Source organism: Desertibaculum subflavum (assembly GCA_003576705.1).
Taxonomy (GTDB): Bacteria; Pseudomonadota; Alphaproteobacteria; order Ferrovibrionales; family Ferrovibrionaceae; genus Desertibaculum; species Desertibaculum subflavum.
Map to the genome: position 1 here is coordinate 1 of QOZS01000008.1, position 111489 is coordinate 111489.

Sequence of the window (111489 nt, forward strand, 5' to 3'; positions counted from 1 at the left end):
CATTGGATAGAGGTCGCGCCATCGATGCTGGCCTCCAGCTCCAGCCAGCATCTTGAATCACAAATCGACCAAAACCGGAATCCCCGCCGATTCAACAAAGCCGTGAACCGCTCTAGCGGGCTCAAGCTCGCGAAATTTCCTCATGATACCATAATATTGCTTATAGTACAAATATATAATCTATTGGGCGCTCGTGTCTAATTAAGAGGACGCATGACCCGGAGCGCAGCATGCGCCTGGCCCAGTAACCATATTGGACGCTGGCAGAACCTCGATCCCGGCCTATGCTTCGCAGTCCGATCAACGCGTTGCCTCTTAGGGGGATTGGTAATGCGTACCGCTTCAGTCGCAGCCATTGGCATGATGGCAGCCGCCTTGCTCGCTATGCCGGCGCAGGCGCAGAACAAGGCCGAGCCCATCGACTGCGCGGAATCGCTCCTTTACTTCACCGACGCCTACAAATGCTTCGCGACCCCATCCAGCGGCTCCGGTGGCGCGAGCGTTCGCATGTTCGTCATCAGCGGTACGCAGGGAAGCAGTTTCCGCTTTCTAGCCCGGCTCCAGGTGGCCGAAGGCGGCGCCATCTATCAGAACTACAGCACTGCCCAGTCGGCGGAGATCATCCGCTCGCTGGCCGGTGCGGTGCTGAAGTCGGCTACCGATGGATGGAGTGCGTACCAGGGTTTCGGCAGCACGGGTTATATGACGTTCAGATGGAACGGCCTTCAGTGCGTCGGCTTCGACCATGGCACCGGGGGCAACAAGCCGGATGGTTGGGGCATGTCGAGCGGGTGGCGGATGCTGCTACAAGGCCATTTCTGCGACGGCCAGGCGATAGCGAAGCCGGATGAGCGGCTCCGCGAGTTCCTCTCCGCCATCCGCATCGGCCCGGCCAAGGACGGGCAGAGCGCAATGGGCGGCAGCATCGTCGCCTTCAAGTCGAGCGGCGGCGCGACCACTGCTGCCTCGCCGAAGCCGCAAGCACCGACCACCGCGTCGCCATCAGCACCTGCCGCGCCCGTCAGCCCTGCGGCGACAACTCAGCCCCCGGCGCCAGCGCCAGATCGCGGTCCGGCCGCCATCGAAAGCGACCTGAGCGTGCTGAAGACGCTTCACGACAAGGGCCTAATCACCAAGGAGGAGTACGATCAGAAGCGGCGCGAGATTCTTGGCCGCATTTAGTCACTCCTATGCGGCGAGCAAATAACTGTGCGGGGCAATGTCGCGTCCACGAGGTCCCAGAAGCCGACTATCAAAGCCTACCGCTACAGACCTCGGAGGATTTCAGCACGCTTCGTTTGGTACTCGGACTCTGTCACAAGCCCATCGGACCGGAGTTTCTCAAGTAGACGCAGTCTTGCCTCAGCATCTCCACGCGTCGACTGTTGGCTCGCGGGCGCAGCCCCCTGAGGCCAATCTGAGTTCGCAGCAATGAAACGAAACGCCTGTGCTGCGGCGGCCTCGTTCCTCGGATCCCAAATGGCGACGTTTCCGACTGAGCATCCGCCGCTCATGCTACGCGCAGCATAAAAGCTCATGACCTTTCCGGCATATGGGAGCTCGCCCTCGAACTCATACCGAGCACCAGCATCCGTCTTGAAGTAGGTATCCCGCTTGATCTTCATTTCCCCTGCCGTGTACTCGCGCATTTGGGAAAGCGCATGCATGCGGTGCGTTCCGTGCGTGAAAGTCTCAGGCTTCTCAGAAGAGTAGCAGTAGCATTGGAGCGCTTCCCCATACTCGGCACGACCATCGAAAGAGGATTGGAAGGCCTGGGTGACACCATCCGGCTTCGGCACGGCGGCGTACTTTCCTTTGCCTGTGTGATATCGCACGAACTGGCACCCTGGAGCATCCTTCGCAAAGCTCACGGGCTCCATTCCCCTCGTGTCTGGACGGGTGGGATACAGCGGTACAGAAAACGTTTGGATTGCGCCGGACTTGGTTGCGCATCCTGCTAGCCCGATCAGTGAAACGAGTGTCCATCGCCAAAAATGGCGCCGCACTTCAGTGCGCTTGGTTCTCATGATCCCCCCAACCGGCCTAGCACGCCTAATTCAGTAAGCATCCAGGGTTCGCGAAAATCAACGTGCGGCAGAAATGGCCCGAACGTAGGGCGTCACGATCCCGTCCACGGATTAAGGATCTTCTTCACCGCGGATTTGAAATCGGCCGCGTTGCGGGTGACGAGCTTCAGCTGATGGACGTTAGCGGTGGCGGCGATGAACGCGTCCATGATGGCGATCGGCCGGCCCGCCGCCTCGCGGTGCGCCACCACCTCGCCCCAGCGATTGGCGACGGCCGGGTCCACCGGCAGCACGCGGCCCTCGAAGCGGAGCGGCACCTCGTCGCGCAGCCAGGCATCGAGCCGGCGGCGCCGCTGGCCGTCGGCCGGCCGCTTGATGCCGAGTAGGAACTCGGCGAGCCAGGCGATGACGCCCAGGCCGGGTCTCGGCTTCGCCCACTCGGAGACGACACTGGTGTCGAGCAGGAAGCTCACAAGCTCGCCTTGCGCGGGCGATCTTTCCGGCGCTTGACCTCGATGCCCGCATCGCGGAGCGGCGAGCCGGCGAAGAACTCCGCCAGGTTGCCGGTCCGCTTCGACTTCCGCTCCCATTCCTCGGCCGACACGACGACGGCCGCCGTTCGACCGTGCTTGGTGATGGTCTGCGGTCCTTTCGAGCGTGCCCGATCGAGCAGTTCGCTGAAACCGCGCCTTGGCGTCCGCGACGGTCCAGCGTGAAGCGTTGGGCGCTCCCGAAGTTGACTTATCGCGTCGACTCAAAATCGGATCGGGTCGCACGGTCCACCTGCGGCCTGAGGATAATAAAGCCTCGATCGCTCATCAGCGTTCGAAACTCCTTCTTGACCAGCTTGTGCGACGTTCCGCGCGGTATGCGCTCGTCACCCCGATATGTCCACAGTTCAGAGTGCGCGTAGTTCTCTTCCTCGGGAACATGATGAGGCCGGAAGGACTGCAGTTTGAAATCGGGTTGCGTTCCTTCCTTAGGAAGCTCCGAGGGGAGCTGGGTGACCAGGAACTGAACTATCCCACACTCGGGATTGTCGAAAATGACATCCCAAGGCGGCCCGAACTTTGACCAGTTTACGGAGGTGTTTTGATATCTGATCGAGTCTGGAAAGAGCCGATTCGCGTGCGTGTCGATCTCATCAGCCGTGCACCTAAGATATAGTCGGTGCCACAATCGGAAGCGCTGATCCTCCGGCCGCCCCCGTCTTTGCATTCGTCTGGGTCGAGAATGCGTTGACGAATTCGCGAATCCGAGCAGTTGCCCGCGCAATGCCGCCCGAGCTCTGTTCCACTTCCCACACAGTCGGGCGATCGCGTCTGTTTGTCGTGACGCCCAGCATCGTGCCATCATTAAGGCATTCGAGATCGCTGTACCGATCACCATCGACGAAGCAGATTGCTATTCCGCCTTCGGCCGACGCCGCCACGCGACTCGGCACGAATCCATCCCGCTCTAGTTGTTGAAGTATGGCGCGGCCCCATGTCAACGCTGAATCGGAAGGGCGCTCAAAGTCTTTGTCCCAAGTCTCAACGTTGCCAAAGCTATCCAACTTCTCAAAGAAGCCGATGAAAGCTGGGTCGCGGTCGGCATCTGAATAAGGAAGGGTCGAGTCCTCCACTATTGCCGTGAACTCCAGAATGGCTTTCGGGCGGAGCGTCTCGCGCAGCATCCCTGGATCGAACAATGACACATAGGACACATCGTCCTTGCTCAGCGACTCGACAATCGCCGGAGGAAAGTACGAAAGCGTGGCGATGTTCGTGTCCATTAGCGCGTGCGTCCCCAATGCTGATGAGCCGTCGTTGAAGTGAGATCTGCGAAACCTCGTACGATCCATTCGCGACCCAGGTCGAGAAACTGCATCATGCCGTCGTCATCGTTAGTTTGAGGTTTACCGCGGGCAACCAGTTGTAGCTGAACGATTTCCTGCTGGTCCGAACCACGGCGTACATGCCGAGCCGTAAATCGAAGTCGTCCGCGTTGTTCTGGGATCTCGAACCATCCATTGAGCGAAAGCGAACCCGGCAACGGAAGGAAGTTATCTGTGCCGCTGCCCCACCAGGGGCTGAACAAACTGAGTGATTCGGCGAACGTGTTCCAACCATCGCCCCGAAGGATGTCGTTCACGTAGGTCACTTCGCATTGTTGCAAGTCGAGCGCTCCAAGCCCCTGCTCAGCAACAAAACCCTTGAACCGACCCCATTCCCGCAAAAAACGCGGTCGCATCTCCGCTGTGTAGCGGGGATAGACGTTCTGTGGATTCCGCTTTCGCCAGTTGACCACAAAGCGATCGCTCTGCACCTGTATGAGATAGTTGTCGGGACGGGCGAGAAACCACGCGCGGCTTTCGTCCGAGTCGGTCGGTTCGCTCCGGGGGCCTGCTTCCCTGAACCACATGTCGTCGCCGAATCTCTCCATGATGTTTTCGATCGGCGGCTTGGTCTCTGTATCTGGATATTCGTCGGCGACCCGACTCCAGAAAAGCCCAGCATGCGGGTTGCGCCACCTCGGGAGTCTTGCGAAGGCTACAGAGATAGCCACCTCGGTGACCGGCGGCCGATCGAATTGGGGTAGCGGTCGTGGGAGCTCAGGCATGTGGGAGCGTCAATTGCTTCGGGCTCACCCTAGACTCGCTGCAGCAACATTTTTTTGACGCGGAGTGGGGTAACAGCTTTGCTGATTCGCCGCAAGCTGCGGCGTCCCACTCCACAGCAGGAGAAGGGTTATTGCTCAATTCAACCCCTTCAACGCCGCGATCACCGCCTCCGGCTTCTCGTAGTTCACCATGTGCCCCGCGCCCTTGATCGTCTCGAGCCGCGCGCCGGCGATCTTCGCCTGGAAGGCCGGGCCGTAGACCGGCGGGATCAGCTTGTCGTGCTCGCCCCAGATCAGCAGCGTGCGCGCCTTGATGCGGTGGATGCGGTCCGACAGGCCGCGATCGGGGATCGGGAACAGGAGCTTGCCGGCCATGCCGAAGCGCTTGGCGTTCATCACCAGGAACTGCACCAGGAAATCCAGGTTGTTCATGTCCTGGCCGGCGGTCATCAGTTGCACGCCGAACGCGGTGTCGTAGAACAGGTAGCCGGGGAATTCCGACGGCACCATGGCGAAGATGTCGGGGATCGGCGCGGCATCGAGCCAGAGCCCGGCCGGGCAGATCAGCGCCATGCGCTCGATCTCGTTCGGCGCCACCGCCGCCATCTCGGCCGCGATCATGCCGCCCATGGAATGGCCCATGACCAGCGGCTTCGATAGCTTCAGCGCGTCCATCACGTCGTAGCAGTGCAAGGTGACGTCGAGCATGTCGCGCAGGCGCTCGGCGCCTTCGCTGTCGCCGTAGCCCGGCAGGAGGGGCGCGTAGACGCGGTAGTGCTTCGCCAGCGCGGCGACGAAGGGGTCGTCGGGGAACAGGCCGCCGGCGCCGTGCAGGTAGAGGAGGGGCGTGCCTTCGCCGCCTTCGTAGACGCGCACTTGCGCGCGGCCCTGGGCGACATCGATCATGCGCGAGGTGATCATTCCGCCGCCTCCGCGCGCGCCGGCGCCGGCCGGAGCCAGAAGCGCTGGTCGTCCTTGTATTCGGGCCAGAGCTGGTTCAGCCGCGGCATCACCTTCTCGGCGAACAGCTTGCTGGAATGCCGCACCTTGTCGTCCGGCATGTCGCCGACCTGGAACAGGCAGAACACGTTGCCGACCCGGAGCGAGGTGATCAGGTCCACCATGCGGTCGTGCACCGTGTCGGGCGAGCCGGCGATGACATAGCCCTGGTCGACCAGGTCCTTCCAGGTGAGGGTCGGGTAGTTGCGCAGGTTGGCCTGGGTCAGCTGCGACACCGCGTTGGCCTGCAGGGTCTTGATGGTGCGGTAGCCCGGCGCGTCGGCGAAGCCCGGATAGACGTGCAGGCAGCGGTTATAGAAATAGTGCACGTGGCTCTTGTAGAGCTGCTCGGCCTCCGCGTCGGTATCGGCGACGCAGATCACCTGGGCGAAGCCGCCGCGATAGGGGCTGGCGTCCTTGCCCGACTTGGCGACGCGGTCCCAATAGCCCTTCATCAGCTGCTCGGCGCGCTTGTAGCCGGAATAGCTGAGGTAGCAGTAGACGTAGTCGTTCTCGAGGCAGAAATCGTAGGTCTCGAGCGAACCGCCGCCGGGGATGAAGATCGGCGGCGGGTTCTGGATCGGCCGCGGCCAGCAATTGACGTAGCGGATCTTGGTGTAGCGGCCGTTGAACGGGAACGGCTCGCGCGCCGCCCAGGCGCGGCGGATCAGCTCATGCGCCTCGGCATATTTCTCGCGGGTCAGCGCGGGGATGGTGCCGTAGGCGTAGTTGGTGTCCATCGAGGTGCCGACCGGGAAGCCGGCGACCAGCCGCCCGCCGGACAGCACGTCCAGCATGGCGAATTCCTCGGCCACGCGGATCGGCGGGTTGTAGAGGGCGATGGAATCGCCGAGCACCACCAGCGCCGCCTTCGAGGTGGTGCGGGCGAGCGAGGCGGCCATGATGTTGGGGGAGGGCATCAGGCCATAGGCATTGGCGTGGTGCTCGTTGACGCCGAGGCCGTCGAAGCCGAGCTCCTCGGCATATTCGAGCTGCTCGAGATAGGTGCGGTAGACCTCGGTGCCCTTGACCGGGTCATAGATCCGGTTCGGCAGGTCGACCCAGACCGAGCGGTGCTGTTCCCTGAAATCGTCCGGCAGATACGGCCAGGGCATCAGGTTGAACCAGGTGAACTTCATCGGTTTCCTCCCGCGCGCCCATTGGCGTGGCGCGTCTCGTTGGTATCATCGCATCTTCGTCATGCCCGGGCTTGTCCCGGGCATCCACGGCTCTCCACCGCGCTGCCCTAAGGCGTGGATGGCCGGGACAAGCCCGGCCATGACGTTGAGGGGATTGATCTGCGGCCCTTACTTCGCCATCCCCACCTTCTTGTTCACGAACTGCGTGGTGAAGGCGCTCTTCCAGTCGAAGCCGGCGGGGTAGATGCCGACCGAGACGGCGAAATCGGCGAAGCGCTGCCAGCGCGCCTCGTTCATGGCGCCGATGCCGTTCTGCTTCGACTCGCCGGAATCGACCAGGCCCATTTCCTTCATGGTCTTCAGCGAGAAGGCGATCAGCTCGTCGGTCATCTCCGGGTTGTCTTTTTTGATCAGCGCGTTCGCGGGGCCCGGATCGCCGTTGATATAGCTGTGCCAGCCGAGGATCGAGGCATCGACGAAACGTTGCACCACATCCGGACGCTCCTTGATCGTCTTGGCCTGGGTCTCGATCAGCGTCGAGTAGGTCTCGAAGCCATTGTCGGCGAGCAGGTGCACGACCGGCTTGACGCCGGCCTTCATGATGCTGAACGGCTCGCTCGTCGCGTAGCCCTGCTGCGTCGCGTTTTTGTCGGCGAGGAAGGGCGCGGGATTGAAGGTGTAGGGGCGCAGCTGGTCGTCGCTGTAGCCGTATTTCTGCTTCAGCCAGAGCCAGAACGAGGCGCGGCCGTCATTGGCGATCATGATCGGCTTGCCCTTGAGGGCCGCGAGGCTGTCGTTGCCGACGCCCGGGTGCGAGATCAGCACCTGCGGGTCCTTCTGGAACATTGCCGCCACGGTGACGACCGGGATCTTCGCCGTGACGTAGTTGTAGGAGTTGAACAGGTTGCCGCCCATGTTGAAGTCGATGCGGCCGGCGGCGAGCAGCTGGGAGTGGTTCACCTGCGGCCCGCCGGGGCGGAGCGTCACCTCCAGGCCGTGTCTGGCATAGATGCCGGTGGCGATCGCCTGGTAGAAGCCGCCATGCTCGGCCTGCGCCTTCCAGTTGGTGCCGAAGGTGACCTTGTCGGCGGCGAGAGTTGGGCCGGCGGCGCCGATCAGCAACGCGGCGGCGAGGCAGAAGCGCAACATGAGCGTAATCCCCCGGGTCTGAAATCCCTTGGGGCGGAGCGTGTCACGCGGTTGCCGTTAGCGTCAAGCAAGGCTAGAAGCCACGCATGTCCTCGCCCCAGCGCAAGCTCACCACCATCCTCTCGGCCGATGTCGAGGGCTATTCGCGCCTGATGGAGCTGGACGAGGAGGGCACGCTCACCGCGCTCAAACAGGCGCGCGCCGCCATGGCGCGGCTGATCGAGGCGCATGCGGGGCGGGTGATCAACACCTGGGGCGACGCGCTGATCGCCGAATTCGCCAGCGTGGTCGAGGCGGTGCGCGCCGCCATCGACATCCAGACCGAGCTGGCGCAGCACAATGCCGGCCGCGGCACCGATCGGCGCATGCTGTTCCGCATCGGCATCAATCTCGGCGACGTCATCGTCGACGGCAGCGACATCCTGGGCGACGGCGTCAACATCGCCGCCCGGCTGCAGGCCGAGGCGCCGGCCGGCGGCATCGTGATCTCCAGCACGGTGCACGACCAGGTGCGGGGCAAGATGACCGTCGGCTTCGACTTCCTCGGCAATCTCGCGGTGAAGAACATCTCCGAAGGTGTGCCGAGCTATGCCGTGCGCATCGGGGATGCCGAGCCGAGCCCGGCGCGGGCGCCCCTGCCGGACCGGCCGATGCCGGACCGGTCGATGCCGCTCTGGCTGGCGCGGCGCGAGCGCAGCCTCTACGCCGTGCTCCTGCCGCTCGGCTTCGCCGCGGTGATTGTGGTCGTCGTCAATGTCTTCACCTGGAGCGGCACCTTCTGGGCCAAGTGGCCCTTGCTCGGCATCGGCACCGCGGCGGCGCTCGCCTGGACCAAGCACCGCCTGTTCGGCGCGCGACGACGCTCGTGACCGCCCGGGCTCACCGCCATTGCGGCGTGCCGGGCTGGTGCACCCGGATGCGGTAGAGCGAGGTGGAGGCGGTGATGTAGAGGCTCCTGAGGTCGTCGTCGCCGAAGCAGAAATTCGCCGTGTATTCCGGCACCTGGATCACGCCGAGGCAGGTGGCGTCGGGCGCGAAGACGTGGATGCCGCCCGGGCCGCAGCAATAGATGTTGCCGCCGCTGTCGATCTTCATGCCGTCCGGCGCGCCGGCGCCTGCGCCTTTCGTCTCCGCCCAGACCTGGCCGCCCTTCAGCTTGCCGTCGGCCGTGACGTCGAAGACGCGGATGTGCTGGCGGTCGGTGTCGTTCACGTAGAGCCGCTTCTCGTCGAGTGAGAAGCAGAGCCCGTTCGGCTGGCCGAAATCGTCGGCGAGGAGCGTGAGTTTGCCGCCCGCCGGCTCGATCCGGTAGACGCCCTGGAAACTCAGCTCCTGCTCGCGCGGCACGCCGAAATGCGGCTTGCGGCCATAGGTCGGGTCGGTGAAGTAGATGCCGGCATCGTCGTGCTTGACCACGATGTCGTTCGGGCTGTTCAGTTCCTTGCCGTCGTGGTGGCTGGCGATGACGGTGATGGCGCCGTCCGGCTCGGTGCGGGTCACCCGGCTCGACGCATGTTCGCAGGTCAGAAGCCGGTCGCGGGTGTCCCAGGTGAGGCCGTTCGACTTGTTGCAGGGCTGGCGGAACGTGCTGACGCCGCCCTCAGCGCTCCATTGCCGGAGATGGTCGCCCGGCATGTCGCTGAACAGCAGGTAGTGGTCGCGCCCGTGCCAGAGCGGCCCTTCGGTGAAGATGAAGCCGGTGGCGAGCTTCTCGAAGCCGACCGACGGCCCGACCACCTCGGTGAAGCGGCGGTCGCGGATCTCGACGCCGGTCATGATCCTTGCGCCTTCTTGCGCGCGGCGACGGTGGTGCCGCCGACATACCAGTCCTCGGCCTCGACATCCTCGAACACGACCCAGACGGCGTCGCGCGGCAGCTCCGCCACTTCCGAGATCGCGTCGGTCACGCGCTTGGAGATCGCATCCTTCCGCGCTTGCGAGTGGCCTTTCAGGATACGGATGTTGACGAACGGCATGCTTGCCTCCCTTACAGTGCGAGCAGCTGATGGCGGAGCGCGGCATCGTCGCGCAGCGACGCGGCGCTGCCGGAATAGCGCACCTCGCCCTTTTCCAGAACATAGACCCGGTCGGCCACGGCGAGCGAGAACTCGACGCCCTGCTCGGCGAGCAGGATGGTGAGGCCCTTCTGCTTCAGCTCCAGCACGCGTTCCAGGAGCTGTTCGACGACCAGCGGCGCGAGGCCTTCGGACGGCTCGTCCAGGAGGAGAAGCTCGGGATTGCCGAGCAAGGTGCGCGCGATGGTCAGCATCTGCTGCTCGCCGCCGGACAGGAACCCGCCGGGCCGGTCGCGCAGCTCCTCCAGCTTCGGAAACAGCCGGTAGACCGCCGGGATGTCCCATCCGCCGGGCCGGCCGGCGACCTGGCGGGCGACGTCGAGATTCTCCCAGGTGGTCAGCTCGGCGAAGATGCGCCGGTCCTCCGGCACGAAGCCGATACCGGCCCGCGCCACCCGGTGCGGCGCCCAGCCGGTGATCTCCTTGCCTTTCCAGGTGACGCGCCCGCTGCTCGGCGGCGTGAGCCCCATGATGGAACGCATCGTCGTGGTCTTGCCGACGCCGTTGCGGCCGAGCAGGCAGACGCATTCCTGCGGCGCCACTTCGAGGGAGATGCCGAACAGCACGCGCGACTGGCCATAGGCCGTGTGGATGTCGCGGACTTCGAGCAGCGCGCTCATTTGCGCTCTCCGAGATAGATGCGGCGCACCTCGGCATTGCGCTGCACCTCGTCGGGCGTGCCTTCGGCGATCACCCGGCCCTGGTGCAGGACCATGATCTTCTCGGCGATGGAGAACACCACCTCCATGTCGTGCTCGGTGAACAGAAGCGTCAGGCCGAACTTCTCGGCGAGATGCTGCAGCAGCTTGATGCTGTCCCGCGTCTCGGCGGCCGACATGCCGGCGGTCGGCTCGTCGAGCAGCAGGATCTCGGGATCGCAGGCCAGCGCGATGCCGAGCTCGACCTGCTTCTGGTTGCCGTGGCTCAGCGCGCTGGCCGCCTCGTTGGCCTTGTCGGCGAGGCCGACCTGCTGCAGCAGCGCCGTCGTCTCGTCGCGGTACAGCGCGGCCGAGCTGGCCCAGAAATTCGTGCCGCGGCCGCGATGGGCGATATAGGCCGCCTGCACGTTCTCGAACACGGTCAGCTGCGGGAAAATGTTGGTGCGCTGGAACGACCGGCCCATGCCCATGCGGCAGATCCGGTGCGGCGGCGCTGCCGTGATGTCGCGCCCTTCCAGAACCACGCGGCCGGCATCGGGCCGCAGATGACCGGTGATCAGGTTGAAGAAAGTCGACTTGCCGGCGCCGTTCGGGCCGATGACCGCGGCGATCTGCTTCTTCGCGACGGTGAGCGACACTGCGTCGACGGCGACGAAGCCGCCGAACCGCTTGCTGACGCCCTCGACCTCAAGCATCGCGACCCCCGATGCGGCGGCCCAGCTTCGTCAGCGTGCCGACGATGCCGCCGGGAAAGACGAAGAGCAGCACGATCAGCACGCCACCCAGCACGAAGGGCCAGTATTCGGTATAGGAGGTGATCTGTTGGTTCAGGAGGATCAGCGCCGCGGCGCCGACCGCCGGGCCCCAGAAATGCGCCATTCCGCCGAGGATGGTCATGATCAGCGGCTCGGCCGACTTGGTCCAGAAGGCGAAGTCGGGAAAGACGCCGCGGTTGAAGATGCCGAACAGGGCGCCGGAGAGCCCGGCGAAGGCGCCGGACACCATGAAGGCGGCGAGCTCGTAGAGACGCACGTTGACGCCGATGAACTGGGCCCGCTCCGGATTGTCGCGGATCACCGTCAGCACGCGGCCGAAGGGCGAGAGGGTGATCCGTCGCAGCGCCGCGTAGCAGAGCGCCACCAGCGCCAGGGCCACGTAGTAGAACTTGTCGCTGACCCTGAGGTCGCCGATCAGCGGCAGCACCTCCATCCAGTCGAGGCCGGGATAAGGGACATTGGGCAGGCCCTGCTCGCCACCGGTGACGTCGTTCCACTTGAAGCAGATCGCCCAGACGATCTGCGCGAAGGCCAAGGTCAGCATGGCGAAGTAGATCTTGGTCAGCCGCACGCAGAAGAAGCCGAAGACCAGCGCGAAACCGGCCGCCATCAGCCCGCCGGCAATCCAGCTCGGCAGGAAGGGGAACCCAAGATTCTTCATCAGCAGTGCCGTCGTATAGGCGCCGATGCTGAAATAGGCGGCGTGGCCGAAGGTGACGAGGCCGGTGGTGCCGAGCAGCAGGTTCAGCGAGGTCGCGAACAGCGACAGGATGACGATATCGGTGGCGACGAAGGTGTAGAAGCGCGAGCCGAGGAACGGCACCGGCAACAGCACCAGGAAGACGATCAGGGTCCAGGGGATGCGGTTGATGAGCGGGCGAGTCATCGGAGCGGCCGCCCGAGCAGGCCCCAGGGCCGCACGATCAGGATCACCGCCATCAGGGCGGAAACGGCGAAGATCGAGAAGCGCGGGAAGATCAGGATGCCGAAGGACAGCACCTGGCCGAAGATCAGCGCGCCGAGGAAGGTGCCCCAGAACGAGCCGAGCCCGCCGATCACCACGACGATGAAGGCCTCGACGATGATGGCCACGTCCATGCCGGGCACGATGCTCTGCGTTGGCGTCACCAGCGCGCCGCCGAGGCCGGCCAGGAACGAGCCGACCATGAACATGCCGGTGTAGACCATCCCGACATTAGCGCCGAGGGAGCTGAGCATCTCGCGGTCCTGCGCCGCGGCGCGGACGATGCGCCCGACCGAGGTGCGCTGCAGCACGAACCAGAAGATCAGGGCGATGGTCGGGCCGAGCAGGATGATGAAGAGATTGTAGTGCGGCACGATGACGCCGAGCAGGTTGAGGCTGCCCTCCAGGCTCGGCGGCCGCGACACCGAGAGCTGTCCGGTGCCCCAGGTGATCTTGGCGACGTCGCCGAGGATCAGCACCAGCGCATAGGTGAAGAGCAGCTGGTAGAGCTCCTCCCGGCCATAGAGGTGGCGCAGCAGCAGGCGCTCCACCAGGCCGCCCAGGACGGCGATGCCGCAGGCCGCCCCGAGCGCGGCAAGCCAGAAGCCTTCAGTGCGCGGCCCGACCCACTGCACGAACTGGAACGCGAGATAGGCGCCCAGCATGTAGAACGAGCCATGCGCGAAATTGAGCACGCGCAGCACGCCGAAGATGAGCGAGAGGCCGGAGGCGATGAGGAACAGGAACATCGCCGCGGTGAGCCCGCCGAGGAACTGTCCGAACAGAAACGACGGTTCCAAGGCTGATCAGCCTGAAACCCTGCCGGCGGGGATGCCGGCAGGGCTCGCGAGGTAGCGCAACATGTGATGGATACCCGGTGCCGCGATCGGGCTCAGTCCATGAACGGCGCGGGGTCGATGTAGAGCACTTCCTGCATGGTGGCGTGGCCGAGCTTGGGGTCGTTCACCGTCTTGCCCCAGAACTGGCCGCGATTGGCCTGGTGGTCCTTCTCGCGCAGGGTCTGCTTGCCGATCGGCGTGTCGATGCTGAGCCCGGTCAGCGCCTTGGCCACCTTGTCGCTGTCGGTGCTGCCAGCCTTCTTGATGGCTTCCGCCAGGAACTGCATGGCGACGTAGCCGGTGACCGGCCAGGAGGAGGGGTTCTCCTGCTTGGTGTAGGTCCGGAGCTTGTCGATATATGTCTTGTGCGCCGGCGGGCCGCCCGGCCAGTTGTTGACGTCGTAACTGTTGCCCCAGATGCCGACGGGATAGTCGGCGCCCATGGTGCGCGCGCTCTCGATCGAGGCCGCCTCACCGGCGCCGATGAAGTTGTACTTCACCGCGTCGAAGTAGCCGAGCGGCTTGGCCTGCTTGGCGAAGGTGAGGAAGTGGCCGCCCCAGAGCGAGGAGAACACCGCATCCGGCTTCTTCGCCATCTGCGCGTTGATGAACGGCGTGTAGTCGGCCTCGCCCAGCTTCGGCCATTGCTGGTCGACGATCTCGGTATCCGGCTTGATCTTCTTCAGGTGCTCGACGAAGGCCTTGGTCACGTCCTGCCCATAGGCATAGTCGGGGCTGATGGTGGCGATCTTCTTCAGGCCCCATTTGGCGACGATCTCGGCCGCGGTGCGGCCTTCGATCGTGGTGTTGGAAGCGGAGCGGAACACATAGGGATGCAGGTTCGCCTTGGCGGTCAGCTGATCGGTCTTCGGGATCGGCGCGATGAAGACGATCTTGTTCTCTTTCGCGATGGTCGAGACCGCCGGGCCTTCGGCCGAGGTCAGCGTGCCGACCAGGAAATCGACATTGTCCTTCAGGATCAGCTCGCGCGAGACGCGCACCGCCTCGTCGGCATTGCCCTTGGTATCGCGCGGGATCAGCTCGAACTTGCGGCCGAGCACGCCGCCGGCGGCGTTGATCTCATCGACATACATCTGCGCGCCCTTCAGCGCCGGTTCGCCGAACAAGGCGCCCGGGCCGGAGAGGATCATCGGATAGCCGACCTTGATGGTCTTCTGCGCCGCGGCCTCCCACGGCGCGATCAGCGCCGCGATACCCGCGACGGCAAGCAGCATTCGGCGATGTAGCATGGTCAACCTCCCCTTGGTTTCCTTTATTGCAAATAGGAAACACCGGGGACGCGGCAGAAGTCAACTGGCTGCCCGAATGGGCGGCATGTTGCTTGGTCCGCAGGCAGGCCTCAGCTCGGCGGAAATTCCACCATCGCCTCGCCGCGCGCGATCTGCTGGCCCTGCTGATTGCGGATCTCGACATCGATCAGCAGCCAGCGGCTCTTCTCCGTCTTCCGCTTGGCGGTGACGTGGCCCTTCGCCGTGATGGTGTCGCCGGGGCGCACGGGGGCCAGCCAGCGCGTTTCGAGCCGCCGCTGCACGGCGCCCCGCGGATAGGCCCAGTCGGTCAGCATCCGGGTCAACAGGCCGAAATTGGTCATGCCGTGCATGATCACGCCGCCGAACTGGGTCTTGCCGAAGCTGCCCTTCATGTAGTCGTCGTCGAGATGCAGCGGGTTGTAGTCGAGCGAGCCGTCGCAGAAATCGCGAATGGTCTGCCGCGTCACCGCGAATGGGGCGCCGCCGACGGTCGCGCCGATCTCGATATTCTCGAAGGTATCGGTCATGGCGCGCCTCACACCGGTCGGATGGTCTGGCCGCGACCTGCGCAGATCACTTGGCCATGCTGGTTGAAGAAGACGTTGTCGTGCACCGCAAACAGACGATCCTTCTTGATGAACTTGTCGAGCGCACGCGCCTGCAGTGTGATCGTGTCGCCGGGGCGGGCGGGGATGTTGTAGCTCCAGGACTGGCCCGCGTTGATGGTACCGGGACTGCGCATCCAGTCGTCGGCCGGCGTGCAGGCGAACATCAGCAGGATATGGATCGCCGGCGGCGCGATCAGGCCTTTGTACGGCGACGCCTTGGCATAGGCCTCGTCGAAATAGAGCGGGTGCAGGTCGCCGACGGAGCGGCAGTAGGCGTGGATCGCTTCGAGCGTCAACAGATACGGGATCGTTTTGCGCGGCTCGCCCGGCACGATCTCGTCCCAGACCTTGCGGCTCTTTGCGTCCTTCCAGAAATCGGTCTCGAACTCGGCCGACATTCCGCTTCCTCCCGCGCGCGATTCTTCGATCGCGAGATTAGCGCAGAAGAAAGCGCGGGCGACCTGTTCGGACGCCCGCGCCTTCGATATCAGTCGGCTGTTGGAATCAGGCGGCTGCTTGGATCAGGCCGCCATGATGGCGCCGCGCGCGCCGGGCACGCGCAGCACGGCGGCCTTCAGCTTCTCCAGCGCCTTGGCCTCGATCTGGCGCACGCGCTCCTTGGTGATGCCGAGCTTGCCGCCGAGCTCTTCGAGCGTGGCACGGTCGTCCTCGCGCAGACGGCGTGCCGTGATGATCTGCCGCTCGCGCTGGGTCAAGCTGGCGAGACCCTGGGCGACCCAGTTCGACGCCGCCTTGCGCTCGCGGCTGGCGACCACCGTCTCCTCCGGGTTCGGGCCAGGATCGGGCAGCAGGGTCTCGAGCGTCTCGTCGCCGTCCTCGCCGATCGGCCCGGCCAGCGACTGGTCGCGGCTTGACAGGCGCTGATGCATGGCCTGCACCTCGGTGAGGGAGATGCCGAGATCCCCCGAAATCTTCTCCAGCGCCTCGGGCGTCACATCCTGACCCGCCGCGGCGAGCCGGGCGCGGAGCCAGCGCAGGTTGAAAAAGAGCGTCTTCTGGTTGGCCGAGGTGCCGCTCCGGACGATCGACCAGTTGCGCAGGACGAATTCCTGCATCGCCGCCTTGATCCACCACGATGCGTAGGTCGCGAAGCGCACCTGGCGGTCCGGGTCGAAGCGGCTGGCCGCCTGCATCAGGCCGACGGTGCCCTCCTGGACGAGGTCGGCCATCGACAGACCATAGTTGCGAAACTTACGCGCGATGGAGACCGCAAGGCGGACATGCGCGTTGATCAGCTCGTGCAGGGCCCGGTCGTCGCCGGCCTCGCGCCAGCGCCGCACCAGCTCCTGTTCGCGCTCGACGGTGAGAATTGGCGCCGCCATAGTGGACGCCACGTAACGCCGCGCTAGATCAGACCCGTGCAAGGACTCACTACGTGCCATGACTCGCCCTCCTGAGCTGCCCCGCCATCGGCCGGTATGCGCCGGTGGGGGTGTGGGACAGCTCGTTTGATAGCGAGTCGATACTAACTCGAATGGCAGGGGCAGGCAACTATTAATTTCGACTCGCTACGATCACGTCATGGAGACTAATCCTCACGCCTTCGGGCGCCGGATCGGCGAGTTGCTTGACCGCATCGCCCGGGTCGCTCGCGAGGCACAGTTCTCCGACGGGTTAAACCCGGCGCAATGGGAAGCGTTGCGTTACCTCGCGCGCGCGAACCGATATTCGCGTTCGCCGGGCTCGCTCGCCGAGTATCTCGGCTGCACGAAAGGCACGGTTTCCCAGACACTTATCGCCTTGGAGCAAAAGGGCTACGTGATCCGCGAGCGCGACCCGGTCGACCGCCGGGGCATGCGGCTCGAACTCAGCGAGGCCGGCCGCGCGGCGGTGGAGCGCGACCCGATCCTGGCCCTGGAGCGGGCCGCCGAAGGCCTGGACGACGACGTCCGCGGGCCGCTGGTCAAAGGGCTGAGCCGGCTGCTCTACGACCTGCAGACCGAACGCGGCATCCGCCGCTTCGGCGTCTGCCACGATTGCGCCCTGCATTGCTGCGATGGCCACGAGGCGCATCCGGCCGGCGCCAACCATTGCGGCGCCACCGGCGAGGAAATCCAGTCGGGCGAAGAGCAGCGCATCTGCGCCAACTTCGCCACCGCGGCGGAGTAGCGACCGCTCCGGCGCTATCTCGACTTCTTCTCCAAGCCTTCCCGCGCCAGCGCAACCGCTTCGCGCAGTGTCTCGTCGTCGCCGATGTGGTTGGCGAGGAGGAGGATGAGGCGGGCTTTCAGCTGGTCGGCGGCGGCGGCCGGCAGCCCCTCCTGTGCCGTGATCAGCGCTTCGTAGAAGCCGTCCGGGTCGGTCAGGTTCGGATCGGTGCGGAGCTTGGCCATGGGTCTCAGTATCCGAGGGCGCGATCGCGCGCCGATTTCACCGCATCCGCGTCGAACCGGCGCCAGCGTGCGGCAACGTGCTGATCGGGCCGCAGCAGATAGCAGGTGCCCGGCTGCGCGGCGAAGGCATCGTGCAGGCGCCCGTCCGGGTCGGCGAGGCTCTGCGGCGCACCCTGGCTTCGCGCCGCGCCGCGCGTCACCAGGATCGGCTCGATGTCATCGTCGAGTTCGACGAGAGCAGCCGGGGCCGGCGCGCCGTCGGCGAAGCATAGAAGCTGGAACCGGCGGCCCAGGCTGTCGAGCAGGTGCGATCCCGTTGCCGCGGGCGCCGGCAGGTTGGGGCAGGGGCCGCCCACCGCCACGCCCCCGGCGAAGCCGCCATCGCCGCCGTTCAGCGGCGAGCGGCGGTGGATCGTCGCCGTCGACAGCCGGCCGCTGTTCACCAGCGCCCGTGCGAAAGGATGCTCGCCGGCGAGATCCAGCACCGCGTCACGGAACACGCGCTCGGCCGCCGTCTTCGGCGTCAGGAATCGCGTCGAGCGGCTGGTCAGCAGAATGTTCTCGTCGGCCGCCTCGCCGCGCTCCGCATCGTAGCTGTCGAGCAGCCGGTCCGGCGCCTTGCCCCGGATCACATAGGCGAGCTTCCAGGCCAGGTTCTCGGCGTCCTGGATGCCGGAATTGCCGCCGCGTGCGCCGAACGGGGAGACCTGATGCGCCGCGTCGCCGGCGAACAGCACGCGGCCATGGCGCAGACGCTCCAGCCGCCGCCCCTGGAAGGTGTAGATGCTGACCCATTCGACCGTCATTGGATGCGGGCCCAGCATCTTCTGCGCCCGCGCGATCACCCGCGCCGGGTCCTTCTCCGCCTCGCGGTCGATATCGGCCCCGAGCTGGAAATCGACCCGCCACATGTCGTCGCCCTGCTTGTGGCAGAGCGCGGTGTCGCCGGGATGGAAGCTCGGGTGGAACCAGAAGCGTCGGTCGGCATTCGGCAGCGCCGCATGCACCTTGAGGTCGGCGATCAGGAAGCAATCCTCGAAGGTGCTGCCGTCGAACTTCAGGCCGAGCGCGCGGCGGGCCGCGCTGCGCGTGCCGTCGGCGGCGACCAGCCAGTCCGCCTCGGCGCGGTAACGCCCCGCCGGCGTCTCCACCTCGACGGCGACGCAATCGTTGCCAGGCGCCACATCGACGACCTTGCTCTGCCAGCGATGGTCGATCAGCGGCTGACGCGCCACCGCATCGACCAGGAACTCCTCGGTGTAGTACTGCTGCAGATTGACGAAGGCGGGGAACTTCTCGCCCGCCACGGCCTGCAGGTCGAAGTGATAGATCTCGCGGTCGCCGTGGAACAGGCGGCCGGTATGCCAGGTGTAGCCCCTGGCGCGGACCTGCTCGGCGACGCCGTGGCGGTCCAGGATCTCGAGCGTGCGCTTCGACCAGCAGAGGCCGCGGCTGCCTTCGGAGACCGTGTCGCCGTCCTCCAGCACGACCGACGGCACGCCATAGGCGGCGAGCTCGAGCGCGGTGGTCAGGCCGACAGGCCCGCCGCCGACGATGATCGCCTTGTGCCGAACCGTCTCGTCCCGTGCCTCCGGGCACGGCTGCCAGCCGTGGTGCTTGTATTGGTAGCTCATCCCACCCCTCGCCATCCTCCCCCGGGGCAGGGACAGGCTAGCCCGCCGCGGCGGGCTCGGGAACCACCGTGCCCTGCAGGCGATACGAATTGCCGCGGAACAAGGCGATGGTCTTGCCGGCGGGGTCGGTCACCCGGACGTCGTAGACGCCGGTCCGGCCAGCCTGATGGCGCTCCTCCGCGACGGCGACCAGCCGATCGCCCTTGCGGCCCGGCGCGCAGAAGGTGATCTGCGCCGTCTGCGCCACCGCGACCTGGTTGTAGGAATTGCAGGCATAGGCCAGCGCCGTATCGGCCAGGGTGAAGATCATGCCGCCGTGGCACATGTCGTGGCCGTTGACCATGTCGGGCCGGACCGTCATGGCGAGGCGCGAGGTGCCCGGCCCGACGGTCTCGATGACGATGCCGAGCGCCTGCGCGGCGAAGTCGCGCGCGTACATCGCCTCGGCGACCGCTTCGGCCAGCTTCTGTGCCGCCGCCATGGCTCAGCGGCCCTGGAAGCGGGCGGGGCGCTTCTGCAAGAAGGCGGCGACGCCTTCGGCGAAGTCCTGGGTGCGGCCGGCGATGCGCTGGGCGTCGCGCTCGACATCGAGCTGGGTCGCGAGATCGTTCGACCATGACTGGTCGAGCGCCCGGCGGATCAGCGCGAGGCCCTTGGTCGGCCCGTTCGCCAGTTTCTTCGCGACGGCGCCGGCCTCGGCCATCAGCGCGGCGTCGTCCACCACCTTCCAGATCAGGCCCCAGTCGAGCGCCGTCTCGGCCGAGATCTTCTCGCCGAGAAGCGCGAGGCCGGCGGCGCGGGCGCGGCCGGCGAGGCGCGGCAGGAAGTAGGTCGAGCCCGCATCGGGCACCAGGCCGATATTGCAGAAGGCCTGCAGGAAGCTCGCCGATTTCGCGGCGATCACGATGTCGCAGGCGAGCGCGAGCGACATACCGGCGCCGGCGCAGGGCCCGTTGACCGCCGCGACCAGCGGCATCTCCAGCCCGCGCAGCGACAGGATCAGGGGGTTGTAGTTCTGCTCCAGCGACAGGCCGAGATCCGGCGCGCCGCCATCGTTCGACGGCTGGCGGTCGCTCAGGTCGGCGCCGGCGCAGAAGCCGCGGCCGGCGCCGGTGATGACGAGGCAGCGTGCCGTGCCCGGCGCGCGGATCTGCTCCAGCGCCGCGCGCAGCTCCTCGTGCATCTTGCTGGTGAAGGCGTTGAGCCGGTCCGGCCTGTTCAACGTCAGGGTCGCCACCTGGTCGGCGATGGCGAGGGTGATGGTCTCGAAGCTCATTGGCCTGCGCTTCCTCTCCCGAACTTCCTTGGCGAAGTCTCTACGCGCCCGCGCCCTCGTCCAGCGCGGCCTGCGACACGACGCGATTGCGGCCCTGGCGCTTGGCGAGATAGAGGGCCTCGTCGGCGCGGGCGATCAGGTCGGTGATCGCCTCGCCGGTCTCGAAGCGCGCGGCGCCGACCGAGATGGTGACGGCGCCGACCTCCTCGCCGGTCGAGCGGCGGATCAGGCGGCGGGTGGCGATGGTCTGGCGCAGCCGCTCGGCCACCTGCACCGCATTGCCGAGGCCGCAGGCCGGCAGCAATACGGCGAATTCCTCGCCGCCATAGCGGGCGACGACATCGCCTTCCTTGGTGCCGTCGCGCAGGCAGCGGGCGACCAGCTTCAGCACCTGGTCGCCGAACTGGTGGCCGTAGCTGTCGTTGAACTGCTTGAAGTTGTCGATATCGGCGATCAGCAGGCAGAGCGCGGCGTCGGTCTCCATTGCCTCCGCGGTGGCGCGCAGCAGGCCTTCGTCGAACGCCTTGCGGTTGGCGAGGCCGGTCAGCGGATCGGTATTCGCCTCCTTGCGCACGTCGTCGAGACTGCGCTTCAACCGGTCGACCTGTTCGGCCGAGCTCTTGAGATTCTTCTCCAAGACGGCATTCCGCTCGATCGCCGTCTGGGTCTCGATCAGCAGGCGGCGGACCACCCCCTGCAGCCGCTCCGGGCTGGCGGCATCGCGCGTCACCTCGCCGGTGATGTTGACCAGGGCGCGGCCATAGGTCTTGGCCTCGGCGCCGGCATCGCCGACCAGGGTCTGCACTTCCCGCACCGTCTCGCCGAGGCCCTCGCTGACCTGGCGCAGCGCGCTGTCCTGCGCCGTGTTGCCGAAGAATCGCTCGTGCAACTCCTCGTTCAGGACGGAGGTGAATTCCCGCTGCTTGGCCAGCAGCAAGTCGATCGCCTTGTTCAGCTCGGCTTTGCTGCCGACGAAATATTCGTACCAGACAGCGAAGTTCTCGGGCGTCGAGGGGATCTTCAGCTCCGCCATGCGCATCAGGGCCGAACGCGTGAATGTCTCGGCTTGTTCGACCCCGTGTTGACGCGTCACCGGCAACCTCTTGCACTCGCTTGCGGCCGGACACTAGGCCGGCAGGGCGGCGCCCTGCAAGGGTCAGACCCCAAGATAGCGCTGCTGCAGGGCCGGATCGGCGGCCAGCGCCGCCGGCTGGCCGGACCAGACGATGCGACCCTTCTCCACGATATAATGCCGGTCGGCGATGCGGTTGAGGGCGGCCAGGTTCTTGTCGATCACCAGGATCGACTGGCCGGCCTGTTTCAGGCTCTCCAGGCAGCGCCAGATCTCGCGCCGGATCAGCGGCGCGAGGCCTTCCGTCGCCTCGTCGAGGATCAGCAGCATCGGGTTGGTCAGCAGGGCGCGGGCAATGGCCAGCATCTGCTGCTCGCCGCCGGAAAGCTGGCTGCCCATCTGATGGGCACGTTCGGCGAGACGCGGGAAAAGCTGTTCGACCCGGTCCTGCGACCACCGGGAATGCCCGGCGCCGCGCTCGACCGCCGTTGCCACCAGGTTCTCGCGCACCGTGAGGTTGGGGAAGATCTGCCGGCCCTCCGGCACCAGGCCGATGCCGGCCTGCGCCACGCGATAGGCCGGCAGGCCGCGGATCTCCTGTCCGCGCAGACGGATCGAGCCGGCGGCAGGCGGCGTGAGGCCCATGATCGAGCGCACGGTGGTGGTCTTGCCCATGCCGTTCCGGCCCATCAGCGTGACCACCTCGCCCTCGCCGATCGCGAGCGAGATGCCGTGCAGCACCTTGCTCTGGCCGTAGGCGGTCTCGATGCCTCCCACGGTGAGCAGCGGGCTGGCCATCAATGCGCCCCGTCGTCGTGGCCGAGATAGGCCTCGCGCACATCCGGATGGCGGCGGATCTCGTCTGCCGTGCCGCTGGCGATGGCCCGGCCATAGACCAGCACGGTGATGCGGTCGGCGAGGGCGAAGACGGCATCCATGTCGTGCTCCACCAGCAGCATGCCGACCTGGCCCTTCAGGCCACGCAGGATCTCGACCATGCGCGCCGATTCCTCGGGCCCCATGCCGGCCATCGGCTCGTCCCGCAGCAGGAGGCGCGGGCGCGTCGCCAGCGCCATGGCGATTTCGAGCTGGCGGTGCTCGCCATGGCTGAGCGCGCCGGCCGGCATACCGGCGCGCTCCGCGAGGCCGATCTGCGCCAGGATGTCGCCCGCCGGCCCGGTGAGCGCGGGATCGCGCCGCGCATTGCGCCAGAACCGGAAGGAATGGCCGAGCCGCGCCTGCACCGCCAGTGCGACGTTCTCGAGCACCGTGAAATCGCGCAGCACGGAGGTGATCTGGAACGAGCGTGCGAGGCCGAGCGCGCAGCGCCGGTGCACCGGCTCGGCGGTGATGTCGCGGCCGGTGAGGTGGATGCTGCCGGCGTCCGGGCGCAGCTCGCCGGCGACCTGGCCGATCAGAGTCGTCTTGCCGGCGCCGTTCGGGCCGATCAGCGCATGCACCTCCGCAGCGCCGACTTCGAGATCCAACTGGTCGGTCGCGACCAGGCCGCCGAAGCGCTTGATCAGGCCGTTGACCGCAAGGAGAGGGGCCTCAGCCACGGCCGCCTCCCGGGATCAGCCCGTCGATGCCGCGCCGGGCGAACAGCACGAGCAGCAGCAGCATCGGCCCGAACACGATCTGCCAGTACTCGGTATAGCTCGACAACACCTCTTCCAGCAGCAGGAACGCCACCATGCCCAGGACCGGCCCGAACAGACTGCCGAGGCCGCCCAGCACGACCGCGATGATCAGGTCGCCCGAGCGCGTCCAGTGCATCACGGCGGGGCTGATGAAATCGGCGCTGGTGGCGAGCAGCGCGCCGGCGAGGCCGCAGATCAGCGCGGAGATGACGAAGGCGGCGAGCCGGTAGCGGAAGGTCGGCAGGCCGATCGCGTTGGCGCGGCGGTCGTTCGACTTCGAGGCGCGGATCACCATACCGAAGCGCGAATTGGCGATCCGCCACACCGCGAACAGGGCGAGGCAGAGCAGAGCGAGAGCGAGATAATAGAAGCTGGGCTTGTGGCTCATGTTGATCAGGCCGGCGAAATCGCTCCGCGTGTAGATGGTGAGCCCGTCATCGCCGCCATATTCATAGAGTCCGACGCCGACATAATAGACCAGCTGAGCGAAGGCCAAGGTGATCATGATGAAGTAGACGCCGCGGGTGCGCAGGCAGATGGCGCCGACAAACAGCGCATAGAGGCCGGCGAACAGCATGGCGAGCGGCCATTGTACGAAACCGTTGGTGATGCCGTGATGCGCCAGGATGCCGACGGTATAGCCGCCGATGCCGACATAGACGGCGTGGCCGAAGCTGACCATGCCGCCGAAGCCCAGGATCAGGTTCAGCCCGACCGCGGCGAGGCTCAGGATCACGATACGGGTGAACAGGGTGATCAGGAACGGATAGGCGAAGACCTGCGCGAGCGTCGGCACCAGGGCAAGCCCGATCAGCAGCGCGCCGTAAACCACCGCCCGCGGGGTAAGGCGCATCTCACCCCCGCCGCGCGGGGAACAGGCCTTCCGGCCTGAGGAACAGGACGAGCGCCATCAGGAGATAGATCAGCATCGAGGCGAGGGCGGGGGCCAGCGTGTTGGCGGCCGGCGCCGACATGATGGCGCGTAGCAGCTCCGGCAGGAAGGCGCGGCCCATGGTGTCGATCATGCCGACCAGCAGCGCCGCCACGAAAGCGCCGCGGATCGATCCGATGCCGCCGATCACGATGACGACGAAGGCGACGATCAGGATGCTCTCGCCCATGCCGATCTGCGCCGTGGTGATCGGCGCCGCCATGATGCCGGCGAGCGCCGCGAAGGCGGCGCCGATCCCGAACACCAGGGTGTAGAGCAGGCGGATATCGACGCCGAGCGCCCCGATCATCTCGCGGTTGGAGGCGCCGGCGCGGATGCGCATGCCGAGCCGCGTCTTCGCCACCAGCCAATAGAGGAGGAAGGCGACCGCGCCGCCGACCAGAATCACGATCAGCCGGTAGATCGGGTAGTCGAGACCCGGCAGCAGCGGCACGGTACCGTTGAGCGCCGCCGGCAGCGGGATGGTGCGCCCGCCCGGGCCCCATACCAGGCGCACCAGCTCGTTGAAGAACAGGATCAGGCCGAAGGTCGCCAGCACCTGGTCGAGATGATCGCGGGAATAGAGGGTCGAAAGCGCCACGCGCTCCAGCACGATGCCGACCAGGAAGGCGGCCGGCAGTGCCAGCAGGGCGCCCAGCACGAAGCTGCCGGTCCAGTCGACGAAGGTCGCGGCGAAATAGGCGCCGATCATGTAGAGCGAACCATGCGCCAGGTTCACCAGATCCATGATCCCAAACACCAGCGTCAGCCCGGCCGCCAGCAGGAACAGCAGAAGGCCAAGCTGCACGCCGTTCAGGATCTGCTCGATCAGAAGGAGCATGCGTCAGCGCTATCGGGAGTCACAAAAACGGCGCGCAGGAGGGCTCCTGCGCGCCGGATATCCAGCAGGGCGATCACTTCATCGAGCACTTGGCGGCATAGCTGTCCTGGTGGTCGGTCAGGATCGGCGCCACCGTCTTCAGGGTGAGCATGCCCTGGGCATCCTTCACCACGGTCTGCTGGTAGAAGTTCTGGATCGGGAAGTGGTTGTTGCCGAACTTGAAGGCGCCGCGCACCGACTTGAAATCGGCCTTCTTGAGCGCCGCCCGCACCGCGTCCTTGTTCTTCAGATTGCCGCCGGTGGCGCGCACGGCGCTGTCGATCAGCATGATCGCGTCATAGCTCTGCGCGCCGTAGAACGAGGGATAGGTGCCGTGCTTCTTCTTGAAATCGGCGACGTATTTCTTGTTCGCCTCGTTCGGCAGGTCGTTGACCCAGCTTTGCGTGCCCGGCACGTCGAGCGCCAGGTCCTTCTGCAATGGCAGGGACAGGGCGTCGATAGTGTAGGTGGTGTAGAGCGGGATCTGGCCCTTCAAGCCGGCCTGTGCGTATTGCGTCAGGAACTGGACGCCGTGCGCGCCGGGAAAGAAAGTGAAGATGGCATCGGCGCCCGATGCCTTGGCCTTGGAGAGCTCGGCGGCGAAGTCGAGTTGGCCGGGCCACTTGGTCATATCCTCGCCGACCACCAGGCCCTTGAAGGTGCGCTTGACCCCGGCGACCATGTCGCGGCCGGCGGGATAGTTCGGCGCCACCACGTAGAGCTTCTTGATGCCGTCCTTGTTCAGCACCTCGCCCATCGCCATCGGCGTCTGGTCGTTCTGCCAGGAGGTGGAGAAGAACCAGGGTGAGCACAGCTCGCCGGCGATCTGCGAGGGGCCGGCATTGGCGCTGATCAGGAAGGTCTGGCTGTCGACGATCGGCTTGTAGGAGGCGAGCAGCACATTCGACCAGATGAAGCCGGCGATGAAATCGACCTTGTCGGCCTCGATCAGCTTTTCGGATTTCTGCTTGCCGACCTCGGGCTTGAAGCCGTCATCCTCGTAGATCATCTCGATGGCGAGATTGCCCATCTTGCCGCCGAGATGCTGGACCGCAAGCTCGACCGAATTCTTCATGTCGGCGCCGATCGCGGCCTGCGGGCCGGTATAAGTGCTGACGAAGCCGATCTTCACCTTGCCGGGCGCGCTGCCGCCCTGGGCCGCGGCCTCGGCCGCAAGCATGGCGAGCGCGGCCGTAAGGCCGATCATGGCTGCCTTCATTTTCGCCTCCCCTGAACCTGGCTTCGGCGATCGCCGGAGCGCTCCCTGCGTACCGGGCGGCAAGATAATGCATGTTGGGTATCCCAGCAAAGCCAAAGCTCGGCATAATGCAGCAGATTGAGCGGCCACGGCACGCGGCCGGACGGGAGAACTCGATGCGTATCGCCGTCGTCGGTGGCGGTCCGGGAGGCCTGTACTTCGCCTATCTCTGGAAGCGCCGGCATCCCAGCGACCATGTCGAACTGTTCGAGCTCGGTCCGGCCGACGCGACCTGGGGCTTCGGCGTCGTGTTCTCCGACGAAGCGCTCGAGTTCCTGCGCGCCGACGATGCGGAGACGGTGGACGCCATTGCGCCCCGCATGGAGCGGTGGAGCGGCATCACCCTCAATCTGAGCGGCGAGAGCGTGCTGATCGATGGGATCGGCTTCTCGGCGATCGGGCGCCTCGACCTGCTGCGCCTGCTACAGGAACGCGCCCGGTTGGTCGGCGCCAACTGCCGCTTCGAGACGCAAGTGCAGTCGGTCGACCAGCTTGCCGGCTACGACCTGATCGTGGCCGCCGATGGGCTGAATTCGCTGGTGCGGCGCAGCTTCGAGGGCGATTTCGGCACCTCGCTCTCCTACCTGAGCAACAAGTTCGCGTGGTACGGGACGACGAAGCGCTTCGACACGCTGAGCCAGAGCTTTGTCGCGACCGGGCTCGGCAGCTTCAACGCGCATCATTATCGCTATGCGCCGGACATGAGCACCTTCCTGGTCGAATGCGACGTTGCGACCTGGAACCGCTATGGCTTCGGCGAGAAGTCGGTCGAGGAATCCAAGGCGATCTGCGAGCGCGTGTTCGCCGCGGCGCTGGACGGCCATCCGCTGATCTCCAACCGCTCGGTCTGGCGCAACTTCCCCTGGATCTGGAACGAGCGCTGGTCGTTCCGCAACATGGTGCTGATCGGCGACGCCCTGCACACCGCTCACTACTCCATCGGCTCGGGCACGCGGCTCGCGATCGAGGACGCCATCGCGCTCGCCCGGGCGCTCGAGGCACGGCCCGGCGATCTGCCCGCGGCGCTGCAGGCCTATGAGGCGGCCCGCAAGCCGGTCGTGCAGAAGCTCGTCGCCGCCTCGCGCCGCAGCGCCGAATGGTACGAGCGCTTCCCGGAGCACATGACGCTCGACCCGCTCGATTTCGCCCTCGGCTACATCACCCGTTCCGGCCGCATGGACCTGGCGAGGCTGGCGGCGATGTCGCCCGGATTCATTGCCCGCTATGCGAGCGTCAAGGGAACGAAGCCGGATCCAACGCAGGGAGCCTCACGATGACCATCGTCGATCCGGTTCCGCCCGATAGTCCCGGCACGCGCGAGATCAGTTTCTCCGTTCCCGAGCGCTACAATGCGAGCCGGATATTGTTCGACAATCTCGCGGCCGGCCGGGGCGGCAGGCGGGCGTTGATCGGGCCCGGCGGCACGCTGAGCTATGCCGAGCTCTGCGCCGAGGCGTGTCGCTGGGGAAACGGGTTTCGCGCGCTCGGCCTTGCGCGCGGCGACCGCATCCTGCTGTTCCTCGACGACACCCCGGCCTATCCGGCCGCGTTTTTCGGCGCCGTGCGTGCCGGCTTCGTGCCGCTGCTGATCAACACGCTGACGCCGCCGGATCTGCTGCAATTCTACCTCGCGGATTCCGGGGCAGCGGTCGCGGTGGCCGATGCGGAATTCACCGGAAGGTTTGATGCGACTGCCTGTGCCGGAACCGCGCTGCGGACTTTGATCGCCATCAACGGCCCGCCGGAGGCCAGCGCCGCGCCGTTGGTCATAACGGCAGAAGACTGGCTGCGCGGCTTGCCCGACGCGCTCGAGGAGGCCGACACACACCGCAACGACATGGCGTTCTGGATGTACTCGTCCGGCTCGACCGGCCGGCCGAAGGGCATCGTGCATCTGCAGCACGACATGGCCTATACCGAGGCCGCCTATGCGCGCCCCGTGCTGCAGCTGACCGGGAAGGACATCTGCTTCTCCGTGCCGAAGATGTTCTTCGCCTACGGTTTCGGCAATTCGGTCACCTTCCCGTTCGCGGTCGGCGCCACGGTCCTGCTGCTCGGCGGCCAGCCGCGGCCGGAGACGATCTTCCGGGCGATCGCCGACTACAGGCCGACCGTCTTCTTCGGGCTGCCGACGCTCTACACCGCGCTGACCAAGGCTGAGGACGCGGCGGCCTGCGATTTCGCCTCGCTCCGCCTCTGCATCTCGGCCGCCGAGACGCTGTCGGCCGAGGTGTTCAACGGGTGGAGGGAGTTGACCGGCCTGGAGATCGTCGAAGGCCTGGGTTCCACCGAGGTGCTGCACATTTACCTGTCGAACCGCCCTGACCGGAAGAAGCCGGGCGCCGCCGGCTTGCGGGTGCCGGGCTACGAGATCGCGCTGAAGGACAAGGACGGCCGCGCGGTCGCGCCCGGCGAGGATGGCATCCTCTGGGTGCGCGGCGATTCCAACACGCCGCTGTACTGGAACCGGTCCGACAAGACGGCGGAGACGATCCGCGACGGCGGGTGGATCTATACCGGCGACCGCTTCTCGCGCGACGCCGACGGCTTCTATTTCTTCCGCGGCCGCGCCGACGACCTGGTGAAGATCTCGGGCCAGTGGGTCTATCCGCTGGAGGTCGAGCTCTGCCTTGCCGATCATCCCGACGTGCTCGAATGCGCGGTGTTCGCGATGGAACTGCCGGACCGGCGCATGACCCTGAAGGCCGTGGCGGTGATGAAACGGGCGGATTTCGATCCTGACGCCACGACGAAGGCCTTGCAGGATTACGTCAAAGGCAGGCTGCTGCCCTACAAGTATCCGCGCGAGATCGAGTTCCGGCGGGAGCTGCCGAAGACCGGCACCGGCAAGATCGATCGCCAGGCATTGCTCAAGTCCGCCCAGGCGAAGCACGCGAGCTAGGGCCGTCCACGCGTGGCGGGGCCGGGGGCTGTGAAGTCGATCATCGCTGCCGGCGCCTCCCTTCCATAATGTCGGCCGGGTCTGCGGTCGGGCCAGAGCGGCACCGCTGCGGTATGGTGGTCGCGAGGCGTTGGGGGCATCGGAAGTGGTCAGGTGGTTGGCATTGGCATTTCTGCTGTGGGCGGGCGCGGCCGCCGCGGCAGAGCGGATCGGGCGGGTCGAGCATGTGGAGGTCTGGGCCACCGGCACGCCGGAGGGCGGCACGAGCCGGCCCAAGCATATCGGCAACGGCGTCGAGGCCCGCGAGACCGTCGCTACGGTCGAGAACGGCGCGCTGCATCTGATTTTTCTCGACCGGACCGAGCTTCGCCTCGGCTCGGCCGCCACCGTGGTGCTGGACAGCTACGTCTATGACCGCGCCCGCGGCGGCGAGGCGGTGCTGCGGGTGGCACGCGGCATCACTCGGTTCATCTCAGGCCGGCTCGGCACCGGCCAGCTCCGCGTGCGGACTCCTTCGGTCGAGATCGGCGTGCGCGGTACCGATTTCTCGGTCTGGGTCGAGGCCGACGGCCGCACCACCATCTGGGTCAACGAAGGGGCGATCAGCGTTCAGCCGCTGGCCGGCGGCGCGGCGGCGGATGTCGCCCAAGGCGAGACCGTGGCGGTGGCGGCCGGCGCGACGGCGGTGCAGCGCGCCGCGCCGCGCCCGCTCACCGACCGTGGCCTGTTGCCGGCGATCGAGCTGAACCAGGAGCGCGCCCGGCCCTAGACGGCGCTGCGCCAGCTGTGCCGCGGCCGATAGCCGAGCTCGCGCCGCGCCTTGTCGATGCCGAGCAGGGTATCGAACGGCCCGAGATCTTCGCGGACCGGCACGCCGGGATAGTGGCGCGCCATCAGGTCGCGGCTCGGCGTCGCCATCACGGTGTCGGCCGCGGCGATGATGAAATTCTCCGCGCCCGCGATCGACTGCTCAACCGCGAGCCGGCAGGCCTGGGCGACGTCGCGCGCGTCGACCCAGCTCCACAGGTTCCAGGCACGCGACGCCGGTTCGGCCTGGAAACCCGGGATCATCGCGTAGTCCTCGGGCTCGAAGATGTTGGAGATGCGGAGCCCCACGAAACTCACGCCGGGCTGCCAGCGATGCATCTCGCGCGCCGCCTGTTCGCAGAGCAGCTTGGCGAGGGCATAGCCGGTTTCCGGCCGCAGCGGGTGCGCCTCGTCGATCGGCGCGTAGGCCGGAGGGCTGCGGGTCAGCGGCAGGCCGAGCACGGTCTCGCTGGACGCCCAGACGACACGCCGGATGCCGAGGCGCAGCGCCGCGCTGAACACGTTGTAGGTGCTGATCAGGTTGTTCTGGAAGATGGTGGCATCGGGCGCGATGCCGGGCGCCGGAATACCGGCCAGATGGATCACCGCGTCGGTGGGGCCGAAGCCGGTCCTGCGCCGGTCGACGCTGCCGGGCAGCAGGCCGAGCGCGTCGATCGCCTGGCCGAGATCGGTCAGATCCGCCTTGAGATAGTGGCAGAGCGGCTCGCGCGGCGGCGCGATGTCGACATTGACCACCTTGTGGCCATAATCCAGCAGATCGCGGATCACCGCGCGCCCCGCCTTGCCGCTGCCGCCGGTGACGACGATGCTTGCCATGATCAGCCCTCGGGCCAGGAGAAGCGGATATTGTTGTTCGACAGGCCGTCGAGGACGACCTGGATGCCGCCCGACTTGATCATCCATTCGAGCCGGTGGTCGCGGTACTCGCGGCGATAGCTGCCGACGGCGAGCCGCTTATAGGCATCGCCCATGGCGTCGGCGGCGGCCTGGAACTCGGCGAAGGTTCGGGCGACCGAGGGGCGGTCGCGGATCCGCTCCAGCCAGCGAGCGAGCCTGGAGCCGGATGCCGGCGCGAGATCGAAATAGCGCGAGCGATTGAGATAGGGCGCGACCGCAAGGTCGGCCCAGCCGAAGGCGTCGCCGTTGAACCAGTCGCCGAGGCCGAGCTGGTCGGCGAGCCAGGCCTGGATGGCCGCGGTCTGCCGCGCCGCGGCGGCCGCCATGGTCTCGGCCAGCGCGCCCTCGGCGCGGCGGAAGAAGCGGATCTCGCCCAGGCCCCAGTTGATCGCCTCGTAATGGGTGTCGCAGATCTCCTCGATCATGCGCGCCTTGGCGCGCGCCGCCGGGCTGGCCGGCAGGAGCGGCGGCGTCGGCCACTTGTCCTCCAGATATTCCAGGATGACGGTGCTGTCGAAGATGCGGGTGTCGCCGTCGATCAGGGTCGGCACCTCGACCCGCGGATTGGCGGCGGCGAAGGGCGCCGTGGTGGTCGTGCCCGAGCCGAGCGCTTTCGGCAGCTCGACCGCGAAGTCGATGCCCTTCTCGCGCAGTGCGATCTTGACCTTCTGGACATAGGAGGAGAGGGGGTGCTCGTAGAGCAGCATGCGGGCTCCGCGATCGAGAGGGGACGGCCGGCCGATGCTGACGCGCCGATCGCCTCGGCAAAAGCATTTTCTGTGCCGTCGCCTGTCGCGGCACGGTTGGGCTAGCATCGCGGCATGACCAGACGCGCCTTGCTCGCCTATCCGTTCCTGCCCGCCTTCCGCGCCAAGCTCGAAGCTGTGTGCCCGGTGCTCGGCCCCTTCGACCCACGGGTCGGCTCCACCTTGAGTCCGGCGGAGGCGGCCGAGATCGGCGTGCTGGTCACGCTCGGCTCGCTGACAACGGACGGCGCGGTGATGGACCGGCTGCCGGGCCTCGGCCTCGTCTGCTGCTACGGCTCCGGCTACGAAGGTGTCGACATTGCCGAGGCGCGGCGCCGCGGCATCGCCGTCACCCACAGCCCCGGCGCCAATGCGGCCGCCGTCGCGGAGCAGGCGATGGCGCTGCTGCTGGCCTGCGTCCGCCGCACGGTCGAGGCCGACCGCATCGTGCGCACGACGGGCTGGAAGCGCGGCCCGGGCGGCGGGCTTGCGCCGGCGCGCGGGCTGGCGGGCCGCAAGCTGGGGGTCTTCGGGCTTGGCGCCATCGGCAGCTATATCGCCGCCTGCGCCGCGCCGTTCGGGCCGGAGATCGCCTATCACAACCGTGCGCCGCGGGCGGACGTGCCGTATCGCTATTTCCCGACGCTGCAGGCGCTGGCGGAGTGGGCCGATATCCTGATGGTCGCGGCGCGCGCCGATGCGAGCAACCGGCATGCGGTCAGCCGTGCGGTGATGCGGGCGCTCGGGCCCGAGGGCATCGTGGTCAATATCTCGCGCGGCAGCATCCTGGACGAGGCGGCGCTGATCGACCTGCTGCAGAAGGGCGAGCTCGGCGCCGCCGGCCTCGACGTGTTCGAGCACGAGCCGAACGTGCCGGACGCCCTGAAGCAATTGCCGCAGGCGGTGCTGACGCCGCATATCGGCGGCTCGACGGTGGGCGCGCAGGCGGCGATGCAGGACATGGTGGTCAGCAATGTCGCCGCCTTCCTGCGCGGCCAAAGGCCGCTGACGCCGGTGCCGGAGATGGCCGGCACGTGATCCCGGCGGCCGGGAAGATGGCGTGACTTCGGGCGGAACGCTCAGCGGCCCAGAGCGGCGGCGTATTGCTCCGGCTTGAAGCCGACCAGCAGAGGCCCGCCGAGATCGAGCACCGGGCGCTTGATCATCGAGGGCTGCGCGGCCATCAGGGTGATCGCCTTGGCCTCGTTGAGACCCTGCTTCTCCGCTTCCGGCAGGGCGCGAAAGGTGGTGCCGGCGCGGTTGAGCAGCACCTCCCAGCCGACCTGGCCGGCCCAGGATTTCAGCACGCCGCGCTCGATGCCGGCGGCCTTGTAGTCGTGGAAGGCATAGCCGATGCCGCGGCCGTCGAGCCAGGCGCGCGCCTTCTTCATCGTGTCGCAGTTCTTGATGCCGTAGATGGTAACGGTCTTCGGCACGCCTCGCTCCTGTTCCGATCCGGGCTCGCCTGGGACTCTGCACGGCCACAGCGTGAGCACAACCGATTCAGGTGCCGCCTCAGGGTCGCGTGAGCTGGTCGCGGGGCAAGGCCAGGAATCTTGCTTCACCACTATGGACGTTCACCAGCATGATCTGTCCGCCGTAGCTCACGGCGACGGTCTCACCGTCGGGTGAGAAGGCGAGATGCGGCTGATTGAGCCGCCCTTCGAGCGGGATCTCCCAGTAGAGCAGCCGCGACAGCGGATTCCAGAGTTTCAGCGATTCCTCCGACGCGGATGCCAGGAATGGTTGCTCGCCGGGCGCGAAGGCGACCGCTCGGACCGCGCTGCGATGCCCCTGGAACCGGCGTCGTTCCTTGCCGGAGCTCGCATTCCAGACCACGACCGCGTTGCCGGCGCCGCCCGCCAGCAGGCTGCCATCCGCGGAGAAGGAGAGCTCGGTCCGCGGCGCGCGCGGCGCCGGAATGAAGGCCGGATAGCTGTAGGGCCGCTGAACGGCCCAGCGAAATTCCAGCGTCCGCGCATCATAGACGGCGACACGGCCGCAGAGGTCGGAACCGGCGAGATGGTTGCCTGTCGAAGCCGCCGCCAGCGCGGTGATGCCGCAGATATTGCCCGGCGGGAATGGCGGGCGACCGAAGGTCCTCTCGAGCAGGTTTTCATACACGCGTTCGACTTTGTCGAGTGCGGTCCCGGTGCCGGCTGACATGATGAGGAAGGCGGCGCCGGCGGCACTCGTATCGATGGCCAGGCGATCGGCCTCGGCAAGAAAGACCAGGCTTTGCGTCAGCTGGCCTGCGATACGTCTGACGACGGCGCCTTTCTCGATGTTCCAGATCCGGATCGTCTGGTCGTTATAGCTGGCCGCCAGCCGAACGCCGTCGGGCGCGAAGGCGAGGGCATAGGGCGCCGCCGCGCCGTCTCTCAGTGCACGGAGATGCTGTCCCTCGCGCGGGTCCCAGATCCGCACCGCGCCGTCCCTTCCGGCGGCAGCGAGCAGGTCGCCTTGCGGGGCGAAGGCCAGCGCGACGACGGCAGCACCCGGCGGCACCGCGCGAACTTCCGGCGCTGGATCCGAACGGGCCGGCATGGCCGCTGCCCCGACAAAGACTGCCGCCAGAAGCATGGCAGGCCCGCGGCGGCGCCTGGGCCCGGGCCTTCGCTTGGGCCTGGGCAGCCACATCGTCCCGGCCGGTCAGTCCAGCGCCGCGATCACTTCGATCTCGATCAGGAAGTCGGGGTTCACCAGCGCGGTGACGCCGACCAGCGTGCTGGCCGGATAGGGGCCGTCGCCGAACACCTTGGCGCGGACGCCGCGCACCGCCGGTAGCTTGTCGGGCGTCAGGTTCACCACATAGGTGACCATCTTGAAGACCTTGGAGAAATCGGCGCCGACCGAGGCGAGCGCCGCCTTCAGGTTGGCAAAGACCTGCTCGGTCTGGGCCGCGAGGTCGCCCTTGCCGACGAGATTGCCGCCGGCATCGAGCGCGACCTGGCCGGAGATATGCGCCTGCCGGCCGGCGCCGACCACGGTGACATGGGTGTAGCCGGTCGGCTTCGCCATACCGGCGGGATTGCTGCGGTCGATGCTCATGGCCTTCTCCCTCTCTCAGATCTTGTAGCGGATGGTCACCTTGGCGGCGGCGGCGCGCGCGGCGGCGCGGGCCTGGTCGGTCGTGCCGTTCGGCATCAGCGCCAGCGCCACGCCCATGCGGCGATAGGGGCGGGTGGTCGGCTTGTTGAAGATGCGGAGGTCGAGATCGATGCCGGGTGCGGCGGGTGTGAGCGCCGCCGCGAGACCCTCGACGGTGAACTCGGTGGCGTCGCGGTCGGCCAGAATCACCGCGGAGGCGCTCGGGCCGTGCTGGGTGATGCTGGGGATCGGCAGGCCGAGGATGGCGCGGGCATGCAGGTCGAACTCGGTCAGGTTCTGCGAGATCAGGGTGACCATCCCGGTGTCGTGCGGCCGCGGCGACAGCTCGGAGAAGATCACCGCGTCGCCCTTGACGAAAAACTCGACGCCGTAGAGGCCATAGCCGCCGAGATTGTCCACCACCGCCTTGGCCTGGCGCTGTGCCTCGGCGATGGCGGCCGGCGCCATGGCGGTCGGCTGCCAGCTTTCCTGGTAGTCGCCGCGCTCCTGCCGGTGGCCGATCGGCGGGCAGAACACCACGCCGTCGCGGGTCCGGATCGTCAACAGCGTGATCTCGTAGTCGAAGGCGATGAAGCCCTCGACGATGACGCGGCTCCGGTCGCCCCGCATGCCGGCCACGGCGTAGTGCCAGGCCTTGTCGATCTCGCCCTCGGCCTTCACCGTGCTCTGGCCCTTGCCGGAGGAGGACATCACCGGCTTGACCACGCAGGGCAGGCCGATCTTCGCCACCGCGGCGCGCAACTCCTCCAGGCTCTCGGCATAGAGATATTTCGAGGTGGGCAGGCCGAGCTCGCCCGCCGCCACCTCGCGGATGCGGTCGCGGTTCATCGTCATCAGGGTGGCGCGCGCCGAGGGCACCACGTTCTGGCCGCGCTCTTCGTAGTCCTTCAGCACCTCGGTGCGGATCGCCTCCACCTCGGGCACGATGAAGTCCGGCTTGTGTTTGTCGATGGCGGCACTGAGCGCGGCGCCGTCCAGCATCGAGAACACTTCCGCCTCGTCGGCGACCTGCATCGCTGGCGCGCCGGCATAGGCATCGCAGGCGACGATATGGGCGCCGAGCCGCTTGGCCGAGATGACGAACTCGCGTCCGAGCTCGCCCGAGCCGAGCTGCAAAATCTTTGCGGTGGCGGCCATCGTGGTTCACGTCATCCGATTAATTACGGGGCAGTGGGGTCGCCCGGGCCGGCGTACTCTAATGTGGAATTCCCCGAATCACAGCCGGCTGTCGGCGGGTCGAATGTCTTATAAAGGGGGCCGATTGCGGAGGGGTCGACATGACGAACCCGATGTCGCTGGAGCGCTTCCCGCTCCATCTCGGCCTGGGAGCCAGGGTGGTGCCGCAGCCGGAATTCACCGGCATGGCCTGGTACCGCGCCTATGGCGAGCGCAATGCCGCCGATGGTGCCGAGGGCCGCCTCGTCTCGCTCTACACCTTCACGGAGAGCTGGACGAGCTGGGAGCGGCACCCGCTCGGCGACGAGGCAGTGATCTGCACCGCCGGCGAGATCACGCTGATCCAGGAGCTGCCGGAAGGTGTGCGAAAGATGACGCTCGGCACAGGGGACTACTCGATCAATCCGCGCGGCGTCTGGCATACGGCCGACATCTCCGGGCGCGCGACTGCGCTCTTCATTACAGCGGGCCTCGGCACCGAGCACCGCCCGCGCTGAACCGCCGCAGGGGGCAAGGGCCCGCCGGTGTTTGAACCGGCCCGCCCCTCCCGTGAAACCGATCAGCTGCGCGGATGGAGGCCCGGCGCTTCCTGGCCGGTTCGCGTCACGTACTCGGTGTAGCCGCCGGTGAACTGATGCACGCCGTCCGGGGTCAGCTCCAGCACCCGGTTGGAGAGCGCGGCGAGGAAATGGCGGTCATGCGATACGAACAGCATCGTACCCTCGAAATTCGCGAGCGCGGTGACCAGCATCTCCTTGGTCGCCATATCGAGGTGGTTGGTCGGTTCGTCGAGCACCAGGAAGTTCGGCGGGTCGAACAGCATCATGGCCATGACCAGCCGCGCCTTCTCGCCGCCGGACAGCACGCGGCAGGTCTTCTCCACATCGTCGCCGGAGAAGCCGAAGCAGCCGGCGAGCGTGCGGAGCACGCCTTGGCCGGCCTGCGGGAACGCCTTGTCGAGCGTTTCGAAGACCGTGTCGTCGCCATCCAGCTGGTCCATCGAGTGCTGCGCGAAATAGCCCATCTTCACGCTGCTGCCGAGGCTGACCGTGCCCTGGTCCGGCTTGGCATCGCCGGCCACCAGCTTCAGCAGGGTGGACTTGCCCGCGCCGTTGGCGCCCAGCACGCACCAGCGCTCCATGCGGCGCACCCGGAAATCGAGCCCGGCGTAGATCGAGTGGCTGCCGTATTTCTTGTGCACGTCCCTGAAGCTCGCCACGTCCTCGCCGGAACGCGGTGGACTGCGGAACTCGAACTGGACGGACTGGCGCCGCCGCGGCGGCTCGATCTTCTCGATCTTGTCCAGCTTCTTCACCCGGCTCTGCACCTGGGCGGCATGCGAGGCCCGCGCCTTGAAGCGTTCGATGAACTTGATCTCCTTGGCGAGCATCGCCTGCTGGCGCTCGAACTGCGCCTGGCGCTGCCGCTCGCTCAGCGCGCGCTGCTGCTCGTAGAAATCGAAATTGCCCGAATAGGTCGTGAGCGTGCCGCCGTCGATCTCCACGACCTTGCCGACGATGCGGTTCATGAACTCGCGATCATGCGAGGTCATCAACAGCGCGCCGTCATAATCTTTCAGGAAGGCTTCCAGCCAGATCAGGCTTTCGAGGTCGAGGTGGTTGCTCGGCTCGTCGAGCAGCATGCCGTCGGGCCGCATGAGCAGGATGCGGGCGAGCGCCACGCGCATCTTCCAGCCGCCCGACAGCAGGCCGACATCGCCGTCCATGCGTTCCTGGCTGAAGCTCAGGCCCGCGAGCACCTCGCGCGCCTTCGCTTCCAGCGCATAGCCATCGAGCTCCTGGAAGCGCGCCTGCACATCGCCGTAACGCTCGATCAGCGCTTCCATCTCATCGGCTCGATCCGGATCGACCATCGCGGCTTCGAGCCCCGCCATCTCGGCGGCCAGCGCGCTCACCGGCCCGACGCCGTCCATCACCGCCGCGACGGCGCTCTGGCCGGACATCTCGCCGACATCCTGGTTGAAGTAGCCGATCGTCATGCCGGTATCGATCGACACCTGGCCGTCGTCGGGCTTCTCCTCGCCGACGATCATTCGGAACAGCGTCGACTTGCCGGCGCCGTTCGGCCCGACCAGCCCCGCTTTCTCCCCCTTTTGCAGGCTCATCGACGCTTCGATGAAGAGGATCTGGTGGCCGTGCTGCTTGCTGACGTTGTCGAGGCGAATCATGAGGTCTGTGCGAACTAAAAATCGATTCCGGTAAGTGTGCCGTAGGGCGCGATCAGACTATCGAAGTCAGTGACAATCACTCCCACTCGATCGTCCCCGGCGGCTTCGAGGTGATGTCGTAGGTGACGCGGTTGATGCCGCGTACCTCGTTGATGATGCGGGTCGCGACCCGGCCCAAGAATTCGTGCGGGAAGGGGTAGTAGTCGGCGGTCATGCCGTCGGTGGAGGTGACGGCGCGGAGCGCGCAGGCCTGGTCGTAGGTGCGGCCGTCGCCCATCACGCCGACCGTGCGCACCGGCAGCAGCACGGCGAAGGCCTGCCAGATCGCGTCGTAGAGGCCGGCTGAGCGGATCTCCTCCAGATAGACCGCATCGACCTTGCGCAGCAGGTCGAGCTTCTCGCGCGTTATGTCGCCGGGGATACGGATCGCGAGGCCGGGGCCGGGGAAGGGGTGGCGGCCCACCATGTCGTCCGGCAGGCCGAGCTCGCGGCCGAGCGCGCGCACCTCGTCCTTGAACAGCTCGCGGAGCGGCTCCACCAGCTTCATGTGCATGCGCTCAGGGAGCCCGCCGACATTGTGGTGCGACTTGATGGTGACCGAGGGGCCGCCGAGCGGCGAGACGCTCTCGATCACGTCCGGATAGAGCGTGCCCTGGGCCAGGAAGTCGGCGCCGCCGACCTTCTTCGCCTCGGCGTCGAACACGTCGATGAAGGTGGCGCCGATGATCTTGCGCTTCTGCTCCGGGTCGTCGATGCCGGCGAGCTTGCCGAGGAACAGGTCGCTCGCATCCGAGTGCACGAGGCGGATGTTGAAGCGGTTGCGGAACAGGTCGACCACCTGCTCGGCCTCGCCGGCGCGCAGCAGGCCGTGATCGACGAAGACGCAGGTGAGCTGGTCGCCGATCGCCTCGTGCAGCAGCACCGCGACGACCGAGCTGTCGACGCCGCCCGATAGGCCGCAGATGACGCGGCCCTGGCCGACCTGGGCGCGCACCTGCTCGATCGCCTTGCGGCGGAAGGCGGCCATGGTCCAGTCGCCTTTGCAGCCAGCGATCCGGTGGGTGAAGTTCTTCAGCAATGCCGCGCCGTCCGGCGTGTGCACCACTTCGGGGTGGAACATCAGGCTGTAGAAGCCGCGCTTCTCGTCGGCGGCGACGGCGAAGGGCGCGCCGTCGCTGGTGCCCAGCACCTCGAAACCGGGCGGCAGCTTGGTCACCCGGTCGCCATGGCTCATCCACACCTGATGCTTGGTGCCGGGCTTCCAGACGCCCTCGAACAGCCTGCAATCGCCCTTCACCTCGACGAAGGCGCGGCCGAATTCGCGATGCGAGGAGGGCTCCACAATGCCGCCGAGCTGGGCCGCCATGGCCTGCTGGCCGTAGCAGATGCCGAGCACCGGCACGCCGAGCTGGAACACTTCTTCCGGCGCCCGCGGCGAGCCGGTCTCCATCACCGAGGCGGGGCCGCCGGACAGAATCACCGCCTTGGGCTTGAGGCGCTTGATCGCCGGCTTGGCGGCGTTGTAGGGCACGATCTCGGAATAGACGCCGCTCTCGCGCACCCGGCGGGCGATCAGCTGGGTCACCTGGGAACCGAAATCGATAATGAGAACGGTGTCCTGCTGCGGAGCCGCCATTGGGGTTCGCCTTATAGGTAGATCGGGCCGGGAATGGCGCCTGTATACTCGATTCCGCGGCCAGAAACAGGGGCCGTGGAACAGGGGCGAGGGATCCGATTCCGTGTCATCCAGCCGTGAGGCCGTGGGCGATCTGCGCCGCCGGATGCTGGCCGAGGCAGGCCCGACCGCCGCGCTGGCGGCCGAGGCGCGCCAGCTTGCCGAGTCAGCTAACGCCGCCGGCGATGAAGCCACGGAGTTCGAGGCCATTCATCTGCTGTTGACGCTGCTCGCCTGGCAGGGAGCCGTCGAGGCGGCCGCGCCGGCGCTGGCGCGGTTGGCGGCGCTGAATGCGCAACATCCGGGCGTGTTCGCCCACGGCGCCGAGTTTGCGCGGCTGGCCGGCGACCGCCGGGGTACGGCCGCGCTCTGTGAGGACGGCTGGCGGCTCGCCGAAGCGGCGCCGCTTGCCGAGGGCCGCGGCCTGCTGCTTGGCTGCTGGGCCTGGGCCTGCGAGGACCCGGAAAAGTTCGAATGGTGCGTCGAGACGGGCAATGCGCTCGACGTGGCCGACGCGCTCACCGATCTCGATATCGTCGCCTTTCACGGCCATGTGGCCGACGCGGCGCTCGATCTGGAGGACTGGGATCTCGCCATCGAGCAGGGCGAGGTGGTCGCCAAGGCGTTTCCACGCGAGGCGGTGCCGCCGCTGGCGGAGTTCCTCCGCAAGCGCACCCTCGCCCTCTATTACGCCGGGATGGGCGAGCTCGATCGGGAATTGGGCCAGTTGCTGCGCGACCTGGTGGACGAAGCCGAGCGCAATGGCTGGACGGCCTGGCTGCCGGCGCTCGATGCCGCGCTGGCGCTCGCGCCCGAGACGTGACTTGCGGCGCACCGGGTTCAGCGGCCAGGATGCGGCCGATATGATGAAGTCGATCCTGGTTCCGGCCGGTCTGGTCCTGCTCGCCGCCTGCGGCGGGGGTGGCATCGAGCGGCCATTCTTCACCGAGCCGCCGTCGTTCGTGTTGCCGACCGGTGCACGCAGCGACCGGAACCTGGTGGCGGTCTGCTACAGCTCGGCCACGACCAGCGCCGAAGCGCTCCGGACGCTGGTCGCCAGGGCCTGCGAGAGCCCGCAATTGCTGCGCCAGGACCTGACCGGGGGCTGCACACTGGTGCAGCCGGTGCGCGCGACCTTCGCCTGCAGCCGGATCGACCGCGAGGTCGCCCGGGTGGAGGTGCCCTACATAAAGGGCGGGGATGAGGGCCGATTCCGCCTGGATCCGGAAGTGCCGGGCGACGAGTCGAGGGAGCTGGTCCGATGAAATATGTGGTCGCCATCATCAAGCCGTTCAAGCTCGACAACGTGCGCGAGGCGCTGCTGGGCCTCGGCGTGCACGGCCTGACGGTTTCGGAGGTGCGGGGCTTCGGCCGCCAGAAAGGCCATACCGAGGTCTATCGCGGCGCCGAATATGCGGTGAGCTACCTGCCCAAGGTGAAGCTCGAAGTCGCCGTGGCGGATAGCCTGGTCGACCGGGTGGTCGAGGCGATCACCGACGGCGGCGCCACCGGCCAGATCGGCGACGGCAAGGTTTTCGTCTACGATCTCGGCCAAGCCATCCGCATCCGCACCGGCGAACAGGGCGACGAGGCGCTCTAAGCAGCCCGAATTCAGGGCGGCGCAATTTCAGGCAGCTGCACTTGAAATCTGCAATTGCTGGTCTTCTCGACGCGTGATACCTGCCCTCCCTGGGGCATTCGCCCGCGAATCGGGCACAAAGGGGGAGGCGCAGGTGGCGCGCAGATTCCTGCAACTGGCAGCCGCGGGGCTGTTCGTTCTGGCCGCGATGCCGGCTTTCGCCGCGGAGGCCAAGGCGCTCGACCCGGCGGCGACCGCCTGGGTGCTGACCGCGACCGCGCTGGTGCTGTTCATGACCCTGCCGGGGCTCTCGCTGTTCTATGCCGGCCTGGTGCATGCGCGGAACGTGCTCTCGGTGCTGATGCATTGCGCCGCCATCACCTGCCTGGTCTCGGCCGCGTGGTTCGTCGCCGGCTATGGCATCGCCTTCGGCGACGGGTCCGGCTCCGGCGGCTGGTTCGGCATGGACCTCTGGTTCCTCACCGGCATCGCCGTCGACACTTTGAAGGGCGAGCTGCCGGCCTCCGTGCACGTCGCCTTCCAGATGACCTTCGCGATCATCACGCCGGCGCTGATCGTCGGCGCCTATGCGGAGCGCATCCGTTTCGGCGCCGTGGCGATCTACAGCGTGCTCTGGGTGCTGATCGTCTACGCCCCCGTCTGCCACTGGCTCTGGGGCGAGGGCTGGCTCGCCGCCAACGGCGTGATGGATTTCGCCGGCGGCATCGTGGTGCATGCGACGGCCGGCGCCGCCGCGCTGGTCGCCGCCGTCATGCTGAAGCCGCGCCGCGGCTTTCCGCACGAAATGCCGCTGCCGCACAATCCGGGCATCACGGTGGCCGGCGCGGGCATGCTGTGGGTCGGCTGGTTCGGCTTCAACGGCGGCAGTGCGCTCGCCGCCGGCGGCAGCGCCGGCATGGCCCTGCTGGTCACGCATATGTCGGCCGCCTTTGCCGGCCTGACCTGGATGGCGATCGAGTGGTCGAAACACGGCAAGGCGAGCTCGGTCGGCCTTGCCACCGGCGTGATCGCAGGGCTGGCCACGGTGACCCCGGCGGCCGGCTATATCGGTGCCTGGGCGGCACTGCCGATCGGCATTGCCGCCGGCGCGATCTGCTTCCGCATGACGCACCTGGTGAAGCGGGTGTTCGGTATCGACGACTCGCTCGACGTCTTCGCTGTGCACGGCGTCGGCGGCGCGCTCGGCACGCTTCTGACCGCCGTGTTCGCGCTGCCGGCCCTTGGCGGCGTCGGCTATACACTTGCCGAGCGCGGCTTCGGCGAGCAGCTCGGCTGGCAGGCGATCGGCCTGCTCGCCGGCGGGCTGTGGTCGGCGGCCGCCACTTGGGGCATCCTGAAGCTCTGCGGTGCGCTGCTCGGCGGCATCCGGGTCGGCGCGGAGCAGGAGGCTGAGGGCCTCGACGTCACCGCGCATGGCGAACGCGGCTATGACCTCAAGCTCTAGGCCATCTGCCCAGGTTTGAGGCAGATCAATAGCGGCCCAATCGCCGAAGGGTAGGAGAGGGGCATAGGTGAAGGTATTGCCCCATGCTCCGTTTCCTAACGCTGGTGCCGCTAGTGCCGCTGGTCCTGCTGGGCCTGACCGGATGTGCCGCCCCGAATGACGGCAGCGAAGCCGCGGCGCAATGCCAGCGCCTGCGCGGCCTCTATGCCAGCCGCGCCATGCGGGTCGACATCTACAACCAGTACGGCCGGCTGGAGAACGATATCGGCGTCGACCTCTGCCGGCGCGGCCGCTTCGCCGACGGCGCGGCCGAGCTGACCCGCGCCGTGGAGCTGCTCAATCTCAACCTGGACCCGAGATAGGCGCGCTCAGATCTGCACCTGCAGCTCGCCGAGCCGCTTGGTGAGCTTGCGGTTCTCGGCGTAATCGACCGGCACGGCGATGATCGCCGGACCGGGCTGGCGGAACGCCTGTTCCAGGGCGGGCTTGAGGTCGCCCGGCTTCTTCAGGGTCTTGCCCCAGACGCCGAAGGCCTTGGCCAGCAGCTCGAAATCCGGATTGGTGAAGGCGAGGTCGAAGTGGCGGCCGGAGAACTGGTTCTGCTGCTTCCACTTGATCAGGCCGTACTCGTTGTCGCACCAGACCATGGCGACGATGTTGAGCTTCAGTCGCGCCGCGGTCTCGATATCCTGGAAATTCATCAGGAATCCGGCATCGCCGTTGATCGACAGCACGCGCTTGTCCGGATGCGCGAGCTTGGCGCCGATCGAGCCGGGCAGGGCGAAGCCCATCGAGCAGAAGCCGTTCGAGATCAGGCAGGTATTGGGCTCGTCGCATTGGTAGTAGCGCGAGATCCACATCTTATGGGCGCCGACATCGGAGAGCAGGATGTCGCCCGGCCCCATCACCTCGCGCACATCCCACAGAATGCGCTGCGGCTTCATCGGGAAGCTCTTGTCGTCTTTCTCGGCCGCGAAGTCGTCGAGGATCTTCGCGCGCAGCTTCGACCAGCGGCTGATCTTGTTGAGCGGCAGCTGGCGCTTCGGCGCGAAGCGGCGGTTCAGCTCCTCATTGAGCTGCCAGAGCGCATCGGCAATGTCGGCGACGATCTCCACCGCGATCGGGTAAGCGTCGTCCACCTCGGCGCCGGTGAAGTCGATATGCACGATCTTCTTGCCGGCGGTCTTGTTCCAAGCCGCGGGGCTGTATTCGACGAGGTCGTAGCCGATGGCGATCACCACATCCGCCTGGTCGATCGCATGGTTGGCCCAGTCCTTGGCCTGCAGGCCGATGGTGAACAGGCAATGCGGGTCGGCGCGCGGCACCGCGCCCTTGCCCATGAAGGTGTTGATGACGGGGATGCCGGTCTTGCGGGCGAGGCGGCGCAGCTGCTTGGCGGCGCGCTTCCGGAGCGCACCGTTGCCGGCCAGGATCATCGGCGACTTCGCCTTGGCGATCAGGTCGGCGGCCATGCGCACGGCCTTGTGATCGGCGGCCGGGCGACGCGTCTTCCTCACCTCCATCACCTTGGCGGAGGTGTCGTCCTTCATCAGGTCTTCCGGCAGCTCGATGATCGTGGCGCCGGGCTTCTCCACTTCCGCCAGCTTGAACGCCTTGCGGATCACCTCCGGTACGTTGCGCGGATGCGACACGGTCTGCGCCCATTTGGTGATCGGCCGGTACATGGCGATGGCGTCCATCGCCTGATGGCTCTCCTTGTGCAGGCGCTTGGTATCGGCCTGGCCGATGATGGCGACGAGCGGCGCGCGGTCCATGTTGGCGTCGGCCACGCCGGTGACGAGGTTGGTCGCGCCCGGCCCGAGGGTGCCGAGGCAGACGCCGGCCTTGCCGGTCAGCCGGCCATAGGCATCCGCCATGAAGGCCGCAGCCTGCTCGTGCCGGCACAGCACGAACTTGATCTTGCTGCCGATCAGCGACATCACGACATCGGCATTCTCCTCGCCCGGCAGGCCGAAGATGTACTCGACCCCCTCGGCCTCCAGGGCCTTCACCACCAGGTCCGATGCCTTCATGCCTTGTCCTCCCCCTGATCCAGCTTGTGGCCGGCCTGTTGCTGCCGCTGTCGCTCTTGCTCATGCCGCTGGGCATCCTTGGCGGCTTTCGTCAGGCCGTGGCGCGTGCGGTTCTCGGCGGCGAGGCGCTCTGCCTCGGCCCGCGCCTTTGCCTTCTTCACGCGTTTGAGATTGACGATCTCGCCCACGGCGTCCCTTCGCCTTCTTGTCGGCGGAATCCTGTCGCTTCGCTAAGCTAGGCTCACAGACCGGCCTGATGCAATGCGGGTCGGCCATCGAGGTGTCTGCGTGAAGCGTTGGCTGCTGGTACTTCTGCTGTTCCTCGCCGTCGTCGGTGCGGCGGGCGCGGCTCTGCGCCTGCTGGTCGACTGGGACGGCATCCAGCAGGAATTGCTCGCCGGCGCAGGTCGATCGGTCGGCCTGCAGATCGACTTTGATGGCGCCGTCGATTTCACGCTTCTGCCCCGGCCCGCGCTGAATATTGACGGCGTCCGGATCGCCCCGACATCGCAGCAGGGCGACCAGACGATCCTGGCGGCCGAGCAGGTGGTGATCAGGCCGTCACTGGCCGCCCTGCTGGTCGGGCGGATCGAGATCCAGGCTATCACTCTGGCGGGCGTCTCGCTCGCGCTGGAGCGCGATGCTTCGGGCACCGGAAACTGGGAGGGCCTGATGGAGGCCCTGGAACAGGGTGGCGACGAAGCTGGCTCGCCGGCGGCAACCCGGATCGTCATTGCCCGCGGGACGGTGTTCTTTCACGACCGCGCTTCCGGCCGCCAGGAAACCATCGGCAACATTGCCGGGCAGGTGACGCTCCCGGGCGAGATCGGCAGCTACGAGGTCGATCTCGCCTTCCTCTGGCGCGGCGTCGCGCTGTCGCTGACCGGGCGTGCCACGCAGCCGAGCGCCGACGGCGCCGCCTCATTCGACCTGGCATTGCGCGACGCCGAACTGGGGTCGCTCAATCTCAGCGGTCAGGCCAATCCGTCGGCGCGCCGGATCGAGCAGGGCCGCATCCAGATCGAAGGCCGGGATGCCGGGAAGCTGCTGGCCCGGTTCGGCAACAGCGGTGCCTGGCCGGCCTCGCTGCGCAATGTGCAAGCGACCGGTCGCTTTGCGGCGGATATCGGCAGTGCGACGTTCGACGACCTGCGCCTCAAGCTCGGCGATACGTCTGCGTCAGGCGGCGTGGTGGTGAGGTTCGGTGCGCAGCCGAGCGTCGACATCGCCGTGAATGCCCCTGTGCTCGATCTCGATCCGCTGCTGGCCGGCCTGTCGGCTGGCAAGCAGGTCGACAATGCCCCTGGCGCAACATGGCCGACCAATATCGCCGGGCGGCTCTCGCTTGGGATCGGCGCCGTGAACTATCGCGGCAGTGCGGTGCGCGACCTGAAGCTCGACGGGGCTCTGACGCAGGGGATCGTGGCGATCGAGCATCTGGAAGGCGTGGCGCCGGGCGGCACGGCATTCAAACTGACCGGGCGTGTCGAGAGCGCTTCGGCACCGCGGCTCCGCGGCCAGCTTGAGGCGCGGAGCGACGACCTCAGGACGTTTCTGACCTGGCTGGGCGCCGATCTCAGCGGCGTGGCCGCGACCAGGCTCCGGCGCGCCCAGATGTCGGCGGCGGTGACGCTGGATGAACGGGTGCTGCAGATGAGCGGCGTCAGGGCGGAGGCGGATTCCAGCACGGTGACCGGTCGGGTGGAGATTCCTTGGGACGGGAAGGCGGATATCGGCGTGGCGCTGGAGGTCGACCGGCTCGACATCGACGCCTACCGGCCGCCGTCCGGACCCGCACCGGCAGCGCCGCCGACAGCCGCGCTTCGGGGGGTGAAAGGCAGCATCGCGATATCGCGGGCAACGTTCGACGGCCGGCTTCTGCAGAACGTCAAGGCGGAAGGTCGCTGGACCGGCGCCGGCGCCGAGCTGCAGAGCTTCTCCGTCGAGGTACCCGGCGCGGCCTCGCTGCAAGGCAACGGGAAGGTGGAGGCGATCGGGCGGGCGCCGCGCTTCACCGGGCGCGTCAGCCTGGAGAGCCGCCAGGCCGGCGAGTTGATCCGCTGGCTCGGCTTTCAACCCTCGCCGGGGTTCGAGGCCCTGCAGGAATTCGCCGTTTCCGCCGAACTCGCGGCCTCCGAACAGGCGGTGTCGGCCAGCGGCATCGAGGCGAGCCTCGGCGATCTTCGCGTCACCGGCTCGGCCGGAATCGAGCTCGCCGGCGGCCGCCCGAAAGTGACGGCGGAGCTGAAGATTCCATCCTGGCGCGTACCGTGGGAAGCGGGCAAGGGGCCGGCATTCGATGCGCCGCGCCCGGTGGATTTCCGCTGGCTGTCCGGGTTCGACGCCGATCTGCGCCTGGCGGCCGACGAGCTGCACGCGCTTCGCTACACGCTGTCGGATGCGCGGGCGGCCATGACCATTCGCGAGCATGCGATCGAGCTCCGCTGGCTGAGCGGCCGGGCTTATGACGGCTGGCTGCGGGCGCGCGGTCGCCTCGACGCGGCAGAGGATCGGGTCACCTATGCCGCCAGCGTGGAAGGCGGCGACCTTGCCATCGAGCCGCTGCTGATAGACGCCGCCGAGTTCGGCGAGGTTGCCGGCAAGCTGCATCTCGCGGTCGAGGTCAAGGGTGCCGGCAGCACCGATATCGAACTGATCCGCTCGGCCGACGGCACCGCCCGCATCGTCGCGACCGAGGGAACCATGCGGGGCTTCGATATGGGCCGCATCGCCAAACGTCTCGCCGGCCTCGAGAACATCACGGATATCCCGAAGCTGATCGATGCCGTCGAACAGGGCGGGCAGACGCGCTTCAACCTCGTTCAGGGCGAGCTTTCCATCGCCTCCGGCGTCGCGCGGTCCGACAACGTACAGCTGCAGATCGAGGGCGGCACTGGCAAGGCGAATGGCTGGGTCGACCTTGCGGCCTCGACGGTCAGTCTGCGCGGGGAGGTCACCGTCGACGAGGCGCCGGGCAAGCCGACCATCGGCATCGTCGTCCGCGGCCCGCTGGAGGCGCCGGAGCGCGAGATCAAGACCGGCGAACTCAGCCGCTATATTCAACAGCGAATCAACGCAGCCGCCATGGGCAAGGCGCCGCCGCCGGAGGCGGAGATCCAGGCCGCCGTGCCTCATACGATCGAGCTGCCGAAGCCGCCGCGGCGGTTCCGCAAGCCGCCGACACAATAATCCGGCTTCAGCGCGCCGTGCCTTGCTCGTTGCGTGCTTGCGCCTCGCGTAGCACGAAGATGCGGATGGCGCTGGAGAGGTTGCCCTGGCGGCTGCTGTCGATCTCGGCGACCAGCTGGTTGACGGTCACGCCGCGGCGGCGTGCGATGGCGGTCAGCGCTTCCCAGAACTCGGCCTCCAGCGAGACCGAGGTGGCGTGACCTTCGATCACGACCGATCGCTTGCGGATGCCGGCGGCCACCGCGCAGCCGGCGGCTAGAGCAGCCCGCTGAAGAAGTCGTTGCCCTTGTCGTCCACCACGATGAAGGCGGGGAAGTCCTCGACGCGGATGCGCCAGACCGCCTCCATGCCGAGCTCGGGATATTCCAGCTGCTCGACCTGCTTGATGCAGTTCTTGGCCAGGATCGCCGCCGGACCGCCAATCGAGCCGAGATAGAAGCCGCCGTGCTTCTTGCAGGCCTCCGTCACCTGCTTGGAGCGGTTGCCCTTGGCGAGGCTGATGAAGCCGCCGCCATTCTCCATCAGCAGGCCGACGTAGGAATCCATGCGTCCCGCCGTGGTGGGGCCGAACGAGCCCGAGGCATAGCCAGCCGGCGTCTTGGCGGGGCCGGCATAGTAGATCGCGTGGTTCTTCACATAGTCCGGCAGGCCCTGGCCCTTCTCGACGCGCTCCGCGAACTTCGCATGCGCGAGGTCGCGTGCGACGATCAGGGTGCCGGAGAGCGAAAGGCGTGTCTTGATCGGATATCCCGAGAGCTGCTTGCGGATCTCGCTCATCGGCTGGTTGAGATCCACCTTGACCACACCGCCCGGCAGGGTCGCCTCGGTCGTCTCGGGCAGGTACTTCGCCGGATCGGTCTCCAGCTGCTCGAGGAAGATGCCTTCGCGGGTGATCTTGCCGAGAGCCTGGCGGTCGGCGGAGCAGGAGACGCCGATGCCGATCGGCAGGCTGGCGCCGTGGCGCGGCAGGCGGATGACGCGCACGTCATGGCAGAAATACTTGCCGCCGAACTGGGCGCCGATGCCGCTCGCCTGGGTCAGCTTGTGCACCTTCGCTTCCATTTCCAGGTCGCGGAAGGCATGACCGGTCTCGCTGCCCGTGGTCGGCAGGTCGTCGAGATAGCGCGTCGAGGCGAGCTTGACCGTCTTCAGGTTCAGCTCGGCGGAGAGGCCGCCGATCACGATGGCAAGGTGATAGGGCGGGCAGGCCGCGGTGCCGAGCGTCTTGATCTTGGCATCGAGCAGCTCCAGCAGCTTGTCGCCGCGGAGCGCCGCCGGCGTCTCCTGGAACAGGAAGCTCTTGTTGGCGGAGCCGCCGCCCTTGGCGATGAACAGGAACCGGTACTCGTCGCCGGTGGTGGCATAGAGGTCGATCTGCGCCGGCAGGTTGGATCCGGTGTTCTTCTCCTGGAACATGCCGATCGGCGCCAGCTGCGAATAGCGCAGGTTGGTCTCGGTATAGGTGCGGAAGACGCCGCGGCTGATCGCCTCCTCGTCGTCGCCATCGGTCCAGACCTGCTGGCCCTTCTTGCCGATGACGATGGCGGTGCCGGTATCCTGGCAGGACGGCAGCACCATGCCGGCGGAGACATTGGCGTTCTTCAGCATCTCCAGCGCGACGAAGCGGTCGTTCGCCGAGGCCTCCGGATCGTCCAGGACCTTGCGCAGCTGCGCCAGGTGGCCGGGACGGAACAGGTGCTGGATGTCGCGCATGGCGGCGCGGGTCAGCTCGGTGATGCCGGCGCCGGCGACCTCCACCACCTCGCGCGAGCCGGCCTTGACGACTTGCACGTGGCCGCCGTCGAGCTTGCGATAGGGCGTCTCGTCGTGGCCGTGCGGAAACAGCTCTTGATAGCGGAACTCGACCGCCATGGGGGCGCTCCCTGGAATCAGTTCAACGGAGAGAAGAGGGTCTGGATCACTTCTTGCGGAAAGCGTCGAGCGTCACCACTTCGGCGCCCTTGCGCTCGGCCGGCTGCTCGCCTTCCTTGTCCGCGCCGTTCGACGCCGGCCGGTCCTGCGCGCCGCGCTCGGGCGAGCGGAACGGCTCCGGCGTGGTGACGCCGCGTACCGGCTCCGGCGGCTTCGCCTGCGGCGCCACCGCCGGCACTGTCGCCTTGAACTGCAGGCCGAACTGCACGCTCGGATCGGCAAAGGCGGTGACGGCGGAAAACGGGATGGTCAGCTTCTGCTGGCTCTTGTTGAACGACAGCGTGACGCAGAAGCGCGCTTCCTCGATTTCCAGGCCCCAGAACTGGTGCTGCAGGACGATCGTCATCTCCTCCGGATAACGCTCGATGAGGAAGGACGGGATCTCGACGCCGGGCGCCTGGGTGCGGAAGGAGATGTAGAAATGATGGTTACCGGGAAGCCCGTGCGCCTCGACATGGCGCAGGGCCGCGCGCACCACGCCGCGTAGCGCGTCTTCTACCATCAAGTTGTAGTTCATCTGATCTGCGGCCATCCCGACGTCTGCCCATTCACTCCACTTTTCCCCCGTCGTCCGACTATGCACCAACCTGCGGCACGATGCTATCCGGGGGCCGGCTTCGCCGGTGCCGGCATCGGGCCGACCATCCGTGCCGGATCCAGCGGTCGATCGAACCAGTCCATGCCCCAATGCAGGTGCGGTCCGGTCACCCGCCCGGTGGCGCCGATCCGCCCGATCCGCTGGCCCTGCCGCACTTCCTCGCCGAGGGCCACCTCGACAGCGGAAAGGTGCGCATAGGTCGTAGTCAGCCCGTGGCCATGATCGAGGATAATCGTGCCGCCGGTAAAGAAAAGATCCGGCTCCGCCAGGACGACGCGCGCGCGGATCGGCGCCAGCACGGGGGTACCGGTCGGCGCCGCGACATCGACACCGTAATGCGGCGCGCGCGGCTCACCGTTCAGGATGCGCTGGCTGCCATAGACGCCGCTAATGATGCCCTGGGCCGGCCAGGCGAAGGTCTCGGCGAACCAGGGAACGGCGCTGTCGGTCGCCTTCGCCGCCCTGACCTTCGCCACCTCACGCTTGATTCGCTCCAGCTCCTCCGGGCTTGGCGTCACCTGCGACGGCGGCAGGCCGTCGATGCGCTGGATCTGGTAGTCGCGCCTGGCGACTTCCAGGCGGCGGGTTTCGCGCACGCCGTCGGGCAGCGTGACCACGAGCGTCGCTTCGGGCTTCTGGTCGCGCGCGAAGCCGAACAGGAACCGGCCGTCAGCGCCGACCCGCAGGGCGCGGCCATCGAGCGCGGCCTTGGAGCCGGCCGGCACCTGGCCGACGATCAGCCCGCCCTGGATAGGCTCTCCCTTGAGCAGCACCGGCTCGGCCCGTGCCGTCGCTACGGCAGCGACCCACAGCAGCAAGACCAGGAAGCGCTTCAAGCGCCGCCTTCGCGCATGCCGCGCAGGGCGGCGACCGCGTCGAGATAGGGCTCCTGGCGGTCGACGCTCCAATAGCGCAGCTGGTCGAGCGGGATGCGCTCGCGCGTCACCTTGCAGACCACGTATTCGCCGGGCACGACGATGTCGAACCGGCCATCGCGATAGCGGACCTTGGCCTCACGCTGTCCGGGCGCAAACATCAGAGCAGCTTTCCTTGTTCCGGCTTCGGCGGCGCACGTCCGGTCCGCCGGGTGGCCGTCTCCTCGACCTGCACGCCGACGCCGCCATCGGCGAATTCCACCACGAAATGGCCCGCCGTGCGAGCGCTGCCGGCGCTGGCCAGCGCCGCGCCCTCGGCGGTACGGGCAAGCGCAAAGCCGCGCGCGAGCACGGAGCGGTAGGAGAGGCTCTCCAGCAGCTTGGCGCAGGCGACGAGCTGCTGGTTGCGCTCCGTCACGACGCGGCGCGCAGCAATCCGCAGCGCATCGAAGCAGCGGCCGAGATCGCGCCGGCCGCGGACGATTTCGAGACGCATGGGCTCTGCCCTGAGGCGCTGCCCCAGCCCGGCGAGGCGCTCGCTCTTCTGGCGGGTCAGCGCCGCCAGGGCGCGCTCGATGCGGCCGGGCGCCGCGGTCTCGGCCAGATGCAGGCGGCGTTCCTTGAGCAGCACGAGCAGCGCCCGGCGCAGGTGCTCGGCCGCGTCGTCGATGCGCTGCGCCGCCGCCTGGATCAGCCGGCGCGGATCGCCGAGGCCGCGGCCGAGTGCCGCCACGCGCTCGCGCCGGATGTCCAGAACGCGCTGCGTGCATTCGACCAGCCGGCGATGCAGGTCCATCACTTCGACGACGAGCTCGGCCCGCACCGGCACCGCCATCTCGGCCGCGGCGGTCGGTGTCGGCGCCCGCCGGTCGGAAGCGAAGTCGATCAGGGTCGTGTCGGTCTCGTGCCCGACGGCGGAGATCAGCGGGATCGCCGAGGCGGCGGCGGCCCGCACCACCGATTCCTCGTTGAAAGCCCAGAGATCCTCGATCGAGCCGCCGCCGCGCGCCACGATCAGCAGATCCGGGCGGGGGATCGGGCCGCCTTCCGGCAGGGCGTTGAAGCCGCGGATCGCCGCCGCCACCTGTTCGGCCGCGCCTTCGCCCTGAACCAGAACCGGCCAGAGCAGCACCCGGCGCGGGAAGCGGTCGCGCAGCCGGTGCAGGATGTCGCGGATCACCGCGCCGGTCGGCGAGGTGACGATGCCGATCACGTTCGGGATGTGGGGCAGGGGCCGCTTGCGCTCGGCATCGAACAGGCCTTCGGCGGCCAGCTTCTTCTTGCGCTGCTCGAGCAGCGCCATCAGCGCGCCGACACCCGCCGGCTCCATCCGCTCCACCACCATCTGGTAGCGGGAGCGGGCAGGATAGGTGGTGATGCGGCCGGTGCAGACGACCTCCAGCCCATCTTCCGGCTTGAACGATAGCTTCTGCGCCGAGCCGCGCCACAGCACCGCGTCGAGATTCGCGTCCGCGTCCTTCAGGGTCAGGTACATGTGGCCGGAGGCGGCGCGCTTGAAGCCGGAGATCTCGCCGCGCACACGCACCAGGCCGAACGTGTCCTCCACCGTGCGGCGGAGGCGCTGCGACAGCTCGGAAACGGTCAGTTCCGGCAAGTTGCCGGGGGCAGGGGCGTTGCTCATCGGGCGGCGTTGCGTGGCGAGCGGTGCATGTTACAAGGGGCCGGCGATTCGAGAAATCCGAAGGTTGGCATGAAGGTTCTGCCGTGAAGGTACTGGTCGTCGGCTCGGGCGGTCGGGAGCACGCGCTCTGCTGGGCGATTTCGGCTTCGCCGTTGCTCGAACAACTCTACTGCGCCCCGGGCAATGGCGGTATCGCCGAGGTTGCGACCTGCATCGACATCAAGGGCGAGGACCTGGACAGTATCGTCGGCTTTGCGCGCGAGAAGGCGATCGACCTCGTCGTCGTCGGTCCCGAGGTGCCGCTGGTGGCCGGCCTGGCCGACAAGGTCGCAGCGGCCGGCATCAAGGTGTTCGGGCCGAGCCGGCAGGCCGCGATGATCGAGGGCTCCAAGGCCTTCATGAAGGACCTCTGCACCCGCCATGGCGTGCCGACGGCAGCCTATGGCGAGTTTACTGAGATCGGCGCGGCCGAAGCCTTCATCCGTTCGCGCGGCGCGCCGATTGTGGTGAAGGCCGATGGCCTCGCCGCCGGCAAGGGCGTTGTCGTGGCGGCGACGGTGGAGGAGGCGGTCGCCGCGGCGCGCGAGATGCTGGCCGGCCAGTTCGGCGCGTCCAGCGCGAAGCTGGTCATCGAGGAGTTCCTGCCCGGCGAGGAGCTCAGCTTCCACGTCCTGGTCGACGGCCGGAATTGTCTGCCGCTCGCCACAGCGCAGGACCACAAGCGCGTGCATGACGGTGACCGCGGCCCGAATACCGGCGGCATGGGCACCTATTCGCCCTCGCCCGCGGTCGACGCGGCGCTGGAGCGCGAGATCATGGAGCGGTTGATCCGTCCGGTGGTCGCCGGCATGGCGGCGGAGGGTCGCCCGTTCCAGGGGGTGCTCTATGCTGGCATCATGCTGACGCCCGACGGGCCGAAGATCTACGAGTTCAACTGCCGGTTCGGCGATCCGGAATGCCAGGTGCTGATGGCCCGCCTGCAGAGCGACCTGCTGCCGGCCCTGATCGCCACCGCCGACGGCGTGCTCGACCATTTCGACCTGCGCTGGCGCAACGATGCGGCGGTCTGCGTGGTGATGGCGGCGGACGGCTATCCGGGCGAGCCGCTCAGGGGCACCGAGATCCGCGGCCTCGACCGCGCCGGGGCGCAGCCCGGCGTCACCGTGTTCCATGCCGGTACGAAGAAGGACGGCAACCGCATGCTCGCCAATGGCGGGCGCGTGCTCGGGGTCACCGCCACGGGGACGACAGTCGCTGCCGCCCAGGCCCGCGCCTACCAGGCGGTCGACCTGATCGATTGGCCGCAGGGCTTCTGCCGCCGCGATATCGGCTGGCGCGCGATCGAACGGGAGAAGCGGAAGTAGGGTGGTGCTGTAAGCACCTCACCCTTCGAGACGCGCTCTTCGAGCGCCCCTCAGGATGAGGTGCTCGACTGAAATGTTGCAGTAGCCCTCATCCTGAGGGCCGGCGCAGCCGGCATCTCGAAGGGTGAGGGCGGTCCCACCGCCGCTCGACGCTACTCCACCAGCTCGATGCGGTAGGTTTCCATCACCGGGTTGGCGAGCAGTTTCCGGCACATCTCCTCGATGGCGGCGCGCGCCTTGGCCGGGTCCTTCTCGTCGATCTCGAGCTCGATCAGCTTGCCCTGGCGCACGTCGCGCACCGCCGGGAAGCCCAAGGTGTGCAGCGCGTGATTGATCGCCTTGCCCTGGGGATCGAGCACCCCTGACTTCAGGGCAACGTGCACTTTCGCCTTCATCGCATCACCCCAGTCACTGCATCACCGCAGGGCCTTTGAGGTCACGAGGCCCGCCCTCGGGCAGGATGCCGAGGCGGCGGGCCACTTCCTGATAGGCCTCGGCGACATTGCCGAGATCGCGGCGGAAGCGATCCTTGTCCATCTTCTCGTTGGTCTGCAGGTCCCACAGCCGGCAATTGTCCGGGCTGATCTCGTCGGCGAGCAGGATGCGCATCTCCTCGTTCTGCCAGTGGCGGCCGAATTCGAGCTTGAAGTCGACCAGCCGGATGCCGATGCCGAGGAACAGGCCGGACAGGAAATCGTTCACCCTGAGGCCGAGCGCCATCATCTCGTCGATCTCTTGCGGCGTCGCCCAGCCGAAACAGGTGATGTGCTCCTCCGACACCATCGGGTCGTTCAGCTCGTCCGACTTGTAATAGAACTCGACGATCGAGCGGGGCAGGTTGGTGCCCTCCTTCAGGCCGAGGCGCTGGGCGAGCGAACCGGCGGCGACGTTGCGCACCACCACCTCGATCGGGATGATCTCCAGCTCCTTGATCAGCTGCTCGCGCATGTTGAGCCGGCGGACGAAATGCGTCGGCACGCCCATCTCGTTCAGCCGCATCATCAGATATTCCGAGATGCGGTTGTTCAGCACGCCCTTGCCGACGATGGTGCCCTTCTTCTTGTTGTTGAACGCGGTGGCATCGTCCTTGAAGTACTGGACGAGCGTGCCGGGCTCCGGCCCTTCGAACAGGATCTTGGCCTTGCCCTCGTAGATCTGGCGGCGGCGGCTCATGGCCTTCCTCTCGAACCTCTGCGGGCGCCGCGTCGATTCGTTCGATTCGGTGCCCTGAATGCGTTCGGACGCCGTCGGGCAGGCCCGAGGCGTCCGGTCGGGCGGACCATACCCGAACTGCCAAGGGCGGTACAATGGAATGCAGGCCGCTGTGGCGGTTTTGCGCAGCGATCCGGCCTGACAAATCGTCCCGGACACCCTACATAGAACCCGGGAACCGGGCGGCCGGCACCGGCCGTGGCATGGGAGCAGGAGCCTAAGCGTATGACGTCATTCAAGGATCGCGAGGTTGCGGAAGAGGCGAAATACGCCCTCGACGAAGAGACCAAGTTCAAGATGGAAGCCCGGCGCAACAAGCTGCTCGGCCTGTGGGCGGCGGAGAGAATGGGCATGACCGGCGATGCGGCCGAGGCCTACGCGAAGGCCGTGGTCGCCAGCGATTTCGAGAAGGCCGGCGAAGAGGACGTGTACGAGAAGGTCGCGGCCGATCTCAAGGCGCGCCACGTCACCGTCACCGAGAAGGAACTCAGGGCCAAGATGGCGGCGCTGCGCGAGGACGCCCGCAAGCAGATCGTCGGGCAGTGAGGCGCGGGGCGCCGCCTCAGGCGGCGCCAAACACCCGACGGAAGATCGTGTCCACATGCTTGAGGTGATAGCCGAGATCGAAGGAGGCTTCTAACTCCTTGATTGGCACCGATTTCGTGACCTCCGGATCGGCCTTCAGGAAGCCCAGAAAATCACCCTCGCCGCGCCAGACCTTCATCGCATGGGTCTGCACGATGCGATAGGCGTCCTCGCGGCTGATGCCGCCTTGCGTCAGCGCCAGCAGCACGCGCTGCGAATGCACTAGGCCGCCGAGGCGGTCGAGGTTGCGCCGCATGTTCTCCGGATAGACCACCAGCTTGTCGACCACGGAGGCGAGGCGCACCAGAGCGAAATCGAGATGGATGGTCGCGTCGGGGCCGATGCCGCGCTCGACCGAGGAATGCGAGATGTCGCGCTCGTGCCAGAGCGCCACGTTCTCCAGCGCCGGCGTCACTGCGGAGCGGATCAGCCGCGCGAGCCCGGTCAGGTTCTCGGTCAGCACCGGGTTGCGCTTGTGCGGCATCGCCGAGGAGCCCTTCTGACCGGGCGAGAAATATTCCTCTGCTTCCAGCACCTCGGTGCGCTGCAGATGGCGGAATTCGGTGGCGAGCCGCTCGATCGAGGAGGCGATCACGCCCAAGGTGGCGAAGAACATCGCATGCCGGTCGCGCGGGATGATCTGGGTCGAGACCGGTTCCGGCTTCAGACCGAGCTTCTTCGCGACGTGCTCCTCCACGCGCGGGTCGATATGCGCGAAGGTGCCGACCGCGCCGGAGATGGCGCAGGTCGCGATCTCCTCGCGCGCCGCCTGCAGTCGCCTCTTCCCGCGGTCGAACTCGGCATAGGCCTCTGCCATCTTCAGGCCGAAGGTGACCGGCTCGGCATGGATGCCGTGGCTGCGGCCGACGCAGACGGTCAGCTTGTGCTCGAAGGCGCGCTTCTTCAGCGCGGCGAGCACGAGGTCGATGTCCTTGAGCAGGATGTCGGCCGCCTGGCTCAGCTGCACCGCGAGGCAGGTATCGAGCACGTCGGAGGACGTCATGCCCTGGTGCACGAAGCGCGCCTCCGGCCCGACATGCTCGGCAAGGTTGGTCAGGAAGGCGAGAACGTCGTGCTTGATCTCGCTCTCGATCGCGTCGATGCGCTCGACCTCGAATTTGCCGCGTTCCCAGACCGCCTTCGCCGCTGCCTTCGGGATGACGCCGAGCTCGGCCTGGGCATCGCAGGCATGCGCCTCGATCTCCAGCCAGATGCGGAACCGGTTCTCCGGCTCCCAGATCCGGGCCATTTCGGGGCGGGTGTAGCGGGGGATCATTGGCTCAACAGGTCCTTCAGGCGGGGGCCCGCCACTCTTTCGCGTCGTTCCAGCGGTAAAGCAAGAGCATTCCGCGGGCGAGATGCCGCACCACGCCATGGCCGGCGATGGGCTCGAGCGGGGTCGCGGGCACCGGCAGGTCGGCAACCGGCCGGCCTTGCACCGCCTCGGCCAGCAGCCGGCCCATGATGGTGGCGAAGGCGACGCCGCGGCCGTTGCAGCCGAGCCAGCCGATGACGCCCGGCGCCAGCTCGTGCAGGTGCGGGATCTTGTCCTGCGTGGCGCCGACATAGCCGTTCCACACGTAGTCGAACTTCACCTCGCCGAGCTGCGGAAACAAACGTTGCAGCCGGACCGCGATGCGCCGCTTCACCCGTGCATCGTCGGCGATCTGCACCAGCAGCGCCCCGCCGGAAACCAGCCGTCCCTGCGCGTCCCAGCGAAAGAAGTAGAGATCGCCATGCGTGTCGGAGACCGCCTGGTTGCCCGGCACGATCGACTTCCGCACGTTGTCGGAAATCGGCGTGGTCGCCATCTGGTAGGAGCGGATCGGCACCACGGTCTGCTTCAGGCCGGGCCATAGGTCGTCGGAATAGGTGCCGGTGGCGATCACGATCTTCGGCGCCGTCACGGCGCCGTGCGGCGTCTCGACGCGCCAGGCATCGCCGCGCCGCTCGAGCCGCGTGGCCGGCGATCGCGTATGCACGGCGGCGCCGGCTGTGATCGCCGCGCGGGCGAGGCCGCGCGCATAGCCGAGCGGGTTGATGTGCCCGCCGGTCCGGTTGGTCCAGCCGCCATGCCAGTAGTCAGAGCCGAGCATCCGGTCGAGCCGGGGCTTGTCCAATAGCTCGACCGGCGCGCCGAGCGCCGCCCATTGCTCGACCCGGCGCTTCGCCAGGCCAAGCCGGCCGGGCGTATGCACCGGCTGGATCCAGCCGTTCTGCACAGCTTCGCAGTCGATGCCGTGCTTGCGGATCAGATCGAAGACGAGGCTCGCAGAATCCCGCACCACGCCGGCGAAGGCCTCGCCCTTCGCCTTGCCGAAACGCTTCACCAGGTCGCCCGGATCGGCGCGCGAGAGCGTCGGGATCACCTGTCCGTTGTTGCGGCCCGAGGCGCCCCAGCCGATCTCGGTCGCTTCCAGCACGACGGCCTGGCTGCCGACCTCGGCGAGGTGCAGCGCCGTCGACAGGCCGGTATAGCCGCCGCCGATCACCACGCAATCGGCGTCGCGCTCGCCTTTCAGCGGTCCGGTCTCCGGCGGCGGTACAGCGGTGGCGGCCCAGAGCGAGGGCGCGTGGGCGGCCTCGCTCACCGCTTCGTCTCCACAAAGTCGAAGACAACCCCGGCGGCATGTTCGGCCCGCACCCGCACGCGGCCGTCGGCAGGACGGTCGTGCAGCATCCCGTTCTGCGCCAGCACCGCGGCGGTGCGGCCGGTGCCTTCGACCCAAAGCTCCACCGCTGCGACGTAGGTCTCGCCCTGCGGCGCCAGGGCGCCGTCGTAGATCACCCGCGCGCGATCCGGCGAGATGAAGCGCACCTGGCGGCCCTTGCCGGCATCGACGGTGATGTCGCCCCACTGGTCCATCTTCGGCTCCGCCCCGAAAATGCGCGCATAGGGCGCCGAAGTGGTGGCCGGGTTCGGCGTCGTCACCACCAATGCGGCGATGCCGGTCACCGTGTTCGGATGCCGCTGGTACTCCGGCAGCCAGACCAGCTCGCGGGTGAAGTGCTGGCAGACGAAGACGGCGAAGGCCGGCACGGCGTCCTCCGGCACGCGCACGACCTTGAACTTCGCGTCGCGGCTGCCTTGCGGCGTGTCGACCGGCCGGCCGAATTCGAGCGGCGCCGTGGCGGCATAGCCGCAGGCCTGGAAATGCTGCTGCGCCGCGCCGGCATCCTCACTCGCCAGCGCCACCGATTTCAGCCCCTCGCCCTGGCCGAGGCGCTGGCGCCAGGTGGCGTTGTTCTCGGTCGGCTGCAGCACGCCGAGCAGCTCCATATAGTCGGTCTGGAACATGATGCAGTAATTGCCGGTGCCCATATGCGGGCTGTGCGTGCCGCGCGGCGTCAGCGCGAAGCCGAGCTTGCGGTAGCGCTCGGCGGCCTGGTCGAGGTCGCGCACCAGGATGACGACATGGTCGATGCCGGTGATCGGCCCGATACTCTGCGATGGCATGGCGTTTCTGCTCCCCGGCCCCGAACGAATGCCCGCATGATAGCATCGGCCTGCGGATGGCCTAGTCGCGAGGGGGAGGAAATCCCGTATGGCGCTGCGCATTCTGTTTCCGGACGCCCGGTTCGAGAACGAGCCGGATATCGAGCGGGCGGTGGCCGGCGCCGATGCCGAGCTGATGATCCACGATGGCAAGTCGGCCGAGGAGATCCCGGATGCCGTCTGGGCCTCGGCGGATGCCATCATGTTCTACAACACGGTGCTGGCGACCGATGCCGTGGCGGCCAGGGCCGGCAGGTGCCGCATCGTGGTCCGCTGCGGCGTCGGCTACGACAAGATCGACGTTCAGGCCTTCGGCCGCCGCGGCATTCCCGTCTGCAATACGCCGGATTACGGCACCACCGATGTCGCCGACATGGCGCTTGCCATGCTGCTCGCCTTCGCCCGCGGCGTGGTCGGCTACAACGAGGCGCTGCGCCAGGACCCGGTCGGCAACTGGCACTGGAACCGCGCCGTGCCGGGTGTCCGGCGTCTGCGCGGCGCGACGCTCGGCGTGGTCGGCCTGGGCCGGATCGGCACCGCGGCGGCCCTGCGCGGGCGGGCCTTCGGCATGGATGTCGCGTTCTACGACCCGCACCTGCCGAACGGCACCGAGCTCGCCCTCGGCTTCCGCCGCTACCGCTCGCTGGACGAACTGCTGGCGACGTCAGACGCGGTGACGGTGCATTGCCCGCTGACCGAGGAGACGAGGGGCCTGATCGGCGAGGCGGCGATCGCGGCGATGCAGCCGGGCGCGCTGCTGATCAACACGGCGCGCGGGCCGATCTGCGATCTTCGCGCGATCGAGAAGGCACTGCGCCAGGGCAAGCTTGCCGGCGTCGGCCTGGATGTCCTTCCTGTCGAGCCGCCTCAGGCGGATGACCCGCTGATCGCCGCGTGGCGCCGCGACGAGCCGTGGATCCGCGGCCGGCTGATCCTGGCACCGCATGCCGCCTTCTACAGCGCCGATGCCTTCGCCGACATGCGACGCCTCTCCATGGAGACGGCGATGCGCTATCTGCGCGACGGGGTGCTGCAGAATTGCGTCAACCTGCCGTGGCTCAAGCGGAACGGCTGAGCCGGACGGAGAGGGGATATGCCGCCATCGCTACCGAGGACGGAGTACACCTGGACCGGCGACACTGCGATCGCCTGCCAGCAGCGCGGCCAACACGGCCCGCATCTGCTTTTCGTGCCCGGGTTGATCTCGCATCTTGAAGTCGCCAATGAGTGGCCCACCTGGGCGCAGTTCCTCGATCGGCTCGGGTCCTTCACCAGGCTGGTTACCTTCGACAAGCGCGGCCAGGGCCTCTCCGATCGGATCGGCATCCATCCTTCGCCGGAGGAAAGGCTGGATGACATTCACGCGGTCGTCCGGATGGCCGGCGCCGATCATCCCTATGTACTCGGCTTTTCGGAGGGCGGCGCCCTTGCCATGCTCTATGCGGCAAGCTTTCCGGACCGGGTGCGCGGCCTCATCCTGTACGGCAGCATGGCTCGCTTCTGTGCGGCGCCGGACTATCCATACATGTGGTCGCACGACGCGATGCTGCGCTCCGTGAAGTACTGGGGGACCGGCGGATCGCTGAAGAGCTTCGCGCCATCGCTGGAACGGGAGCCGAACGGGTTTACCTACTGGGCTCGACTGGAGCGGGAAGCGCTGAGCCCGGGAGACTATCAACGTAGTCTCAAGGCCAATGCCAATATCGACGTGCGCGCAATCCTGCCCAGCATTCGCGTACCGACCTTGGTGATCCATCGGGCCACGGATGCCGCCGTGCCGGTCGACAATGGGCGCTATCTCGCCCGTCACATTCCCGGCGCGGAGTATCTCGAATTGCCGAGCGGCGAGCATCTCCCCATCGATGGCGACGCCGAGCCGATCATCAAGGCGGTTGCCCGCTTCGTCGCGGCGGATGCCACGGCGCTGGAACCGGATCGCGTTCTGGCGACCGTCATGTTCACCGATATCGTCGATTCAACGGCGCGCGCAACGCGGCTGGGCGACAGAGATTGGCTTGCCTTGCGAGCGCGTCACGACCAGGTGGTCGCACGCTGCATGGAGCGTTATCGCGGCCGGCGCGTTCACAATACCGGTGACGGCATCCTGGCCGTCTTCGATGGGCCCGGCCGCGCGATCTCATGCGCACGTGATCTGCACCGGGAGCTGTCCGCACTGGATCTGGCGATCCGTGTGGCGCTGCATACGGGCGAGATCGAGTTGCGCGGCGACGAGGTCGGCGGCATCGCCGTGCATATTGCGGCCCGTATTCTGGCTCTCGCGGGCGCTGGCGAAACGATGGTGTCGCGGGTAGTCACCGACCTTGTCGTCGGCGCCCTGTTTGACTTCGTCGATCGCGGACAGCATGCGCTGAAGGGGGTCGACGGAAGCTGGCAGATCTACTCCCTGGCCGGTGGTGGATAGCCGGTGGGCATCGACCGCCCCGCGAGTTTGCAGGATGCCCGGCCAACGCCCCCACGCGTGCCGCGGGCCAATGGCGACTACGACCTTGCGATCGTCGGCGCGGGCGCGGCCGGCATCGCCGCGGCGCGGCAAGTGCAGGCGGCACGCCCAGATCTGTCCGTCATCCTGCTGGAAGCATCGGACCGCGTCGGCGGGCGGGCCTGGTCGGTCATTCCGAATCAGCTCGCCGGGGCGGCCGTCGATCTCGGATGCGGCTGGCTGCATGGCGCGCGCGGCAATGAGTGGACGCGCATCGCGGGCGAGCTTGGCCTGACCGTCGACCGCACGCCCGCGCCGTGGAGCGATGGCGGCCGCCGCCTGGAGTTCGACCGCGAGGCGGAGCGCGCCGCCCGCCGGGCCATCGATGCCTTTTACGCCCGCGCCGACAATTGGGACGCGACGCAGCCCGACGCGCCGCTCTCCGATCTGCTTGAGGCCGGCAATCCGTGGAACGGCCGCATCGGCGCCCTCGGCACCTATATCAACGGGGTCGAGCTCGGCGAGGCTTCGATCGTCGATCTCGGTCGCTACGATCCCGGCCCCGGCCCCGATTGGCGGGTGCGCGAAGGCTATGGAACGCTGGTCGCGCGCTATGCCGCGCCTGCTCCCGTCGCGCTCGAGACGGCCGTCACCGCCATCGACCATCGTAACCGCGATCGCATCGAGGTCGAGACCGGGCGCGGTCGCCTGAGGGCGCGCGCCGTCATCGTCACCGTGTCGACCAGCGTCCTGGCGCGCGAGGCAATCCGCTTCGATCCGCCGCTGCCACGCAAGATCGAGGCGGCGAGCCGGCTGCCGCTCGGCGTCAACAACAAGGTCTTCCTGCATGTGCGGGATGCCGACGACCTGCCGGCCGATACCCGCGCGATGGGTGCGCAGGATCGGTCGGCCACCGGCTCCTATCTGATCCGCCCGTTCGGCCGGCCGATCATCGAAGGCTATTTCGGCGGTCAGCTTGCGCGCGACCTGGAGCGGGCGGGTGGGGAGGCGTGGCTCGCTTTTGCCCGCGACGAGTTGGCGCGAACACTGGGCTCCGAGATCCGCGACCGGCTCTCGGTTGCGGCGATTTCGGCCTGGGCGTCGGCGCCGCATATCGGCGGCGGCTATTCCTATGCGAAACCCGGTGCGGCCGACGAACGCGCCGCGCTGGCGGCGCCCGTCGACGCGCGGCTGTTCTTCGCCGGCGAGGCCTGCTCGACCCTCAAGTTCGGCACCGCGCACGGCGCCTTCGAGAGCGGCGTCGCCGCGGCGTCAGCGGCAATGAGCGGGCTGCCCCCGGCTGCGCGATAGTGCGGCTCAGGGAACGAAGCTCACCTCTGCGGTGCCGAGCCCGGCAAAATCCACGCGGCAACGATCGCCGGGCTTCAGGTAGCGGAGCCCGGTGCACGATCCGCACGTGACATACTGGCCTTCTCTCACGCCGCCCGCCTCGCGCATCATCTCGACAAGGGCGACGGCGATGCCGAGCGGATCGCCGGTCGGATGGCCGCCGATCTGCGACAACACCGGCGCGCCGTTGACACTGAGCGTTACGGCAAGCTTGCCGAGATCGAGGCCGCGCCAGGCCGTCACCACGGCACCTGGGACGAAGCCGCCGTTGCTGACATTGTCGGCGAGCTTGTCCAGCAGGCTCGCCGCATCGGAATCGGCATAGCGGCTGGTCACCACCTCGATGGCGGCGAGCGCATCCACCGCCTCGGCCACCTCCTCGCGGGCATAAGGCGCAGGCCGGTGCGGCAGATCCCGGCGGAAGCGGAAGGCGACCTCGCCCTCGACGCCGCATTGCGGCACGTCGGCGACTGTGAAATGCGCCGGCGAAGCTTGAATCGCAGATGCGTAGATTGGCGCCCGCATGCCGGCGGAACCGTCCGCCGGCACGCTCGCCTTGAATGCGCCGACGGGGAGGGCCAGCGCCGCCGTAACCGCGTCCTGGATGGCATGCGCCTCGGCAGCGCTACGCGGCCGGATGGCTTCCGGCAGCAGGGCAATACGGGTTCGCGTGCGCCGTGCCGCCGCCAGCAACTCGGCGGCCTCGGCAATCTGCTTCGGTTCGATGGCGGCGGCTCCTTAGCTCTGGATCGCGAGCGTCGCATGATGCGACCGCGCAGGGCAAGCCGCCGGGCCTAACGCTTCTGCCGCGTCGGACCGAAGGCGAGCCTGGTCGCATGAAGGCGCAGGTCCTTGGGCCATTGCGCGACATGCTGCTTGAACCGCGCACGATCGCCGGCGAACAAGGCACGGATCGCTTCCTCGAAGCCGGGCAGGTTGCCGCCCATCGCCGCCATGAAGCGGTAGGCGGCTTCCTGCGCGGCGCGGATGCGCTCACGGTCGCCGCCATTGCGACGCGCCTCTTCCACGAGCTTGCGCAAGGCCACCGACGCACCGCCGGGCTGCGCCGCCAGCCATTCCCAATGCCGCGGCAGCAGGGTCACTTCGCGGGCGATCACGCCGAGCCTTGGCCGTCCGGGACCGCGCGCCTCGGACGTCGGCGGCCAGCGCGGCGCCAGGCGCGCCAGCACATCGGCGGGGCTGCCGCGCAGATCGAGATCGATCACCCGGCCGGTCGTGTCGGCGAAAACGAGGAGCGGCCCGGCCGCATCTCCATCGGCAGCCGACTTCACTGCGAGCGCGACCTTTTCGAGGCTGCCGGCGGCGAGGCGGCGGGAGCCGTCGAAGGCCGTGCAGGGGAGGGAACGAAGGTCTTCCATGGACGCAGCGGATAGCATCCGGGACGGCGCGCCGTCAATTTTACCCGGATAAAACCTTGTCGATCCGCTTCGGCCCTGCTATGCACCGCCGCTCGAATGGCGCGAGAAGACAGATGCAGCGCGAGGACAGGAAAGCGGCGATCGCTGCCTACAAGGAGCGCAAGGCCGTGGCCGGCATCTATGCGGTGCGCTGCGCCGCCACCGGCGAGATCTGGATCGGCCAGACACCGGATGTCGACGCGGTGCAGAATCGTATCTGGTTCAGCGCACGCATGGGCAGCAATCCCTGCGCCGGCCTTCAGCGCGCCTGGAACGCGCATGGCGCCACCGCGATCACCTTCGAAGTGCTGGAGCGTTTGAAGCCGGAGGATTCCGCCTATATCCGCAATGCCCAGCTCAAGGAGCGGGCGTCGCATTGGCGCACGACTCTCGACGCCGACACGATCTGAGAGCTGCCCTCGCCGGACTTTAGTGGGATTTCGGCAGCGCAGCCCCGAGCTTCTCCGCCCATGGCGCAAGGGCCGGCAGGATCGACGCGTGCAGCGGCACGCCCTCGCGCAGGGCCGCGGCGCGGCGGGCGAGGCCGCGCTCGCCCGGCAGCCGCACGGCCTCGACATCCGGGCGTGGTGGATTGACGCGGATCTGCGTTGCCAGCCAACCGGCTTCCGCAGTGAAGGCATCGCGGCCGCCGAATGCCTCGGGGTCGAACACCAGCACGAAAACATTGGCGCCCCATTTGTCCTGCGCCCGGGCGCGACCCTGGCCGGCCAGGCCGTTGGCCATCGCCTCGACCAGCAGCGCCAGGCCGTAGCCCTTGTGGCCGGCTTCCATGCCGCCGAGCGGCAGGATGGTGCCGGGCGGGTTGGTGAACAGCGCATTCGGATCGTCGGTCGGATGGCCGGCCGCATCGAGCAGCCACGGGGCCGGAAAACGGACGCCTTCGCGTGCCCGGCGCGCCGTCATGGCGTTGGTGGTGATCGAGGCGGAAATGTCGATCATCACCGGCGCACCATCGGTCGGCCAGGCGGCGGCGATCGGGTTCGGCGTATAAAGCGCCCTGGTGCCGCCGAACGGCGCCACCGATCCCTGGTTGGGATCGGCGGAGAACAGCAGCATGACCAGGCCGCGATCGGTCACCCGCTTCAGATAGGCGGCGAGGCAGGCGATGTGGTGCGAGCGGCGAATGCTGATGCCGCAGAGGCCGTGCAGCGGCGCGCGCTCGCAGGCGAGGTCGACCGCCTGGCGCACAAGATAGGGGCCGGGCAGGCGCTGCCCATCCCAGGCGACGGCCGGGCCGCGGTCGGACAGCACGACCGGTTCGCCGCCCTTTGCCATCCTGCCGCCGGCCAACTCGTCGAGATAGGCCGGCAGCTGGGCCAGGCCGTGGGTGTCGTGGCCGAGCAGGTCGCCTTCCACCAGCACTTCGGCCACGGTGATGGCGATGCGCCGCGTGACGCCCGACTTTTCCAGCAGCGAAGCGGCAAACAGAACGAGGTCGGCGGCAGCGTATCGAGGCATCGAATCCGTCGTGTTATGGTGCTGATGCGAAACCTTAGCAGTTCAGTGCCGGGAGGAAGCCCCATGAGCCTCGACCTCGAGAGCGGCGAAGCCTTCGCCGCCACCCATTGGGGCACCTACCAGCCGGAAGTGCGCAACGGCCGCCTGGTCGAGATGCGGCCCTTCGCCGGCGATCCCGATCCCTCGCCGCTCGGCAATTCGATGCCGCAGGCCGTGGACGGGCCGACCCGCATCCGCCGGCCGATGATCCGTCAGGGCTGGCTGAAGCATGGGCCGCGCCGCGATGCCGGCAGCCGCGGCGCCGAGCCATTCGTCGCCGTGCCCTGGGACGAGGCATTGGACCTGTTGTCTCGCGAGCTGAAGCGGGTGAAGTCGAGCCACGGCAACCGCGCCATCTATGCCGGTTCCTACGGCTGGGCCTCGGCCGGGCGGTTCCACCACGCGCAGAGCCAGATGCGGCGGTTCCTCAATCTGTTCGGCGGCCACACTGCCGCCGTCGGGTCCTATTCCTATGCCGCGGCGCAGGCGGTGCTGCCGCATATCATCGGCTCGACCGACGGCTGCATGAACGGCCATACCGACTGGTCGTCGATCGCCGACAATACCGGGCTGATGCTGATGCTGGGCGGCCTGCCGGCGAAGAACGCGCAAGTCAGCTCCGGCGGCACCGGCCGCCACCATGTGCGCGAGCACCTCGAGGCGGCGAAGGCGAAGGGCGTCGAGTTCGTGCTGGTCTCGCCGCTGCCCGACGACGCGCCGGATTTCCTGGCCGCCGACTGGACGTTCATCCGTCCCGGCACCGACACGGCGCTGCTGCTGGCGCTCGGCCACGTCCTGCTGAGTGAGGGCCGGCATGACCGCGCTTTCCTCGATCGCTATTGCGCGGGCTTCGACCGCTTCGCGACATACCTGTCGGGCCAGAGCGACGGGATTGCCAAGACGCCGGACTGGGCCGCCGCGATCACCGGCATTCCGGCGCCGGCGATCACCGCGCTGGCGCATCGCATGGCGGCGACGCGCACCATGATCGCGCTCAGCTGGTCGATCCAGCGGGCTGAGCACGGCGAGCAGCCCTATTGGGCGGCCGTCGCGCTCGCTGCCATGCTCGGCCAGATCGGTTTGCCCGGCGGCGGCTTCGGTTTCGGCTATTCGGCGGTGAACGGCACCGGCAACGTGATCCGCCCGGCACGCTGGCCGTCGCTGCCGATGGGCGAGAACGCGGTCAAGGAGCCGATCCCGGTCGCCCGCATCTCGGACATGCTGCTGCATCCGGGCGAGCCGTACGATTTCGACGGCACGCGGCGGACCTATCCCGATATTCGCATGGTCTACTGGGTCGGCGGCAATCCGTTCCACCACCATCAGGATCTCGGCCGCCTGGTGCGCGCGCTGCAGCGGCCGGAGACGGTCGTGGTGCACGAGAGCTATTGGACGCCGCTTGCGAAGCACGCCGACATCGTGCTGCCGGCGACCACGACCCTGGAGCGCAACGATCTCGGCGCCTCCAATCGCGACGATCACCTGATCGCCTCGCGCCGCGCGATCGATCCGGTGGGCGAGGCACGCGACGACCATACGATCTTCGCCGGCCTCGCCGAGCGGCTCGGCCTCGCCGAGGCCTTCACCGAAGGCCGCAATGAAGAGGGCTGGCTGCGCCATCTCTTCGCCATCGCACGCCAGCGCGCCGCCGAGGACGGCGTCGATATGCCGGATTTCGACAGCTTCTGGCGCCAGGGCTGGTTCCGCCAGCCGCCGCCGGAGCGGCCGAACGTGCTGCTCGAAGGCTTCCGCGCCGACCCGGCCGCCAATCCCTTGCCGACGCCCTCGGGCAGGATCGAGATCTTCTCCGAGCTTGTCGCGGGCTTCGGCTATGACGACTGCCCGGGCCACCCGGCCTGGCGCGAGCCGGCGGAATGGCTCGGCGCCGCCAAGGCGAAGCAATATCCGCTGCACCTCTTGACCAACCAGCCGGTTACCCGGCTGCATAGCCAGTACGACCACGGCACCGTCAGCCGCGCCTCGAAAGTGCAGGGGCGGGAACCGATCCGCCTCAACCCTGCCGACGCCGCGGGGCGCGGCATCAAGGCGGGCGACGTGGTCCGCGTGTTCAACGATCGCGGCGCCTGCCTCGCCGGTGTCGTGCTCGACGCGGCGATGCCGGCAGGGATTGCCCAGCTTTCGACCGGCGCCTGGTACGATCCGGCCACGCCGGGCGACCCGGACGCGCTCTGCGTGCACGGCAATCCGAACGTGCTGACCCGCGACAGGGGCACTTCCAAGCTCGGCCAGGCGCCGAGCGCGATGAGTTGCCTGGTGGAAGTGGCACGGTTCGACGGGCCGCTGCCGCCGGTCCGCGCCTTCGATCCGCCCGACGTGGTGGAGCGCTGACCGCTGCCGATGCCGGGGCGCTGGACGATCCTCGCCGCGCTGTTCGTTGCGCGGCTTTCGATGGGCTTCCAGTTCCAGGTCGTCGCGGCGACGGGGCCGCTGCTGCAACACGATCTCGGTCTCGATTTCGGCGAGCTCGGCCTGTTGATCGGTCTGCACATGCTGCCGGGCGTCTTCATTGCGCCGCCGGGCGGCTGGATCGGGGCGCGGTTCGGCGACAAGCGCATGGTGTTGCTGGGCCTGGCGCTGGTGGCCGCGGGCGGTGCGGCGGGCGCCCATGCCGACAGCTTCGCCGCGGCAGCTGCCGCGCGGGTCGTGTCGGGCACCGGCGCCATCCTGCTCAACGTGCTGATGTCGAAGATGGTGACCGACTGGTTCGTCGGCCGCGATCTGGTTCTGGCGATGGCAATCTTCATCACCAGCTGGCCCGTGGGATTGTCGCTCGGTCTGCTGGTGCTCGGCCCGCTGGCGGCCGGCTTCGGTTGGGGCGCGGCGTTTCTCGCCACCGCCGCAATGGCGATCGTCGGCCTGGTATCCGTTGCGGCGGTCTATCGCCCGGCCGCCGGCGCGGTGACCCAGGCGCTGAATCCACGGCTCGACCGTGACGAATGGCGCGGCATTCTGCTGGCCGGCTCGGTCTGGGGCCTGTTCAACGTGGCGTTCATCGTGCCCCTCAGCTTTGCGCCGTCCCTGCTGGTGGAGCGGGGCCTCGACCTCGCCGCCGCAACCTCGCTGACGAGCGTCGTCAGCTGGATCAGCGTCGCCGCCGTGCCGTTGGGCGGCCTGATCGCGCATCGCGGCGTCTCGCACACGGCGATGATCCTGGTCGGGGTCGCGGGCCTGGCGCTGCCGCTGCTGGCCTTTCCCTTCGCACCGGTACCGGCGCTGTGGCTGCTCCTGGTCGGTCTTGTCGGCGTCTCGCCGGCAGGCGCCATCATGGCGCTGCCGGCGCAGTGCCTCAGGCCCGAGAACCGGGCGTTCGGGATGGGGATCTATTTCTCGTTGTTCTATCTTTCGATGGCTTTGCTGCCCGGTCTCGCCGGAAAGCTGCGCGATGCGAGTGGCGCGGGCTGGGCACCGTTCGCCGCCGGCGCTGCCTTCGCGGTCGGCGCCGGCTTGGCCCTGCTGCTGTTCCGGGCGGCGCGGCGGCCCAGTACCGCGGTGACCGCAACAACCTGAGGGAGGGAAGTCATGGATCTCAAGCTCGCCGGCCGCAAGGCCGTGATCACCGGCGGATCGAAGGGCATCGGCTTCGCCGCCGCGCTGGCACTCGCCAAGGAAGGTGTCGATGTCGCGCTGATTTCACGCGCGCAAGGCGCGCTCGACGAGGCGGCGGCGAAGATCCGCGGCCAGGCCAATGTCGGCGTCGAAACACTCGCGGCCGACCTCGCCACCAAGGCAGGCATCGCCAGCGCCATCGACCGCTTCGGCGATGCCGACATCCTGGTGAACAATGCGGGCGCCATCCCCGGTGGCAACATCCTGGAAGTCGACGGCGACCGCTGGCGCCAAGCCTGGGACCTGAAGGTGTTCGGCTATGTCGACATGTGCCGCGGCTTCTTCGAGAAGATGTCGGCGCGCGGCAAGGGCGTGATCGTCAACATCATTGGCCTCGCCGGCGAGCGGCTGGACCACAAGTACATCGCCGGCACGGCCGGCAACGCCTCGCTGATCGCCTTCACCCGCGCGCTCGGTGCCGGGTCGATCGACAAGGGCGTTCGCGTAGTCGGCATCAATCCGGGCCCGGTGGCGACCGACCGGCTGGTCACCCTGATGAAGAAGCGCGCGACCGACGCCTTCGGCGATCCGGAGCGTTGGCCCGAGCTGACCAAGCAGATGCCCTATGGCCGGCCGGCGCATCCCGAGGAGATCGCGCCGGCCGTCTGCTTCCTGGCGTCGGACCTGTCCGCCTATACGACCGGCGTCGTGCTCACCATCGACGGCGGCATCGCCTTCCGCGGGTGAGGCGTCACTTCGGCTGGTGCAGGAAGGCTTCGGGCGGGACGAGCGAGAGCTTGTCCTGCCCCGGCTCCTGCCAATAGAGCTGCAGGCAGGCGCCGCCCTTCTTCTGGAAATAGTTGAAGTCGAAGGGCACGAGGCCGGGCGCCGACACCTTCACCACGGCCGGCTTGCTCATCCGGTCGCCATGCACCTTCGGATCTTCCAGCGCGAGCCTGCCGTCGAGCTTGAGGCGGATGCCGTCATTCGACTTGGCGACGATCTGGTACTCGCCGGCCTTGCCGAAGCGCAGGAAGCCTTCGCCGCGGATGCCGTAATTCTCGATCACGCCAGCCTCGTAGAGCTTGCCGTTGCCGCCGCAATCGTCGAGCGCGGCAAGCGGCTTCGGTGTCCAGCCCGGCTTTTCGGCGATCAACTTCTCGAACTGGTCGACATGCTCGAAGGCGGCATACCAGTAGCTGACACGAATCCCGGGCTTAAGCGCCTCGGCGGAAACCGTGGCGGGCGCGACCTCCATCGGCGCGGCCGCTACGCCCGAGGCGAAAGCGAGCCCGGTCAGGGTGGCGAGAATGGCTGTCGTGACTCCGTTCATTGTTCGTCGGTCCCAGTGTCGTGAAGCATGCAACGACATATCACGCCGCGGCCGGCGTGTCGGCTGCCGCGACATAGCGCGCCGGCGTGGTGCCGAGATTGCGGCGGAAGCTCTCGATGAAGGCGCTCGGATTCTGGTAGCCGAGATCGAGCGCCACGGCGGTGACCTTCTCGCCGGCGGCGAGCAGGCGAAGCGCTTCCAGCAGGCGAGCGCGGCGGCGCCAGGCCCCAAGGCTCATGCCCACTTCGGCAGCAAAGCGCCGGGTGAGGGTGCGCGCGCTCATCCCGATCTCACCGGCAATCCGTGTCGCCGGGCGATGATCGGCCGGCCGGGCGAGAAGCGCGTCGGCGAGCCGGCGGAGCCGCCGTTCCTGCGGCAGCGGCAGGCGCAGCGGCTCGTCGGGCAGGGTGCGGATCTCGTCGAGGATCAACGCATCGATGTGGGTCGCCGTCTCGCCTTGGCGCCGCTCGCCCAGCGCGATCGCGCGGAGGATCAGTTCGCGCAGCAGGCCGGAGACGGCGACGGCGCGGCATTCCACCGGCAATCCCGGCGCCGCACCGGGTCGCACATAGATCGTGCGCATCGATACCCGTCCCAGCATGCGGATCGCATGCGGCACCCGGCCCGGCACCCAGAGCGCGCGTTGCGGCGGGACGATCCATGTGCCGCCCGGCGTCTCCACCTGCATGACGCCCGTCAGCGTGTGCAGAAGCTGTGCCCGAGGATGCGAATGCCGCGGCAGCCGCGCGCCGTCGGCGAAGTCGCGCGCATAGGCGACCACCGGCGCCCGTGCGCGCTGCAGGCGGTCGACGTCCGGGGACAACCGGGCAGCTGGGGGGCGTGTGTCCATTGTCAGGTATATCTTGGCCGAATGGCGCGAGACGGCCAAGGCCGAATTTGGCTAGATTCCGGACGACCGGCGGAGGATTCCAGGCCATGCCCGAGATATCGATGCGCTCGCTGCTGCTCAATCTGGGGCATGCGCTCGATCACTTTTTCCTGCTGATCTACACCACGGCGGTCATCGCCATGGCGCCGGAATTCGGGCTCAGTTACGGCGAGATGCTGCCCTATGCGACCGGCGCCTTCATCGCCTTCGGGCTCGGCTCGCTGCCGGCCGGCTGGCTCGGAGACCACTGGAGTCGCCACGGCATGATGATCGTGTTCTTCATCGGCATCGGCCTTGCCTCGCTCGCCACCGGGCTGGCCCGATCCCCCTGGCAGATCGGCATCGCGCTCACAGTCGTCGGCATCTTCGCCGCGATCTACCATCCGGTCGGCATCGCCATGCTGGTGCAGAACGCCAGGGCGGTCGGCCTGACGCTCGGCGTCAATGGCCTTGCCGGCAATCTCGGCGTCGCGCTCGCCGCGCTGATCACCGGTTTTCTCGTCGATATTTACGGCTGGCGTATGGCATTCTACCTGCCGGGCGCGCTCTCGATCCTGCTCGGCATCGCCTTCTGGCTAACGGTGCCGAAGGAGGATTTGGCGCCGGCCAAGCGGGCGCCGAAGATCCTGCCGCTGCCACGCCAGCTTTTGATCCGCGTCTTCGTGGTGCTGACCGCCACGTCGATCTGCGGCAGCCTGATCTTCAACGTGACCACCGTCTCGATGCCCAAGCTGTTCCAGGAACGGCTGGATCAGATTGCCACCACGGGCAGCGAAATCGGCATCTATGTCGCCATCGTGTTCGCGCTGGCGGCGCTGGCCCAGCTCTTCTCGGGCCATCTGATCGACAAGCATCCACTGAAGGCGGTGTTCCTGCCGGTCGCACTGGTGCAGGTGCCGCTGTTCTATCTCGCCGCGACGGCCGACAACCTGCCGCTGCTGGTGCTGGCGACGGCGGCGATGTTCCTCGTCTTCGGCCAGATCCCGTTCGGCGATGCCATGGTCGCCAAGTTCTTCGACGATCGCTGGCGCTCGCGGGTCTATGCGCTCCGGCTCACCGTATCGTTCAGCGTCAGCGCGATCGCGATCCCGATCGTGGGCATCGTTCACGCCACGGGCGGCGGGTTCACCCTGCTGCTGCAGCTCCTCGCGGTGGTCGGCATGTTCACGGTGCTCGCCGTGCTGTTCCTGCCGAACGAGCGACAGGCTATCGCCGCGGCGGCGCCGGCGGAGTAGGGGGCGGGGCCTCGGCCACGCGGCAATCGAGCACCCAGACATCGTAGACAGGGTGCTCCATCGCGGCGACGGCGGGGCTGGAGGCGAACATCCAGCCGCTATAGACACGCTTCACCTCGCCGTTCGGCTGCACGTCGTCGATCTCGAGGAAGGCGGCGGACTCCGGCGGTTCCTCCGGCGGGCGCTTGCGGCAGGCGCGCACGGTTATGCGGAGGCGGTTGAAGCCGACGGTCTGGCCGACCGGCGCCTCGAACCGGCTCACGCGCGCCGTGACCTTGTCGAGCCCCTGCAGCACGGCGGCGGTGCCTTCGAGCGATTCAGCCCGCGCGCCACCGCCGAGCAGCGCGGCGACGGCAACCGCCAGGGCTGCGCAGCCGTGCCGCTTCACGGCTTCGCCGCCGCGAAGCGCAGCCGCACATAATCCGCGAACCAGCGGCCTTGCTCGTCGCGCAGCAGCGGCGCCAACAGCCGTTCCGCTTCGGCCACGGCGGCGGCGCGTTCGCCCGCCGGCAATGCGGAGAGAAAGGCCGCACCGAAGGTCTCGATCCAACCGGCCAGGCCGGTGGGGAGCAGGGTCGGCCGGTGGATCAGCTCGATCCGATCGACCCTGAAGCCGCCCTTCGCGAGTCTGGCCGCATAGGCATCGGCGGTCGGGAAGTACCAGGGGTCGAGCGGCGCCGGATCGACCCCGCGCGCGAGCATGACGGCGCGGAGCGCCGTGCGGCAGGCGACGACATTGCCGAAGCCGCCGAACTCGCCGACGAAACGCCCGCCCTTGCGGAGCGACTGCGCCACGCCGGCGATCACCGCGTCGGCATCCTTGATCCAGTGCAGCACCGCATTGCTGAACACCGCGTCGAACTCGTCGGCGAAAAGCAGCTGCGTTCCGCTCATCACGCGCGCATCGAGCCCGCGTGCCTTGGCGGCGCCGACCATGTCCGGCGCCGCGTCGACGCCCACGACCCGGCAGCCGAGCGCCACCAGCTTCTCGGTCAGCGCGCCGTCGCCGCAGCCAAGATCAAGCACCCGCTCGCCGGCAACCGGCGCGAGCCATTCCACCACAGGCTGGCCGAGATCGGCGACGAAGCGGGCATTCTTCGCGTAAGTGTCGGCGCGCCATTGCTGACCCGCCGCAAGCGCCTCGTTCACGGCTTCGCGCCGCTGCCGCTGCCGCTGGTCGACGAGAAGATCGCCTGGCCGATCAGGTCGAGCAGGCTGACGGCGCCCTGTGTGTAGCGCACTTCCTCGCCGGCCTTCAGCATGTTGTCGGAGCCGCCCGGCTCGAGCGCCAGGTAATTGCCCCCGAGCAGGCCGAGGCTCGCGATCTTCGCGGCGCTGTCGTCGGGGATCTTGATGCTGCTGTCGACGGTGAAGTTGACCACGGCGCGGTAGCTTTCCGGATCCAGCGACTGGCCGGTGACGGTGCCCACCTTGATACCGCTCATCCGCACATCGCCGCCGATCGCAAGACCGTCCACCTTGTCGAACTTGGCGACCAGCGCATAGCCGCCGAGCCCCCGATTGCCGGTGCTGGTATAGGCGTAGGTGAGAAAGAACCCGGCAACGGCGATCACCACCGCGCCGATGATCGTCTCGACAATGCTCCCCGACATCAGCCCTCTCGCCTCACTCCGGTTGCCAGGCCTCGTAATCGCCCGTCGCGCGCGCCCGCTTGCCGCCGCGCTCCAGGGCGCCGGCCGGACGATAGGCCTCCGGCGTGCCGGTCAGGTTGGGCAGATGCTCCTTCTGCCAGGCCAGCGGCGGCGTCGCGATCGGGAAAGTGTCGGTCGTGTAGTGCAGCCAGGCATGCCATTCGGGCGGCACCTTGGAGGCCTCGGCCTCGCCCTGATAGAGCACCCAACGCCGCCGCTCGCCCTTCTTGTGGCGGAAATAGCGGTTGCCGTAGGTGTCCTGGCCGACCTCCTCGCCGTTGAGCCATGTGTAGAACCGCGTGCGGACGGTCATGAGCTGCGGGACTCGCGATGCCTGCTGAAAAAGCGGCGCGGACTATGGCATCGCCCCCCTGCATCGTCCAGCAAGGCGGCTCGCAAAAGCATCGTTGCCACCTGCCGTGGCCCTGTGGATAAAATCCCGCAGTCATCCAGAGTCGCGCAGGCTTCAACCCCCTTTGGAGCCTTTCCGACAATAAAACCCGGTTGACCCCCTTCCCCCACCGCCGCTAGATTTTGTGCCCCAGAGACAGCGCATCACAAGATGTTGCGTCTCCGGGAGAGGGGACTGTCGCATAAGTCCCTTGAATCGCTTCACAGAATCGGGGGCCCGGGACCATGCGCATCCAGCGTCACTTCACCACCAAAGGGCAGGATCCCTACGCGGCGATCGCCTTCGCGCAGACCAGCAGCGAGATCCGCAACCCCGACGGATCGGTGGTGTTCAGGCTGGAGGGAATCGAGGTTCCGTCGGATTGGTCGCAGGTCGCCTGCGACATCCTCGCGCAGAAATATTTCCGCAAGGCCGGCGTGCCGGCGCGCCTGAAGCCGGTCGAAGAGAACACGGTGCCGAGCTGGCTCTGGCGCTGCGTCGCCGATGAGAAGGCCCTCGCGGCCCTGCCGAAGGAACAGCGCTATACCCAGGAGACCAGCGCCAAGCAGGTGTTCGACCGGCTGGCCGGCACCTGGACCTATTGGGGCTGGAAGGGCGGCTATTTCGACAGCGAAGAGGACGCGCTCGCCTTCTTCGACGAGATGCGCTTCATGGCGGCGCGCCAGATGGGTGCCGCCAACTCGCCGCAATGGTTCAACACCGGCCTGCACTGGGCCTATGGCATCGACGGGCCGGCCCAGGGCCATTTCTATGTCGACTACAAGACCGGCCAGCTCAAGCGCTCGGAAAGCGCCTACGAGCATCCGCAGCCGCATGCCTGCTTCATCCAGTCGGTCGCCGACGACCTTGTGAACGAAGGCGGCATCATGGACCTCTGGGTCCGCGAGGCGCGTCTGTTCAAGTACGGCTCCGGCACCGGCACCAATTTCTCGGCGCTGCGGGGCGAGGGCGAGAAGCTGTCGGGCGGCGGTAAGTCCTCCGGCCTGATGAGCTTCCTGAAGATCGGCGACCGCGCCGCCGGCGCCATCAAGTCGGGCGGCACCACGCGGCGCGCCGCCAAGATGGTGACGGTGGATATCGATCACCCCGATATCGAGCAGTACATCAACTGGAAGGTCGTCGAGGAGCAGAAGGTGGCGAGCATGGTGGCCGGCTCGCGCCTTGCCGCCCGGCACCTCAACGCCATCATCGCCGCCTGCCACAGCGGGCAGGAGGGGCCGGGCCGGTTCGAGCCGAAGGACAACCCGCTGCTCAAGCGCGAGATGATCGCCGCCCGCAAGGCGATGATCCCGGAGAACTACATCCTGCGCGTGGTGCAGTTCGCCCGGCAGGGATATACCGCGATCGAGTTCCCGAGCTTCGACACCGATTGGGACGGCGAGGCCTATCTGTCGGTTTCCGGCCAGAACTCGAACAACTCGGTTCGCGTCTCCAACGCCTTCCTCGAGGCGGTGGAGCAGGACGGCGACTGGGACCTGGTGCGCCGCACCGACCGCAAGGTGTCGAAGACCCTGAAGGCGCGCGAGCTGTGGGAGCGTGTCTCCTACGCCGCCTGGGCCTCAGCCGATCCGGGCATCCAGTACGACGGCACGATCAACGAGTGGCACACCTGCCCGGCGGATGGCCGCATCAACGCGTCCAATCCGTGCTCCGAGTACATGTTCTTGGACGATACGGCCTGCAACCTGGCCTCGCTCAACCTGATGACCTTCCTGAAGGCCGACGGGTCGTTCGACATCGAGGGCTTCCGCCACGCGGTCCGGCTGTGGACCATGGTGCTGGAGATCTCGGTGCTGATGGCGCAGTTCCCCTCCCAGCGCATCGCCGAGCTCTCCTATGTGTTCCGCACGCTCGGCCTGGGCTACGCCAATATCGGCGGCCTCCTGATGGCGATGGGCCTCGGCTACGATTCCGACGAAGGCCGGGCGCTCTGCGCCGCGATCACTGCGCTGATGACCGGCGCTTCCTACGCGACCAGCGCCGAGATGGCGGGCGAGCTCGGGCCGTTCCCGGGCTTCGAGCGCAATCGCGAGGCCATGCTGCGGGTGATCCGCAATCACCGGCGGGCTGCCTGGAGCAAGACCGAAGGCTTCGAGGAGCTGTCGGTCGCGCCGGTGCCGCTCGATGCGGCGAACTGCCCTGACCGGGCGCTGGTGGCGGCAGCGCGGGCGGCCTGGGACGAGGCGTTGGATCTCGGTCAGCAGCACGGCTATCGCAACGCCCAGGCCTCGGTCATCGCGCCGACCGGCACGATCGGCCTGGTGATGGATTGCGACACCACCGGCATCGAGCCCGACTTCGCCATCGTGAAATTCAAGAAGCTGGCCGGCGGCGGCTATTTCAAGATCATCAACCGCACCGTCCCGCGCGCCCTCGCCAAGCTCGGCTATGCGCAAGGCCAGATCGAGGAGATCGTCGCCCATGCGGTCGGCCGCGGCACCTTGAACGGGGCGCCCGGCGTCAACTGGGAAAGCCTGAAGCGGAAGGGCTTCGACGACGAGGCGATCAACCGGGTCGAAGGCGGCCTCGGCAGTGCCTTCGACATTCGTTACGCCTTCAACAAGTGGACTCTCGGCGAAGCGTTCTGCACCGATGTGCTGAAGTTGCCGGTCGAGAAGCTGGACGAGGTCGGTTTCGACCTGCTCGCCAGTCTCGGCTTCAACAAGGCGGAGATCGAGGCGGCCAACGCCTATTGCTGCGGCAGCATGACGGTCGAGGGCGCGCCGCACCTCAAGGCCGAGCATCTGCCGGTCTTCGATTGCGCGAGCCCCTGCGGCCGCGACGGCAAGCGCTTCCTCTCCGCCGAGAGCCATATCCGCATGATGGCGGCGGCGCAGCCCTTCATCTCCGGCGCCATCTCGAAGACCATCAACATGCCGAACCAGGCGACGGTCGAGGATTGCCACCGGGCCTACATGCTGTCGTGGAAGCTCGGGCTCAAGGCGAACGCGCTCTACCGCGACGGCTCCAAGCTGTCGCAGCCGCTTTCGGCCGTGGTGCTTGAGGAAGAGGCGGCCGAGATCGCCGCCGAAGTGGCGCAGGCGCCGGCGGCGCAGCGCGCGACCATCGTCGCCGAGCGCATCGTCGAGAAGCGCATCGTCGAGCGCCTCAAGCTGCCGAACCGCCGCAAGGGCTATGCGCAGAAGGCGGTGGTCGGCGGCCATAAGGTCTATCTGCACACCGGCGAGTATGCCGACGGCAAGCTCGGCGAGATCTTCATCGACATGCACAAGGAAGGCGCCGCCTTCCGCAGCCTGATGAACAATTTCGCCATCGCGATCTCGATCGGCCTGCAATACGGGGTGCCGCTCGAGGAATTCGTCGACGCCTTCACCTTCACCCGGTTCGAGCCGAACGGCATGGTGGAAGGCAACGACGCCATCAAGATGGCGACCTCGATCCTGGACTACGTCTTCCGCGAGCTCGCCATCTCCTATCTCGGCCGCAACGACCTCGCCCATGCCGAGCCGGACGACATGCGGCACGACTCGCTCGGCGAGGGCGCGGAAGAGGGGACGATCTCCCCCACAGCTGCGCCGAGCATCGCCAAGATCGCCTCCAACGGCTACGTGCGCTCGAAGCTGGTGGTGCTGGCCGGCGGCAACCGGGGCGAGGCGACGGCGTCCGCGGGCGGCGCGGTCGCCGTGGCGAGCGGCACCGGCGCCACCGCCATCGCGCTGTCGAGCGAAGTGATCGAACAGGTCGACGGCCGGCTGCAACGCATCCGCGAAGCGCGCATGAAGGGTTACGAGGGGGATGCCTGCGGCGAATGCGGCAATTTCACCCTGGTGCGCAACGGCACCTGCCTGAAATGCGACACCTGCGGCTCGACCAGCGGCTGCTCGTGACCGTCGCCGCACCGAGGTGACGATCACGGCCCGCTCCACGCCGGCGATCGATCTCGCGATCGCCGGCTCGCCGCGCGAGATCACGGCGATCCAGCGCTTCCGCTATCAGGTCCTGGTCGAAGCGCAGGGCGGCGAGAGCGCGGATGCGGACCGCAAGCATCGCATCGTCGCCGATGCGGTGGATGCCGCAGCCCAGCATCTTTTTGTGCGCACCATCACCGGCGCGCTCGCCGCCACGGTGCGTCTGATCCCGGCGGCGATCGACGTTCTGCCGCCGGCCGGCGCCGATGCCCTCAGGCTCGGCGGGTTTCTGAATTTCGGCCGGCAGGCTGCGTGCGTGCAGGACCGGCTGGTGGTGGGCGAGGCGGGGGCCGCCGGCATCATGGCGACCCTGCTGGGCGGTGCCGTGCGCGTGGCGCGGCAGATCGGTGCCCGCTTCCTCTGCACGGCGGTGCCGGCGAGCCAGGTAAAGGCCTTCGAACAGCTCGGCTATCGCGGCTATGCGGAAGGCTTCGTCGACCGTGACGACCAGTATCTCGTGCCGCTGGTGCTGCTGACGGAGGACTATATACACCTCGCCACCGTCAACTCGCCCTTCGCCCGGCTGATCGTGCGCGAGGACAATCCGCGCACCACCGCGGACTGGTTCGCCAAGACCTATCCGGCGCCGTCACGGACGGGCGCCAAAGGCGTGAGCGAGGACCAGATCTGGGAGCGTCTGACCCAGACCCTGCGGCAGAGCCCGCTCGAGGGCATACCCCTGCTGCACGACCTCTCCTACGCGGATGCCCGGCGTTTCGTCGGCGTCGGAAGGCTGAAGCGCTGCCATACGGGTGACGTGCTGGTACGACAGGGCGATGTCGGCCGCGACATGTTCGTCGTCATCGGCGGGGAGGTCGAGGTGCGCCGGATCGACCGCAAGGGCGCGAGCAAGCGGGTCGCCGCGCTCGGCCGCGGCGACGTGTTCGGCGAGATGGCCTATCTCTCCGAGGCGCCGCGCACCGCCGACGTCGTCGCGCTGACCGAGGGGGAGGTGCTGGTGCTGAACCAGCAGACCATGCAGCGCGCCATCCAGGAGATGCCGGCGGTGGCGGCGCGCGTGCTGTTCAACCTGTCGCTGATCCTGAGCGACCGGCTCGGCAAGACGACGGCAAAGCTGGTCTAGCTAGGTGAAAGCGCGACGCAGCGCGGCGCCGATCTCCTCCGTCGCCACCGCCGCCGCGTCGATCAGCCGCCCCATGCCGAGGAAGCCGTGGATCATGCCGTCGAAGGGACGATGTACGACCTGGACGCCGGCGCGCTGCAAGGCCTCGGCATAGGCACGGCCCTCGTCACGCAGGACATCATATCCGGCGGTGATGACCAAAGCCGGCGGCAGGCCACGGTGGTCCGGCGCGTGTAGCGGCGACGCGCGCCAGTCGCGCGTCTCCGGCGCGGCATTCAGATAGTGGTCGATGAACCAGGCCATGGCGGCCGCCGTCAGGCCGACGCCTTCGGCGTGCTCGCGGTACGAGGCATGGCCGCGGGTGAAATCGGTGACCGGGTAGACCAGCACCTGGTGGCGCAGGGCAGGCCCGCCGCGTTCCCGCGCCGCCAGCGCGGCGACGGCGGCGAGATTGCCGCCAGCGCTGTCGCCGCCGACGGCGAGGCGCCCCCGATCGATGCGCAGCTTGTCGCCATGCTCGGCGAGCCAGGTCAGGACGGCATAGGCGTCCTCCGCGGCTGCCGGGAACTTCGCCTCCGGCGGACGGCGGTAGTCGACGCTGACCACCGCGGCGCCGGCCGCATTGGCGAGCGCGCGGCAGATGCCGTCATGGGTGTCGAGATCGCCCATCACCCAGCCGCCGCCGTGATACCAGATCAAGGCCGGCAGGACGGCGCCGGCCGCGCTGCCGACGGGGCGGAAATGGCGCACCGGGATCGGCCCGCCCGGTCCCGGCAGGCTCAAATTCTCCACCCAGGCGACCGGCGCGGGCGGCGGCACCACGGCGGCGCGGCCTTCCTTGTACTGCCGACGCGCCGCGTCGGGCGAGAGCGTCTCCACCGCCGGCCGACCGGCCGCAGCGGCGAGCTCGAGGGCATGGCGTGCTTGCGGATCGAGCGTCATGGGCGGATCAACCCCGGAAGAAAGGCCGCGCGACGGGCCGGTGGTTCAACTCGGCGGCACCACGCGGATGTGGAGTTCCTTCAGCTGCTTCGCCGCCACCTCGCCCGGGGCGCCCATCATCAGGTCCTGCGCCTGCTGGTTCATCGGGAACAGGATGACCTCGCGGATGTTCGGCTCGTCGGCCAGCAGCATGACGATGCGGTCGATGCCGGGCGCGATGCCACCATGCGGCGGCGCACCGTAGCGGAAGGCGTTCAGCATGCCGCCGAAGCGCTTCTCCACTTCCTCGGCCGGATAGCCGGCGATGCGGAAGGCTTCCAGCATGATGTCGGGGCGATGGTTGCGGATCGCGCCCGACGACAGCTCCACGCCGTTGCAGACGATGTCGTATTGGAAGGCCAGGATGTCGAGCGGGTCCTTCGACGTCAGCGCTTCCAGCCCACCCTGCGGCATCGAGAAGGGATTGTGCGAGAAATCGACCCGCTTCTCGTCCTCGTTCCACTCGAACATCGGGAAGTCGACGATCCAGCAGCACTTGAAGATGCCCTGCTCGATCACGCCGAGCTCCTCGCCCAGGCGCGTGCGGGCGAGGCCGGCGAGCCTCGCCGCCTTGTCGGCCTTGTCGGCCGCGAAGAACACGGCATCGCCATCCTTCAGGCCGGCAGCGCTCTTGATCTTTGCCAACCGGTCCGCGTCCAGGTTTTTGGCGATCGGCCCCTTCGCCTCGCCGGCATCGAACACGATGTAGCCGAGGCCGGCGGCGCCTTCGCTGCGCGCCCATTCGTTCATCTTGTCGAAGAAGCTGCGGGGCCGGCCAGCGGCGCCCGGCGCCGGAATGGCGCGCACCACGGCGCCGTTCTCGATCGCCTTGGCGAAAATGCCGAAGCCGGAGCCGCGGAAGGCCTCCGTGACGTCGGCGATGATGATCGGATTGCGCAGGTCCGGCTTGTCGGAGCCGTATTTCAGCATCGATTCCCGGAACGGGATGCGCGGGAAGGGCCCCGGCACCTTGCGGGAACCGGCGAACTCCTCGAACACGCCGTGGATCACCGGCTCCACCGCGGCGAAGACGTCGTCCTGGGTGACGAAGCTCATCTCCAGGTCGAGCTGGTAGAACTCGCCGGGGCTCCTGTCCTTGCGGGCGTCCTCGTCGCGGAAGCAGGGCGCGATCTGGAAATAGCGGTCGAAGCCCGACACCATGATCAGTTGCTTGAACTGCTGCGGCGCCTGCGGCAGGGCGTAGAACCGGCCGGGATGCATGCGGCTCGGCACCAGGAAGTCGCGCGCGCCCTCGGGCGAGGAGGCGGTCAGGATCGGTGTCTGGAACTCGGTGAAGCCCTGGTCGTGCATGCGCCGGCGGATCGAGGCGATCACCTTCGAACGCAGCACGATGTTCTGGTGCAGCCGGTCGCGCCGCAGATCGAGGAAACGGTATTTAAGGCGAATCTCCTCCGGGTATTCCTGCTCGCCGAACACCGGCATCGGCAGTTCCTCGGCCGCAGAGAGCACCTCCAGCGTCTGCGCCTGCACTTCGACATGGCCGGTCGGCAGGCTCGTGTTCACGGTCTCAGGCGTCCGTGCGACCACCTTGCCGGTAATGCAGACGACGCTTTCCGAGCGCAGCCCCTCGGCGATCCTGAAGATGTCGGAACCGGTCGTCAGCACGCATTGCGTAACGCCGTAATGGTCGCGCAGGTCGATGAACAGCAGGCTCCCGTGGTCGCGCTTCCGGTGCACCCAGCCGGACAGGCGGACGATCTCGCCGACTTGCTCGGGCCGGAGGGCGCCGCAGGTATGGGTGCGATAGGAGTGCATGGACCGGGGACCTAGAGATGGGGAAGCCGGGAAAACACACAGCCATCTATGGCTTGTCAAGGCAAGGCGCGGTTAATGGCCGGTCAGAGCCCGGCCAGGCCGCGGAACAGGGCAAATCCGGCTGCGAGCGCAGCATAGATCAGCAACGCCGAACGCAGGCCGAAGCGGGCGAGGACATGCACCGGGGGACCGCCGCCCGGCACCGCCTGGCTCGCAATGGCGACGGTCAGGCTGACGATGGAAAGCGATGCGAAGGCGCCGTGCCCGGCGGCGGCATTGTGAATGGCCGCGAAGTCCCAGGCCAGGCCATGCGCCGCGCCGAGTGCCGTCACGGCCGGAAGGAACAATGCGTTCCCGGCCACGGCCGAGCCGGTGGTGAAGCCGCCGAGCATGCCGAGCGCGGGGGCGAGCGGAACCAGGACGGCGAGCGGGAGGCCTGCCGCCCCCGCGAGCGCGATGCGGAGCAGCCCCGTCTGTTGCATCACCTGGGCCAGCAGGATGAAAGCCAGAACCACGGCGACAGGGCGAATCGCGCGGCCGAGCGGAACGCCCCAGCGGAAGCCGCTGCCGCGCGCTGCCAGGATTGTCGCAACGATCAGCAATGCCAGACCGGGCGAGGCGAGCGGCGAGATCGCGAGGTCCCCGCCGCCGATGACCAGCACATCGTCAAGGAATGTGGCGATCGGGGGCACCAGGCGGACCAGCAACAGCAGAATCAGCGCCGCCGCGAAAGGCGCGAGGCCGCGCAGGCGCGCGAGGTCGCCGAGGCCGGGCCGGAAACGGCCGCGCAATGCCTCCCAGCCGATCCCCAGCAGGGCGACGCCGAGCCCGGCCAGCACGCCCGACGTCTCGACCAGCAGGAAGCGCGCATTGAGATGCAGCAGCGCTGCCAGCGCCAGTGCCAGCAGCACGGCAAAGACGGCGTGCCGCCTGAGCGCATCCGGCCCGCCGATCGTGGCAATCCCGATCAGCCCGACCACCACCAGCGCCGGCACTTGCAGCACGGCGCTGACGGCACCGAGCAGGTCCGGCGGCATGCCGGCGAGCGCCGCGCCGATCAGAGTCGCCAGCGCCATGGTCCCCCAGGCCATGATGTGCATGCCGAGCAGGGCCACCGGCACGCCCACGGCGGGGCCGAGCAGGCGGATCAGCACCGGTACCGCGAGCAGAAGGGAAATACCGAATCCGGTCAGGCACTCGAGCGCGGGGAACAGGCCGAGCAGCAGGATCACGGCGCAACGCTGCGGATCCATGCCGAGCGACCGCAGGCCCTCGGCTGCCTCCGTCAGCGCCCCGCGGCGGTCGAGTTCATGGTTGAGGATCAGGCCCGGCACGATCACCGAGGCCGCGCTCACCGCGATCGCCAGCGCCGTCTGGCCGGCGGCGCCGAGCGCCGGCCAGTTCAGCGTCGCGGATTCGATGGTCGCCGCGGCGAGCGCCGCGAGGGCAAGGCCGATCGCCGCGCCGATCAGGGGACCGGCCCGCAACACCAGAATCGCCGCCAGGGCGGCGGCGATCGGGGTCAAGGCGTACAAGGGGATGAGCAAGCGGGCCTGTCGGTTCGGATTGCGGCCGGAAGGAAGGTGCCGCAGACTACATCACTCAATTCCCAACCGGAGGCTGATTATGAAAGGCATGCTCGGGGCGATGGCGGCTGCGGCGACGCTCGGCCTGATGGCCCAGATGCCCGCTGCGGCGCAGCAGAAGTTCATCACCATCGGCACCGGCGGCGTCACCGGCGTCTACTATGCGGTCGGCGGCGCCGTCTGCCGCCTGGTGAACAAGGACCGCAAGACGCATGGGCTGCGCTGCTCGGTGGAATCGACCGGCGGCTCGGTCTTCAACGTCAACACCATCAAATCCGGCGAGCTCGACCTCGGCATGGCGCAGTCGGACGTGCAGTTCAACGCCACCAAGGGCGTCGCTCAGTTCAAGGAGGGCGGCGCCTATGGCGATCTTCGCTCCGTGTTCTCTGTGCATCCGGAGCCGTTCACGGTGCTGGCCCGCAAGGAGGCCGGCATCACCAAGTTCGAGGATTTCAAGGGCAAGCGGTTCAATGTCGGCAACCCGGGCTCGGGCACGCGCGCCTCGATGGACGAATTGCTTACAGCCTTGGGCTGGAAGATCTCCGATTTCGCTCTGGCATCGGAGCTGAAAGCCGATGAGCACGGCCCCGCGCTGTGCGACAACAAGATCGACGGCTTCTTCTATGCCGTCGGCCATCCTTCCGCGAACATCCAGGACCCGACCACGACTTGCGGCGCCAAGCTCGTGTCGTTGACCGGTCCGGCGATCGACAAGCTGGTGGCGGACAAGCCCTACTACGCCAAGGCGACGATTCCGGGCGGGATGTACAACAACAACCCGAACCCGACGGCGACCTACGGCGTGCTGGCGACCATGGTGACCTCTGCCAAGGTGCCGGACAACGTGATCTACGCTGTCACCAAGGCCGTGTTCGACAATTTCGACGAGTTCAAGAAGCTGCACCCGGCCTTCGCCAATCTGGACCCCAAGAAGATGGTGAAGGACGGCAACTCCGCGCCGCTGCACACCGGCGCGGCGAAGTACTTCAAGGAGAAGGGCCTCAACTGAGGCAAGGGCATCCCGGCGCCGCGCGGATGCGGCGCCGGGCCTGCCGCCATGACGTTGCGGCGAGACGGGGCAGGGGACGCCTCCGTCTTGCAAGTCTCTCGGGGGAGCACAGATGACCGACGCGGCCCGCCGGACGGCCAGCGAGGCGGAGCTTCAGGACATGGTGGCCGCCGCCGATCTCGGCGGCCGCAAGCTCACCGGCATATCGGGACGCGCGCTGTTCTGGACCGCCGTCGCCTGGTCGCTGTTCCAGCTGTGGTACGCCTCGCCGCTGCCCTTCATCTTCGGCGTATTCATCCTGAACGACACCGAGGCGCGGTCGATCCATCTTGCCTTCGCGCTGCTGCTGGCATTCCTCGCCTATCCGGGCTCGCGGGGCGCGCCGCGCGACCGGGTGCCGGCGGTGGACTGGACGATTGGCCTGCTCGGCGCCTTCGTCGCCGCCTATATCTTCTTGTTCTATGTCTCGCTCTCGACCCGGCCGGGGCAGCCCAATTGGGCGGATATGGTGGTCGGGGTCGGCGGCCTCGTCATCCTGCTGGAGGCAACCCGCCGCGCGCTCGGCCCGCCCTTGGTCGTCGTGGCGCTGGTCTTTCTCGCCTACACCTTCCTCGGGCCCTACATGCCGGAGGTCATCCAGCACAAGGGCGCTTCGGTCGAACGGCTGATCTCGCATCAGTGGCTGACCACCGAAGGCGTGTTCGGCGTCGCTCTCGGCGTCTCCACCGGCTTCGTCTTCCTCTACGTCCTGTTCGGCTCGCTGCTGGAACAGGCCGGCGCCGGCAACTGGATGATGCAGGTTTCCTTTGCGATGATGGGCCACCTGAAGGGCGGGCCCGCCAAGGTCGCGGTGGTGTCCTCGGCGCTGAACGGCGTCATCTCCGGCTCGTCGATCTCCAACGTCGTCTCCGGCGGCATCTTCACCATCCCGATGATGAAGCGCACCGGCCTCACGGGCGTGAAAGCCGGCGCGATCGAGACGGCGTCCTCGATCAACGGCCAGATCATGCCGCCGGTGATGGGCGCCGCCGCCTTCCTGATGGTCGAGTATGTCGGCATTCCCTATCCCGACATCGTCAAGCACGCGGCGTTGCCGGCGATCATCTCCTATATCGGCCTGTTCTACATCGTGCATATCGAGGCGCTGAAGATCGGCGCCGAGCCCCTGACGCGGGCGCATCAGCGCGCGCCGGCGCAGCGTGTCCTGGTCGGCGCCATGGGGCTCGCCGGCACCGTCGCCGTGATCTGCGGCCTCTATTACGCCATCACCGGCATAGCCGCGGTCTTCGGTGCTGCCGCGCCGTGGATCGTCGCGGCGCTCGGCATCGGCCTCTATGTCGGGCTGCTCGCCTATGCCGCCCGCTTCGACGACCTGCTGCCGGACGACCCGCATGCGCCCGTCGTGACGGTGCCGGCCACCTGGCCGATCGCCCGCACCGGCCTGCATTTCATTCTGCCGATCGTGGTGCTGCTCTGGTGCCTGATGGTGGAGGAGCTGTCGGCCGGCCTGTCCGCCTTCTGGGCCACCGTCACCATCATGGCGATGCTGGCGACCCAGCGGCCGCTGATCGAGCTGTTCCGCGGCGGCCGCCAGTTCGGCGCCGCGGCCGTGCGCGGCATCCGCGAGCTGATCGAGGGCCTGCATCTCGGCGCCCGCAACATGATCGGCATCGGCGTCGCCACCGCCACCGCCGGCATCGTGGTCGGCACGGTCACCTTGACCGGCATGGGCCTGATGATGACGGAGTTCGTCGAGCTTTTGTCCGGCGGCAACGTCATCCTGATGCTGGTGCTGACGGCCTTCGTCAGCCTGATCCTCGGCATGGGCATCCCGACCACGGCGAATTACATCCTGGTGGCGACCCTGATGGCGCCGGTGATCGTGGAGCTCGGCGCGCAGGCAGGCCTCGCCATCCCGCTGATCGCCGTGCACCTCTTCGTCTTCTATTTCGGCATCATGGCCGACGTGACGCCGCCGGTCGGGCTCGCCGCCTATGCCGCCGCGGCGATCTCCGGCGAGGATCCGATCAAGACCGGCTTCCAGGGCGCTTTCTATTCGCTGCGTACCGCGCTGCTGCCGTTCATCTTCGTGTTCGAGCCGCGCATCCTGCTGATCGACATCCATGCCTGGTGGGAGGTGCCGGTCGTGGCCGTGGCCGCGACCATCGCCATGATGCTGTTCGCCGCCGGCACGATGAGCTGGTTCCTGGTGAAGAGCCGGCTGTGGGAATCCGCCGCCCTGCTGCTCGCCGCCTTCGTCCTCCTGCGGCCGAGCTTCTTCTGGGACATGATCCATCCGCCGTACCAGGTGCTGCCGCCGGCGCAACTCGAGCAGGTGGTCGCCGGAATCCCCGAGGATGGACGAATGGTGATCTCGGTCTCCGGCACGACGATCGAGGGCGACGATTATGAGAAGACCGTGAGCATCCGCCTCGGTCCCGCCGGACCGGCGCGGGAACGGCTGGCGACGGCCGGGCTTCGCCTGGCGCCGGGTCTCGGCGGCGAGATGCAGGTGGCCCAGGTGCGGTTCAGCTCCTATGCCAAGAAGGCGGGGCTGGAGGCGGGCCAGAAGCTGGAATCCGTGCGGGTGCCGACCGAGCGGCCTTCGCCCTTCGTGATGATGATTCCCGCCCTGGGCCTGGCCGGCCTGGTGACGATTTTGCAGTGGATGCGCCGTCGGGCAACATCGCCGGCGTCGCATGGCTGAGCCGCCTCCCGCAAAACATTACATAACTTATTGATGTATATTATATTTTTCGAACCGGTGAATTGCTGCTGATTTTCCTCACGGCGCGGCGGGTGGTGCTAGACTTCCGCCGAGTCATGCAGACCATCACCGACACCGACACCCTGGCAGCCCTATGCGGGCGTTTGGCGGCCGCGCCCTTCGTCACGGTCGACACCGAGTTCATGCGCGAGAGCACGTTCTTCCCCAAGCTCTGCCTTGTGCAGGTCGCCGGACCGGACGAGGCGGCGGCGATTGATCCGCTCGCCGAAGGGCTGAAGCTCGATCCGTTCCTCAAGCTGCTGCGGCGCAAGCAGGTCACCAAGGTGTTCCACGCCGCGCGGCAGGATCTCGAGATCTTCCTCAACCTTATGGGCGAGCTGCCGGTGCCGGTCTACGACACCCAGGTCGCGGCGATGGTCTGCGGCTTCGGCGAGCAGGCATCCTACGAGACGTTGTGCGCCAGGCTCGCCAAGGCGACGATCGACAAGTCGTCACGCTTCACCGACTGGAGCCGGCGGCCGCTGTCGGAGCGACAGGTGACCTATGCGCTGTCCGACGTCACGCATCTGCGCACCGTCTACCAGAAGCTCGAAGCGCGGATCGCCAAGTCCGGCCGTGCCGGTTGGGTGGCGGAGGAAATGGCGACCTTGACCGACAAGACCACCTATGTGGTCGAGCCGCGCGAGGCCTGGCAGCGCATCCGCACCCGTTCGCACAATCCGAAATTCCTGGCCATTCTGCGTGAACTCGCCGCCTGGCGCGAGCTGGAGGCGCGGGCACGCGACATTCCGCGCAACCGCGTGCTGCGCGACGAGGCGCTGCTCGAGATCGCCAGCGACCCGCCGAAGGATGCCGCCGCGCTGGCGCGGGTCCGCGGTTTTTCTAAGTCGATGGCGGAAGGGCGCCACGGCCAGGCCATTCTCTCCGCGCTGGCCCGCGCCGAGGCTTTGGAGCCGGCGCAGTACCCACGGCTCGATCGAGAGCCGGACCGGCCGAAGGCTTCGGGCCCCTTGATCGAGTTGCTCAAGGTCCTGCTCAAGATGAAGTGTGACGAGCACGACGTGGCGCAGAAGCTGGTGGCGACGGTCGACGATCTCGAGCATCTCGCGGTCGACGATGAAGCCGACGTGCCAGCCCTGAGCGGCTGGCGGCGCGAAGTGTTCGGCGAGGCCGCGCTGGCGCTCAAGCGCGGCGAGTTGGCGCTCGCCGTACGACGGGGCCGGCTGACGGCCATTCCGACCGGGGCGCGCGAGGAGCCGATGCCGGCGCTGGCCGCGGCGCGTTAGCCAGTGTGACCTGCGCCACAGGCCTCTCTTGACCCGGACGCCCGCCGCTTTAAGTGTAGCTGCACTGATTCCGGAGGGGCGGGCATGGTGCAGAGTGGGGTGAAGCGGCCGCTGCTGGTGCTGCTGGCAGGCGGGCTGACGCTGATGATCGCGTTCGGCACCCGGCAAAGCTATTCCGTCTTCCTCAAGCCGATGACCAGCGATCTTGGCTGGTCGCGCGAGGCCTTCGCGCTGGCGCTCGGCCTCGCCCAGCTGCTCTGGGGCGTGGCGCAACCCTTCGCCGGCGCCATGGCGGTCCGCTACGGCGCCGCGCGGGTGGCCGCGATCGGGGCGCTCGTTTCCGGCGCCGGCATGGTCGCCTCGGCCTTCGCGTCCTCGCCCGGCATGTTTCAGCTGACCGCCGGCGTCATCGTCGGGACGTTCGGCGCCGGCGTCGGCTTTGCCACCATCCTCGCCGCCATTGCGCAATCCTATCCGCCGGAGAAGCGCACCATCGTCATGGGCATCGGCACATCGCTTGCCTCCTTCGGGCAGTTCGTCTTCGTGCCGCTCGGTCAGGAATTCATCGTCGCCTATGGCTGGCAGACAGCGCTGATCATGATCGGCAGCTGCGCCTTCGCCGGCGTGTTCCTGGCAGGTGCGCTGCCCGGCGCGCCGCCGGCGCCGACCGGCCACCAGCAGAGCTGGTCGGAGGCCACGCGAGAGGCGCTGGCGCATCCCGGCTTCCTGATGGTGTCGGCCGCCTATTTCGTCTGCGGTTTCCACGTCGCCTTCATCGGCGCGCATCTGCCGGCCTATCTCAGCGACCAGGGCCTGGACCCGCGCATCGGCGCTTGGGCGATCGCGATGATCGGCGCCGGCAATATCATCGGCAGCACGGTGGCCGGCTTGCTGGGGTCGCGCTTCCGCAAGCGCATCGTGCTCGGCCTGATCTACTTCCTGCGCGCCGTCGTGATCACCGCCTTCATCCTGCTGCCGACGACGGTGGAAACCGCCATGGCCTTTGCCGTCGCGATGGGCCTGCTCTGGCTTTCCACCGTGCCGCTGACCACCGGTATCGTGGGCCAGATCTTCGGCATGCAGCACTTCGCCATGCTGAACGGTTTGGCCTTCATGATGCACCAGGTCGGCGCCATCATCGGCGTCTGGTTGGCCGGTCGCCTGTTCGACACCACCGGCTCCTATGCGGTCACATGGTGGATTGCCGTGGCCCTTGGCGTAATCGCGGCGGCGTTCTGCTTCCCGGCCAACGACCGCGCGATCGTTCGCCAACCGGCGCCCGCGATGCGCTAGCATCGCGGGCATGGAACCCGCCCAGACCCATCTGCTTGCCGCCGCCGCCTTCTGGCTGGCGGTGCATATCGGCCTTGCCGGGACAGCCCTGCGCGGCCGGCTGATCGGCGCCCTCGGCGCCAACGGCTTCAGGGGCCTGTTCTCCGTGCTGTCGGTGGTCGGCCTCGGCCTGCTGATCTGGACCTACAATCGGGCGGGCCAGCCGGAAGCTTTCCTCGGCCTATGGGCGCCGGAGCGGTGGACGTACTGGGTGCCCTTCCTGGTCATGCCGGTCGCGTTGCTGCTCTTCGTCGGCTCGGTCACCGCGCCGAACCCGACCGCCGTCGGGGCGGAGGGCCTGCTGCAGAGGCCCGATCCCGCCCGCGGCATCCTCCGCATCACGCGGCATCCGATGCTCTGGTCCTTCGTCCTCTGGGCCGCAGCGCACATGGTTCCGAACGGCGATTTCGCCTCGCTCGTGCTGTTCGCCACCATCCTCGTCACCGCGCTGTACGGCATGCCGAGCATCGACCGCAAGCGCGCCGCGGCCGACCCGCGGGGTTGGGCCGCCTATGCCGGCAAGACATCCATCGTGCCATTTGCCGCCATCGTGAGCGGGCGCAACCAGCTCGTTCTATCGGAGATCGGCCTGTGGCGTATCGCCGTCGCGCTGGTGGCGTGGATCGTTCTGTTCGTGGTGCACGGGCCGGTGCTCGGCGTCAGCGCGATCCCGTTCTGAGCTGTCACTCACAAGCAGATCCGGGGAGAGACATGGAGTACCAGCACATCCTGTTTGCGGTGCAGGACGGCATCGCGCGCATCACCCTCAATCGTCCCGAGGTCTACAACGCCATGAACATCCGCATGGCGCAGGACCTGATGCATGCGGCGATTGCCTGCGACGAGGACCCATCCATTCGCTGCGTCGTGCTGACCGGCGCCGGCAAGGCCTTCGGCGCCGGCGGCGATCTCGCGAGCTTCGCCAAGGCCGGCGACAGCGTGCCGGCCCTGATGAAGGAGATGACCGTCTACTTCCACGCCGCGGTGTCGCGCTTTGCGCGCATGAACGCGCCGATGATCGTGGCCGTCAACGGCGTCGCGGCCGGCGCCGGCTTCTCCACCATGCTGATGGGCGATATCGCCATCGCCGCGGAATCGGCGCGCTTCACCCTCGCTTACACGAGGGCCGGCCTGACGCCGGATGGCGGCTCGACCTATTACCTCGGCCGTGCCATCGGGCTGCGCCGCGCCGTCGAGCTCGCGCTGACCAACCGCTCGCTGACGGCGCGCGAAGCCTTGGACTGGGGCATCGTCAACAAGGTGGTGCCGGACGCGGATCTGGCCGCCGAGACCGATGCGCTGGCCCGCGCGCTCGCCGCCGGCCCGACGCGCGCCTTCGGCGGCGCCAAGCGCCTGCTGGCCCAGGGCCTCGAGGAATCGCTGGAGACCCAGATGGAGCACGAGGCGCGCGGCATCGCCGACGCCGCCCGCGGCGCCGACGGCCAGGAGGGCATCGCGGCGTTCCTGGCCAAGCGGGCGCCGAGCTTCACCGGTCGCTGAGGCAGCCTTCGGCAGAATCGGGCAAGCTTCGCGGGCGATGCCGTTCGATCCACTCGCTCTGCTGCTGGCGATCCCGCTCGAGCTCCTCGTTCTCGGCGCCCTCGGCCCGCGGCGGGCAATCCAGGCCCGCTTCGCCCGCCTGTTCGACCGCCTGGACAAGGCGGAGCGTGGGCGCCGCACGTTGCAGATCCGCGGCGCCATCCTGGTACTCGCGGCGCTGATTGCCGGCGCCGCGGCCGGGCTGGCGCTGCAGACGATCGCCGAGCGCTCGGCCTTCCCGCTCGCGGTGACCGGCGTAGCGGCGGCCCTGACGCTGCGTTCGGGCGCCACGGCGCGTGCCGTCTTCGCGGCCGCGGTCGACGGCGATTTCCAGTCGAATCGCCAGCGGGTCGCCTTCGTCGCCCGCGGCCTGGTCGACGGGCTGATCGCGCCGGCGCTCTACTTCCTGGCGGGCGGGCTGACCGCGGCCATGGCCTATCGCGCCACATCGTTGCTGACCGATGCGGCCGGGGATCGGCTCAGCATCGCGCTCGCGGCACGCCGCCTGCGCGCTTTCCTGCTGCTGGTGCCCGGCCTGCTAGGTGCCGCGCTCGTGGTCGTCGCCGCGGTCTTCGTGCCGCGCGGCAATCCGCTCGACGCGCTGCGCCATGCCGTCGCACCGGGGCGTGCTGCGCGGGGCGTGCCGGCCGGCCGCACCGTCGCGACGGCCACCGGCGCCCTCGGCATCGTCGTCGAGGGCAATGGCGGTTGGCTCGGGCCGGTAAACGGCCGCGCCCGCCTCGACGTGACGGACATCATCCGCACCGGCATTCTGTGCGGGGCGGCAGCCGCCGTGGCGCTGGCTGCCCTCATCGTGCTCGCCGTCATCGGGCTATGATGCTCGCCGCCACCGAAGGGAAGTGACCCATGTCGGACCTCTCCAACCAGCGGATCGCCTATTTCAACGGGCGCTATGTGCCGGAATCCCAGGTGCTGGTGCCGTTCCGCGACCGCAGCTTCAAATACGGCGACGCCGCCTTCGACATGACCCGCACCTTCGACGGCCGGCCGTTCAAGCTGAAGGAGCATGTCGAGCGGTTCTACCGTTCGCTGCGCTACCTGCGCATCGATCCCGGCCTGTCGCCGGCGGAGATGATCGCGGTTAGCGAGGAAGTCGTCGCGCGCAACGCCCATCTCCGGCCGAAGGACGGCGACTGGTGGGTCGGCCAGCGGGTCTCCCGCGGCGTCGACGCGGTCGGCGACGAGGGTTGGGAGCAGAGCGGGCCGACGGTCATCGTCGAATGCCTGCCGCTGCCGCTGGCGCAGCGGGCCAGCCTGTTCCGCGACGGCATCGACGTGCTGGTGCCGTCGGTCCGGCGCACCTCGCCCTCGGCGCTCAGCCCGCGCGCCAAGACGCACAACTACCTGAACACGATCATGGCCGATCTGGAGGTGAAGGCCGAGAACCCCAAGGCCTGGTCGGTGCTGCTGGACGAGAACGGCAATCTCGCCGAAGGCATCGGCAGCAACATCTTCCTGGTCCAGGAAGGGCGGCTCTTCACGCCGCGCGAGCACTACGTGCTGCCGGGCGTCAGCCGGCAGACGGTGATCGATCTCGCGCGCGAGCTCGGCATTGCCTGCGAGGAGAAGGACCTCGACATGTTCGACGCGGCCAATGCCGACGAGATCTTCCTGACCTCGACCAGCCTCTGCCTTTGCCCGGTGCGGAGCGTCAATGGCCAGGCGGTCGGCTCCGGCCAGGTGCCGGGCCCGGTCACCAGCCTGCTGACCGGCGCCTACAGCCGCTTCGTCGGCTGCGACTTCGTCGCGCAGTACCTGGCCAAGCTCTAAGGACCACGCTTTGAGGCTAGCTCTTCGCCTCGGCGCGGCGCAGCGCGTCCTGCAGCAGCGCGGCGTTGGGGGCTTCGACTTCGCGGCGAATGACGATCGCCTCTGGCGTGATCGCGCGGCCGTAGTACTTCTGGTTCATCGAATCCCGGCTGGCCAGCACGGCGCCCTCCAGGGATACGCCGCCGAACAGGCCGCGCGACTTGGCGAAGGAATAGATATCGGCCCGCAGCGCCGTGGTGGTGGATGCTTCCACGCCCTTGCCGATCGGCCCGACGGCGATCGAGGCGTCGGCGCCGAGCTTGACCTGGTTCGACAGCACGGCGCGGAGCCCGTTGTCGGTCATGATCAGCAGCATCACTTCGCTCGCCTCGGCGCCGATCTGCAGGCCGACCGAGCCGGCTCCCATGGTGATGAAGGAGGGCGCAGTCCATGCGCCGGTATTGGCGTCACGGCCGACCAGGACGCCGTTGCCCCCCTCGCCGCCGATAATGAAGCCGGCCTTGAAGATGCTCGGGAACACGATGACGCCCTTGGCGCGCGGCAACAGACGGCGCATCTCGGCGAATTCGGCGTCGCGCACGAAACCGTCGACAGTGATCCTGGCACGGTCGACCAGATCCTGCTCCTCGGTCGCGAAGGCGGGACGGGCGAGGAGCGTGAGTGGCAGGGCAGCGACAAGCGCGCGCCGGGTCAACATGGTTGCCTCCGTCGAGTCTGGCGATTCTCGTTTGATATTCTACATCAAGCGGGACGATAGCGTGATGGAAGCCACGTAAAGACGGCAGGAATCGGGCAGGACCATGGCTGAGCGACCGCATCACCATACGGGCAAGGGATATCGCAATCCGCCCGGCAGTCCGGCCCGCAAACATGACCGCCGGGAATACTGGAGCTTCATCTGGCGCCGCATCGTCTCCCGGCAGGCCGCGCCCATTGTGCCGCTGGACCATGCGCTCGACGGCGAGGCGGTGCTGCAGGGCATCGCCGCCGCCGGGGCACGCGACAGCGTCACCTGGCTCGGCCATGCGGCCTTCCTACTGCGCCTGGACGGGCGAACGGTGCTGCTCGATCCCTATCTGGGCGAGTTCGCCGGGCCGATGTCGCGCGGGCCGCGGCGTTTCGTGCCGCCGGCCCTGGCGGTCGAACAGCTGCCGCCGATCGACCTCGTCCTGGTCTCGCACAATCACTACGACCATCTCTGCGAGCCGACGGTGCGGGCGCTGGCGCGTCGGCACCCTTCCGTCGTCATGGTGCCGCTCGGCCTCGGCAAGTTCTTCCGCCGGCGCGGCTTCGGCGATGTGCGCGAGCTCGACTGGGAACAGGCGAGCGAGGCGGGCGGTCTCACCGTCACCGCGCTGCCGGCGATCCATTGGTCGAAGCGGACGCCGTTCGACCGCAACCGCTCGCTCTGGGCCTCGTTCGCCGTCGCCGGCGCGCGGCGCAGGATATGGTTCGCCGGCGACACGGCCGCCGGACCGGTCTTCGAGGAGATCGGCCGCCGACATGGCCCGTTCGATGCGGCGCTGGTGCCGATCGGCGCCTACGAGCCGCGCTCCATCATGGAGGCGCATCATGCCAATCCGGAGGAAGCGGTGGCGATCGGCCGCGCCATGCGGGCCGACAGGCTGATCGCGATGCATTGGGGCACCGTGGTGCTGACCGACGAGGATCCGTTCGAACCGCCGGATCGCTTCCGTCGCGCCGCCTTGGCCGCGGGCCTCGCCCCGGAGCAGGCGCTGGTGCCGCGCATCGGCGAAACCATCGCGCTCGACGACGGATGGCCTTCCAACCGGCCCTGAGCGCACTAGGCTAGCGGGATGACCGACGATCGCCTGCGCCACCGCACCCATGAATGGCTGCCGCCCGAGCCGGATCTCGAGCGGCTGAAGACGCTGCCCGGCCTCGACTATCTGCGCGAGCTCTATCTCGGCGATCCGCGGCGGGTGCCGATCGGCCAGCTGATGGGCTTCCGGCCGGTGCGGTTCGACGCAGGCCTGGCGCTGTTCGAGGGCTTCCCCGACGAGTTTCACTACAACCCGATCGGCAGCGTGCATGGCGGCTTTGCCGCGACCATGCTCGATTCCGCCATGGGCTGCGCCGTCCACACCGTGTGCAAGGTGGGCCAGGGCTACACGACGGTCGAGATCAAGGTGAACTACATCCGGCCGATGACGCGCGCCACCGGCCGCGTGAGCGTCGAAGGGCGCGTCGTCGCGGCGGGCAACCGCATCGCCACCGCCGACGGCAAGGTCACCGACGAGGGCGGCCGGCTGATCGCCCATGGCAGCACGACCTGCCTGATCTTTCCGCTCTGATATAGTTCCACCCACAAATCCCGGGAGGACGTCATGCAGCTCAAGGATCCAAGCCTTCTGCGCCAGCAGGCCTATATCGACGGCGCCTGGGCCGATGCCGACGACCGGACGACGCTCGCGGTCGGCGACCCGGCGACCGGCAAGCAGATCGCCACCGTGCCGAAGATGGGCGCCAAGGAGGCGCGCCGCGCCATCGATGCGGCGGAAGCTGCCTGGCCGGCCTGGCGCGCCAGGACCGGCAAGGAGCGCGCGGCGATCCTGCGCCGCTGGAACGACCTGATGCTGGCGAATGCTGATGACCTCGCGCTCATCATGACGACGGAGCAGGGCAAGCCGCTCAGCGAGGCCAAGGGCGAAATCGGCTACGCCGCGTCCTTCATCGAGTGGTTCGCCGAGGAGGCGAAGCGGATCTACGGCGACACCATCCCCGGCCACCAGGCCGACAAGCGCATCGTCGTCATCAAGGAGCCGATCGGCATCGTCGGCGCCATCACGCCGTGGAACTTCCCGGCGGCGATGATCACCCGTAAGGCGGGTCCGGCGCTCGCCGCCGGTTGCGTCATGGTGCTGAAGCCGGCAAGCCAGACGCCGCTTTCGGCGCTCGCGCTCGCCGTGCTGGCCGAGCGCGCCGGAATACCGAAGGGCGTGTTCAACGTGCTGACCGGCTCGGCCTCCGCGATCGGCGGCGAGATCACCTCGAACCCCAAGGTGCGCAAGCTCACCTTCACCGGCTCGACCGAGATCGGCAAGGTGCTGATGCAGCAATGCGCCGCGACGGTGAAGCGGACCTCGATGGAGCTCGGCGGCAACGCGCCCTTCATCGTGTTCGACGACGCCGACCTTGACGCCGCGGTCGAGGGCGCCATCGCCTCCAAGTACCGCAACACAGGCCAGACCTGCGTCTGCGCCAACCGGCTGCTGGTGCACGAGCCGGTCTACGAGGCCTTTGCGAAGAAGCTCGCCGACGCCGTCGCCAAGCTGAAGGTCGGCAGCGGCGTCGAGCCCGGCGTGCAGCAGGGTCCGCTGATCGACATGAACGCCGTGCTGAAGGTGGAAGAGCACATCGCCGATGCGGTAGCGAAGGGCGCCAAGGTGGTGGTCGGCGGCCAGCGCCACACTCTCGGCGGCCAATTCTTCCAGCCGACCGTGCTCGCCAACGTCACGCCCGACATGAAGGTGGCCAAGGAGGAGACCTTCGGGCCCGTGGCCCCGCTGTTCCGCTTCAAGACCGAGGCGGAGGCGATCCGCATGGCGAACGATACCGAGTTCGGCCTCGCCTCTTATTTCTTCGCCCGCGACATCGCTCGCGTCTGGCGCGTCTCCGAGGGACTGGAATACGGCATCGTCGGCATCAATACCGGCCTGATCTCGACCGAAGTGGCGCCGTTCGGCGGGATGAAGGAGTCCGGGCAGGGCCGCGAAGGCTCGAAATACGGCATCGAGGACTACCTCGAAGTCAAATATCTATGCATGGGCGGTATTCAACCCATTACCACCTGAAGGGGCACTTCGGCTTGAGAGTGCGTTAACAAACGAGTAGCATTCGCGAGTACCTGCAAACGATGTGGTTAACGCAAAATGCGCCGCAGAATTCGCCGTGCGCGGAGCAATGCCGATACGGCCCTGGCCGGGAAGGTGCTGTCGGCGATCCTGACCTGGACCGCCGTGGGCGCTGTCGCGCTGCTCGCCTTGGTCATCCTGCCGGGCCTTGCCCGCCTTGTTCCCCTGCCGGAGGACATGTTCGCCGCCGCGACGTTGCTGCGCGCCGGCCTGGCCGGGCCGACGCTCGGCCTGGTCTTCGTCGGCTGGCTGCTCGGCGTGCTGGCGATCTGCACCCTGGCCGCTCTGCGCCGCCTGTGGCGCGCGCCCGTCGTGACGCCCTGGATCAGCCGGCCGACCGCCGGCCGCGGCGCCTGACGATCCCGTCGGCAATCCGGCGCCGCATCCAAGCCTGACAAGCAAAGCTTGGCCGTCGTAGGCTGAGCTTGCCCGTGGCGGAGAGGGATTACGCATGAGCTTCGACTACGACCTCTTTGTCATCGGCGCGGGCTCGGGCGGCGTGCGGGCGAGCCGCATGTCGACGAGCCAGGGCGCCAAGGTCGGCATCGCCGAGGAGAGCCGCATCGGCGGCACCTGCGTGATCCGCGGTTGCGTGCCGAAGAAGCTCCTGGTCTACGGCTCGAAATTCGCCGAGGCCTTCGAGGATGCCGCCGCCTATGGCTGGACGGTGGGGGAGCGCAGCTTCTCCTGGCCCGCGCTGATCGCCAACAAGGACACGGAGATCGACCGGCTCAACCGGGTCTATATCAGCCTGCTCAAGAATTCCGGGGTCGAGATCCATCCCTCGCGCGCGGTGTTCCTCGACCCGCATACGCTCCAGGTCGGCGACCGCCGCATCACTGCGAAGTACATCCTGATCGCGACCGGCGGCCGGCCGACCGTGCCGACGATCCCCGGCATCGAGCACGCCATCACGTCGGACGACGCCTTCCATCTGCGCGACCTGCCGCGGCGCATCGCCGTGGTCGGCGGCGGCTATATCGCGGTCGAGTTCGCCGGCATCTTCCACGGCCTCGGGGCCGAGACGAGCCTGCTCTATCGCGGCGAGCAGATTCTGCGCGGCTTCGACGACGACGTCCGGCACCACCTCGCCGCCGAGATGAAGAAGAAGGGCGTCGGCATCGAATGCCGCACCGAGGTCAAGCGGATCGACCGGCGGGATGACGGCGCGCTGGATCTCGAGCTCGGCGGCGGCCGCAAGCTCACGGTCGACGCGGTGATGTACGCCACCGGGCGCTCGCCCAACACGCGCGGCCTCGGCCTCGACAATGCCGGCGTGACCATGCGCGAGGACGGCGTCGTGCCGGTCGACGGCTTCTCGCAGACCAACGTGCCGCATATCTACGCGATCGGCGACGTCACCAACCGGGTGCAGCTGACCCCGGTCGCCATCAAGGAAGGCATGGCCTTCGCCGCCACCGTGTTCGGCGGCCGCCCGACCCGTGCCGACCATTCCGATGTGCCGACCGCGGTGTTCAGCCAGCCGGAGGTCGGCACCGTCGGCCTCGGCGAGGCGGAAGCGCGTATCACCTGCGGCGCCGTCGACATCTACAAGACGACCTTCCGGCCGATGAAGCACACCCTGACCGGCCGGGAGGAGCGCACCTTGATGAAGCTCGTCGTCGACCAGGCCACGCAGCGCGTGGTCGGCGCCCATATGGTCGGCCCGGATGCCGGCGAGATCATCCAGGGCATCGGGATCGCGGTGAAGATGAAGGCGACCAAGGCCGATTTCGACGCCACGGTCGGCATCCATCCGACGGCCGCGGAGGAGTTCGTGACCATGCGCGAGCTGTGGGCGCCGCCAAAGGCCCAGGCAGCGGAGTAGGGGGCCGGCGAATAGATCGGTAGCGGCCGCCGCGCCGGTTCGGGCCGAAGCCGGCGCCAAACCAGCCCTGGCGTTTGGGGCTGCGCTGGCTCCGAGGCGCCTGATCCCGGGCTTGCTTACATGGTCGATGCGCTCTAGAACAAAAAACGAACACGCCATGACGATCGCAGCACGCAATCTCGATCTCGCCCGCCTGCAGGCGATAGCCGATCGGACCGGACGGGACGAGAGCGCGGAGGAGGTGCTGCCGCTCGGCCTGCCGGCGATCGACCGTATCCTGCCGGATGGCGGCCTGCGGCGTGGCGCCTTGCATGAGATCGAGGCGCCGGGCGACGACATGGCCGGTATCGGCTTTGCCCTCGCCTTGGCGGCCCGGGCGGCCGGCGGCGGCCCCATTTTATGGTGCCAGGCCGGGTCGGCGCCGGATCCAGGGCCTCTCTATGGACCGGGGCTGCGGCAGTTCGGCCTGTCCCCCGCGGCGCTTCTCGTGGTCCGTCCGGCCAAGCCGCGGGACGTCCTGTGGGCGATGGAGGAGGGGCTGCGGGCCGGCACCGTGGCCGCCATCATCGGCCAGGGGGTGGTGCCGGATATGATCGCCAGCCGCCGGCTGCAACTTGCCGCCCGGATGCATGGCCGCCTTGCCATATTGGTATTGCCGCGCCGTCTCGCCGCCTCGCCTTCGAGCGCCGAGACGCGCTGGACCGCCAGCGCGGCACCATCGGCCGAGGGGCCGGAAAACCGCTTGCCGCGCTGGCGCTTAACCTTACGCCGCTGCCGCCGGGGCCGGGGCGGAGACGAGCAGTGGCATGTACATTGGGATCCCGGACGTTCTATTTTCGTACCAGGCTAGGTTTTACTTGGCAGGCAAATTCAATATGGTAAATGGCGCCAAAAGACAAAATAAGCCTTGTTTACAGCGTAGTTACACGCTATAAATAGATCGCCGCCGCACATCGTCGGCGGCGCAAGCGGGGAATACAGGGGTCCGTACGCCGAGGGGCATCCCCCCTCCACGTAATTTTGTTGTCTTCTTGCGAGGAAGAGGAAAAACAAAAATGCCTGCGCCGCGTGGCCAGAACGGAAATGATTTCAGGGTCGGACAGATGGTGGTCTTCCCGGCCCATGGCCTGGGTAAGATTACCGGCCGCCGCAGCGAGATCGTTGCCGGCCATAAGCTCGACATGCTCTCGATCGAGTTCTTCGATCCGAAGATGACCTTGCTCGTCCCCGTCAACAAGATCACGTCCTGCGGCATTCGCGCCACCAGCACGGCCGACACCATGAAGGCCGCGCTGGAGAAGCTGAAATCGCCGCCCAAGGTCGGCCGCGGCCCCTGGCTGAAGCGCGCCCGCGTGCTGGAGGCCAAGGTCAATTCCGGCAACCCGATCGAGGTGGCCGAGGTGATCCGCGACCTGCGCCCGAAGAGCGAGGACCAGGAACGGTCCTATGCCGAGAAGGTGATCTACGAGCGCGCGCTCGAGCGCCTGACCCGCGAGCTCGCCGCGGTCGAGAAGATCGACCGTGCGACGGCGAGCAAGAAGGTCGAGAAGCTGCTCAAGGTCGCGTAAGCGCCAGTTCGCTAAAAGCCGAAGCGGCCGCGGATCACTCCGCGGCCGCGTTCGTTTTGCAAGCCGGTACCGGAAGCGGTCAGGCGACCGCCCGCAAGGCCGACATCAGGTTGCGCGCCAGAACCGGCTTGGCGCAGGTCGCCGCCACGCCGGCGGCGCTGAGATCCTCGCGGCGGATCTGTTCGATGAAGGCGCTGATGGCAACCACCGGAATCGCGGCGAGACCGGCATCGTCCTTGAACCAGCGCGCCACTTCGAGCCCCGAATTGCCCGGCAGCTGAATGTCCATCAGCACGATGTCCGGGCGGTCCCGCCGGGCCAGATCCAGCGCTGTGCGCCCGTCCAGCGCATGCAGCACACGAAAGCCATCGGCGGCCAGGATATCGCTCACCAGTTTGACGTTCAGGACGTTGTCCTCAACGACGAGCACGGTCTTTCCGGTCCCCCACATGGTCCACCTCCAGCCACCCGGTCCGCCTGGATTGTCGCCCGGCTCGGTTGCACCGCCATTAAGGCCGGCGGCGCACCAGATGCCGCTCGAGCAGACGGAATGCCTTGTCGTCCAGCACCAGGAACTCAACCGCAACCTCCGCCGCCTGGGGCGGGGCGCGGACAATCCTCGCCTTGATGTCCAGCCGCTCACAACTCCCGTCCGGGAGTAGTACGGCGGTGATCCGAATCGGATCACCCGTCCCCAGATCGGCCGCCCCCGGCTTTGTCGCAGCAAAGCCGCCGAGGCTCCAATCCTTCGCCTCGTATTCTTCGCCGCCCATCACAAAGTGCAGGACCGGCCGCGCGGCGCGCTGATTGCGGCGACGATTGCGCGCGCTGACAGCAATCGAAACGGTGACGAGGCCCATCCCGCGGCGACTTCCTATGTTCGACTTCAGCCCTCGATGGGCGGCCGCGTCAAGTCCAATCGGAAATCGTTAAGATCTTCCGTAGAGCTGGTCGGGCGCGACCAGCGGCGCCGCCAGCGACACCACCGCATCCTGCCGCAGCGCCTGGAAGAAGCAGTTCCGACGGCCGGTATGACAGGCAACGCCCTCCTGATCGACCAGCAGCAGCAGCGTATCGCCGTCGCAATCGACCCTGAGATCGACCAGCCGCTGGACCTGACCCGAGGTCTCGCCCTTGCGCCAGAGCGCGCCGCGCGACCGCGACCAGTAGCAGACCCGTCCGGTGCGCAGGGTCTCCGCCAGCGCATCCCGGGTCATCCAGGCCATCATCAGCACTTCGCCGGTATCGTGCTGCTGGGCGATGGCGGGCACCAAGCCCGTCGGGTCGAAGGCCACGCGGGCGATCAGCTCGGCGATAGCCTGCGGTGCAGGAGGCGACATGGCGGGAATCCGGGAAGCGACAAAGGAGAAATGATATCACGTGCGGAAGCGCCATGATAATTTCTGCCGCTTTGAGAAGGCGAGGGCCGGCAATGGCGGAGCAGAGCATTCCGGATGCATGATGCGGCGCCGATACAGGCATTTCCCGACCATGCGCACGACCATGCCAGCTGTGTGGCGGAAGCCCTGGCGACAGCCGAGCGCATCTGCAACGAGCGGGGGGTGCGGCTGACCGCGCTGCGCCGGCGCGTGCTCGAACTGGTCTGGAACTCGCATCAGCCGGTCGGCGCCTACGACCTGCTGGGGGAACTGGCCCGCGGCGGCCGCCGGGCGGCGCCGCCCACGGTCTACCGGGCGCTGCAGTTCCTGCTCGACCAGGGGCTGGTGCACCGGATCGAATCCCGCAACGCCTTCATCGGCTGCGCCCATCCGGAAGACCGGCATGTGGTGGAGATCATGCTGTGCTCGCAATGCGGCCGCGCCGCCGAGCTGCCGGACGACCGCATCGCCAGCGCCGTGCGGGCGGCCGCGAAGCGGCTCGGCTTCGAGGTGCAACGCCAGACCATCGAGGTGACCGGCCTCTGCGCGGAGTGCCGGACAGCGCCCGCCGGAGCGGCCGCCGAGCGAAGCTGAGCCCGGCTATTCGGCCGCGGCGGCCTTGGTGCCCTTGAGGGCGGCCGCGCGGCGCTCGAAGCCCGCCGTCAGATCCGCTTTCAGATCCTCGATGTTCTCCAGGCCGGCATGAATGCGCAGCACCGTGCGGTTCGCGTCCCAGGGCCGCGCGGTGCGGAAGTGGTCGGGATGCGCCCAGATCATCAGGCTCTCGTAGCCGCCCCAGCTGTAGCCCATGCCGAAGAATTCCAGATGGTCCATCATCGCGGCCAAAGCGGGGCGGGGAGTCGGCTCGATCTCGATGGCGAACAGGCCGGAGGCGCCGTGGAAGTCGCGCTTCCAGATCGCGTGGCCCGGATCGTCCGGCAGGGCCGGATGCATGACGCGGATCACCTCCGGCCGGGCCCTCAGCCAGATCGCCAGCTCGACGCCGGTCTTCCAGTGCTGGGCGAGGCGCACGGCCAGCGTGCGGAAGCCGCGCTGGCCGAGATAGAGATCGTCCGGGCCGACGGCATAGCCGAGCTCGCGCCCGGTATCGCGCACGCGCGTCCAGGCTTCCTTGGTTGCGGTGACGGTGCCGAGCATCGCGTCGGAATGGCCGACGATGTACTTGGTCGCCGCCTGGACCGAGATGTCGACGCCCTTCTCGAACGGCTTGAAGTAGAGCGGCGAGGCCCAGGTGTTGTCGCAGATCACCGTGGCGCCGCGCGCCTTCGCTGCGCCGGCGATGGCGGGGATGTCCTGCATCTCGAAGGTGAGCGAGCCCGGCGCCTCGACATAGACGACCTTGGTGTTCGGCCGCATCAGGCCGGCGATGTCGGCGCCGATCTCCGGCAGGTAATAGGTCGTCTCGATCCCCATCTTCCTGAGGAAGCCCTCGCAGAGCTTGCGCGTCGGCCCGTACACCGTATCGACCATCAGCACGTGGTCGCCGGACTTCAGGCTCGACAGCATGGCAACGGTCACCGCCGCCAGGCCCGAGGGCACCGCGAAGCTGCGATAGCCGCCCTCGAGCGCCGCCACGGCATTTTCGAAGGCGAAGGAGGTCGGCGTGCCGCTGCGGCCGTAGACGGTGACCTGTTCGTCGCGCGCCCGCGCCGCCTGCGCCGCGTCGAGGGCGTCGAGCGTCGGATGGATCACCGTCGAAGCGTGGTAGACGGGCGGATTGACGACGCCGTGCTGCTTCGCCGGATCCCGTCCGGCCACCACGATTTTGGTTTCGTCACGCATCGAACTCGGCTCCCGCGCAGAATTGCTGACGGCATGATGACAGCGGCACGCCGTCCCGCAAGCCTGGAGCGAAAGTGACCGCGCCGGCCCGGCTGAACACAAGGCAGGCATTTTGGGCGACTTGCCGATCGATTGACCGCAATTCGCCCAGGCAGGCGGCAAATCGGCGAGTCGGAGCGCTTGTGGGCATTTTGAAGGCCGTGTTACGGTCGGTTACTTCCGGGACCCTGCCTGAACGGCGAGGTTGCCGGATGATGTGGGTCAAGACAGGGATGGTAGACCATGAAGAAACTGGCGCTCGCCGCGGCCGCGGCGACCCTTCTCATTGCCGGCGCCGCCGAGGCGGGGCAGACGGTCGACGCGATCAAGAAGCGTGATTTGCTGCATTGCGGCGTAAGCACGGGCCTGGCCGGCTTCTCGCTGCCGGACAGCCAGGGCAAGTGGAGCGGCCTCGACGTCGATATCTGCAAGGCGGTCGCCGCGGCGCTGCTCGGCGATGCGAACAAGGTGAAGTTCGTCCCCTCGAACGCGCAGCAGCGGTTCCCGATGCTGCAATCGGGCGAGGTCGACATCCTGTCGCGCAACACCACCTGGACGCTGACGCGCGACACCTCGCTCGGCTTCAACTTCGCGCCCGTCACCTATTACGACGGCCAGGGCTTCATGGTGGCGAAGAAGCTCGGCGTGAAGAGCGCCAAGGAGCTGAACGGCGCCACCGTCTGCGTGCAGCAGGGCACCACCACCGAGCAGAACCTGGCCGACTACTTCCGGGCCACCAAGATGGAATTCAAGCCGGTGGTGTTCACCGAACTGAAGGAAGTCGAGGGCGCGTTCTTCTCCGGCCGCTGCGACGTCTACACCACCGACGCTTCGGGCCTCGCCTCGACCCGTGCCGCCAAGGCCGGCAATCCGGACGATTACGTGATCCTGCCGGAGATCATCTCCAAGGAACCGCTCGGCCCCACCGTCAGGCACGGCGATGACGAGTTCTTCGACATCGTGAAGTGGACGATCTATGGCCTGCTCGACGCGGAAGAGAAGGGCATCACCGCGGCCAATGTCGACGAAATGAAGAAGAGCGCCGATCCCGGCGTCCAGCGCCTGCTCGGCGTGACGCCCGGCCTCGGCAAGGCGCTCGGCGTCGACGAGGAGTGGATGGCCCGGACCATCAAGCAGGTCGGCAATTACGGCGAGATCTTCGAGCGCAATGTCGGCCAGAAGACGCCGCTCAAGCTCGCCCGCGGCCTCAATGACCTCTGGACCAAGGGCGGCCTGATGTACGCGCCGCCGCTCCGCTAAGGCATCGGAAGCCGCCGGAACGCAAGTCCCGGCGGCTTCTCCTTTTCCAGGGGCCGAGGTATGGCAGCACGCACGGAAGGCAGGGCGGCGCCGGGCGGGGCAGCGACGGGCGCCGTGTCGGCGCCGAAAGGGGCCTGGTGGAACGACGCCAATGTGCGCGCCGTCCTCTATCAGATCCTCACCGTGCTGGTGATCCTCGGCATCGGCTGGTACCTGGTCTCCAACACGCTCGCCAATCTCGCCCAGCGCAACATCGCGACCGGTTTCGGCTTCCTCGATCGCGAGGCCGGCATGCCGATCGGCGAGCACCTGATCAGCTATACGCCGGCCAGTTCCTATGGCCGCGCCTATCTGGTCGGCATGCTGAACACGATCTTCGTGTCGGCGATCGGCATCGTGCTCGCCACCATCCTCGGCACCATCGTCGGCGTCGCGCGGCTGTCGTCGAACTGGCTGATCGCCAAGCTCGCCTCGGTCTATGTCGAGGTGATCCGCAACATTCCGCTGCTGCTGCAGCTCTTCGTCTGGTACGGCGTGCTGCTGGCGCTGCCGCCGGCGCGGCAATCGCTGAGCCCGCTGCCGGGAATATTCCTGAGCCAGCGCGGCCTCTACTTCCCGGTGCTCTACGAGCATCCGGTCCATGCCGTGATGCTGATCCTGCTTGTGCTCGGCGTCGTGCTGACTGTCGTGGTCCACCGCTGGGGCAAGCGCCGCCAGGCGCTGACCGGCAAGCCGTTCCCAATGCTCGGGCCGGCGCTCGGCCTGATCTTCGGCCTGCCGCTGATCGCCTGGGCGATCGCCGGGGCGCCGTTCGATCCGAACGTGCCGGCGATGAAGGGCTTCAACTTCCAGGGCGGCGCCTCGGTGACGCCGGAATTCGTCGCGCTGCTGCTCGGCCTCGTCACCTATACTGCGGCGTTCATCGCCGAGACGGTGCGGGCCGGCATCCTGGCGGTGCCCCGCGGGCAATGGGAAGCGGCTCGGGCGGTCGGCATGTCGGAGACCCGCATCCTGCGCCTGATCGTGCTGCCGCAGGCGTTGCGGGTGATCGTGCCGCCGACCACCAGCCAGTACCTCAACCTCACCAAGAACTCATCGCTCGCCGTCGGCATCGCCTATCCCGACCTGGTCTCGGTCGGTTACACGATGATCAATCAGACCGGCCAGGCGGTCGAGGGCATCGCCATGATCATGGCGGTGTACCTGACCCTCAGCCTGCTGATCGCCGCCTTCATGAACTGGTACAACAAACGCATTGCGCTGAAGGAGCGGTGAGATGACGGACATCGCCGCCGGCTCCGTATCGCGCCCGCCCGCCGCCCAGACCGGCGTCGTCGGCTGGCTGCGCCAGAACCTGTTCAGCAACTGGTTCAACTGCGCGCTGACCTTCCTCGCCCTCTACGTCATCGTCGTGGGCGGCAAGGCGCTGGTCGACTGGGCCCTGCTGGACGCCACCTTCGTCGGCACCTTCGAGGATTGCCGCAAGGGCACCGGCGCCTGCTGGGCCGTGGTCGCCGAGAAGCGGCATTTCATGCTGTTCGGCACCTATCCCTACGAAGAGGCTTGGCGCCCGGCCGCGGCGACGGCGCTGTTCATCGTGACCTTGCTGGTCTCCACACGGCGCAGCCTGTGGGGACGGCCGCTGATGATCGGCTGGATCGCGTCCTTCATCGTGATGGGGGTGCTGATGCGGGGCGGCGTGCTCGGCCTGACCCCGGTGACGACGGAGAACTGGGGCGGCTTGCCGCTCACCCTGATGCTGTCCTCGATCGGCATCATCGCGGCTTTCCCGCTCGGCCTCGTCCTCGCGCTTGGCCGCCGTTCCACCATGCCGATCATCAAAGCGCTTTCCGTGGCCTTCATCGAGCTGGTGCGCGGCGTGCCGCTGATCTCGGTGCTGTTCATGGCCTCGGTGATGTTCCCGCTGTTCCTGCCCGAAGGCGTCACCATCGACAAGCTGCTGCGCGCCCAGGTCGGCATCATCATGTTCGCCGCCGCCTATATCGCGGAAGCGGTGCGCGGCGGCCTCCAGGCGGTGCCCAAGGGCCAGTTCGAGGCGGCCGACGCGCTCGGCCTGTCATACTGGAAGAGTATGCGGCTGATCATCCTGCCGCAGGCGCTGCGCATCGTGATTCCGCCGCTGGTCGGCATCTTCATCGGCATGTTCAAGGACACCTCGCTGGTGCTGATCATCGGGCTGTACGACCTGCTCAACGCGGTGCGCACCTCGATCAACGACCCGAACTGGCGCGCCTTCGGCACCGAGGCCTATATCTTCGCCGCCGCGGTGTTCTTCGTGTTCTGCTACTTCATGTCGAAATACAGCCAGTATCTCGAGCGGCTGCTCGCCGCCGGCCGGAACCGCTAAAGACGCACCGCCGAGGACGCCGATGGTCGACCAGCCCTTCATCCAACTCAACCGCGTCAACAAGTGGTACGGCGAGTTCCATGTGCTGCGCGACATCTCGCTCTCCGTCGCCAAGGGCGAGCGCATCGTGATCTGCGGGCCGTCTGGCTCCGGCAAGTCGACCATGATCCGCTGCATCAACCGCCTGGAGGAGCACCAGCAGGGCCAGATCTTCGTCGAGGGCATCGAGCTGACCAATGACGTCAAGAACGTCGACGCCATCCGTCGCGAGGTCGGCATGGTGTTCCAGTCGTTCAACCTGTTCCCCCATCTGACCGTGCTGGAGAACCTGACCCTTGCACCGATCTGGGTGAAGCAGATGCCGAAGGCGGAGGCCGAGGACATCGCCATGACCTATCTGAAGCGGGTCCAGATCCCCGAGCAGGCGCACAAATATCCGGGCCAGCTTTCGGGCGGCCAGCAGCAGCGCGTCGCCATCGCGCGCTCGCTCTGCATGAACCCCAAGGTCATGCTGTTCGACGAGCCGACCTCGGCGCTCGATCCGGAGATGATCAAGGAAGTGCTCGACGTGATGGTCGAGCTCGCCGAAAGCGGCATGACCATGCTCGTGGTGACGCACGAGATGGGCTTCGCCCGCACGGTGGCCGACCGGGTGATCTTCATGGACCGCGGCGAGATCGTCGAGGAGGACACGCCGGAGGAGTTCTTCACTCATCCGAAGAGCGACCGCACCAAGCTGTTCCTGAGCCAGATCCTCGGCCACTGATTTTCAACGTCGTGGCCGGGCTTGGCCCGACCACCCACGCCTGTCAGCCAGCGCACCGCAAGTCGTGGATGCCCGGGTCAAGCCCGGGCACGACGTGGAGAGAATGGAACGTCACACCTTCGGGTCGACGAAGGCCTGCAGGCGGTCGTAGACGACGAAGCCCATGCGCTGGTACAGCGGCAATGCCGAAGGGTGGTCGAGCGTGCAGGTGTTGACGGTGAAGAGCTGCGGCGCGCGGCTCCAGGCCATGTCGATCGCCTGGGCCAGCAGCCAGCGCCCGGCGCCCTTGCCGATCGCTTCCTTCACCAGGCCGAAATAGGCGAGGTTGATGCGGCGCGGGTGGTCGCGCAGGTCGAGCTCGAAATAGCCGGCCGGCCAGCCGTCCATGTAGAGCACGTAGATCTCGGTCTTCGCGTCGCCGAGAATGGCGCCGAGCGACTTGTCGTCGAGCCGCTTGCGGTCGACCCAGTGCCAGTCGCGCCCGACCACGTCATAGAGATAGCGGTAGTACTCGATCGGGCAGTTCTCCGCCCTAAGCAGGGCATGCCGACCGGCCGGTGCCGCCACCACCGGCAGCACCGGCCGCGCCGGCATCTGCAGGAATGTGACCGTGGTCTCGATCAGCCCGCTGTCGTCGCCCGCCCTGCCGGCCGCGGCCATCAGCCGGTTTCCACCGGCGTGTCGCTGCGGCCGCCCCATTCGGTCCAGGAGCCGTCATAGACGGCGAACTGGCGGTGGCCGAGCAGGTGCAGCGTGAAGACCAGCACGCAGGCGCTGACCCCCGAGCCGCAGGTCGCCGCCACCGGCTTGGCGAGATCGATGCCCGCAGCGCGGAACTTGGCCTTCAGCGTCTCGGCCGGCAGCAGCGTGCCGTCGGCAGTGAAGAGAGCGCCGTAGGGCAGGTTCTGGCTGCCCGGGATACGGCCGCCGCGCAGGCCGGCGCGCGGCTCGGCCTCGGTGGCGCGGAAGCGCCCTTCGGAGCGGGCATCCAGCACCTGCTCGCGGCCGCTCTTGACGATGGCCTGCATCTGCTCGAGATCGCGCACCAGCGTACTGTCCAGCCGGGCGGTGAAATGCCGCTCGCGCGGCATCGGCGCCAGGTCATCCACCGGCCGTCCTTCCCGCTTCCACTTCGGCAGGCCGCCTTCCAGGATCGCCACGTCCTTGTGGCCGAAGGCGCGGAACATCCACCAGGCGCGGGCGGAGGCGATCATCTGGCCGGAGCCGTCATAGATCACGATGCGGCTGCCGTCGCCGAGGCCGAGCTTGCGCACGCGGCTGGCGAACTTCTCCGGGCTCGGCAGCATGTGCGGCAGGTCGCTCGGCTTCTCGGCGATGTCGTCGATATCGAAGAACACGGCGCCAGGAATATGCTCCGCGTTGTATTCCGCCCTTGGATCGCGCTTCTGCGCCGGCATGTACCACGACGCATCGACGATGCGCACATCCGGCGCGTTGAGGCGCTCGGCCAGCCAGGCAGTCGTGACCAGTGCGTCAGGGTTGGCAAAGGCGTTCACGGCGTTCCCTCGAATTCCAGCAGCACGCGGCGGTTCTGCCGCCCCTTGCTCTCGATCTTGCGCACGCGCACCGGTCCGATCTCGCCGGTGCGGCTGACATGCGTGCCGCCGCAGGCCTGCAGGTCGAGCCCGTCGACCTCGATCAGGCGCACGCGGCCGGAGCCGCGCGGCGGCTTGACCGACATGGTCTTGACCAGATCGGCATTGCCGTCGAGCTCGGCATCGGTGACCCAGCGAAATCTGACCGGGCGGTCGGAGGTGACGAGCTCGTTCAGCTTCGCGGTGATCGCGTCCTTGTCGGGCGGCGCCTCGCTCATGTCGAAGTCGAGCCGGCCCTTGCCGTCGCTGACCTGGCCGCCGGTGACGGGGTAGGGCAGCACGGCGGAGAGCAGATGCAGGCAGGTATGCATCCGCATCAACCGGTGCCGGCGGTCCCAGTCGAGCTCCAGCACGGCGCGGCTGCCCGGTGCGGGCCGCGGCACGTCTGGCGCGATGACGTGCACGACCTCGTCCGGCGTTGCGCCCTTCACCGCATCGACGATGGCGATGGTGGTGCCGTCGGCGAACCTCGCCACGCCGGTATCGC

The 111489-nt window shown here is 67.7% G+C and carries 113 protein-coding genes and 1 pseudogene (1 of these 114 only partly in view); 46 read left to right on the plus strand and 68 right to left on the minus strand.

Annotation, left to right across the window (positions count from 1 at the left end; all coding sequences use genetic code 11):
• Positions 1-360: 360 nt before the first annotated feature.
• A complete protein-coding gene (locus tag DT074_RS05760) occupies positions 361-1182 on the plus strand; it encodes an SHOCT domain-containing protein (RefSeq protein ID WP_162914657.1) in 822 nt (273 codons plus the stop codon).
• A gap of 937 nt (positions 1183-2119) precedes the next feature.
• Here the strand turns inward: DT074_RS05760 and DT074_RS05765 are convergent.
• The 7 genes from DT074_RS05765 to DT074_RS05795 form a co-directional block, all read right to left on the minus strand.
• The gene (locus DT074_RS05765) at positions 2120-2500 is read right to left on the minus strand and encodes a type II toxin-antitoxin system VapC family toxin (protein ID WP_119418873.1); all 381 of its coding nucleotides are present in this window, start codon (positions 2498-2500) and stop codon (positions 2120-2122) included.
• Positions 2497-2772: a type II toxin-antitoxin system Phd/YefM family antitoxin gene (locus DT074_RS05770; protein ID WP_368744487.1), complete on the minus strand. Its 276-nt coding sequence runs from the start codon at positions 2770-2772 to the stop codon at positions 2497-2499. The genes DT074_RS05765 and DT074_RS05770 overlap by 4 nt, the downstream gene beginning before the upstream one ends.
• Positions 2773-3183: 411 nt before the next feature.
• Complete coding sequence (locus DT074_RS05775) at positions 3184-3801, minus strand: hypothetical protein (protein ID WP_119418874.1); 618 nt, start codon at positions 3799-3801, stop codon at positions 3184-3186.
• The gene (locus tag DT074_RS05780) at positions 3801-4628 is read right to left on the minus strand and encodes a TIGR04255 family protein (protein ID WP_119418875.1); all 828 of its coding nucleotides are present in this window, start codon (positions 4626-4628) and stop codon (positions 3801-3803) included. Before DT074_RS05780 ends, DT074_RS05775 begins: the two co-directional genes overlap by 1 nt.
• Positions 4629-4763: 135 nt before the next feature.
• Positions 4764-5549 carry an alpha/beta fold hydrolase gene (locus tag DT074_RS05785; RefSeq protein WP_119418876.1) on the minus strand — a complete coding sequence of 262 codons (786 nt, stop codon included), beginning with the start codon at positions 5547-5549 and terminating at the stop codon, positions 4764-4766.
• Entirely contained in the window at positions 5546-6766 is a 1221-nt protein-coding gene (locus DT074_RS05790) for an LLM class flavin-dependent oxidoreductase (RefSeq protein ID WP_119418877.1), read from the minus strand. The genes DT074_RS05785 and DT074_RS05790 overlap by 4 nt, the downstream gene beginning before the upstream one ends.
• Before the next feature lie 168 nt (positions 6767-6934).
• A complete protein-coding gene (locus DT074_RS05795) occupies positions 6935-7915 on the minus strand; it encodes an ABC transporter substrate-binding protein (protein WP_119418878.1) in 981 nt (326 codons plus the stop codon).
• An 86-nt stretch (positions 7916-8001) separates the two neighbouring features.
• Between DT074_RS05795 and DT074_RS05800 the strand changes: the two genes are divergently transcribed.
• A complete protein-coding gene (locus DT074_RS05800; protein WP_119418879.1) occupies positions 8002-8784 on the plus strand; it encodes an adenylate/guanylate cyclase domain-containing protein in 783 nt (260 codons plus the stop codon).
• A 10-nt stretch (positions 8785-8794) separates the two neighbouring features.
• Here the strand turns inward: DT074_RS05800 and DT074_RS05805 are convergent, their stop codons facing one another.
• From DT074_RS05805 to DT074_RS05850, 10 genes are all read right to left on the minus strand, one after another.
• Entirely contained in the window at positions 8795-9691 is an 897-nt protein-coding gene (locus DT074_RS05805) for an SMP-30/gluconolactonase/LRE family protein (protein ID WP_119418880.1), read from the minus strand.
• Positions 9688-9891, minus strand: coding sequence for a tautomerase family protein (locus DT074_RS05810; RefSeq protein WP_119418881.1), 204 nt, complete (start codon positions 9889-9891; stop codon positions 9688-9690). The genes DT074_RS05805 and DT074_RS05810 overlap by 4 nt, the downstream gene beginning before the upstream one ends.
• An 11-nt stretch (positions 9892-9902) precedes the next feature.
• Positions 9903-10610, minus strand: coding sequence for an ABC transporter ATP-binding protein (locus DT074_RS05815; RefSeq protein ID WP_119418882.1), 708 nt, complete (start codon positions 10608-10610; stop codon positions 9903-9905).
• Positions 10607-11344, minus strand: a complete 738-nt coding sequence (locus DT074_RS05820; protein WP_119418883.1) for an ABC transporter ATP-binding protein — start codon at positions 11342-11344, stop codon at positions 10607-10609. The genes DT074_RS05815 and DT074_RS05820 overlap by 4 nt, the downstream gene beginning before the upstream one ends.
• Positions 11337-12311 (minus strand): branched-chain amino acid ABC transporter permease, encoded by a 975-nt coding sequence (locus tag DT074_RS05825; protein ID WP_119418884.1) that lies wholly within the window; start codon positions 12309-12311, stop codon positions 11337-11339. The genes DT074_RS05820 and DT074_RS05825 overlap by 8 nt, the downstream gene beginning before the upstream one ends.
• Complete coding sequence (locus DT074_RS05830) at positions 12308-13189, minus strand: branched-chain amino acid ABC transporter permease (RefSeq protein WP_119418885.1); 882 nt, start codon at positions 13187-13189, stop codon at positions 12308-12310. Before DT074_RS05830 ends, DT074_RS05825 begins: the two co-directional genes overlap by 4 nt.
• Positions 13190-13281: 92 nt before the next feature.
• Positions 13282-14478 carry an ABC transporter substrate-binding protein gene (locus tag DT074_RS05835; protein WP_119418886.1) on the minus strand — a complete coding sequence of 399 codons (1197 nt, stop codon included), beginning with the start codon at positions 14476-14478 and terminating at the stop codon, positions 13282-13284.
• Between the two features lie 110 nt (positions 14479-14588).
• Positions 14589-15026 (minus strand): MaoC family dehydratase, encoded by a 438-nt coding sequence (locus DT074_RS05840; protein ID WP_119418887.1) that lies wholly within the window; start codon positions 15024-15026, stop codon positions 14589-14591.
• Between the two features lie 8 nt (positions 15027-15034).
• Positions 15035-15505, minus strand: coding sequence for a MaoC family dehydratase (locus tag DT074_RS05845; RefSeq protein WP_119418888.1), 471 nt, complete (start codon positions 15503-15505; stop codon positions 15035-15037).
• Between the two features lie 123 nt (positions 15506-15628).
• A complete protein-coding gene (locus tag DT074_RS05850) occupies positions 15629-16510 on the minus strand; it encodes an RNA polymerase factor sigma-32 (RefSeq protein WP_119418889.1) in 882 nt (293 codons plus the stop codon).
• Between the two features lie 139 nt (positions 16511-16649).
• Here DT074_RS05850 and DT074_RS28430 point away from each other — a divergent pair, with 139 nt between their 5' ends.
• Positions 16650-17237 (plus strand): MarR family winged helix-turn-helix transcriptional regulator, encoded by a 588-nt coding sequence (locus DT074_RS28430; RefSeq protein ID WP_368744463.1) that lies wholly within the window; start codon positions 16650-16652, stop codon positions 17235-17237.
• A 14-nt stretch (positions 17238-17251) separates the two neighbouring features.
• Here the strand turns inward: DT074_RS28430 and DT074_RS05860 are convergent, their stop codons facing one another.
• The 10 genes from DT074_RS05860 to DT074_RS05905 all read right to left on the minus strand — a co-directional run bounded on the left by DT074_RS05860 (position 17252) and on the right by DT074_RS05905 (position 26113).
• Positions 17252-17461, minus strand: coding sequence for a DUF2783 domain-containing protein (locus DT074_RS05860; protein WP_119418890.1), 210 nt, complete (start codon positions 17459-17461; stop codon positions 17252-17254).
• A 5-nt stretch (positions 17462-17466) separates the two neighbouring features.
• Positions 17467-19095, minus strand: a complete 1629-nt coding sequence (locus DT074_RS05865) for an FAD-dependent oxidoreductase (protein WP_368744464.1) — start codon at positions 19093-19095, stop codon at positions 17467-17469.
• Between the two features lie 37 nt (positions 19096-19132).
• Positions 19133-19576 carry a hydroxyphenylacetyl-CoA thioesterase PaaI gene (gene paaI, locus DT074_RS05870; RefSeq protein WP_119418892.1) on the minus strand — a complete coding sequence of 148 codons (444 nt, stop codon included), beginning with the start codon at positions 19574-19576 and terminating at the stop codon, positions 19133-19135.
• A gap of 3 nt (positions 19577-19579) precedes the next feature.
• Complete coding sequence (gene paaG, locus DT074_RS05875) at positions 19580-20371, minus strand: 2-(1,2-epoxy-1,2-dihydrophenyl)acetyl-CoA isomerase PaaG (RefSeq protein ID WP_119418893.1); 792 nt, start codon at positions 20369-20371, stop codon at positions 19580-19582.
• A 40-nt stretch (positions 20372-20411) separates the two neighbouring features.
• Complete coding sequence (locus DT074_RS05880) at positions 20412-21464, minus strand: GGDEF domain-containing protein (protein ID WP_162914658.1); 1053 nt, start codon at positions 21462-21464, stop codon at positions 20412-20414.
• Positions 21465-21527: 63 nt separating this feature from the next.
• Complete coding sequence (locus tag DT074_RS05885) at positions 21528-22241, minus strand: ABC transporter ATP-binding protein (protein WP_119418895.1); 714 nt, start codon at positions 22239-22241, stop codon at positions 21528-21530.
• Positions 22241-23002 carry an ABC transporter ATP-binding protein gene (locus DT074_RS05890; protein WP_119418896.1) on the minus strand — a complete coding sequence of 254 codons (762 nt, stop codon included), beginning with the start codon at positions 23000-23002 and terminating at the stop codon, positions 22241-22243. The genes DT074_RS05885 and DT074_RS05890 overlap by 1 nt, the downstream gene beginning before the upstream one ends.
• A complete protein-coding gene (locus DT074_RS05895) occupies positions 22995-23936 on the minus strand; it encodes a branched-chain amino acid ABC transporter permease (protein ID WP_119418897.1) in 942 nt (313 codons plus the stop codon). Before DT074_RS05895 ends, DT074_RS05890 begins: the two co-directional genes overlap by 8 nt.
• Position 23937: 1 nt before the next feature.
• Positions 23938-24855, minus strand: a complete 918-nt coding sequence (locus tag DT074_RS05900; protein ID WP_119418898.1) for a branched-chain amino acid ABC transporter permease — start codon at positions 24853-24855, stop codon at positions 23938-23940.
• A gap of 73 nt (positions 24856-24928) precedes the next feature.
• Positions 24929-26113, minus strand: coding sequence for an ABC transporter substrate-binding protein (locus DT074_RS05905; protein ID WP_368744466.1), 1185 nt, complete (start codon positions 26111-26113; stop codon positions 24929-24931).
• 155 nt (positions 26114-26268) lie between these two features.
• On the opposite strand from DT074_RS05905, the gene DT074_RS05910 reads away from it, so the two are divergent.
• The 3 genes from DT074_RS05910 (at position 26269) to DT074_RS05920 (ending at position 29823) form a co-directional block, all read left to right on the plus strand.
• Positions 26269-27429 (plus strand): FAD-dependent monooxygenase, encoded by a 1161-nt coding sequence (locus DT074_RS05910; RefSeq protein WP_119418899.1) that lies wholly within the window; start codon positions 26269-26271, stop codon positions 27427-27429.
• The gene (locus tag DT074_RS05915) at positions 27426-29054 is read left to right on the plus strand and encodes a benzoate-CoA ligase family protein (RefSeq protein ID WP_119418900.1); all 1629 of its coding nucleotides are present in this window, start codon (positions 27426-27428) and stop codon (positions 29052-29054) included. Before DT074_RS05910 ends, DT074_RS05915 begins: the two co-directional genes overlap by 4 nt.
• 163 nt (positions 29055-29217) lie before the next feature.
• The gene (locus DT074_RS05920) at positions 29218-29823 is read left to right on the plus strand and encodes a FecR family protein (protein WP_162914659.1); all 606 of its coding nucleotides are present in this window, start codon (positions 29218-29220) and stop codon (positions 29821-29823) included.
• On the opposite strand, the gene DT074_RS05925 is transcribed toward DT074_RS05920, so the two are convergent.
• Both DT074_RS05925 and DT074_RS05930 read right to left on the minus strand, forming a co-directional pair.
• Positions 29820-30698: an NAD-dependent epimerase/dehydratase family protein gene (locus DT074_RS05925; protein WP_119418902.1), complete on the minus strand. Its 879-nt coding sequence runs from the start codon at positions 30696-30698 to the stop codon at positions 29820-29822. The genes DT074_RS05920 and DT074_RS05925 overlap by 4 nt on opposite strands.
• A 2-nt stretch (positions 30699-30700) precedes the next feature.
• Positions 30701-31486 (minus strand): glutathione S-transferase family protein, encoded by a 786-nt coding sequence (locus tag DT074_RS05930; protein ID WP_119418903.1) that lies wholly within the window; start codon positions 31484-31486, stop codon positions 30701-30703.
• Between the two features lie 114 nt (positions 31487-31600).
• Here DT074_RS05930 and DT074_RS05935 point away from each other — a divergent pair, with 114 nt between their 5' ends.
• Positions 31601-32563, plus strand: coding sequence for an NAD(P)-dependent oxidoreductase (locus DT074_RS05935; RefSeq protein ID WP_119418904.1), 963 nt, complete (start codon positions 31601-31603; stop codon positions 32561-32563).
• Positions 32564-32604: 41 nt separating this feature from the next.
• Here the strand turns inward: DT074_RS05935 and DT074_RS05940 are convergent, their stop codons facing one another.
• The 4 genes from DT074_RS05940 to purT all read right to left on the minus strand — a co-directional run bounded on the left by DT074_RS05940 (position 32605) and on the right by purT (position 35773).
• Complete coding sequence (locus tag DT074_RS05940; protein WP_119418905.1) at positions 32605-32961, minus strand: ArsC family reductase; 357 nt, start codon at positions 32959-32961, stop codon at positions 32605-32607.
• Positions 32962-33040: 79 nt separating this feature from the next.
• Positions 33041-34072 (minus strand): WD40 repeat domain-containing protein, encoded by a 1032-nt coding sequence (locus DT074_RS05945; protein WP_162914660.1) that lies wholly within the window; start codon positions 34070-34072, stop codon positions 33041-33043.
• A gap of 105 nt (positions 34073-34177) precedes the next feature.
• The gene (locus tag DT074_RS05950) at positions 34178-34576 is read right to left on the minus strand and encodes a RidA family protein (RefSeq protein WP_119418907.1); all 399 of its coding nucleotides are present in this window, start codon (positions 34574-34576) and stop codon (positions 34178-34180) included.
• A gap of 15 nt (positions 34577-34591) precedes the next feature.
• Positions 34592-35773: a formate-dependent phosphoribosylglycinamide formyltransferase gene (gene purT / locus DT074_RS05955; protein ID WP_119418908.1), complete on the minus strand. Its 1182-nt coding sequence runs from the start codon at positions 35771-35773 to the stop codon at positions 34592-34594.
• Between the two features lie 140 nt (positions 35774-35913).
• Here purT and DT074_RS05960 point away from each other — a divergent pair, with 140 nt between their 5' ends.
• A complete protein-coding gene (locus DT074_RS05960) occupies positions 35914-36309 on the plus strand; it encodes a cupin domain-containing protein (protein ID WP_119418909.1) in 396 nt (131 codons plus the stop codon).
• 62 nt (positions 36310-36371) lie between these two features.
• Here DT074_RS05960 and DT074_RS05965 read toward each other — a convergent pair whose 3' ends face one another.
• Positions 36372-38000, minus strand: a complete 1629-nt coding sequence (locus tag DT074_RS05965; protein ID WP_119418910.1) for an ABC-F family ATP-binding cassette domain-containing protein — start codon at positions 37998-38000, stop codon at positions 36372-36374.
• A gap of 76 nt (positions 38001-38076) precedes the next feature.
• A complete protein-coding gene (guaA, locus tag DT074_RS05970; RefSeq protein ID WP_119418911.1) occupies positions 38077-39636 on the minus strand; it encodes a glutamine-hydrolyzing GMP synthase in 1560 nt (519 codons plus the stop codon).
• 124 nt (positions 39637-39760) lie between these two features.
• Between guaA and DT074_RS05975 the strand changes: the two genes are divergently transcribed.
• The 5 genes from DT074_RS05975 (at position 39761) to DT074_RS05995 (ending at position 43081) form a co-directional block, all read left to right on the plus strand.
• Positions 39761-40498, plus strand: a complete 738-nt coding sequence (locus tag DT074_RS05975) for a hypothetical protein (RefSeq protein ID WP_119418912.1) — start codon at positions 39761-39763, stop codon at positions 40496-40498.
• 40 nt (positions 40499-40538) lie between these two features.
• Positions 40539-40940 carry a hypothetical protein gene (locus DT074_RS05980; protein ID WP_162914661.1) on the plus strand — a complete coding sequence of 134 codons (402 nt, stop codon included), beginning with the start codon at positions 40539-40541 and terminating at the stop codon, positions 40938-40940.
• Positions 40937-41275 carry a P-II family nitrogen regulator gene (locus tag DT074_RS05985; RefSeq protein ID WP_119418914.1) on the plus strand — a complete coding sequence of 113 codons (339 nt, stop codon included), beginning with the start codon at positions 40937-40939 and terminating at the stop codon, positions 41273-41275. The genes DT074_RS05980 and DT074_RS05985 overlap by 4 nt, the downstream gene beginning before the upstream one ends.
• Positions 41276-41462: 187 nt before the next feature.
• Positions 41463-42719 carry an ammonium transporter gene (locus DT074_RS05990; RefSeq protein WP_119418992.1) on the plus strand — a complete coding sequence of 419 codons (1257 nt, stop codon included), beginning with the start codon at positions 41463-41465 and terminating at the stop codon, positions 42717-42719.
• Between the two features lie 83 nt (positions 42720-42802).
• Positions 42803-43081, plus strand: coding sequence for a hypothetical protein (locus tag DT074_RS05995; protein ID WP_162914662.1), 279 nt, complete (start codon positions 42803-42805; stop codon positions 43079-43081).
• A gap of 6 nt (positions 43082-43087) precedes the next feature.
• Here DT074_RS05995 and DT074_RS06000 read toward each other — a convergent pair whose 3' ends face one another.
• Both DT074_RS06000 and DT074_RS06005 read right to left on the minus strand, forming a co-directional pair.
• Complete coding sequence (locus tag DT074_RS06000) at positions 43088-44752, minus strand: acetolactate synthase large subunit (RefSeq protein WP_119418916.1); 1665 nt, start codon at positions 44750-44752, stop codon at positions 43088-43090.
• Entirely contained in the window at positions 44749-44940 is a 192-nt protein-coding gene (locus DT074_RS06005; RefSeq protein WP_119418917.1) for a DUF4169 family protein, read from the minus strand. The genes DT074_RS06000 and DT074_RS06005 overlap by 4 nt, the downstream gene beginning before the upstream one ends.
• A gap of 100 nt (positions 44941-45040) precedes the next feature.
• Here DT074_RS06005 and DT074_RS06010 point away from each other — a divergent pair, with 100 nt between their 5' ends.
• Complete coding sequence (locus tag DT074_RS06010) at positions 45041-47941, plus strand: AsmA family protein (RefSeq protein WP_162914663.1); 2901 nt, start codon at positions 45041-45043, stop codon at positions 47939-47941.
• 7 nt (positions 47942-47948) lie between these two features.
• Here DT074_RS06010 and DT074_RS06015 read toward each other — a convergent pair whose 3' ends face one another.
• From DT074_RS06015 to xseA, 6 genes are all read right to left on the minus strand, one after another.
• Entirely contained in the window at positions 47949-48182 is a 234-nt protein-coding gene (locus DT074_RS06015) for a ribbon-helix-helix domain-containing protein (RefSeq protein WP_368744473.1), read from the minus strand.
• A gap of 14 nt (positions 48183-48196) precedes the next feature.
• Positions 48197-49813: a fumarate hydratase gene (locus tag DT074_RS06020; RefSeq protein ID WP_119418919.1), complete on the minus strand. Its 1617-nt coding sequence runs from the start codon at positions 49811-49813 to the stop codon at positions 48197-48199.
• A gap of 46 nt (positions 49814-49859) precedes the next feature.
• On the minus strand, positions 49860-50390 hold the full coding sequence (locus tag DT074_RS06025) for an SspB family protein (protein ID WP_368744475.1): 531 nt from the start codon (positions 50388-50390) through the stop codon (positions 49860-49862).
• 83 nt (positions 50391-50473) lie between these two features.
• Entirely contained in the window at positions 50474-51307 is an 834-nt protein-coding gene (locus tag DT074_RS06030; protein WP_119418921.1) for a M23 family metallopeptidase, read from the minus strand.
• Positions 51304-51507: a DUF2093 domain-containing protein gene (locus DT074_RS06035; RefSeq protein ID WP_119418922.1), complete on the minus strand. Its 204-nt coding sequence runs from the start codon at positions 51505-51507 to the stop codon at positions 51304-51306. Before DT074_RS06035 ends, DT074_RS06030 begins: the two co-directional genes overlap by 4 nt.
• The gene (gene xseA, locus DT074_RS06040) at positions 51507-52988 is read right to left on the minus strand and encodes an exodeoxyribonuclease VII large subunit (protein WP_119418923.1); all 1482 of its coding nucleotides are present in this window, start codon (positions 52986-52988) and stop codon (positions 51507-51509) included. Before xseA ends, DT074_RS06035 begins: the two co-directional genes overlap by 1 nt.
• A gap of 83 nt (positions 52989-53071) precedes the next feature.
• Here xseA and purD point away from each other — a divergent pair, with 83 nt between their 5' ends.
• Positions 53072-54352, plus strand: coding sequence for a phosphoribosylamine--glycine ligase (gene purD, locus DT074_RS06045; RefSeq protein WP_119418924.1), 1281 nt, complete (start codon positions 53072-53074; stop codon positions 54350-54352).
• 152 nt (positions 54353-54504) lie between these two features.
• Here the strand turns inward: purD and purS are convergent, their stop codons facing one another.
• Positions 54505-54747, minus strand: a complete 243-nt coding sequence (purS, locus tag DT074_RS06050) for a phosphoribosylformylglycinamidine synthase subunit PurS (protein WP_119418925.1) — start codon at positions 54745-54747, stop codon at positions 54505-54507.
• A 13-nt stretch (positions 54748-54760) separates the two neighbouring features.
• Positions 54761-55525 (minus strand): phosphoribosylaminoimidazolesuccinocarboxamide synthase, encoded by a 765-nt coding sequence (gene purC / locus DT074_RS06055; protein WP_119418926.1) that lies wholly within the window; start codon positions 55523-55525, stop codon positions 54761-54763.
• 264 nt (positions 55526-55789) lie between these two features.
• On the opposite strand from purC, the gene DT074_RS06060 reads away from it, so the two are divergent.
• Entirely contained in the window at positions 55790-56110 is a 321-nt protein-coding gene (locus DT074_RS06060; RefSeq protein ID WP_119418927.1) for a DUF1476 domain-containing protein, read from the plus strand.
• A gap of 16 nt (positions 56111-56126) precedes the next feature.
• Here the strand turns inward: DT074_RS06060 and purB are convergent, their stop codons facing one another.
• From purB to DT074_RS06075, 3 genes are read right to left on the minus strand one after another with little or no spacing between them, the layout of a single operon-like run.
• Positions 56127-57425, minus strand: coding sequence for an adenylosuccinate lyase (purB, locus tag DT074_RS06065; RefSeq protein WP_119418928.1), 1299 nt, complete (start codon positions 57423-57425; stop codon positions 56127-56129).
• 16 nt (positions 57426-57441) lie between these two features.
• A complete protein-coding gene (locus tag DT074_RS06070) occupies positions 57442-58740 on the minus strand; it encodes an NAD(P)/FAD-dependent oxidoreductase (RefSeq protein WP_119418929.1) in 1299 nt (432 codons plus the stop codon).
• The gene (locus DT074_RS06075) at positions 58737-59606 is read right to left on the minus strand and encodes a VOC family protein (protein ID WP_162914664.1); all 870 of its coding nucleotides are present in this window, start codon (positions 59604-59606) and stop codon (positions 58737-58739) included. Before DT074_RS06075 ends, DT074_RS06070 begins: the two co-directional genes overlap by 4 nt.
• Before the next feature lie 88 nt (positions 59607-59694).
• Here DT074_RS06075 and DT074_RS06080 point away from each other — a divergent pair, with 88 nt between their 5' ends.
• The 3 genes from DT074_RS06080 to DT074_RS06090 are packed head-to-tail and all read left to right on the plus strand — an operon-like array spanning position 59695 to position 63396.
• Entirely contained in the window at positions 59695-60720 is a 1026-nt protein-coding gene (locus DT074_RS06080) for a C-terminal binding protein (protein ID WP_119418931.1), read from the plus strand.
• A gap of 18 nt (positions 60721-60738) precedes the next feature.
• Positions 60739-62067 carry an adenylate/guanylate cyclase domain-containing protein gene (locus tag DT074_RS06085; RefSeq protein ID WP_119418932.1) on the plus strand — a complete coding sequence of 443 codons (1329 nt, stop codon included), beginning with the start codon at positions 60739-60741 and terminating at the stop codon, positions 62065-62067.
• A gap of 57 nt (positions 62068-62124) precedes the next feature.
• Positions 62125-63396 carry a flavin monoamine oxidase family protein gene (locus DT074_RS06090; protein WP_119418933.1) on the plus strand — a complete coding sequence of 424 codons (1272 nt, stop codon included), beginning with the start codon at positions 62125-62127 and terminating at the stop codon, positions 63394-63396.
• A gap of 6 nt (positions 63397-63402) precedes the next feature.
• Here the strand turns inward: DT074_RS06090 and DT074_RS06095 are convergent, their stop codons facing one another.
• Positions 63403-64128 (minus strand): 2-keto-4-pentenoate hydratase, encoded by a 726-nt coding sequence (locus tag DT074_RS06095; protein WP_119418934.1) that lies wholly within the window; start codon positions 64126-64128, stop codon positions 63403-63405.
• Positions 64129-64229: 101 nt separating this feature from the next.
• Entirely contained in the window at positions 64230-64814 is a 585-nt protein-coding gene (locus DT074_RS06100; RefSeq protein ID WP_368744478.1) for a DUF2239 family protein, read from the minus strand.
• Between the two features lie 113 nt (positions 64815-64927).
• Here DT074_RS06100 and DT074_RS06105 point away from each other — a divergent pair, with 113 nt between their 5' ends.
• Complete coding sequence (locus DT074_RS06105; RefSeq protein ID WP_119418936.1) at positions 64928-65263, plus strand: GIY-YIG nuclease family protein; 336 nt, start codon at positions 64928-64930, stop codon at positions 65261-65263.
• 19 nt (positions 65264-65282) lie between these two features.
• On the opposite strand, the gene DT074_RS06110 is transcribed toward DT074_RS06105, so the two are convergent.
• Positions 65283-66332: an Ldh family oxidoreductase gene (locus tag DT074_RS06110; RefSeq protein WP_119418937.1), complete on the minus strand. Its 1050-nt coding sequence runs from the start codon at positions 66330-66332 to the stop codon at positions 65283-65285.
• A 63-nt stretch (positions 66333-66395) separates the two neighbouring features.
• Here DT074_RS06110 and DT074_RS06115 point away from each other — a divergent pair, with 63 nt between their 5' ends.
• The 3 genes from DT074_RS06115 to DT074_RS06125 are packed head-to-tail and all read left to right on the plus strand — an operon-like array spanning position 66396 to position 70685.
• Positions 66396-68720: a molybdopterin-dependent oxidoreductase gene (locus DT074_RS06115; RefSeq protein WP_119418938.1), complete on the plus strand. Its 2325-nt coding sequence runs from the start codon at positions 66396-66398 to the stop codon at positions 68718-68720.
• Between the two features lie 9 nt (positions 68721-68729).
• A complete protein-coding gene (locus tag DT074_RS06120; protein WP_119418939.1) occupies positions 68730-69899 on the plus strand; it encodes an MFS transporter in 1170 nt (389 codons plus the stop codon).
• A gap of 12 nt (positions 69900-69911) precedes the next feature.
• Positions 69912-70685 carry a short-chain dehydrogenase/reductase gene (locus DT074_RS06125; protein WP_119418940.1) on the plus strand — a complete coding sequence of 258 codons (774 nt, stop codon included), beginning with the start codon at positions 69912-69914 and terminating at the stop codon, positions 70683-70685.
• 4 nt (positions 70686-70689) lie between these two features.
• Here DT074_RS06125 and DT074_RS06130 read toward each other — a convergent pair whose 3' ends face one another.
• Both DT074_RS06130 and DT074_RS06135 read right to left on the minus strand, forming a co-directional pair.
• Positions 70690-71271 carry a PA14 domain-containing protein gene (locus DT074_RS06130; protein ID WP_162914665.1) on the minus strand — a complete coding sequence of 194 codons (582 nt, stop codon included), beginning with the start codon at positions 71269-71271 and terminating at the stop codon, positions 70690-70692.
• 40 nt (positions 71272-71311) lie between these two features.
• Positions 71312-72094, minus strand: a complete 783-nt coding sequence (locus DT074_RS06135; protein WP_368744479.1) for an AraC family transcriptional regulator — start codon at positions 72092-72094, stop codon at positions 71312-71314.
• 113 nt (positions 72095-72207) lie between these two features.
• Between DT074_RS06135 and DT074_RS06140 the strand changes: the two genes are divergently transcribed.
• Entirely contained in the window at positions 72208-73395 is a 1188-nt protein-coding gene (locus DT074_RS06140) for an MFS transporter (protein ID WP_119418943.1), read from the plus strand.
• Here the strand turns inward: DT074_RS06140 and DT074_RS06145 are convergent.
• The 4 genes and pseudogenes from DT074_RS06145 to DT074_RS06160 form a co-directional block, all read right to left on the minus strand.
• Positions 73367-73783, minus strand: coding sequence for a DUF2155 domain-containing protein (locus DT074_RS06145; RefSeq protein WP_119418944.1), 417 nt, complete (start codon positions 73781-73783; stop codon positions 73367-73369). The two genes, DT074_RS06140 and DT074_RS06145, sit on opposite strands and share 29 nt — an antisense overlap.
• Entirely contained in the window at positions 73780-74544 is a 765-nt protein-coding gene (locus DT074_RS06150) for a class I SAM-dependent methyltransferase (protein ID WP_119418945.1), read from the minus strand. The genes DT074_RS06145 and DT074_RS06150 overlap by 4 nt, the downstream gene beginning before the upstream one ends.
• Positions 74541-75008, minus strand: coding sequence for an outer membrane lipid asymmetry maintenance protein MlaD (gene mlaD / locus DT074_RS06155; RefSeq protein ID WP_119418946.1), 468 nt, complete (start codon positions 75006-75008; stop codon positions 74541-74543). The genes DT074_RS06150 and mlaD overlap by 4 nt, the downstream gene beginning before the upstream one ends.
• Positions 75009-75021: 13 nt before the next feature.
• Positions 75022-75366: pseudogene (locus tag DT074_RS06160) on the minus strand (NADH:ubiquinone oxidoreductase subunit NDUFA12); the annotation flags it as partial.
• Positions 75367-75683: 317 nt separating this feature from the next.
• On the opposite strand from DT074_RS06160, the gene DT074_RS06165 reads away from it, so the two are divergent.
• Together DT074_RS06165 and DT074_RS06170 are read left to right on the plus strand one after the other, a co-directional pair.
• Entirely contained in the window at positions 75684-79307 is a 3624-nt protein-coding gene (locus tag DT074_RS06165; protein WP_119418948.1) for a vitamin B12-dependent ribonucleotide reductase, read from the plus strand.
• A 16-nt stretch (positions 79308-79323) separates the two neighbouring features.
• Positions 79324-80472 (plus strand): cyclic nucleotide-binding domain-containing protein, encoded by a 1149-nt coding sequence (locus tag DT074_RS06170; protein WP_119418949.1) that lies wholly within the window; start codon positions 79324-79326, stop codon positions 80470-80472.
• On the opposite strand, the gene lipP1 is transcribed toward DT074_RS06170, so the two are convergent.
• The 3 genes from lipP1 to DT074_RS06185 form a co-directional block, all read right to left on the minus strand.
• On the minus strand, positions 80473-81414 hold the full coding sequence (lipP1, locus tag DT074_RS06175; protein WP_119418950.1) for a LipP1 family hormone-sensitive lipase: 942 nt from the start codon (positions 81412-81414) through the stop codon (positions 80473-80475).
• A gap of 45 nt (positions 81415-81459) precedes the next feature.
• Entirely contained in the window at positions 81460-83229 is a 1770-nt protein-coding gene (aspS, locus tag DT074_RS06180) for an aspartate--tRNA ligase (protein ID WP_119418951.1), read from the minus strand.
• Positions 83230-83312: 83 nt separating this feature from the next.
• Positions 83313-84776 (minus strand): L-lactate permease, encoded by a 1464-nt coding sequence (locus DT074_RS06185; protein WP_162914666.1) that lies wholly within the window; start codon positions 84774-84776, stop codon positions 83313-83315.
• A 79-nt stretch (positions 84777-84855) separates the two neighbouring features.
• On the opposite strand from DT074_RS06185, the gene DT074_RS06190 reads away from it, so the two are divergent.
• From DT074_RS06190 to DT074_RS06225, 8 genes are all read left to right on the plus strand, one after another.
• Positions 84856-85824, plus strand: coding sequence for a TAXI family TRAP transporter solute-binding subunit (locus DT074_RS06190; RefSeq protein WP_119418953.1), 969 nt, complete (start codon positions 84856-84858; stop codon positions 85822-85824).
• 202 nt (positions 85825-86026) lie between these two features.
• Positions 86027-88531: a TRAP transporter permease gene (locus DT074_RS06195; protein WP_162914671.1), complete on the plus strand. Its 2505-nt coding sequence runs from the start codon at positions 86027-86029 to the stop codon at positions 88529-88531.
• Between the two features lie 62 nt (positions 88532-88593).
• Entirely contained in the window at positions 88594-89838 is a 1245-nt protein-coding gene (rnd, locus tag DT074_RS06200; protein WP_368744481.1) for a ribonuclease D, read from the plus strand.
• Between the two features lie 84 nt (positions 89839-89922).
• Positions 89923-91131, plus strand: a complete 1209-nt coding sequence (locus DT074_RS06205) for an MFS transporter (protein ID WP_119418955.1) — start codon at positions 89923-89925, stop codon at positions 91129-91131.
• 10 nt (positions 91132-91141) lie between these two features.
• Complete coding sequence (locus DT074_RS06210; protein WP_119418956.1) at positions 91142-91849, plus strand: NnrU family protein; 708 nt, start codon at positions 91142-91144, stop codon at positions 91847-91849.
• A 32-nt stretch (positions 91850-91881) separates the two neighbouring features.
• Positions 91882-92670: an enoyl-CoA hydratase/isomerase family protein gene (locus tag DT074_RS06215; protein WP_119418957.1), complete on the plus strand. Its 789-nt coding sequence runs from the start codon at positions 91882-91884 to the stop codon at positions 92668-92670.
• 37 nt (positions 92671-92707) lie between these two features.
• The gene (locus DT074_RS06220) at positions 92708-93547 is read left to right on the plus strand and encodes a CobD/CbiB family protein (RefSeq protein WP_119418958.1); all 840 of its coding nucleotides are present in this window, start codon (positions 92708-92710) and stop codon (positions 93545-93547) included.
• Positions 93548-93576: 29 nt separating this feature from the next.
• Complete coding sequence (locus DT074_RS06225) at positions 93577-94500, plus strand: aminotransferase class IV (protein ID WP_119418959.1); 924 nt, start codon at positions 93577-93579, stop codon at positions 94498-94500.
• A 16-nt stretch (positions 94501-94516) separates the two neighbouring features.
• Here the strand turns inward: DT074_RS06225 and DT074_RS06230 are convergent, their stop codons facing one another.
• A complete protein-coding gene (locus tag DT074_RS06230) occupies positions 94517-95197 on the minus strand; it encodes a lipid-binding SYLF domain-containing protein (protein WP_119418960.1) in 681 nt (226 codons plus the stop codon).
• Between the two features lie 103 nt (positions 95198-95300).
• Here DT074_RS06230 and DT074_RS06235 point away from each other — a divergent pair, with 103 nt between their 5' ends.
• From DT074_RS06235 to DT074_RS06265, 7 genes are all read left to right on the plus strand, one after another.
• Positions 95301-96299 carry an MBL fold metallo-hydrolase gene (locus DT074_RS06235; RefSeq protein WP_119418961.1) on the plus strand — a complete coding sequence of 333 codons (999 nt, stop codon included), beginning with the start codon at positions 95301-95303 and terminating at the stop codon, positions 96297-96299.
• Between the two features lie 18 nt (positions 96300-96317).
• On the plus strand, positions 96318-96815 hold the full coding sequence (locus tag DT074_RS06240) for a PaaI family thioesterase (RefSeq protein WP_119418962.1): 498 nt from the start codon (positions 96318-96320) through the stop codon (positions 96813-96815).
• 33 nt (positions 96816-96848) lie between these two features.
• Positions 96849-98315 (plus strand): NADP-dependent succinate-semialdehyde dehydrogenase, encoded by a 1467-nt coding sequence (gene gabD, locus DT074_RS06245; protein ID WP_119418963.1) that lies wholly within the window; start codon positions 96849-96851, stop codon positions 98313-98315.
• 78 nt (positions 98316-98393) lie between these two features.
• Entirely contained in the window at positions 98394-98732 is a 339-nt protein-coding gene (locus DT074_RS06250) for a hypothetical protein (RefSeq protein WP_119418964.1), read from the plus strand.
• Positions 98733-98826: 94 nt separating this feature from the next.
• The gene (gor, locus tag DT074_RS06255; protein ID WP_119418965.1) at positions 98827-100203 is read left to right on the plus strand and encodes a glutathione-disulfide reductase; all 1377 of its coding nucleotides are present in this window, start codon (positions 98827-98829) and stop codon (positions 100201-100203) included.
• Between the two features lie 157 nt (positions 100204-100360).
• Positions 100361-101053, plus strand: a complete 693-nt coding sequence (locus tag DT074_RS06260) for an ImuA family protein (RefSeq protein WP_119418966.1) — start codon at positions 100361-100363, stop codon at positions 101051-101053.
• Positions 101054-101258: 205 nt separating this feature from the next.
• Entirely contained in the window at positions 101259-101771 is a 513-nt protein-coding gene (locus DT074_RS06265) for a CarD family transcriptional regulator (RefSeq protein WP_119418967.1), read from the plus strand.
• A gap of 79 nt (positions 101772-101850) precedes the next feature.
• Here the strand turns inward: DT074_RS06265 and DT074_RS06270 are convergent, their stop codons facing one another.
• The 3 genes from DT074_RS06270 to hisI all read right to left on the minus strand — a co-directional run bounded on the left by DT074_RS06270 (position 101851) and on the right by hisI (position 103111).
• On the minus strand, positions 101851-102222 hold the full coding sequence (locus DT074_RS06270; RefSeq protein ID WP_119418968.1) for a response regulator: 372 nt from the start codon (positions 102220-102222) through the stop codon (positions 101851-101853).
• Between the two features lie 58 nt (positions 102223-102280).
• On the minus strand, positions 102281-102631 hold the full coding sequence (locus tag DT074_RS06275; RefSeq protein WP_119418969.1) for a PilZ domain-containing protein: 351 nt from the start codon (positions 102629-102631) through the stop codon (positions 102281-102283).
• A 69-nt stretch (positions 102632-102700) separates the two neighbouring features.
• The gene (gene hisI / locus DT074_RS06280; RefSeq protein WP_119418970.1) at positions 102701-103111 is read right to left on the minus strand and encodes a phosphoribosyl-AMP cyclohydrolase; all 411 of its coding nucleotides are present in this window, start codon (positions 103109-103111) and stop codon (positions 102701-102703) included.
• A 114-nt stretch (positions 103112-103225) separates the two neighbouring features.
• Between hisI and DT074_RS06285 the strand changes: the two genes are divergently transcribed.
• A complete protein-coding gene (locus DT074_RS06285; protein WP_119418971.1) occupies positions 103226-103744 on the plus strand; it encodes a Fur family transcriptional regulator in 519 nt (172 codons plus the stop codon).
• A 6-nt stretch (positions 103745-103750) separates the two neighbouring features.
• Here the strand turns inward: DT074_RS06285 and metC are convergent, their stop codons facing one another.
• The gene (gene metC / locus DT074_RS06290; protein ID WP_119418972.1) at positions 103751-104953 is read right to left on the minus strand and encodes a cystathionine beta-lyase; all 1203 of its coding nucleotides are present in this window, start codon (positions 104951-104953) and stop codon (positions 103751-103753) included.
• Between the two features lie 282 nt (positions 104954-105235).
• On the opposite strand from metC, the gene DT074_RS06295 reads away from it, so the two are divergent.
• From DT074_RS06295 to DT074_RS06310, 4 genes are read left to right on the plus strand one after another with little or no spacing between them, the layout of a single operon-like run.
• The gene (locus DT074_RS06295; RefSeq protein WP_119418973.1) at positions 105236-106252 is read left to right on the plus strand and encodes an amino acid ABC transporter substrate-binding protein; all 1017 of its coding nucleotides are present in this window, start codon (positions 105236-105238) and stop codon (positions 106250-106252) included.
• A gap of 60 nt (positions 106253-106312) precedes the next feature.
• Positions 106313-107527 (plus strand): amino acid ABC transporter permease, encoded by a 1215-nt coding sequence (locus tag DT074_RS06300; RefSeq protein WP_119418974.1) that lies wholly within the window; start codon positions 106313-106315, stop codon positions 107525-107527.
• A gap of 1 nt (position 107528) precedes the next feature.
• Complete coding sequence (locus DT074_RS06305; RefSeq protein WP_119418975.1) at positions 107529-108620, plus strand: amino acid ABC transporter permease; 1092 nt, start codon at positions 107529-107531, stop codon at positions 108618-108620.
• A gap of 22 nt (positions 108621-108642) precedes the next feature.
• Entirely contained in the window at positions 108643-109386 is a 744-nt protein-coding gene (locus tag DT074_RS06310; protein ID WP_119418976.1) for an amino acid ABC transporter ATP-binding protein, read from the plus strand.
• A 111-nt stretch (positions 109387-109497) separates the two neighbouring features.
• On the opposite strand, the gene DT074_RS06315 is transcribed toward DT074_RS06310, so the two are convergent.
• The 3 genes in view from DT074_RS06315 to DT074_RS06325 are tightly spaced (each overlapping or abutting the next) and all read right to left on the minus strand, a layout consistent with a single transcriptional unit that may run on beyond the window.
• Positions 109498-110046 (minus strand): GNAT family N-acetyltransferase, encoded by a 549-nt coding sequence (locus DT074_RS06315; protein ID WP_162914667.1) that lies wholly within the window; start codon positions 110044-110046, stop codon positions 109498-109500.
• Positions 110046-110903 (minus strand): 3-mercaptopyruvate sulfurtransferase, encoded by an 858-nt coding sequence (sseA, locus tag DT074_RS06320; RefSeq protein ID WP_119418978.1) that lies wholly within the window; start codon positions 110901-110903, stop codon positions 110046-110048. Before sseA ends, DT074_RS06315 begins: the two co-directional genes overlap by 1 nt.
• Positions 110900-111489, minus strand: partial view of an alanyl-tRNA editing protein gene (locus tag DT074_RS06325; RefSeq protein WP_119418979.1) — the 3' portion only. 127 nt of this gene lie beyond the right edge of the window; only the last 590 of its 717 coding nucleotides appear in the window; its start codon lies beyond the right edge, outside the window; the stop codon is at positions 110900-110902. The genes sseA and DT074_RS06325 overlap by 4 nt, the downstream gene beginning before the upstream one ends.

Coding starts and splice junctions, on each gene's coding strand:
- DT074_RS06230 (WP_119418960.1), bottom strand. CDS start 95,197: ATGTTGACCCGGCGCGCGCTTGTCGCTGCCCTGCCACTCACGCTCCTC.
- DT074_RS05815 (WP_119418882.1), bottom strand. CDS start 10,610: ATGAGCGCGCTGCTCGAAGTCCGCGACATCCACACGGCCTATGGCCAG.
- DT074_RS06260 (WP_119418966.1), top strand. CDS start 100,361: ATGACGATCGCAGCACGCAATCTCGATCTCGCCCGCCTGCAGGCGATA.
- DT074_RS06075 (WP_162914664.1), bottom strand. CDS start 59,606: ATGCCATCGCAGAGTATCGGGCCGATCACCGGCATCGACCATGTCGTC.
- paaI (WP_119418892.1), bottom strand. CDS start 19,576: ATGGCGGCGGCACAGAAGCTGGCCGAAGCGGTCGCCGAGGCGATGTAC.
- DT074_RS05995 (WP_162914662.1), top strand. CDS start 42,803: ATGCTCCGTTTCCTAACGCTGGTGCCGCTAGTGCCGCTGGTCCTGCTG.
- mlaD (WP_119418946.1), bottom strand. CDS start 75,008: ATGTCGGGGAGCATTGTCGAGACGATCATCGGCGCGGTGGTGATCGCC.
- DT074_RS05810 (WP_119418881.1), bottom strand. CDS start 9,891: ATGCCGTTCGTCAACATCCGTATCCTGAAAGGCCACTCGCAAGCGCGG.
- DT074_RS06250 (WP_119418964.1), top strand. CDS start 98,394: ATGCGCCGCAGAATTCGCCGTGCGCGGAGCAATGCCGATACGGCCCTG.
- DT074_RS05910 (WP_119418899.1), top strand. CDS start 26,269: ATGCGTATCGCCGTCGTCGGTGGCGGTCCGGGAGGCCTGTACTTCGCC.
- paaG (WP_119418893.1), bottom strand. CDS start 20,371: ATGAGCTTCGAGACCATCACCCTCGCCATCGCCGACCAGGTGGCGACC.
- DT074_RS06125 (WP_119418940.1), top strand. CDS start 69,912: ATGGATCTCAAGCTCGCCGGCCGCAAGGCCGTGATCACCGGCGGATCG.
- DT074_RS06210 (WP_119418956.1), top strand. CDS start 91,142: ATGGAACCCGCCCAGACCCATCTGCTTGCCGCCGCCGCCTTCTGGCTG.
- DT074_RS05780 (WP_119418875.1), bottom strand. CDS start 4,628: ATGCCTGAGCTCCCACGACCGCTACCCCAATTCGATCGGCCGCCGGTC.
- DT074_RS05865 (WP_368744464.1), bottom strand. CDS start 19,095: ATGAGCTACCAATACAAGCACCACGGCTGGCAGCCGTGCCCGGAGGCA.
- DT074_RS06120 (WP_119418939.1), top strand. CDS start 68,730: ATGCCGGGGCGCTGGACGATCCTCGCCGCGCTGTTCGTTGCGCGGCTT.
- DT074_RS05790 (WP_119418877.1), bottom strand. CDS start 6,766: ATGAAGTTCACCTGGTTCAACCTGATGCCCTGGCCGTATCTGCCGGAC.
- DT074_RS06060 (WP_119418927.1), top strand. CDS start 55,790: ATGACGTCATTCAAGGATCGCGAGGTTGCGGAAGAGGCGAAATACGCC.
- metC (WP_119418972.1), bottom strand. CDS start 104,953: ATGCGTGACGAAACCAAAATCGTGGTGGCCGGACGGGATCCGGCGAAG.
- DT074_RS05800 (WP_119418879.1), top strand. CDS start 8,002: ATGTCCTCGCCCCAGCGCAAGCTCACCACCATCCTCTCGGCCGATGTC.
- DT074_RS06130 (WP_162914665.1), bottom strand. CDS start 71,271: ATGAACGGAGTCACGACAGCCATTCTCGCCACCCTGACCGGGCTCGCT.
- DT074_RS06275 (WP_119418969.1), bottom strand. CDS start 102,631: ATGGGCCTCGTCACCGTTTCGATTGCTGTCAGCGCGCGCAATCGTCGC.
- DT074_RS06115 (WP_119418938.1), top strand. CDS start 66,396: ATGAGCCTCGACCTCGAGAGCGGCGAAGCCTTCGCCGCCACCCATTGG.
- DT074_RS06235 (WP_119418961.1), top strand. CDS start 95,301: ATGGCTGAGCGACCGCATCACCATACGGGCAAGGGATATCGCAATCCG.
- hisI (WP_119418970.1), bottom strand. CDS start 103,111: ATGTCGCCTCCTGCACCGCAGGCTATCGCCGAGCTGATCGCCCGCGTG.
- lipP1 (WP_119418950.1), bottom strand. CDS start 81,414: ATGACGCTCGATCCGCAAGCACGCCATGCCCTCGAGCTCGCCGCTGCG.
- DT074_RS05825 (WP_119418884.1), bottom strand. CDS start 12,311: ATGACTCGCCCGCTCATCAACCGCATCCCCTGGACCCTGATCGTCTTC.
- DT074_RS06240 (WP_119418962.1), top strand. CDS start 96,318: ATGACCGACGATCGCCTGCGCCACCGCACCCATGAATGGCTGCCGCCC.
- DT074_RS05945 (WP_162914660.1), bottom strand. CDS start 34,072: ATGCCGGCCCGTTCGGATCCAGCGCCGGAAGTTCGCGCGGTGCCGCCG.
- DT074_RS05980 (WP_162914661.1), top strand. CDS start 40,539: ATGATGAAGTCGATCCTGGTTCCGGCCGGTCTGGTCCTGCTCGCCGCC.
- purC (WP_119418926.1), bottom strand. CDS start 55,525: ATGAGCCGCCGCCGCCAGATCTACGAGGGCAAGGCCAAGATCCTGTTC.
- DT074_RS05905 (WP_368744466.1), bottom strand. CDS start 26,113: ATGAAGGCAGCCATGATCGGCCTTACGGCCGCGCTCGCCATGCTTGCG.
- DT074_RS05760 (WP_162914657.1), top strand. CDS start 361: ATGATGGCAGCCGCCTTGCTCGCTATGCCGGCGCAGGCGCAGAACAAG.
- DT074_RS05960 (WP_119418909.1), top strand. CDS start 35,914: ATGACGAACCCGATGTCGCTGGAGCGCTTCCCGCTCCATCTCGGCCTG.
- DT074_RS06285 (WP_119418971.1), top strand. CDS start 103,226: ATGCATGATGCGGCGCCGATACAGGCATTTCCCGACCATGCGCACGAC.
- DT074_RS06205 (WP_119418955.1), top strand. CDS start 89,923: ATGGTGCAGAGTGGGGTGAAGCGGCCGCTGCTGGTGCTGCTGGCAGGC.
- DT074_RS06085 (WP_119418932.1), top strand. CDS start 60,739: ATGCCGCCATCGCTACCGAGGACGGAGTACACCTGGACCGGCGACACT.
- xseA (WP_119418923.1), bottom strand. CDS start 52,988: ATGAGCAACGCCCCTGCCCCCGGCAACTTGCCGGAACTGACCGTTTCC.
- DT074_RS05985 (WP_119418914.1), top strand. CDS start 40,937: ATGAAATATGTGGTCGCCATCATCAAGCCGTTCAAGCTCGACAACGTG.
- DT074_RS06220 (WP_119418958.1), top strand. CDS start 92,708: ATGCCGTTCGATCCACTCGCTCTGCTGCTGGCGATCCCGCTCGAGCTC.
- DT074_RS06315 (WP_162914667.1), bottom strand. CDS start 110,046: ATGGCCGCGGCCGGCAGGGCGGGCGACGACAGCGGGCTGATCGAGACC.
- DT074_RS05930 (WP_119418903.1), bottom strand. CDS start 31,486: ATGCTGCTCTACGAGCACCCCCTCTCCTCCTATGTCCAGAAGGTCAAG.
- DT074_RS06300 (WP_119418974.1), top strand. CDS start 106,313: ATGGCAGCACGCACGGAAGGCAGGGCGGCGCCGGGCGGGGCAGCGACG.
- DT074_RS05860 (WP_119418890.1), bottom strand. CDS start 17,461: ATGGCCAAGCTCCGCACCGATCCGAACCTGACCGACCCGGACGGCTTC.
- DT074_RS06140 (WP_119418943.1), top strand. CDS start 72,208: ATGCCCGAGATATCGATGCGCTCGCTGCTGCTCAATCTGGGGCATGCG.
- DT074_RS28430 (WP_368744463.1), top strand. CDS start 16,650: ATGGAGACTAATCCTCACGCCTTCGGGCGCCGGATCGGCGAGTTGCTT.
- purB (WP_119418928.1), bottom strand. CDS start 57,425: ATGATCCCCCGCTACACCCGCCCCGAAATGGCCCGGATCTGGGAGCCG.
- DT074_RS05820 (WP_119418883.1), bottom strand. CDS start 11,344: ATGCTTGAGGTCGAGGGCGTCAGCAAGCGGTTCGGCGGCTTCGTCGCC.
- DT074_RS05795 (WP_119418878.1), bottom strand. CDS start 7,915: ATGTTGCGCTTCTGCCTCGCCGCCGCGTTGCTGATCGGCGCCGCCGGC.
- purT (WP_119418908.1), bottom strand. CDS start 35,773: ATGGCCGCCACCGCAAAGATTTTGCAGCTCGGCTCGGGCGAGCTCGGA.
- DT074_RS05925 (WP_119418902.1), bottom strand. CDS start 30,698: ATGGCAAGCATCGTCGTCACCGGCGGCAGCGGCAAGGCGGGGCGCGCG.
- DT074_RS05850 (WP_119418889.1), bottom strand. CDS start 16,510: ATGGCACGTAGTGAGTCCTTGCACGGGTCTGATCTAGCGCGGCGTTAC.
- DT074_RS05840 (WP_119418887.1), bottom strand. CDS start 15,026: ATGACCGATACCTTCGAGAATATCGAGATCGGCGCGACCGTCGGCGGC.
- DT074_RS06080 (WP_119418931.1), top strand. CDS start 59,695: ATGGCGCTGCGCATTCTGTTTCCGGACGCCCGGTTCGAGAACGAGCCG.
- DT074_RS05785 (WP_119418876.1), bottom strand. CDS start 5,549: ATGATCACCTCGCGCATGATCGATGTCGCCCAGGGCCGCGCGCAAGTG.
- DT074_RS05990 (WP_119418992.1), top strand. CDS start 41,463: ATGCCGGCTTTCGCCGCGGAGGCCAAGGCGCTCGACCCGGCGGCGACC.
- DT074_RS06165 (WP_119418948.1), top strand. CDS start 75,684: ATGCGCATCCAGCGTCACTTCACCACCAAAGGGCAGGATCCCTACGCG.
- DT074_RS06225 (WP_119418959.1), top strand. CDS start 93,577: ATGTCGGACCTCTCCAACCAGCGGATCGCCTATTTCAACGGGCGCTAT.
- DT074_RS06305 (WP_119418975.1), top strand. CDS start 107,529: ATGACGGACATCGCCGCCGGCTCCGTATCGCGCCCGCCCGCCGCCCAG.
- DT074_RS05775 (WP_119418874.1), bottom strand. CDS start 3,801: ATGGACACGAACATCGCCACGCTTTCGTACTTTCCTCCGGCGATTGTC.
- DT074_RS06035 (WP_119418922.1), bottom strand. CDS start 51,507: ATGTTTGCGCCCGGACAGCGTGAGGCCAAGGTCCGCTATCGCGATGGC.
- DT074_RS06270 (WP_119418968.1), bottom strand. CDS start 102,222: ATGTGGGGGACCGGAAAGACCGTGCTCGTCGTTGAGGACAACGTCCTG.
- DT074_RS06020 (WP_119418919.1), bottom strand. CDS start 49,813: ATGGCGGTCGAGTTCCGCTATCAAGAGCTGTTTCCGCACGGCCACGAC.
- DT074_RS05885 (WP_119418895.1), bottom strand. CDS start 22,241: ATGGCCAGCCCGCTGCTCACCGTGGGAGGCATCGAGACCGCCTACGGC.
- DT074_RS06100 (WP_368744478.1), bottom strand. CDS start 64,814: ATGGAAGACCTTCGTTCCCTCCCCTGCACGGCCTTCGACGGCTCCCGC.
- DT074_RS05805 (WP_119418880.1), bottom strand. CDS start 9,691: ATGACCGGCGTCGAGATCCGCGACCGCCGCTTCACCGAGGTGGTCGGG.
- DT074_RS05915 (WP_119418900.1), top strand. CDS start 27,426: ATGACCATCGTCGATCCGGTTCCGCCCGATAGTCCCGGCACGCGCGAG.
- DT074_RS05895 (WP_119418897.1), bottom strand. CDS start 23,936: ATGCGCCTTACCCCGCGGGCGGTGGTTTACGGCGCGCTGCTGATCGGG.
- DT074_RS06295 (WP_119418973.1), top strand. CDS start 105,236: ATGAAGAAACTGGCGCTCGCCGCGGCCGCGGCGACCCTTCTCATTGCC.
- guaA (WP_119418911.1), bottom strand. CDS start 39,636: ATGGCGGCTCCGCAGCAGGACACCGTTCTCATTATCGATTTCGGTTCC.
- DT074_RS06265 (WP_119418967.1), top strand. CDS start 101,259: ATGCCTGCGCCGCGTGGCCAGAACGGAAATGATTTCAGGGTCGGACAG.
- DT074_RS05965 (WP_119418910.1), bottom strand. CDS start 38,000: ATGATTCGCCTCGACAACGTCAGCAAGCAGCACGGCCACCAGATCCTC.
- DT074_RS05900 (WP_119418898.1), bottom strand. CDS start 24,855: ATGCTCCTTCTGATCGAGCAGATCCTGAACGGCGTGCAGCTTGGCCTT.
- DT074_RS06000 (WP_119418916.1), bottom strand. CDS start 44,752: ATGAAGGCATCGGACCTGGTGGTGAAGGCCCTGGAGGCCGAGGGGGTC.
- DT074_RS06215 (WP_119418957.1), top strand. CDS start 91,882: ATGGAGTACCAGCACATCCTGTTTGCGGTGCAGGACGGCATCGCGCGC.
- DT074_RS06105 (WP_119418936.1), top strand. CDS start 64,928: ATGCAGCGCGAGGACAGGAAAGCGGCGATCGCTGCCTACAAGGAGCGC.
- gor (WP_119418965.1), top strand. CDS start 98,827: ATGAGCTTCGACTACGACCTCTTTGTCATCGGCGCGGGCTCGGGCGGC.
- purS (WP_119418925.1), bottom strand. CDS start 54,747: ATGAAGGCGAAAGTGCACGTTGCCCTGAAGTCAGGGGTGCTCGATCCC.
- aspS (WP_119418951.1), bottom strand. CDS start 83,229: ATGCACTCCTATCGCACCCATACCTGCGGCGCCCTCCGGCCCGAGCAA.
- DT074_RS06310 (WP_119418976.1), top strand. CDS start 108,643: ATGGTCGACCAGCCCTTCATCCAACTCAACCGCGTCAACAAGTGGTAC.
- DT074_RS05835 (WP_119418886.1), bottom strand. CDS start 14,478: ATGCTACATCGCCGAATGCTGCTTGCCGTCGCGGGTATCGCGGCGCTG.
- DT074_RS06190 (WP_119418953.1), top strand. CDS start 84,856: ATGAAAGGCATGCTCGGGGCGATGGCGGCTGCGGCGACGCTCGGCCTG.
- DT074_RS05845 (WP_119418888.1), bottom strand. CDS start 15,505: ATGTCGGCCGAGTTCGAGACCGATTTCTGGAAGGACGCAAAGAGCCGC.
- DT074_RS05950 (WP_119418907.1), bottom strand. CDS start 34,576: ATGAGCATCGACCGCAGCAATCCCGCCGGTATGGCGAAGCCGACCGGC.
- DT074_RS06110 (WP_119418937.1), bottom strand. CDS start 66,332: ATGCCTCGATACGCTGCCGCCGACCTCGTTCTGTTTGCCGCTTCGCTG.
- DT074_RS05935 (WP_119418904.1), top strand. CDS start 31,601: ATGACCAGACGCGCCTTGCTCGCCTATCCGTTCCTGCCCGCCTTCCGC.
- DT074_RS06025 (WP_368744475.1), bottom strand. CDS start 50,390: ATGAACTACAACTTGATGGTAGAAGACGCGCTACGCGGCGTGGTGCGC.
- gabD (WP_119418963.1), top strand. CDS start 96,849: ATGCAGCTCAAGGATCCAAGCCTTCTGCGCCAGCAGGCCTATATCGAC.